This window comes from Micromonospora sp. NPDC049301 (genome assembly GCF_040678715.1).
Classification (GTDB): Bacteria; Actinomycetota; Actinomycetes; order Mycobacteriales; family Micromonosporaceae; genus Micromonospora.
Genome location: NZ_JBFAQO010000001.1, coordinates 41,917 through 153,719, shown reverse-complemented (window position 1 = coordinate 153,719; position 111,803 = coordinate 41,917). Strand labels below are relative to the sequence as shown.

The window sequence follows — 111,803 nt, the reverse complement described above, 5'->3', positions numbered from 1 at the left end:
GCGCCGAGCCCTACACACGGATCGTGCCAGTTCTCAGTGCGCTCGGCCCGCTTGGCTGAGCGTCTGGTGGCGTTGGGAAGGTACGAGGGTCCGATCGGCGAACGACTGGACGAGTCACGGGACTTTTGGCGCGGCGTCGTTGACGGAGACGGATCAATTGCCACATATCGCCGACCCGCTCCGAGCTTATCCACTTTCGCCCAGTTCAGATTGGTGGGCAGCCAGCGTCTGCTCGCGGCTTTCGTCGCCTTCCTCACACGGCACGAGATCCACGGTCTTGCTGTTCGGCCGCACAAGACGATCTACACAGTTGGAACCACGTGCGGGCCGGCCCAGAAGATAGTTGCTCTGCTGTACTCGGGCGCGACAGTCGCACTTGCGCGCAAAGCGGAGGCAGCCAGGAGGATGGTGGGTGCCTCATCGTCCGCGGCCGTCCCGCTCAGCCGAGCAGCGGAAACCAGCCCGCCGACTCGCCCAGCTCCAACCGGTCCCGGTCGGTGAGCGGGAGACGCCCGGTGGCCTTCAACAGGAACTCGTGGTCGTCCCAGCCGGTGGGGCGGACCGCGTCGTCGCTCATCAGGCCGTCCATGGTCGCCACCGCGACCCGTACCGCCAGGGGCCCCGGTGCTGGGGCGTCGGGCAGTTCCGGTGTCAGGTCCAGGTGGTGGACGACGGCTTCGGTGGTCAGGGTGGCGAGGAGGTCCGGCACACGCAGCACGTGCCCCTGCGTGGTCACGTACCCCGTCGGGTCGGCTGCCGTGGCGGCCCGGACCGCTGCCGGTGCGATCTCTTCCCAGAGCTGGACGATCCCGGCCGGGCGGTCGAAGGCGGCGGCCGATCGGCGGATCCACCAGGCGTGCCGGGCGTCGTCAGCGCCGCCGGACGGGAAGCCGCGCCAGTAGCTCACGTCGTCCACGTCGGCGGGGCCGTCGGCCGGACTCGCCAGTGCGACCAGGGCCCGCTGGGCATCGCCGAGCAGGTGGAAGAGCAGGTCCGCCACGAGCCAGCCTCGGCAGCGGGTAAGTCGTTGCAGGTCAGCGTCGTCCCGGCCGTGGACCACCGCGGTGATTCCGTCGTACGCCTGGGCCAGCGCCTCGGCCTGCCGGATCGCGCTCATGCGATGCAGCCTCGCACGGACCCTCCCGCCGGCCAACCGTTGGTGACGGTGGCGGTGGTCGAAGTGCCCGGGCCGACGCGTGGATCGGCCCGGGCGGGATGGCGCCCTCGGCTCAGCCGAACATCTCGTCGAGGAAGCCCTTGCGCTTCTTCTGCCGGTAGTGGCCGTGGTACCCGTGGTGCTGCTGGCCGCCGTAGGCCGGAGCCGGCGGGTAGCCGTGGGCGGGCGGGGGCGGCGGCGGGGGGACCGCGCCGTAGCCGGGCTGGTGCTGCGCCGGGGCGTGCGGCGGCGGGTAGCCGCCCGGCTGGTGAGCGGGCTGCGGCGGCGGGCCGCCGGCCTGCTGGCGGCTCCAGTTGGCCTCCGCCTCGAACAGCTTCTCCAGTTCGCCGCGGTCGAGGAAGATGCCTCGGCACTCCCCGCACTGGTCGATGACGACGCCGCTGCGCTCGTACTGACGCATTTCTCCGTGACACTTGGGACAGGTGAGACTCATCATCCGAAGGTACCCGGTCGTGTCACGCGGTCGCCGTAAGCGCTTCGATCACCTCCTCGTCGGGGACCTCGTGGAAGTCCTCGTAGTAGAGGCTCACCGCGCCGAAATCCTCCGGACGCTGGGCGCAGACCACCTGGTCGGCCTCGGCGGCCAGCAGCTCGTACGCCTCCTGCGCGCCGACCGGCACCGCGACCACCACCCGGCGTGCACCGAGTCGGCGGGCGACCTCGACGGAGGCGCGCGCGGTCGCGCCGGTGGCCAGGCCGTCGTCGACGATCACCGCGATGCGTCCGGTGAGGTCCAGCGGTGGACGCCCGCCCCGGTAGAGCCGCTCCCGCCGCTCCAGCTCGGCCTGTTCCCGGTGGTTGACCTCGGCGATGTCGTCGCTGCTGAGTCGGCTGGCCACCGCCTCGTTGAGCACCTGCACACCGCCCGGGCCGAGCGCGCCGAAGGCGACCTCACGGGCCCAGGGCATGCCGAGCTTGCGGACCACCAGCACGTCCAGTGGCGCGCCGAGTCGTTCGGCGACGACCCGGGCCACCGGCACGCCGCCGCGGACCAGGCCGAGAACGACGACGTCCGGCTCGCCGATGAGTGCGGTGAGCCGGTCGGCGAGCACCTGGCCCGCCTCGGCGCGGTCGCGGTACGTGGTCATGCCTTCAGGTCTACGCCCTGTGGGGTCGCTCCGCCCGCCAGTTACACCGAAGTGGCCCGACCGGACAGTTGGTCGGGCACCGGGATGGTCGGCGCGTCGACGGTGCGGTGCAGGGCGGGCGCCCAGGTGAGCAGGGCCAGCGGGTACAGCAGGTAGCCGAACCGGGTCGAGGGCATCAGGGCGATCGCGGCGAGCAGCCCGTACCCGCAGATGAGCGCGGTGGCGACGGCGGTGCGGGGCGGGCGGCGATAGAGCCGGACGGCGATGGCCAGGCCTGCCGCGACCAGGAGCGCGGCGGCGATCAGCCGGCCGGCGGGCAGCGTGGTGGCGATCAGATAGCCGGGGAACGGGGACTGTGCGGGGCTGGTGACCAGGCCGTGGCCGAGCGGGAAGCGCAGCACGTTCTCGGACAGCGCGCCGCGGTCGACCAGCAGGGCGGGGAGCAGCGCCGCCACCGGCAGTCCGATCGCGCCGGCGGCGACCCGGGTGCCGGCCCGCCGGGTGAGCCCCCAGACGATCAGGACCAGGGCGATGGGCCAGGCGAACAGCTTCAGCGCGCCGGCCAGCCCGACCGCGAGGCCGGCGCGGCCGGGCCGGTCGGCGGCGGCGAGCGCGAGGGCCAGCAGGCAGAGCGCGAGTACGGGCAGGTCGTCGCCGCCGGTGGCGAGGGTGAGCGCGCAGATGGGCAGGACGGTGGCGGCCTGCACGCCCCGCAGCAGGGCGGCATCGCGGCGGTGATCCGCACCGGCGGGTGCGGGTAGGCGGGCGGCGCGCAGGGTGGCCACGGCCAGGGCGAGAGCCAGGGCGGTACCTACCGCGAACCAGACCCGCGCGTCGGTCCACCAGGTGTCGGTCAGGGCTCTGGGCAGGCCGAACATCGCCATGCCCGGCTGGTACGGGGTGTAGCCGAGCAGTTGCTCGGCGGGCGGCAGGGCGGCGATGGCGTCGCGTCCGAGGTACGGCGTGCCGTGCTCCAGCAGGCGGGCGCCGGCCTGCTCCACGACCAGCACCTCCTCCTGGGCACGGTCGGTGCGTCCGGTGGCCCGCTCGACGCTCTGCCAGAGCACGGGCAGCAGGGCGGTGCTGGCCCAGGTGAACCCGGTGAGCGCCCACCGGGCCGGCAGGCCGATCAGTCGGGACGCCGGGCGGTGTCGGCGGAGCAGGAGTTGGACCACCACCGCCAGTGCCGCGAGCAGGTAGCCGACGGCGGCGACCGCGCCCCAGGCCCGGTGCGGCAGCAGCGTCGAGGTGACCGCGGTGATCGTGGCGAAGACGGCCGAGACGGCGTAGAGGCCGAGGTCGAGGGTGAGGCCCCCGGCGGCGGTGTCGAGCGTCTGCCAGCGACGCCGGAGGTCGTTCGGGTGGTCGGCGGTCACGCGCGCCAGTCTGGCAGACCGCCCTGTGCGGCTCGGCGTTCCTCCCGTCAGGCGGGGAGGTGGGGAAGACGGTCGGGGCGGGATCGGCCGCCCTGGCGGCGGTTCTGGGTCAACCGGATCACGGCGCCGGCGTCGTGCAGGGGCGGCGCCAGGGCGCCGGGTCGGCCGCCCGAACCGCGCTGCAGTGCGGCGAGCAGCGTGCCGGCCGGCATCGGTCGGGCGAACAGGTGCCCCTGCCCGGCGGTGCAACCCAGCTCCCAGAGGGCCCGTCGCTGCGGCTCGCTCTCCACCCCCTCGGCAACCACGTCCAGGTCGAGGCTGCGGCCCAGGTCGAGGGTGGAGCGGATGACGGCGGCGGCCTCGGCGGAACTCTCCATCGTCGTCACGAAGCTGCGATCGATCTTCAGCTCGTGCACCGGGATCCGGGAGAGCAGGGAGAGGGAGGAGTAGCCGGTGCCGAAGTCGTCGAGCGCCAACCGGACGCCCTCGTCGCGCAGCCGGCTCAGCACCCGGTCCACCACGTCGAGTTGGCTGAGGGTCAGCGTCTCGGTCAGCTCCAGCACCAGTCGGTCCGGTGGCAGGTCGTGGGCGCGCAGGCGGGCCAGCACTGAGCCGGGGAAGCGCGCGTCGAGCAGGCTGCGCGGGGAGACGTTGACCGCGACCGGCACGTCGAAGCCGGCGTCGCGCCAGCCGGCCGCCGCGATCAACGCCTGGTCGAGGATCGCCTCGGCGAAGGCCGGTAGCAGCCCGGAGCGTTCCACCGCCTCCAGGAACCGCAGCGGATCGATCATGCCGTGGGTGGGGTGGTGCCAGCGGGCCAGCGCCTCCGCGCTGGTCACCTCGCCGGTGCCCAGGTCGACGATCGGTTGGAAGTTGACGACGAACTCGTGGTCGGCGACCGCGCGTGGCAGCTCTCCTCCGAGGGTGAGCCGGCCGAGGTCGGCGGTGTCGCGGGTCGGGGCGTACGTGGAGATCCGCTGACCGGCCCGCTTCGCCTGGTACATCGCCACGTCGGCGCGCCGCAGCAGTTCTGCCATGCCGCCGCTGGCGGGGGCGACGGAGATCCCGCCGCTGGCCTCGACGCTGATCCGCATGCCGTCCAGCTCGAACGGCTCGTGCAGCGCGGCGAGCAGCGTCTCCGCGCGGTGCGCGGCGACCGCCGGGGCGGGCAGGCCGCGCAGGAGTACGGCGAACTCGTCGCCGCCGAGGCGGGCGACCAGGTCATCGCCCTGCGCGGCGCTGCGCAGCCGCTCGGCGACCTGCACCAGCACCTGGTCACCGGCGGCGTGGCCGAGGGTGTCGTTGACCTCTTTGAAGTGGTTGAGGTCGATCAGCACCAACGCGGTCACCCCGTCGGCGTGGCGGGCGCTCAACTGTTCGGTGCCCTGATCCAGCAGGTGCCGTCGGTTGGCCAGGCCGGTCAGCGCGTCGTGCGTGGCGGCGTACGCGTGCTCGTCGGCCACCCGGGCCAGTTCGGCGTACGCCTGGGCGTTGCGGACCGCCGTGCAGAGTGCGGAGGCGAAGGTGCGCAGCGTGTACTGCTCACGTTCGGAGAGCTGCACCGGGCCGCGGAAGCGCAGCCGCAGCGCGCCGATGTCGACCGAGCGGTCGTGGCCCTCCAGTGGCGCGCGGACGATGGTGCCGTCCACGTCGGTGGGCGTGCCGGTCGGGCCGTCGAAGGTGATGCCGCCGGTGCCGCCGCGTACGGTGCGGCCGCCGTCGCGCAGCTCGATCTCGACCTCGTCGGCGGAGAACAGCTCGGCGGCCTGGGTGACGGCGGTGGTGAGGACGTTGTCCAGGTCGACGACGTTGAGCGCGTCGGTGGTGCGGGCGAGCCGCTGCCACGCCTGCTGCTCGGTTCGCCCCCGGATGCGCGCCGAGTAGGCCAGGTGCAGGCTCAACATGAGCGGCGGGACGGCGAGCAGCAGTCTCGGGTCGGCTCGGAGGATGAGCAGCGTGCAGAGGGCCACGACGAAGCGCACGCCGAAGCCGGCGAGCCGGAGGTCAAGGTTGTTCAGGAACTGTCGGGAGATGCGGGTGCCGCTCGCGAGCGCGATCACCGGGATTGCCAGCAGGTCGTCGAGGAGTGCCGCGACCAGGTAGATCGCGGCCAGCAGGGTGACGAGCTCCGCCAGACCCGCCGGTGGCCACTGCCAGTGGACCGCCAGCGCGATGGCGCTCGCCCCACCGGCGACCAGGATGTTCTTGCTGATACCGAACGCCGTCTTGATGGCCGGAAGCTTCATGACGGCCGACGCGATGCCGACACCCGTGCCCGTCGCCAGCACCACCCAGGAGGGTGGGGCCACCGCGAGCCCGATCACGATCGCCGCCTCGATCCAGGTGATGGCGTGCGTGGTCGAGCGGATGCGGATCGGCGACTTGACGATCGTGCCGAGGGCTGTCATGAATGTCAGCGCGACGAAGGTCGCCCCGTCGCCCACGGAGTCGGGCGGGCGGGCCAGCACGTCGGCGGCGGCGAAGAGTGTCGGGCCGATGGCCAGTACGACGACGAGACCGACGAGCAGCAGCAGTTGCCGCTGCGTCCTGGTGGTGTTCGCTGGAGTGACCCGACTCATGAAGCTCCTGTCGTCGCCGACAGTTACATGTTGACGACGGGAGCTTACCGCTGAGTGTCACTCTGATGTCAGTGCCAGTCGCTGCCGCGCATTGCACGCTCCCTCCACTCATCCCGACCCGGGTTCGGTATCCCCGGTGGTCTTCGTGACGAGAGCCTAAAGCGAAGTCGGTGCAGTTAGCAGTAATAAATGTCGGTATGCGCAACATTAGCCAAGCTGGAGGGTTTTGTGACGTTGTGTCCATGACCCCTGAGCGGAGCGCGGTCGAACTGTTCTGACTGCAGCTCGCATGTTGCCAACCGCCGTCGGAAGGTGTGCGCGGGGGTTGCCCCGACGGTTCCTCATCAGTCTGACGAGCAGGCTCCCCGGCCTCATCCGGAGTTCGGGCTCAGGGTGGATCCGGTCGGGTGAATCTGTGCTCCATGCCTGATTGCCGCCGGTGTCGCAGCTGCGTGAACGGGGCCGGCTCAAATTCTGCACGTCGTCTAATTCTCCCGGAGTGGGCGTCCGAACACCATGGACCCGGATACTCGGTGCCGCAAGGTGCGGCTTGCCGAACTCAAGTTGCAGCCCGAAACGCCGAAGCAACAGAGGGTGCTCGAGGCCCGCCGCGTTTTGCCGCCCGACGTACGCGGCGGCCATTCTCCGACAGATGTTCGAATAGAGATTGCGGCAGCGTGCTGAATCGGCCACGGAATGTTTGCCCTCCCCCGCTCTCTCGCCCGCAGAAGTCCTGCATGACGAGGCTTCGAAGATCCACCGACCCGGCCTTTTGCGTGTGGCGGAGCGCGGCATTCCATATACGTCACGCATCAACTCGCTGCGTCGGCCTTCGCCCGATCCCCAACCGGCCGTACGCACCGATAGGCTCACCGCCGTGACCGAACCCGCGCAGCTCAGCCACGTCGACCGTGCCGGCGCGGCCCGCATGGTCGACGTGTCCGCCAAGCCGGTGACCGGCCGGCTGGCCGTCGCCGCGGGCCGGCTGCGGACCACACCCGAGGTCGTCGACCTGCTGCACCGCGACGGCCTGCCCAAGGGTGACGCGCTGGCGGTCGGTCGGCTGGCCGGAATCATGGGTGCCAAGCGCACCCCGGATCTGATCCCGCTCTGTCACCCGATCGCGCTGCACGGCGTCACCGTCGACCTGCGGCTCACCGTTGACAGCGTGGAGATCACCGCCACCGCCCGCACCGCGGACCGGACGGGCGTCGAGATGGAGGCACTCACCGCGGTCGCGGTCGCCGGTCTCGCCCTGGTCGACATGGTCAAGGCGGTCGACCCCGCGGCCTCCGTGGAGGCGGTCCGGGTCCTGCGCAAGGAGGGCGGCAAGACCGGCGAGTGGGTCCGACCGGAGGACCGGCCGTGATCCGGGCCCGGGTGATCGTCGCGTCCAACCGGGCCGCGGCCGGCGTCTACGCCGACACCAGCGGCCCGCTGCTCGCCGCCGGCCTGCTCGAGCTGGGCTGCCAGGTCGACGAGCCGGTGGTGGTGCCCGACGGCGAGCCGGTCGGCGCGGCCCTGCGCCGGGCCCTCGCCGACGGCGTCGACGTGGTGCTGACCAGCGGTGGCACCGGGATCACCCCGTCGGACCGGACGCCGGACGTGACCCGGGCTCTGCTGGATTACGAGATCCCCGGCATCGCCGAGGCGATCCGCGCGCACAGTCGCGACCGGGTGCCCACGTCGGTGCTGTCCCGAGGGCTGGCCGGGGTGGCCGGCCGGATGCTGGTGGTCAACCTTCCCGGCTCGACCGGCGGCGCCCGGGACGGGCTGGCCGTGCTCGGGCCGATCCTCGGGCACACCGTCGACCAACTTCGCGGCGGGGACCACTGACCGGTCCGCGCCCAGGCCCGGCGGGTGTCGGTCCGTCCCGATAGGCTCGGCGGGTGAGCACGGAAACCGCGCCAGCCGCCGACCCGGTCGCCGCGCCCCCACCCGCCGGGTGGGAGGAGGCACGCTCCCGGGTGTACGCGGTGGGCCTGGCCGCCGCGCTTCCCACCGTCGCCCGGCCGCTGGTCGACACCGACGGGCTGACCCTGGCCGAGCCGTTGACCCCCCGCACCGATCTGCCCGCCTTCCCCACCTCCAGCGTGGACGGCTGGGCGGTGCGCGGTGCTGGTCCGTGGCGCATCGTGGGCCGGGTGCTGGCCGGCAACACCCCCGTGCCGCTCACCGAGGACGACACGACCGTCGAGATCGCGACCGGTGCCATGGTGCCCGAAGGCGCGACCGCCGTGCTGCGTGTCGAGGAGTCCAGCACCACCGACGGCCTGGTCAGCGGCACTCCCCGCGAAACGCCGGAGTGGCGGCAACCGGGCGAGGAGGCGTACGCCGACGAGGAGCTTCTGCCGGTCGGCACGCCGGTCGACCCGGCGGTGATCGGCCTGGCGGCCTCCTGCGGCCACGACACGCTGCGGGTCCGGCGCGCGCCGCGTGCCGCGCTTCTGGTCTTCGGCGACGAGCTGCTCACCGCGGGCCCACCCGCGGCCGGCCGGGTCCGGGACGCGCTGGGGCCGGCGGTGCCCGCGTGGCTGCGGCGTTACGGCTGCCAGGTCCGTCCGTCCGACGTGGTCGGCCCCGTGGCCGACACGCTGTCCGCACACGTGGCGGCCCTGCGCGCGGCGCTGGTGAACGCCGACCTGGTCTGCACCACGGGCGGCACGATGCACGGCCCGGTCGACCACCTGCATCCGGCCCTGGAGGCGCTCGGCGCCGACTACGTCGTCAACACCGTGGCGGTCCGGCCCGGCTTCCCGATGCTGCTGGCCCGGCTGGCCGGTGACGACGGGCGGGTCCGGTTCGTCGCCGGGCTGCCGGGCAACCCGCAGTCCGCCATCGTCGCGCTGGTGTCGCTGGTCGCCCCGCTGCTCGCCGGCCTCCAGGGCCGTCCGCTGCCGGTGCTGCCGCAGGCCACGTTGGCCGAGGCGGTGCCCGGTCGTGGCGACCACACCCACCTGGCGCTGGTCCGACTGGACCGGGCCGCCGGCACCGCGTCCCCCGTGCGGCACGTCGGCTCGGCGATGCTGCGTGGCCTGGCCGGTGCGGACGGGTTCGCGGTCATCCGGCCCGGCACCAACGGCGCCTCGGGCGACCGGGTGCCGGTCGTGCCCCTGCCGCTGCTGCCCGGGGAGCGGGCGTCGTGACGGCGCCGGCGCTCACCTTCGGTGAGGTCACCGACCAGCCGCTCGACCTGGCCGCGCACGAGGCGGCGGTCGCCGACCGGCGCGCAGGCGCCGTGGTCTCCTTCCAGGGCGTGGTCCGCGACCACGACCACGGGCGCCCGGTGGTGAGCCTGGAGTACGAGGGGCACCCGAGCGCCGAGCAGGTGCTACGCGAGGTGGCCGCCGAGATCGCGGCCGACCCCGACGTCTACGCGGTGGCCGTCTCGCACCGGGTCGGCCCGCTGGCGATCGGTGACGTGGCGCTGGTCGCCGCGGTGAGCACCGCGCACCGCGCGGCGGCCTTCGCGGCGTGCGCCCGCCTGGTGGACGAGGTCAAGGCGCGGCTGCCGATCTGGAAGCGGCAGGTCTTCGGCGACGGCACCGAGGAATGGGTGAACTGCCCCTGACCGCTCAGCGGCGGCCGTTGACCAGCACGGCCCGCGCGGTTCGCTCGCCGTAGAACGCCGGCTCGGCGCCCGGGCGCCAGGGCAGCGCGGCGACCAGCACGATCAGCGCGAGCGCGAGCGAGTTCTCCATCAACGCGCCGAAGAAACCGTCCTGGTAGTGCGACACCTCGGGCAGCTGGTGCTCGTACGGCCAGATCGGGGAGATCAGGAAGAGCAGGTAGAGCCCGACCGCGGCGACCCCGTGCCGGAGCCCGGTCAACGTCGGGTACCAGATCGGCGGGCGGAGCCCGTTGACCCCGGGCAGCCCGCCGAACGCCGGACCCTGCCCGGTGCGCTGCGTCAACCCCCGGCTCGCCTCCCGACGGCGCACCGCCGCGTCGGCCAGCACGATGATCGCCGGGATCACCCAGACCAGGTGGTGCGTCCAGGAGATCGGACTGATCACGTTGGCGGTCAGACCAACCAGCGTGAACGCGGTCAGTTCGTCACCGTCGGCGCGGGAGCTGGCCGCCCGGGACAGGCCCAACGCGAGGATCAGCACCGAGAACGAGAGCCAGAGCAACCCGGGGGTCTCGATCGAGTCGTACAGCCGGGCCAGCAGGCCGGCGAGCGACTGGTTGGGCGTCATGTCCGCCGCGCCCACCCGCTCGGTCTGCCAGAGCACGCTGCCGAAGTAGGCCCGCGACTCGTCGCCGACGATCGCGAAGCTGCCCACCGTCACGCCGATGGTGGTGCCGATCGCGGTCGCCGCCACCCGCCACTGGCGGGTGATCAGCAGGTAGGCGATGAACAGCGCCGGGGTGAGCTTGACGGCGGTGGCCAGGCCGATGCCCGCGCCGGCCCAGGCGCCGCCGTAGATGAAGCGCAGCAGGGGACCGTCGGTCGTCGCGTAGTGGGTGCCCCGGCGGGAACGCCACCGCAGCCCGATCAGATCGGCCATGATCAGTGCGAACAGCAGGATGTTGACCTGGCCGTAGCCGAGGGTCTCCCGGCCCGGCTCGATGGCCACCGCGAGCGGCACCGCCAAGGCCACGGTGAACCACAACGGCCAGCCCAGCCGGTCCACGATCGGGCGGAGCAGCCCGGCCAGCACCAGCGCCAGCGCGGCGATGCTGGCCAGGGCGTTGACCATCCCGGCCGCGCCGATCGGCAGCTGCGCCATCGGCAGCATGACCAGCCCGGCGAACGGCGGATAGGTGAAGCCGAGAGTGGTGCCGGGCGCGATGAACTCGTAGAGCTCGTGACCGCTCGCCCACCACACCACCGCGCCGTGGTAGATCTTCATGTCGAAGAAGTTGTACGGCCGCCCGAACGCACCGATGGCGAGCCATGCGGCATAGGCGACGGCGGCCACGATGGCACCCCGTACGACTTTCCTGCGATCGATCCCACGCGTCGCGCGTTGGAGCTGGGCGAGGCGGTCCGCCCGTCTACCGACAGTCGTCGGCATGGCGTGGCCACCCCCGTACCAAGATCGTCCTACCCGTCCAGGTCCTGCACGGAGCCTAGAACGGCGCCTCACGTCAGTGCCTCCCGCGTTATGCGACCGTGTCCGATCCCACACATGTTTTTGACATTTCCACCGCGTTAACGCCTACCGGGTGGTTCAGGTAATTCGTGGCCTTAGCGGGGGGTGGGGGTGAGGCAGGAACGGATCGACGCAGGTCAGCCCGGAAGTCGGCGCGCGGTCGCGGCGGACCGGACGGCGATCCGGGCCTCCCGTCGGGCCGTGCGGACGGCGCGTTGCATGGAACGTCGAGAGTGGCCGATGCGGTGACCCGTCCGCCACCGCAGACCCGGCTTGCCACCGGTGTCCGTCGCGGCGAGCAGCAGGCCGCCGAAGAGGCCGAGATTCTTCAGGACGTGAATCTGGTTGTTGTTCCGGGCCACCGGGTCGTCGTTGTTCCAGAAGGGATGCCCGGCGATGGTCACCGGCACCAGCGTGCCGGCGAGGACCAGCGCGGCGGGTCGGCTGAACCGCCCGGTGGCCAGCATCAGCCCGGCGCTGACCTGCACCGCGGCGTTGAGCCGGATCAGCGTCTTGGTGTCGGTGGGGAAGTTGGGGTGCGCCTTCTGCAGCATCGGCGCGACCTTGTCGGTCACCGGCTTGGCAGCCGCGGCCAGCCGGTCCGGGCTGCGGAAGTTGCGGTACCCGCTGACCACGAAGATGCCGCTCAGCATGGCGCGGGCGAGTGAGCGTACGGGCGTCATGGATCAGTCATACCCCGTCACGGCGTTTGCTACCCCGGCAACCGCCGGATCCGAATCGGTGGCCGTACACACGCGCCACGCCGATTCGAGCGACCATCGCTGATGGAACAGCCGTCCCGGGTAACGTCGCGCGGGTGACCACGCTGCGGCTACGACCCGAGGACCCGGCCGACACCGGCCCGGTACGGCGGGTGCTGGCTGCCGCGTTCGCCCGGCCCGACGTGGCGTCGCCGCCCGAGGTGAGCCTGGTCGACGAACTGCGCGACACCGACGCCTGGCTGCCGGAGCTGGCCATGGTCGCCGAGTACGGCGGCGAGGTGGTCGGGTACGCGCTGCTCACCCGGGTGCGGGTGCGACCGGAGCGGGGCGGCGACGCGCCCGCTCTGGCGTTCGGCCCGGTGGCGGTCGCTCCGCACCGCCAGCGGCTGGGTCACGGCACGGCCGTGGTGCAGGCCGCTCTGGACGCCGCCACCGAGCTGGGCGAGCGCCTGGTCGTGGTGCTGGGGGATCCGGCCTTCTACCGCCGGTTCGGCTTCGGCCCGGCCAGCGAGCTGGGCCTGACCAGCCCGTGGGCCGGTCTCGGTGAGCCCTGGCAGGCGCTGGTGCTGCCGCCGTCCACCAGCGAGGAAGGGCCGCCCCCCCGCGGCGAGGTGCTCTTTCCGGCGCCCTGGTCCCGGGTCTGACCGTGCCGGGTCGGCGGGTTGCCCGTCAGGCCGGCTGGGTGCGCAGGTACCGGCCGAAGTGCGGGACGGTGAAGGCCACCGTGCCTCGCTCGCCCGAGTAGATCAGCCCCTTCTTGATCAGCGCGTCCCGGGCCGGGGAGAGGCTGGCCGGCTTGCGGCCGAGGGCCCGGGCGATCTCCGCGGTGGGCACTGCGGCGTCCATGTCGTCCCGGACCACGCCGCCGGACTCGCCCTCCACCAGGGACAGCGTCGCCATCGCCCGCATGTACTCGCGCTCGGCCGGGGTGGCCCGCTCGAATCGGGAGCCGAAGAAGCCGACCGCCAGCTCGGCCTCCGCCTCGGGGGCGGCGACGCGGACGTCGGCGGCGGTGATCGGCGAGCGTGGGGCGTGGTCCCAGGTCGCCTTCCCGTACGCCTGAACGAAGTAGGGGTAGCCGCCCGACTTCTCGTAGAGCAGGTCGAGCGCCTTCTGTTCGTACTCCACCTCCTCGCGCTCGGCCGGGGCGCAGAGTGCCTGGTCGGCGGCGATCCGGTCGAGCCGGTCGATGCGCTGGTAGCGGAACAGCCGTTCGGAGTACGACTTCGCGGCGCTGAGCACGGCCGGCAGGTGCGGCAGGCCGGCGCCGACGACGATCAGCGGCGCGCCGAGCTGGGACAGCTCGTGGCAGGCGGCGCAGAGCGCCGACACGTCCTCCGGGACGAGGTCCTGCATCTCGTCGATGAAGACGGCGATGCCGGTGCCCACGTCGCTGGCGATGGCGGCGGCGTCGGTGAGCAGCTCGACCAGGTCGATCTCGATGTCGCCGGAGTCGGCCCGACCACTCGCCGCCGGCACGTCGATCCCCGGCTGCCACCGGTCGCGCAGCTTCGGGGCGGCCCCGCCCCGGCCGGTCGGGGCGGACCGCTGGGCGAAGGCCTTGAGGACCCCGAGGAAGGAGTCGATCCGGTCGGGCGCGCGGTGCCGGGGCGCCAGCTCGCGGACCGCCATGTGCAGCGCGGCGGCGACCGGGCGGCGCAGGGACTGATCCGGCCGTGCCTCGATCTTGCCGGTGCCCCAGAGCCGGTTGATCGCCTGCGACCGGAGGGTGTTGAGCAGGACGGTCTTGCCGACTCCGCGTAGCCCGGTGAGCATCAGGCTGCGTTCGGGTCGACCGCGGGCGATGCGCTCCAGCACGATGTCGAAGACGTCCAGCTCCCGCCCCCGCCCGGCGAGTTCGGGCGGGCGCTGACCGGCGCCCGGTGCGTACGGGTTGCGGACCGGATCCACGCATCGCACAGTATCGGGCCCTCTAGCTGAGGGGCTAGACATGGATAGATGGGGCTACGGCGTGTCGGAGCCGTCGACAATAAACTAGGGCTGTCTAGCGTCCACGCTAGACAGCCCTAGTTTTGGCTACCGGCTATCGCTTCTTCAGGCAGAGCACGTAGTCGCAGAGGTCGATCGAGTTGTCGTGCACGTAGTTCGCGGTGGCCTGCGGCGCGAGCGTCTCGCACCGGTCCCCGTCGCTCGTCGCCGGAATCCGCAGCAGCACCTGGTAGGTGTTCGGGCCGCACGGCACCTTGCGCAACTCCGCGTCGTCCTCGGTGCCGTCGTTGACCACGCAGTCACCCTTGGCGAACTCGTCCTCGCTCGGGCTCGGCGCGGCCGAGGGCGGCGCGTCGCTGGGCAGGACGGGCGGAACGGCCGGTGCGCTCACCGACGGCGCGGGGGCGGCGTTGTTCTCGGCGTCGGCGGCCTTCCAGACCGCCCAACCGGCCAGGCCCAGGCATGGGCAGAGCAGGAGCAGCACCACCAGCGCGATGATCAGGGCGATCTTCCCGCCGGACTTCTTCGCCGGCGGGGCGGGCGGAATCCCGTACCCGCCCGGCGCCGGCGGGCCCCACGGCGCGCCCGGCTGCCCGGGCGTCGGACCGGCCGGCGGGAACGGGCCGGGCGGCGGCGGGTAACCGGCCTCGGAGCCGGGCGGCGGCGGGTAGCCCGGGCCCGAGGTCGGCGGCGGGTAGCCCGGGCCCGAGGTCGGCGGAGGACCCCACACGGGTGCGGTGGGGGGCTCCGCGCCGGCCGGCGGTGGGCCCCACTGCTGCCGGGTCGGGTCATCGCCGGGTGGTGGCGGGGCGCCCCACTGCGGCAGGGTCGGGTCGACCGGTGGCGGGCCGTCGGGGCCGGTCGCCGGGCGCTGGTACGGGTCGTCCGGCTGCCCGGAGCCGGGTGGTCCGTAGGTCGTCATGTCATCCCCAGGGTGGGTGGTCTCAGCGCTGCTTGAGGCAGAGGACGAAGTCGAGGGTGTCCAGCTCGCTGTCGAAGAAGTACCAGTTGGTGTAGCCCTCGACCTTGGCGCACTTGGCCTCGGCGTCCCGCTCACCGCTGGTGGCACCGTCGATCCGACGCAGCACCTCGTACGACTTCGGGGCGCAGCCGCTGATCAGCAGCTTGGGTTTCGCGCCGGCCGCGCCGTCGTTGCGGACGCACTGGCCGACCTTGACGAACCGCGGGTCGGCCGACGACTCCGGTGCTGCGGCGCTCGGCGCCGGCGCGGCCGGGTCGGTCGCGTCCGCGCTGGGCTCATCGGCGACGGCCGAGCCGGTCGGCGCGGCCTTCGGGGTCGGGTCGTCCGACCCGCTGAGGAACCAGTACGCGCCGCCGCCCGCCACCACCAGCAGCAGCACGACGGCCAGCACCGCGACCAGCGGACCCCGACGGCGCCCGCTCGGGGGTGGCGCGGGATCCCCGCCGTACGGACCGTCGTCGGGCCGGTACGGCCCCCCGCCGCCGTACGCCGGGGTCGCTCCGGCCGGCCGGTACGGCCCGCCGTCGTAGGAGCCCTCCGACCCGCCGTAGCGCGTCTCCGGCCCGCCACCGTAGGAGCCGCCGTAGGGCGCGTCACCGTAGGGACCGGGTCGCCCCTGGGGTGCCGAGGGGTACGACTGGACCACCGGCGGGTAGGGCTCCGCCGAGGGCGGGTAGGGCTGCTGGGGCGGTCGTCCGGGCGTCTCGTCGGGTCGTTGCCCACGCCACGGTCCCGGGACGCCGCCACCCGGTGGTCCGTAGTTCGTCATGCCGCCCTCCTGCACAGGTGGTGAGGCCGGCCACCAAAGCGCGACGCCGACTCCGTGGTCACCGTAGCGTGGTCCACCGATGAGCTCACCTCCACGGACTGCCGCGGCCCTGGCCGGCCGAGGCGCAGCCGCCACGCCGACCCTGATCTGGACCGCGTTGATCGTGGTCTACCTGCTCTGGGGCTCCACCTATCTGGCCATCCGGATCGCCGTGGAGACGCTGCCTCCGTTGACGTCCGCCGCCCTGCGGTTCGCCGTCGCCGCCGTGGTGCTGGCGGTGGTGTTGCGCCTGCGCCGGGGGCCGGGCGCGTTGCGGGTGGACCGTCGACAGCTCGGCTCCGCCGCGCTGATCGGGGTGCTCCTGCTCGCTGGCGGCAACGGCCTGGTGGTGCTCGCCGAGTCCGGGCCGTCCGGAGTGGCGGTGCCGTCCGGGATCGCCGCGCTGCTGGTGGCGACCGTGCCGCTGCTCGTGGTGCTGCTGCGCTCCGCGAACGGGGACCGGCCGCCGGTCTGGACGTTCGCCGGAGTCACCCTCGGCTTCGTCGGCCTGGTCCTCCTGGTGCTGCCGGCCGGCGGTTCCGATGCCGTGCCGCTGGTCGGGGCGTTGACCGTGGTCGCGGGGGCCGTCTCCTGGTCGGTCGGATCGTTCCTGTCCGGGAGGATCCGGATGCCCGCCGACCCGTTCGTCGCCACGGTGTACGAGATGGTGGCCGGCGCACTGGTGCTGGCTGTCGTTGCCGCCGGGCGAGGCGAGCTACGCGACTTCCATCCGGCCGAGGTCAGCACCCGGTCCTGGCTGGCGTTGGGCTACCTCATGGTGGCCGGTTCGCTGGTGGCCTTCACCGCGTACGTGTGGCTGCTGCACAACGCGCCCATCTCGCTGGTCTCGACGTACGCCTACGTCAACCCGGCGGTGGCGGTGGCGCTCGGCGCGTTGCTGGTGGCCGAGCCGATCACCCCGCAGGTGCTGCTCGGCGGGGCGGTCATCGTCGCCGGGGTGGCCCTGGTGGTGAGCATGGAACGCCCCCGCCGGCCGGGCGCGGTATCGCGATCGGGGGCCGCGCGGGCCGGCGACCGGCGGTAACCTCCGGCGCATGTCGGCCGCCGCGCTGCTGCCGCTGGCGTTGCTCGGCGTGCTGGTCGGCCTCGCCGTCCCTCCGCTGGCCCGGCGGTTCACCACCCCGTCGGCGGCCTCCCCGCCGCCGTCCCGGCCCTGGTTTCTGCTCTGCTCGGCGGTGACGGGCGTGGTGTTCGCCGGCCTCGCCGTGGCGCTGGGTGACGACCCGGCGCTGCCGGTCTTCCTCGCGGTGGCGGCGGTGGGGGTGGTGCTCGCCGTGGTCGACCTGGCCTGCCTGCGGCTGCCCGACCCGCTGGTCCTGGCCACGGCACTGCTCGCCCTGGGTGGCCTTTCCGGCGCGGCGCTGCTGGCCGATGATCCCGGGCGGCTGCTTGGCGCGCTGACCGGCGCCGCGGTCGCCGGCACGGCGCACGTGCTGCTGGCGCTGCTGCCCGGCTCCCGGTTGGGTTTCGGGGACGTGAAGCTCGCCGCCGTCCTGGGCCTGCCGCTCGGCTGGCTCGGTCCGGACGCCCTGTTGACCGGGTTGCTCCTGCCGCACCTGCTGCACGGCGGCGTGGTGCTCGGCCTGCTCGCCGTGCGGCGGGTGCGCCGGGACACGCTGCTGCCACTCGGGCCGGCTCTGCTCGCGGGCACCTGGCTCGCCGTGCTCGTCGGCTGACCCGGCCCCGCCGCTGCCCTTGCCCTTGACCGGCCGCTGGTCCGCCGTGATCCGCTGTTCGCCGGCCGCTGTCCGCCGATGACCCGCCGCGGGTTCACTGTTGATTGCTGCCGAGCCCCGCGGCACGTCGCCGTTCTCACGGCGGCGATGCCGTCGGCGGCGCTCAACTCCCCCCATAAGCTCTATACCTCAGAGTCATACTTATGACTCTGAGGTATAGAGCTCCCGGCCCGACCCCGCCCGGACGTCCCACGCCGGGGGTGGTCACGGCCGCGCCGGTCGGTGCGTGCGGGCCGCGGATCGCCGCGAGTCCCCGGGAGCCGGGTCGTCGGACGCCCGGGTCGTCAGATGAGGCGGAGCTGACGGTCCCTGGGTCGGCGCGGCTCGGTCTCGCCGAATCGTTCGAAGAGCCCCGGGTCGATCGTGCCGAGGAACGGCGACGGCGTGCAGTCGCGTTCGACCCCGTGGCGGGTTCGGCGGGCGGCGTGCGTGACGTACAGCCGGTCCTGGGCCCGGGTCAGGCCGACGAAGAAGAGCCGGCGCTCCTCGGCGATCGCGTCCTCGTCGGGGGTCGAGCCCGGCCAGCGCAGCGGCAGCAGCCCGTCGTCGACACCGACCAGGAAGACCACCGGGAACTCCAGACCCTTCGCGGCGTGCAACGTGAGCAGGGTGACCGCCTCCGCCCGCGGGTCGAGCGCGTCCACCTCCGCGCCCGTGGCCAGCTGCGACAGGAACATCTCCAGGTCGTCACCGCAGCGCCGGGCCAGCGGGGTCAACAGCTCCACCGCCGATCGGACGTCCTCGGGACGACCCGCCCCTGCGCCGTCCAGGGTCGGCACGGCGAACCGCTCCGCGACCACCTGACCGGCCAGCCGCACCCGGGCCGCCAGCGAGCCGGCCAACCCGTCCGCGTGCCGCAGCTCACGGGCGATGGCCGCCACACCGGGTCGGTCCCGCAGCCGGTCGTGTGAGCGTTTCTGCACCGGGATGTTGGCCCGGGCCAGGGCGTCCACGATCGGCGCGGCCTGCGCGTCGGTGCGGTACAGCACGGCGATGTCCGAGAACGACAGCGACGTCGACCGGCCGTCGATCCGACCCGAGTCCAGTGACCGGTGGGACAGCCCGCCGACCAGCTCGTCCACGGTACGGACCACGAAGTCGGCCTCCTCCGCGACGGACGCCGCGGGGAAGCGACCGACCAGCGGCGCCTCCGGGTCGAGCCGGGCCGGGTCCAGCCGCCGGCCACGGACCAGCGAGGACGGCGCGATGGCCTGCACGGCGGCGGCCAGGATCGGTGCCGAGGAGCGGTAGTTGCGATTGAGTCGGACCAGCCGGGCGTCGGTGAAGTCCTCGGAGAAGCGCAGGAAGTAGCCGACGTCGGCACCACGGAACGAGTAGATCGCCTGGTCCGGGTCGCCGATCGCGCACAGGTTGCCGTCGGCCGGGCTGAGCAACCGCAGCAGTTCGTACTGCACCGCGTCGACGTCCTGGTACTCGTCGACGAAGATCCACCGCCAGCGGTCCCGGTACCGCCTGACCAGCTCCCGGTCGGCCCGCAGCAGTTCCACCGGCAGGCTCACCAGTTCGTCCAGGTCGACCAGGTCCTGCTTGCGCAGCAGCGCGATGTAGCTCGCCTGGTCGTCGCCGGCCTCCGACCGGGCCGCCGCCCGCTCGGCGTCGTCGGCGATCCGGAAGTCCACCGGCAGGCCCGCCGCGTCGGCGTTCTCCCGCAGGATGGTCAGGCCCAGCGCGTGGAAGGTCCCGACGGTGACGTCCTCGGCGACCGGGCCGAGCAGGCCGTCGAGGCGGTGACGCAGTTCCTCGGCGGCCCGGCGGGTGAAGGTGATGGCCAGGCAGTGCTCGGGGAAGACGTTCAGCTCCGCGCACAGGTACGCGATCCGGTGGGTCAGCGTCCGGGTCTTGCCGGTGCCGGGGCCGGCCACGATGAGCAACGGACCGCCGGGTGCGGACGCGGCCACCCGCTGCATCGCGTCCAACCGGTCCAGGAGGCCCGTGCCGACCTCCTCCATGCCCGCGAGCATCGGCTCGAACGGCTCGTGTGGCGACGGCGGCGACGCGATCGGCGGTGCGGGCGGTGAGGCCGTCTTGCGCTTCGGCTCCGCCTTCGCCGTCGCGGGACGCTTGGCCGTCGCGCGGGCTGCCGGCTCCGCGGGTTTGCGCTGTGCCGGCACCGGTACGTCGAACAGCGTCTCCTGCGCCGTGCCAGCGCCGGCGCCCAGCTCCGCCGGGTCGAAGAGGGTGATCACTCCGTACTCGCCGTCGTAGCCGGGCACCCGGCGCACGTCGCCGCGACGCAGCCGCCCGATCCCTTCCGCGAGCAGCTCACCGCCGACCTGCGCGATGTCGGTCAACGGCGTCGTGGTGAGGATCTCCAGCTCGGGACCGAGCGCGGCGAGCAGCTCGTTGAGCCGGCCCTCGACCTTCTTCGACCGGGCGCCCACCTTGTTGATCTCGCCGAGGATCTCGGCCAGCGGCACCAGGTGGGTGACCTCCCGGGCATGCGCCGGCCGGTGCCCCTCCGCCCGGTCGGCCAGCTCCTCGACGCGACTCAGGACGCCCACGGTGAGCGGCTTGCCGCACTCGGGGCAGCGTCCGTCCGCGGCGCGGGTCCGCTCCGGAGACCAGTTGACCCCGCAGAGCCGGTGCCCGTCCGCGTGGTACTTGCCCTCCTCCGGGAAGAACTCGATGGTGCCGGCCAGGCCGTCGCCGGTCCGCAGCGCCTCCCGGACGGCGAAGTAGTCCCGCTCGGAGGTCAGCACGGTCGCCTCCCGGCCAAGGGCCGGTGGGGAGTGCGCGTCCGAGTTGGAGACCAGCTGGTAGCGGTCCAGGCTGCCGACGCGCCAGTTCATCGCCGGGTCGGAGGAGAGGCCGGTCTCCACGGCGAAGATGTGGTCGGCCAGGTCGGCGTAGCAGTCGGCGATCGCGTCGAAGCCGGACTTCGAGCCCAGCGCGGAGAACCACGGCGTCCAGATGTGCGCCGGCACCAGATAGCCGTCCGGGCTCGCCTGGAGGGTGATCTCCAGCAGGTCCCGCGAGTCCAGGCCGAGGATCGGCCGGCCGTCGGAGCCGAGATTGCCGATCCGACCGAGCGCGGCGTTGAACCGGGCCACGGCGTCCAGGTCGGGCAGGTAGATCAGGTGGTGCACCTTGCGGGTCCGGTCGTCCCGCTTGTAGATGGTGGAGATCTCCACGCTCAGCATGAACCGGACCGGGTCCGCCTCCGCCGTGCTGGCGAGTCGGGGCGGCAACCGGCGGGCGATGTCCCGCTCCGCCTCCGGGGCGAGCCGGTAGAGCCCCGGCTCGGCCGGGCGCAGCGTCTCGCGCAGGTGGTCGTACCAGGCGGGGTGGGTGAAGTCGCCGGTGCCGAGCAGGGCGATGCCCTTACGCCGGGCCCACCAGGCGAGGTTCGGCAGGGTGAGGTCCCGGCTGCACGCGCGCGAGTACTTCGAGTGGATGTGCAGGTCCGCGACGAATGGCGGGAGGCCACCGGGGGGTACGGCGCTGAACGGGGGCACGCCGCATCCTGTCACGCTCGCCGCGCCGGCCGCCCGCCGCCACGCGCGGACGTGACGTCCGCTATGCCGAGCGCAGCTCGACCAGGGTGATCTGCGGTTCCGCCCCGACCCGGACCGGCGGCCCCCAGAAACCGGCGCCGTTGGTCACGTAGACCTTGGTGCCGTCGACCTCGCCGAGCCCGCTGACCACCGGCTGTTCGAGCCGGACGGCCAGGTTGAACGGCACCATCTGCCCGCCGTGGGTGTGCCCGGACAGTTGCAGGTCGACGCCGTAGCGCGCCGCCTCCTTCGCCGCCACCGGCTGGTGGGCGAGCAGCACCACCGGTCGGTTCGGGTCGCGGTCACCGAGGGCGGCGGCGAAGTCCGGACCGGCGGCGAGGCCGGTGCCCGTGCCCGAGAGGTCGTTCACCCCGGCCAGGTCCAGTACGCCGCCCCGGGCCTGGATCTCCTGCCGCTGGTTCTGCAGCACCCGCAGGCCGAGCCGGTCCACCTCCTGGACCCACTCCTCCACCCCGGAGTAGTACTCGTGGTTGCCGGTGACGAAGAAGCTGCCGTACCGGGAGCGCAGGTCGCGCAGCGGCGCGGCGGCCGAGCCCAACTCGGCGACTGAGCCGTCGACCAGGTCACCGACGACCGCGACCAGATCCGCGTCGAGGCGGTTGATCGCGGCGACGATGCGCTCGGTGTGCACGCGGCCGCGCAGCGGGCCGAGGTGGATGTCGGAGACGGTCGCGATGCGCAGGCCGTCCATGCTGCGCGGGAGCTTGCCGAGCGGGATCTGCACCCGGTCCAGTTGTGGCGGGCCGAGCGCGGTGCGTACCCCGTACCCCGTGATGCCGGCGGCGGTGAGGCCGGCGAAGATGGCGGCCCCGCGGGCCAGCAGCAGCCGGCGTGCCGGGTCGTGGTCGGGCGCCGTGACGGCGCCCGCGGCCGGTGGCTCGGTCGGCCCAGCGGCGCCGACCAGCACCGGCTCGGGAGCGGCGGTGGTCGGCTCGGCGGCGGTGACCCGGCGGCGCAGCACCAGCCGGGTGACCAGCATCGGCACTTCCAGCACGGCGAGCAGGACCAGCAGGTAGAACATCAGCGCGAGCCAGAGGTAGCCCGGCCAGGCGAGCCAGTAGAGCCCGGCCTGGGTCCCGGCGAGGGTGACCGGCACGAGCAGCGCCAGCACCAGGGCCGCGATCCCACCGACCCGCCGCCAGCGCCCCGGCGTGGTGGTGTCCCGGATCAACCGCTTCCACAGGTAGAGGTGGATGAGACCGGTGATCAGCGCCAGGACGGCCACAAACCCCAGAACCGCCAGCATCTGTGCGCCTCCCTCAGCCGCCCGCGAACGGGGGCAGGACGTCGATCGTGGCCCCGCCCGGCAGGGGTGCCTGACGATCATGACAGGTGACGCCGTCCACGAGGAAACTCGCCACCCGCAGCACGGCGGCGAGCCGGTCACCGTGCCGCTGGACCAGCTCGACGGTGAGGTCGTCGAGTGACCGGCCGGCGGCGGTGACCTCCTCGGAGCGGCCGGCGGCGGCGCGCGCGCCGGCGAAGTAGCGGACGGTCAGCGGCGTCGGGTCCACGACTCAGCCTCCGATCGCGGACATCGGCCGGGTCGGCTGGAGGAAGGTGGGATCGTCGATGCCGTGCCCGGCGCGCTTGCCCCACATCGCGGTGCGCCAGCGCCGGGCCAGGTCGTCGTCGTCCGCGCCGGCGCGCAGCGCGGCGCGCAGGTCGGACTCCTCGGTGGCGAAGAGGCACGCGCGGACCTGGCCGTCGGCGGTCAGGCGGGTGCGGTCGCAGTCGCCGCAGAACGGGCGGGTGACGCTGGCGATCACGCCGACCCGCGCCGGGCCGCCGTCGACCAGCCAGGTCTCCGCCGGCGCCGCGCCGCGCTCGGCCGGGTCGGGGCTGAGGTCGAAGCGGGTACGCAGGGAGGTGAGGACCTCCTCGGCGGTGACCATCGTGCTGCGGTCCCAGCCGTGCTGGGCGTCCAGGGGCATCTGCTCGATGATCCGCAGTTGGTATCCGTGGTCGACGGCGAAGCGCAGCAGGGCCGGTGCCTCGTCCTCGTTGACGCCGCGCATCAGCACAGAATTGATCTTCACGGGGCTGAGCCCGGCGTCGGCGGCCCCCGCGAGCCCGGCGAGCACCGCGCCCAGCCGGTCGCGGCGGGTGAGCTGGGTGAACCGGCCCTGGTCCAGAGTGTCCAGTGAGACGTTCACCCGGTCGAGGCCGGCCGTGCGCAGCGCCGGGGCCAGCCGGTCCAGCCCGATGCCGTTGGTGGTGAGCGAGATCCGCGGGCGGGGCTCCAGTGCGGCGACCGCCGCCACGATGCCGACCAGCCCGGGCCGGATCAGCGGCTCGCCGCCGGTGAACCGCACCTCGGTCACACCGAGCCGCTCGACGGCCACCCGGACCAGCCGGACGATCTCGGCGTCGGTCAGCAGCTCGGGACCGGCCAGCCAGGGCAACCCCTCGGCCGGCATGCAGTAGGTGCACCGCAGGTTGCACTTGTCGGTGAGGGACACGCGCAGGTCCCGGGCGACGCGGCCGTACCGGTCGACGAGGACGCCGTCGGTCCGCGGGGCGACGCTCACCTGTCGACCGTAGCGCGCTCGGGCCCGCCCAGGGCGGCGCGGGCGTTCTGGATGACCGCATCTCGGTATCCGCCGCCGAACAGCGCGGTGTGCACGAGCAGCAGGTGCAGTTGGTGCAGCGGCACCCGGTCGCGCCAGCGGTCGGGGAGCGGCCAGCTCTCCCGGTAGGCGGCCAGGGCCCGGTCCAGGTACGGAATGCCGCCGAAGAGCGCCAGTTGGGCGAGATCCGTCTCCCGGTGCCCACCGTGCGCCGCCGGGTCGACCAGCCAGGCCCGGTCGTCGGCGCCCCACAGCACGTTGCCCGGCCACAGGTCGCCGTGGAGGCGGGCGGGCGGCTCGTCCCCACCGAACTCGCCGATCCGGCCGATCACCTGCTCGACCAGCGCGGCGTCGTCGTCGCTCAACGCACCGCCGTCGACCGATCGCCGCAGGTAGGGGGCGAGTCGCCGCTCGGCGAACCACCTCGACCAGGGGCCGTCGTCGGGGGTGTTGTCCTGCCCGAGCGCCCCGATGAAACCGGACCAGGTCGCGCCGAAGGCCGGTGCGCCGGCCCGGTGGAGGCCGGCCAACTCCCGGCCGAAGCGCTCGGCCGCCTCGGGCGTCGGCTCGCCGGGCTCCACCCACTCGAGCGCCAGCAGGCCGGGCAACGCCACGATCACCTCCGGTACGGGGACCGTGCCGGCCTCCCGCAGCCAGCGCAACCCGGCCGCCTCGGCGGCGAAGAAGCCCTCCGGGACCGGCCGGCCGGCCCGCTCGGGCCAGGACTTGGCGAAGACGGAGTGGCCGTCGTCCAGGGTGAGCCGGGCGGCGGCGCAGATGTCCCCACCGGCGACGGGCGTCTCCCGGATCCGCTGGTGGGTCAGGAACGTCGGCAGGTGTGCCGGGTGCGCGCGCAGGTACGCCAGGTCCATCAGCGCACGGTAACCGCTCCCCACGACACAACGGCGCCGCCCGGACACATCGGGTCGGCTCCCCGCCCCACCGGTCCGACCCCGCCGTACGGGTATGTGTGGTGAGCAGCAACAACACGGGGAGTGACTGTGGATAACCCGCGTGTCGTCCACAGGGGCGGCGAAGCCGGGCGAGCCCGTCGCAGGCTCCCGGCATGACCTCGACCGAACGCCCCCGGCTCGCCGTCCGCTCACCCGCCGACCTGCTCGCCGCAGTGCCGTACCTGCTCGGCTTCCACCCCGCCGACAGCGTGGTCGCGGTGGCGCTGCGCGGCCGGCAGATCATCTTCGCCGCCCGCGCCGACCTGCCGGATCCGGCGGCCGACACCGTCGAACGGGCCCGGCACCTCGCCGGGGTGATCCATCGGCAGGGCGCGGAGGCCGCGACCGTCATCGGCTACGGGCCACCCGACCGGGTGACGCCGAGCGTCGACGCGGTGCGGGCCGCCCTGACCGGCACCGGGTTGGACGTGCTGGACGCGCTGCGGGTGACCGACGGCCGGTGGTGGTCGTACCTCTGCACCGAGGCCGACTGCTGCCCACCAGAGGGCCGGCGCTACGACCCGGCGGCCAACCAGGTGACCGCCTCGGCGGTCTTCGCCGGCCAGGTGGCGCTCCCCGACCGGGCCGCCCTCGTGGCGCAGGTGTCGCCGGTGGACGGCCCGGCCCGGGTCGCGCTGCGCGCCGCCACCGCGCGCGCCGAGCGGCGGCTGACCGAGCTGGTCGAGCAGGCACCCGCGAGCGACCTGCTCGGCGGCCGGGCACTGCGCTCCGCCGGTGTGGCGGCGGTCCGCGAGGCGCAACGCCGGCAACGGCGCGGCGAACGCCTCGACGACGACGAGGTGGCCTGGCTGAGCCTCCTGCTGACGCACCTGCCGATCCGCGACCACGCCTGGGAGCGCACCGACGGTCGGGACCGGGACATCGCCCTCTGGACCGACGTGCTGCGCCGGGCCGAGTCGGAGTTCACCGCCGCGCCGGGCGCGCTGCTGGCGTTCGCCGCCTGGCGGGCGGGGCAGGGAGCGCTGGCGGCGGTCGCGCTGGAGCGCACGCTGAGTCTGCACCCCGACTACTCGCTCGCCGTGCTCCTGGACGACCTGCTCCGGCGCGGCGTACCCCCGTCCGAGCTGGACGGCTGGCCGTCGATCGGTCTGCCCGGCGTGGTCCGCCCCCGCAAGCGGAGCCGGCGTGGCCGCCGCTGACGGGTCAGGCCGGCTGCTCCACCATGATCCGCTGTGGGCCGGCGTAGACGTTCATGGTCGGTCCGCGCAGGAAGCCCACCAGCGTCATCCCGGCCTCGTCGGCCAGCTCGACGGCGAGGGTGCTCGGCGCGGAGACCGCGGCCAGCAGTGGCAGCCCGGCCATCCACGCCTTCTGGGTCAGCTCGAAGCTGGCCCGGCCGGAGACCAGCAGCAGGTGCCCGGCCAGCGGCAGCCGCCGCTCCCGCACCGCCCAGCCGATCACCTTGTCGACGGCGTTGTGCCGGCCCACGTCCTCCCGGAGCACCACCAGCTCTCCGGCCGCGGTGAACAGCCCCGCCGCGTGCAGCCCACCGGTCCGGTCGAAGCCGCGCTGGCCGGCGCGCAGCCGGTCGGGCAGTTCGGCGAGCAGGGCGGCCGGCACGGTGAGCGGGTCCGCCGCCACCGGGAACAGCGAACGGGTACGGACCGCGTCGATGCTGGCCTTGCCGCAGACCCCGCAGGAGCTGGTCGTGTAGAAGTTCCGGGACGGGTCGGTGGTCGGTTCCGGCACTCCGGGGGCGAGGACCACGTCCACCACGTTGTACGTGTTCGGTGTCTCCGCGCCGGCGCAGAGCTGCGCGGTCTGTACGTCGTCGGTGGACCGGATCAGCCCCTCGGTCAGCAGGAAGCCGATGGCCAGGTCCAGGTCGTCGCCGGGGGTGCGCATGGTGACCGCGAGCGGCCGTCGCCGGCCGGGGCCGGCCGCGCCCACCCGGATCTCCAGCGGCTCCTCCACCGCCAGGGTGTCCGGCCGGCGGACGGACCCGCGTCCGTCGGCCGTCGCGTCCAGGTCGATCCGGAGTACGCCCCGTCGGTCAGTCGCCCGTCCCATCCCGCCATCCTGCACCCCTCGCCGGTCCGTCCGCACGGCCACCGGGCATCGGCGCCGGGCCGGCGACCGGATGCCGGCACGACTACCGTGGCCGGATGGGGACGTACGCGGCCGTGGTGCTCGCCGGTGGGGCCGCCCGACGGATGGGTGGGGTGGACAAGCCGGCGGTCCCGGTCGGTGGCCGGTCGATGCGCGACCGGGTGCTGGCCGCCGTCGCCGATGCCGCGCCGCGGGTGCTGGTCGGTCCGGCGGGCGCGGTTCCGCCCGGCGTGCGGGTGATCCGTGAGGATCCGCCCGGCGGGGGCCCCGTCGCCGCGGCGGCGGCCGGGCTGGCACTGCTCGACCCGGGAACGAGCCTGGTCGCGCTGCTCGCCGCCGACCTGCCGCTGCTCACCCGCACCGCGATCGGCGAGCTGCTGACCCACCTCACCGCGCCCCGCGACGCCGGGCTGGAGGGCTCACCGGACGGGGCGTGCTTCGTCGACGCGGATGGGCGGCGGCAGTCGCTCTGCGGGGTGTGGCGGGTCGCCGCGCTGCGGGCCGGGCTGGATCGGCTGGCGGCCGAGCGGGGCGGCAGCCTGGCCGGGGCTCCGGTCCGGGCACTGCTGGCCGGCCTCGTCGTGCGCGAGGTGCCCTGGTCCGGTGACGGCCCGCCGCCCTGGTTCGACTGCGACACTGACGAGGACGTACGCCGGGCGGAGGAGTGGGCGCGATGACGGTGATGGACGACTGGGTGACGGCGGCCTGTGCCGAGCTGGACCTGAGCCCGGCCCAGGTGCCCGTGCCGGCGGTGCTGGACCTGGCCCGCGACGTCGCCCACCAGGTGCTGCGACCGGGCGCGCCGGTCAGCGCGTACCTGCTCGGGCTGGCGGTGGGTCGGGGGGCCGACCCGGCGGACGCCGCCGCCCGGCTCAGCGCCCTCGCGGCCACCTGGCCGGTCGAACTGGGCGCCGATCCCGCCGATCCGTCGGCGGTCTGAGCGCCGGGCGCCTGCGGGGCGGGGCCGCGCGGAGCGCCCCGACCAGGCAGCCCTTCGACCGCGGGAGAACCCGCGGGTCGTGCGGGTGTCCGATCCCGGTCCGGGCTGATTCGAGCTCCGGGCGGCGTGGGTAGGGTGATCGTGACGGACGGAGGCGATCATGACGGCTGACCACCCCTCAGCGCCGAACGGTGAGCTGCCCGGCGGTGCGGTCGAGCCGGCGGAGTCGATCCTGCTCGACGAGCCGAGCACCACCGACCTGCGGGCCAAGGTGACGGAGGCGTGGCGGGAGTTCGCCCGCGCGCTCGCCCTCCGGCTGCGGGAGCTGCCCGCCGGCGCGCACCTCGAGCTGACCCTGGACCCCACCGCCTCCGGGACCGGGGACGCCGTCTACTCGATCAGCGTCGACGTGGACGGTGACGGTCTGCTCTCCGCCCGGGCGGTCGGCAACGCCGCCCTGCCGGCGGGCTACCGGCTGGATCGCGCCGCGGTGGCGGACATGGTCGCGCTCGGCTGGTCCCCGCCCGGGGTGGTGGCCGGCTCCGGAGGTTCCTTCGGGCTGGACGGCACGACGGCGGAGGCGACCCGAATCGCGGCGCTGCTCTCCCGGACGCTGCGCGACGTCTACGGCGCCCCGCACCCGGCGTTCCTCGTCTACCTGGTGCAGGACGCCGAGGGTGAGGCGCTGACCGTGGAGCCGCTGGGCACCGCGCGCAGCGAGTTCGGCCCGGACGCCGACGTCGAGGCCGACCTGGAGGAGGCACTGGCCGAGGCGGCCGCCGCGCAGGTCGAGCGGGACGACGTGCTCGACCTGGCGGACCGGGTCCGCACCGTGGTCTCCACCATGCTCAAGTCCGACACCGACCGGTTGCAGGTCGACTCGGACGGCGACATCACCATCCGTGCCGGGTCGGCGATGGTCTTCGTCCGGGTGCGCGACAACCCGCCCCTGGTGGACGTCTTCTCGCCGGTGCTCACCGAGGTGGAGCCGACCGAGCGGCTCTACGTCAAGCTCTCCGAGCTGACCAACCGGATGCCGATCGGGCGCCTCTACTGCGCCGACGACACGGTCTGGGCGTCCATCCCGGTCTTCGGCCGCAACTTCCAGGCCACCCACCTCATGCTGGCGGTACAGGTGATGACCGGGCTCGCCGACGAGCTGGACGACCGGCTGCACGGCGAGTTCGGCGGCAAGCGGTTCTTCGGCGAGGGTGACAAGCCGGTCCGCCGTGACGAGTCCGAGCACCGCACCGGCATGTACCTCTGAGCGCGGTCTCAGGAGACGTCCAGCAGGGTCTTGCCGACCGTCGAGCGGGCCTCGATGGCGGCGTGCGCGTCGGCGGCGCGCTCCAGCGGGAAGCGCTGCCCGATCAGGGGCCGCAATCGGCCGGCCGCCGCCTCCGCCAGCGCCCGACCGCTGTACGCCCGCAGCCGCGCAGGCGGCACGTCCGGCCGGACCAGCGTGACCTGCCGTGCGGTGGCGGCCTCCGCGGACACCGGTGACCACTCGCCGCTGGCCAGCCCGAAGCTGACCATGCGGCCACCCGGGACCAGCAGCTCGAACGCCGTTTGGGCGACCGGCCCACCGACCCCGTCGAACACCACGTCGATGCCGCCCACCGCGTCCCGGATCCGGTCCTCCCAGCCCGGCACGCGGTAGTCGACCGCCAGCCCGGCACCCAGCCCGGGCAGCAGGCCGACCTTGTGTGACCCACCGGCCAGCCCGACGACGTGCGCACCGGCCCGGGTCGCGAGCTGCACGAGCAGGCTGCCCACCCCGCCCGCAGCGGCCTCCACCAGCACCCGGTCCCCGGGGCGGACGCCGACCGCCTCGACGAGCATGGTGGCGGTACGCCCGTCCGCCAGCAGCGCGACCGCCGCGTCCAGCGCCAGCCCGGCCGGCACCTCGATCGGCGCGGACGCGTCCACGACCGCGCGTTCGGCGTATCCGCCGGAGCCGCCCGTGGCGCTGACCACGCGCCGCCCGGTCAGCGCCGGGTCGACGTCCGGCCCGACGGCGGCGATCACCCCGCCGACGCCGTTGCCGGGGATCAGCGGTGGGGTGACCCGGGGCGGCCCGGGGTGACCGGAGCGCTGCTGCGTCTCGACGAAGGTGATGTTCACGTGTGCGACGTCGATCAGCACCTGGCCGGGGCCGGGCGTCGGGTCGGGTGCCGGGCCGGGCACCAGCACCTCGGGCCCGCCGAATTCACGCAACCAGACCGCCCGCATGAAATCCCCCTCGACCACGGTGGGCGTCGTGCCCACACTCTGCCACCAGTTCATCTGCTGAACCGGGCTTGAGGTCAAGGGCGGGTGGGGCCCGGAAACCCCGAGAACCAGGCCCCACCCGCCGGGGAGGGAGGATCATGCTGCGGTGGCCGGCCGCCGGGCCGGTGGTCACGGCGGTTCGACGCGGCCCGGCCCGCTCCGGTTCCCACCGGTCTCGCGGAGTCGTGAGCTGCCGGGCCCTGCCGCTCAGCGGGTGGAGGGGCCGACGCCGGGGGACTCGACCAGCCGGGACAGCACGATGGTGCTGCGGGTGGACGTCACGAAGGACTCCGCGCGGAGCCGCTCCAGCGCTGCCTCGAGGTGGGCGATGTCGGCGGCGCGCAGGTGCACCAGCGCGTCGGCTTCACCGGAGACGGTGTACGCGCCGACCACCTCGGGGTGCCGGCGGGCGGCCACGCCGATCTGCGCGGGGGTGGTCCGGCCGGCGCAGAACAGCTCGACGAACGCCTCGGTGGTCCAGCCGACGGCCGCCGGATCAACCACGGCCGTGAATCCCCTGATCACGCCGGTGGCGCGCAGCCGGTCGACCCGGCGCTTGACGGCCGGGGCGGAGAGTGACACCCGGGTGCCGATGTCGGCGTACGACGCTCGGGCGTCGGCGACGAGCAACGCAATGATCCGCTGGTCTACCGCGTCTATCTGCAACGTTCCGCCTCTGGGAAGCAATGGTTGTGGCTGTTACCAAAGTTCAACGGTACCTACTCTTGGTGACCGTGAACCAGCAGCGAGTCCCGCGAAAGCGGACATATCTCCTGTGCTCGCCGGAGCACTTCGCGGTCGAGTACGCCATCAATCCGTGGATGGACGTGACCACCCCGGTCGACCGGGAACTGGCCGTCAAGCAGTGGGACCGGCTGCGCGAGACGCTGGTCGGCCTCGGCCACGAGGTGCACCTGCTCACCCCCGAGCCGGGGCTGCCCGACATGGTCTACGCCGCCAACGGCGCCTTCGTGGTGGACGGCAGCGTGTACGGCGCGCGTTTCAAGCACGAGCAGCGGGCCGCCGAGGCCGCCGCGCACCACGCCTTCTACGAGTCGCAGGGCTGGCGGTTCATCGCCCCCAGCGAGACCAACGAGGGCGAGGGTGACTTCGCGTACGTGCCGGAGGCGCACGGCGGGCTCATCCTGGCCGGGCACGGCTTCCGTACCGAGATCCCGGCGCACGCCGAGGCGCAGGAGGCGCTGGGCCGGCCGGTGGTGTCGCTGCGCCTGATCGACCCGCGCTTCTACCACCTGGACGTGGCGCTCGCCGCCATCGACGACTCGAACGTCGTCTACTTCCCGGGCGCGTTCTCCGCGGCCAGCCAGCGGGTGCTCACCCAGCTCTTCCCGGACGCGGTGATCGCGGACGACGAGGACGCGATGGCCTTCGGGCTCAACCTGGTCAGCGACGGCGCGAACGTGGTGCTGAACAGCGAGGCCACCCGGCTGGCCGGGAAGCTCAAGGCCGCCGGCTACAACCCGGTCCCGGTCGAGCTGGGCGAGCTGAAGAAGGGCGGTGGCAGCGTGAAGTGCTGCATCGCCGAGCTGCGGCACTGACCCGGACACCCCGCGTACGTCAGGGGCCGGCCTCCCGAACGGGAGACCGGCCCCTGACGTCGTCGCGGTGGACGCTCAGCCCAGCGTGGCCAGCTCGTTGATCAGCACGTTCGACATGACCTGACCGTCGCGCTGCACCTCTCGCAGATACCACTTCTGCTGCGGGGTGCGCGGCTGGTTGAACTGCCAGATGCCGCGGGGGCTGTCGATCTGGCCGATCTTGCCCAGCGCCAGGTTGACCTGCTGGGGCGTGGGTGAGCCGCCGGTCAGCTGGATCGCCTGGTCGAGCACCTGCGCCGCGTCGTACGACGCCATGGCGTAGGTGGTGGGCGTGACCTGGTACTTCTTGCGGTAGGCGGAGGCGAAGACGCGGTTGGACGTGTTGTTCAGGTCGGCCGAGTAGTTCAGCGCGGTCTGGATGCCGAGCGCGTCCCGGTCCATGCTCTCCAGCACGGCGCCCTCGGTGAGGAAGCCGGGTGCGTACACCGGCCCGGAGAACTGGTCACGCAGCTGCTTGATGAACTCCACCGCCGCCGTACCGGCGTAGAAGCAGACGACCGCGGTCGGCTTCTTGGCCAGCGCCTTGCGAATGTCCGCGACGTACGTGTTCTTCCCCGGGTTGGGGGTGGGGTTGGTGTTGGTCACCGGGTCGGCGATCCGCCGGTCGCTGGCGCCGAACTCCTGCCGGAAGCCCCGCTCCACGTCCGGGCTGCCGACGTTCGCCGGCATGATGATCGCCACGCGGCCGTTCGACGGCAGCTGGTCGCGCAGGTAGCGGCCCAGCGCCCGGCCGGCCTCGTCCAGCACGTAGGACGTCCGCCAGATGTAGAAGACGCTCTGGAGGCTGCTCGGCGAGGCGTTGGAGCCGATCAGCGGGACCCGGGCCTGCTCCACGGTGTCCCGGATGCCGACCATCACCGCCGAGTTGACCACCCCGGTGAGCGCCAGCACGCCCTTCTTGAGCAGGTCGTCGACGGCGGCCTTGCCGGACTTGGCGGTGTCGCCCTCGTCGGCGGTCAGCAGCTCCACCGGGTGCCCGCCCAACCGCTGGTCGTGCAGGTCGAGGAAGAGCTGGAAGCCGTTGGTGATGTCGTCACCGATGCTCTTGAAGCCGCCGGCCTGCGGCGTGATCAGACCGATCTTGATGGGGCCCCGGTCGCCGGTCGGCTGGTCGTCGGTGTCGGAGCCGCACGCGGCGGCGAATCCGGTCGTACCGAGCGCCGCCAACAGCTGGAGCGCCCGCCTGCGATTCATGTGCGACACCGAGTTCCTTCCCAGGAGCGTTGCAGGGCAGAACAGCGCCCCTCCGGCGTTCTACCTGCTCCGCGACGCTGCGTCAATGGCTAGTGATCATCGTGCAGGGAACGCAACATAACGAGGACCTGGGGCCAGGTCGGGGACTCCGGGTCGATCAGCCCGAAATGCTCGCATCCGGGCAGCTCAACAAGGGAAATATCGGATCCTGCCGCACGCGCCGCCGCGACGAATTCCCGGCTCATCGTCACCGGCACCTGCTGGTCCGCCGAACCATGCATCACTACTATCCGTGTCTGGATCGGCACCAATGATCGTGGATCGGTGGCGGCGTACCGGTCCGGGACCTGCGCCGGGCCGCCGCCGAGCAGCGCCGACACCGCGCCGGCGTCCAGATCCTGCCGGTACGCCTCAGCCAGGTCGGCCACCGGGGCCAGGGCGAGCACGCCGCCCACCGTCGCCGGCGCGGTGGCCGCCACGTACAGCGCCAGATGGCCACCGGCGGAGTGACCGATCAGGATCGGAGCGGCGCGCGTCACCCGCCCGGGCAGCGCCTCGGCGGCAAGCCCGGGCAGCTCGGCGACCCCGGTCAGCACGTCGGTCATGGTGCCCGGCCACCCGCCACCCGGCTGCCCGGTGCGCCGGTACTCCAGCTGCGCGACCGGGTAGCCGGCCGAGGCCAGCGCGGCGGCCAGCGGCCCGGTGTGCCGCCGGTCGTACTCGGCCCGCCAGAACCCGCCGTGCACCACGACGACCAGCGGCCGCGCCGGGCCGGCGCCGGCCGGGTGCCGCAGGTCGGCCACCTGGTCGGGGTGGTCGCCGTATGCCACGGTCCGGTCGGGCTCCGGTGCGGGCCGGGTCAGCACGGCGCGCGGGTCGGCAGGCATGGCGCGACGGTAGCGCGCCCCGCCCGGGTGGTTCGGAGCCGGGAGTCGGTCCCGGGCGGCATGGTCTGCGGCCGCTGGGTAAAGATGGACCCCATGACCGAAGCGCACTCCGCTGCACAGAACGACGAGGCCGGCTCCGACGACTCCGGCCACTCCGGCACCGTGGTGGTGGTCGGCCCGGACGGCCGGCCGATCGGCACTGTGCAGACCGAGGAGGGGCAGGGCGAGGACCCGACCCGCCTGGTCGAGCAGCCGGCCAAGGTGATGCGGATCGGCAGCATGATCAAGCAGCTGCTGGAGGAGGTCAAGGCCGCCCCGCTGGACGACGCCAGCCGTAACCGGATGCGCGAGATCCACGAGCGGTCCATCGTCGAGCTCAAGGACGGCCTCGCCCCCGAGCTGCGCGACGAGTTGGAACGCATCTCGCTGCCCTTCACCGAGGACAAGGCCCCGAGCGAGAGCGAGCTGCGCATCGCGCACGCCCAGCTCGTCGGTTGGCTGGAGGGCCTGTTCCACGGCATCCAGGCGGCCCTGGTCGCCCAGCAGATGGCCGCCCGCGTGCAGCTGGAGCAGATGCGCTCCGGCCGGCAGGCGCTGCCCAGCGGGCCCGGTGGGATCGTGCCGGGCATGCCGGGCATCGGCCAGCCGACCGGCGGCGAGGGGCACAACACCGGCCAGTACCTCTGACCCGACCCGCTCAGTCCACCCCGAAGACCTTCTCCAGGTACGACGCCACGCCGTCCTCGGTGTTCGCCGTGGTCACCTCGTCGGCGACCGCCAGGACGGCGCGGTGGGCGTTGGCCACGGCCACGCCCCGCCCGGCCCAGCTCAGCATCGGCACGTCGTTGGGCATGTCACCGAAGGCCAGCACGTCCGCCGCACGCACCCCGAGCCGGTCGCAGTACCAGGCCAGCCCGGCCGCCTTGGTCACACCGGCCGCGGAGATCTCCACCAGGCCGGAGGACGACGAGTGGGTCGCCTCGGCCAGCCCCGCCACCGCCGCGGCGACCAGCGCCACGAACGCGTCCGGGTCCTGCTCCCCGGCCCGGGCGAGCAGCTTCACCGCCGGGGCCGAGAGCAGCTCCTCGGGTGTCTCGACCGGGCGGATCATCTCCGAGTCGGCGTCCCAGCGCAGCGGGTAGTGCGCCTCGTGCCGCATCTCCCGGCTGTCCAGGATCTCCACCGCGAAGCTGATCCCGGGCACCTCGGCGCGGAGCCGCCGGGCCACCTCCGCCAGGTGCTTCGGCGCGAGCGGGTCGGCCCGCAACACCTCGTCCTCGAACGGGTCGTAGACCACGGCCCCGTTGGCGCAGACCGCCGGCAGCGGCTCGGCCAGTTGCTCGTACACCATCTTGAGCCAGCGGACCGGACGGCCGGTGACCAGGACGACCGGCGTGCCCCGCGCGGAGATCCGCGCGAGCACGTCGGCGGTGTGCGGGCTGACGGTGTGGTCGTCGCGGATCAGCGTGCCGTCGATGTCGGTGGCGATCAGGCGGGGCGTCTCTCCCATCACCGGGACAGTAGCCGGTCCAGGTACACCGCCACCCCGTCGTCGTCGTTGCGCAGGGTCACCTCGTCGGCGGCGGCGCGGACGGTGGGATGCGCGTTGGCCACCGCGACCCGGGACCAGCCGGCCCACTCGAACATCGGAAGGTCGTTGGGCATGTCACCGAAGACCAGCACGTCGGCGGGGTCGACCCCGAGGCTCTGGGCGACCACGGTCAGCCCGGTCGCCTTGTCCACCCCCGGCGGGCAGATCTCGATGAAGCCGAGCCCGGCCTGGGTGAGCGTGGCCACCTGCGGTGGGACGATCCGTCGGGCCACGGCCAGCAGTTCGTCCACGTGGTGGTCGGCGGTCCGGGCGAAGGCCTTGATCACGTCGCAGGAGAGGCACTCCGCGCGGGTACGCGCCTCGAACCTGTCCTGGTAGGGCCAGCTCGGGTGGTAGTCACCCCAGAGCGGGGCGTCGTGCTCGTCGGACGCCTCGACCATGACGGTCAGCGGGCCGACCTCGGCCTCCAGGTCGGCGAGCAGCCGGGCCAGCACCTCGCCGGCCAGCCGCTCGTCGCGGAGCACCACCGGGCCGGTCGGGTCGCTCTGGTCGACCACCCGCCCGCCACCGGCCATCACCAGGAAGTCGGCGGCCCGGATGTCGTTGCGGGTCAGCTCGGTCAACCGCGGTCCGCGCCCGGTCGCGCCGACCACCGGAATTCCGGCGGCCCGCACCCGGTCGAGCACCCCGTGGGTGTACGCGGAGACGGTGTCGTCGCTGCGAACCAGCGTCCCGTCAAGGTCGGTTGCGATCAGCTTGGGCAGTCCCGGGCGGGTCATCGTTCCTCCTTCGCCCGCCGCCGTCGCAGCCTGCCGTGCGTACTGGTGCCGAGGCCCGGCGTGACGGCGGGCAGCAACCGTACCTCGCGGAAGAGGTCGCAACCATGGCTTCCAGGCGAATCGGACGCCAACTGGCGGGGTGCCGCCGGTGGCCCGGGGCGCAGAACCACGCAGCGCGGGCGAGACCTCCCGACGGCGCCTTCGCAGGGCCGGATCCGCGCTGCTCAGCCGTGGGCTTCGGGCCGGGCGAACGGGGCGGCCGGGGTGACGGTCAGGTCGGCCGGGGCGGGCGGGCCGTCCTCGTCGACGGGGTCGCGGTCCCGGCGGCGGCGCCAGCCGCGTCCCGTCGCGTCGTCCCCCGTCGGGCCGTCCCCGTCCGGTCCGGCCGCCGGGCCGGGCGGGGCGGCGGCCGGCGCCAGCCGCAGCGCGACACCGAGCAGTACGCAGGCGACGAACGCCATCACCAGGCCCCGACCGTATTCGGCCCGGAAGCCGTCCTGAGCTGAGTAGAGGAGGCTCCGCTGAGCGGGGTCGTCGAGCGTCGCCACGGCGGCCACCAGCAGCGCCAGCAGGGCTCCGGCGAGGGTGAGCCCGGCCAACCGGGCGTTCGGCCGGACCGACGCCGTGCCCCGCAGCGCCAGCGCCACGAGGCAGACCAGGCCGAGCAACCCGACCAGGTAGCCGACCCCGAAACCACCGACCTCGGACAGCCCGGCGGGCACCTCGATCGAGCTGTTCCCGTCGGGTCCGCCGTCCGGCAGGGTCATCACCAGCCACTCCCCGACCAGCGAGGCGACCCCGGCGACCGCGCCGAGCACGGCCAGCAGCAGAGGCAGCCGGGGGTCCCGGGTCAGGCCGGCCAGGGACCGGCCGAACCGGCGCGGCCGGGTCAGATCCTCGTCGCCCCACTCGATCACGGCCGGGCCGTCGGACCGGTCACCTTGCCGGGGGATCGGCAGCTCCTCGGACATCGGCCATCCTTCCGCCGGTCACGGGCCTGCGTCGAATCATGGCACAGCCAGCGGGTGGTGACGGGAATCGCAGGGCGGGCGTCCGCGCCGGTCGGTCGCTCGGCGGTCACCTTTCCGCTAGCGTTCTGCTCATGCCTATCCGTACCGCTTCCGCACAATGGCAGGGCAATCTCACCGAGGGTTCGGGCACCGTCCGCACCGGTAAGGGCGGCCTGTCGGGCAACTACTCCTTCAAGTCGCGCTTCGAGGAGGGCGAGGGCACCAACCCCGAGGAGCTGATCGCCGCCGCGCACTCCGGCTGCTTCTCGATGGCGTTCTCGAAGGCCCTCGCCGACGCCGGCTCGACGCCCACCTCCGTCGAGACCACCGCCAAGGTCCACCTGGACAAGACCGACGCCGGGATGACCGTGACCCGGATCGAGCTGGAGACCGTCGGCCAGGTGCCGGGCATCGACGACGCGGAGTTCCAGAAGCTCGCCGAGGCCGCCAAGGCCAACTGCCCGATCTCCCGCCTGCTCTCGCCGGGCGCCGAGATCACCCTCACCGCTCGCCTGGCCTCCTGAGCCGGTCGACCCGCACGCCGCACGTTCACGGACAGGGTTTCCGCCCGTACCCGGGTGGCCACTCTCTCCGTGAACGCGCGGATCCCGGTCGGCGCCGCTCCTCGTGACCCGCCGGCCGACACCGGGTCGGGCAGAATGGGTGAGGTGCCGGTGGAGATGACCCGCGAACGCTTCGAGGAGCTGGTCGGCGACGCCCTCGACGAGGTGCCCGAGGAGCTGCTCGGCCTGATGAGCAACGTGGTCATCCTCGTCGAGGACGACCCGCCGCCGGGCGAGCCCGACCTGCTGGGCCTCTACGAGGGGCACGCGCTCACCGACCGGGGCTGGGACTACTCGGGCGTACTGCCGGACCGGATCTTCATCTACCGCCGCCCGATCCTGCGGATCTGCGACAACGACGAGGACGTCATCGACGAGGTGGCGGTGACCGTGGTGCACGAGATCGCCCACCACTTCGGCATCGACGACGCGCGGCTGCACGCGCTGGGCTGGGGCTGAGCCCGGCCACGTCGCCGTCCGACCCACCCGGCGCGCCGCTCGGCCGATGGCCCGTGGTTGCCCAGGTCGCCTACCGTCGGTGCAGCGACCGCGACCTTTTCAGGAGGCACCTTTCATGCGCAGCGAGCTGTTCTCCACCGAGAATCTGGAGAAGGAGTCCGCGCAGCCCGGCATGCGGCTGCAGAACTCCAAGATGTTGAAGATCGAGCTCAACGGCGAGGCGATGGCCCGGGTCGGGTCGATGGTCGCCTACCAGGGGAACGTGCAGTTCCAGGCGCTGGGCTCCGGCGGGCTCGGCAAGTTCCTGAAGCAGAAGCTCACCGGCGAGGGTGTCCCGCTGATGAAGGTCTCCGGCCAGGGTGACGTCTTCCTCGCCGAGCTGGCCAAGGACGTGCACATCATCGACCTGGAGCCGGGCGACGCCCTCTCCATCAACGGCTCCAGCGTGCTGGCCTTCGACTCCACCCTCCAGTACGACATCAGGATGGTCGGCGGCGCCGGGATGGCCTCCTCGTCCGGCCTGTTCAACTGCGTGTTCAGCGGGTACGGGCGGATCGCCATCACCACCAAGGGCACCCCCGTGGTGCTGAACGTGGACGCCCCGACGTACGTCGACCCGCAGGCCGCGGTCTGCTGGTCGGCCAACCTCCAGACCGGCTACCACCGCGCCGAGCAGCTCGGCCTCGGCACGCTCCTCGGGCGACGCACCGGGGAGTCGTTCACGATGAGCTTCGCCGGCCAGGGCTTCGTGGTGGTCCAGCCCTCCGAGGAGCCGCCGGTCATGGGCAGCGGCACGCAGCAGCAGGAGGGTGGCCTGCTCGGCGGTCTGCTGAGCTGACCACGTCGGTGCCGGCGCTCCCGGTCGCGGGCGCGCCGGCACCGTCCGGTCAGCTCAGCTCGCCGGTGCGCAGCCGCGCCAGCCAGGCCGCCGCGTCGGCGTAGTCGACGTCGGAGAGGCCGGCCGGTGCCGGCACCGGCCGCTCGCCGGCGGTCTCCGCCCAGCGGTGCCGGGGGTACGAGCCCAGGAAACGGACGTCGGCGCAGACCCGGCGCAGGCCCTGCAACGCCTCGCCCATCCGCACGTCGGCCACGTGCCCCGTGCAGTCCAGGAAGAAGACGTACCGGCCCAGAGCCTCACCGGTCGGGCGGGATTCGATCCGGGTCAGGTTGACCCCCCGGACGGCCAGCTCCATCAGCACCGACAACAGCGCGCCGACCCGGTCGTGGGCGATGTAGACCGCGAGCGAGGTGAGGTCGTCGCCGGTCGGTGGGGGAGGCGGCCCGGGGCGGGAGACCAGCGCGAACCGGGTCACCGCGTCGGGATGGTCAGCGATCTTGTCGGCGAGCACCGCCAGGCGGTGTCGGGCGGCCCCGATCGGCGCGCAGATCGCGGCGTCGTACTCGCCCGCCCCGGCACCGGCGGCGGCCGCGCCGTTGGAGAGCACGTCGACGACCACCGCGTCGGGCAGGTGGTCGCGCAGCCAGCCCCGGCACTGCGTGGACGCCTGCGGGTGGGCCGCCACGGTGCGGACCGTGGCCAGGGAGGCGCCCGGCCGGGCGCCGAGCACGAACTCCACCGGCAGGATCACCTCTCGGGTGATCACCAGCGGCTCGCCCTCGGCCATCTCGTCCAGGGTGACGCCGACCGCGCCGCCGATCGAGTTTTCCAGCGGCACCAGCGCGGCGTCGGCGTCTCCGGCCCGGACGCTGTCCAGCGCCTCCCCGACGCTGCGGGCGGGCGTGCGGCTGCCGCGCTCGGCGGCGGGGACGGTGCGCAGCGCCTGTTCGGCGAAGGTGCCCTCCGGGCCGAGGTAGACGAAGCGTGTCGGCGGTGTTCCTGGCATGCCGATCAGCCTACGCACCCGGCACGGCACCCGGCCCGGCGTCGCAGGCGAGCGTCCGGATCCCGGCTGGACCGGTGGCTCGTACCTCGATGGTGCACACGTCGGTGCCGGCGGTGACCAGCTCGGGCGCGGCGGACCGGCCCCGGGTGACGACCTGGAGTTCCTCGTGCCCGCTCACCTCCAGCACGGTGAACTGCCAGTCGGCGGCGCAGAGCGGCCCGGTGCGGACCCGGACCCGGACGTTGTCCGGAAGCACGCCGGCGCGGCCGCGCAGCAGTTGCACCACACGCTGCCCGGTCGGCCCGTTCCGGCAGGGCGTCGCGACCAGCCCGGCGTCCGGGGTGGCCGTCGCGGTGCCGACCGGCGGGGTGGCGGGCGCGGTGCTCAGGGTGCCGGTCGGGCCGGGTGCCGTCGGGGCTCCGGTGTGGGGTGGCGGCGCGTCGGTCGGTGCCGACAGCTCGGGTGGGGCGCCGCAGCCCGTCAGCACTCCGACGGCGAGCAACGCGAGCACTGCCGGCAGGACAACCCGCGTCGTGGGTTGCGCCCGGCTCGTCACCGGGTGGCGGGCAGCCGCCGGACGGTGGGTCGCCGGTGGGGTGTGGGTCGTCGCGCGCGATGGGGTGGACGCGCGGCGGGCTGGGGTGAACGGCACGGGCCGATCCTCGGGACATCGGAGAACGTCGTCGTGGCCGGGGTGGCCGAGCCCATCGTAGGGGGAGCGGACGGTGGGGTGAAGCTCAGCCGAGGACGCGGTGCCCGGCGCGCTCCAGCGCGGCGGTGCCCTCGGTCAACCGTACGGCCGGCACCAGCAGGTAGTCGGTATCGAAGGTGGAGAACGTGACCACGCTGACCCGGGCCTCGGCGAGCGGGCCGACAAGCGCGGCCAGGGTGCCGGTGCCGGCCACCTCCATCGGGCTGGCGACCCGGAGGCAGCGCCAGACGGTCTCCACCACGGCCTGCGCGGGGGCCCGTTCGGCAGGGCAGATCACCGAGATCCCGTCAGCGGTCCAGCTCACGGTGACCACGTCGGCGCCGCCCGGTTCGCTCGTCAGCGCGTGCGGCAGGGTGGCGCCGGCGGCCAACCGGCACACGGCGTACTCCCCCGGCAGCAGAGCGATATCGAGCATGAGGGCACCTTACGGCCTCGGTACGGACCCACCCCAGCATCGCCGCGTGCGGCGAACGACACACTCCGTCGCAGGTCAGACCTCGGAGAAGAAGGTGAGCGAGCCGGCCACGGCACCGTCGGCGAGCACCGGGGTCGAGATCGCGTCGACGGTCGCGTCGGACCTGTCCGCCGAAGCCGCCTCCACCCGGAGCAACCCGCGGGCGAGCCGCCCGGACGTGAGTGCCAGCAGGGGCGGAATCTTGTCGATCTCGGCCTCGGTCAGCTCGCCCCGGTTGGCGGTGAAGTCCAGCAGGCGCAGCCCGCCGTCGAGCAGCGGCCGCCCGATCAGGCCGTCCGGCTCGCCCAGGCAGAGCAGCTCGCAGCCGGCCGTGGAGATAGCCACCACCCGGGTTTCGGCGTCGATCAGCAGACACGGCTCATCGGCACGGCAGACCGTCGAGGACCATTGGCCGAAGTTGTCGGACTCCAGCTCTGTCGAGACCCGTGCCGCCGGCACGAACACTTCCGAGAGCGAGAGTTCGACGTGGGCCACCGAGCCTCCTATGTACACCGACGGACTGTCCACGCTAGCGGGTCGCCGACGAAACACCGAGCGCACCGGGCCACCGGCGGCACAGCCCGAACCAAGGGCGGCCGGTGACGGCGCGGGAGTCGGTGAGGTGGACGGGGGGACCGAAGCCGCGTGGCGTCGCCGGTGACGTTACCGGCGGTTGGCCGGCTTGTCAGCGGCCGTTCGGCCCTCGTCATACCACCGGTAGTCGGCCGTTGGACGGTACGTGCCCTTCAGCCAGGTGCCGGGGTGCTGCGCGACCCGGGACAGCTTCTCTGCCGTGGCGGGGCTGATCCGGCTGCCGCCGGCCACCAGGAGCCGGTCCAGTTCCCGGTGGGTGGCCATCAGACAGTCCTTCGGCAGGCCGTAGACGCTGATCACGCCGGAGCCGACGAAGGTCAGCACCGGCGTGACCGGCACGGGCAGCCCGACCGCCTCGGAGAGGGCCTTGCTGGCCCGCTTGGCGTCCCGGCGGGCCTCCGCCACGTACGGCGGTCGCTTGCCGTTGATCTGCACGACGTCACCGGCGACGAGCACACGGGCCCGACCGTGGTCGGCGATGGTCACCGCGAACAGGCCGCTCGGCCCGATGGCGAGGAACCCGGCGCGCTCGTCCTGGCCTCGGTCGAGCAGGACGTCGGCCACGTCGGTGCGGGGCCACTCGATGACGTGCCAGGACGGCCCGAGATGGTCGAGCTGGCCCAGCGCCCGTGCTCCGGCCGCCTCCAGCCTCCGCGCGCCCCGCTCGGCCCGACGGCGGCGGGCCCACTCGAGCGGTGTCGGACGGACCGGTGCGAGAACCCCCGGCGACTCGACGCGGGGGTGGGGCACCGCGACGGGCGGCAGTGCCCGGGCGGTCGGTACGGCTCGTCGTGCGGGAAAGACAGTCATCGCGACCTCCGGCAAAAGGTCCCTCGAAGTTATGTCCCCACTACCCTACGTTGACACTCCCCGTGTTCGGCAAGCCGGAACGCCGGAGTGACTGTGGATGAATGCCATATTCATCCACAGTTCTTTTCTCGGATGCCGCCAAACCCTGCCCTACGCTGCGGGGGTGACCCACTACGTCGACAGCGAAGTCGGCCGGCTCGGCACCGTACTGCTGCACCGGCCCGGCCCGGAACTCGCCCGGCTCACCCCCCGCAACAACGACTCGCTCCTGTTCGACGCGATCCCCTGGGTCGGCCGCGCCCAGGAGGAGCACGACGCGTTCGCGGCCGCGCTGCGCGAGCGTGGCGTCGAGGTGCTCTACCTGGCCACCCTGCTGGCCGAGACGTTGGCCGTCGCGGACGCCCGGGCCGAACTCACCGAGCAGGTGCTGCGCTCGCGCCGGCTCGGCGACACCCTGCGCGCCCGGGTCGCCGACCACCTCTCCTACCTGGACCCGGTCGCGCTGGCCGACGTGCTCACCGCCGGACTGGCCCACGAGGAGCTGCGGATCAGCTCGGAACGGCCGGGCGGGCTGGTCTACACCCTGATGGACCGGCACGACTTCGTCATCGACCCGCTGCCCAATCTGCTCTTCACCCGGGACTCGTCGCTGTGGATCGGCGACCGGGTCGGGGTCACCAGCCTGGCCATGCCCGCTCGCCGGCGGGAGACCACCCTGACCGACGCCATCTACCGCCACCACCCGCGCTTCGCCGGCACCGAGTTCGTCTACCGCCCCCACCTGGAGCACCTGGAGGGCGGGGACGTGCTGCTGCTCGCCCCCGGGGTGCTGGCGGTCGGCGTGGGCGAGCGGACCACCCCGGCCGGCGCCGAGCGCCTCGGCCGGAAGGTCTTCTCCGCCGGGCTGGCCCACACCATCCTGGTGGTGCCGATCGCCCAGGAGCGCGCCACCATGCACCTGGACACCGTCTGCACGATGGTCGACGTGGACGCCGTGCTGATGTACCCCAACGTCGCCAGCACGCTGTCCGCGTACACGGTGATCGCCGGCGCGGACGGCGAGGACCCGCGGGTGGACGGGCCCGCACCCTTCCTGCGGGCCGCCGCCGACGCGATGGACCTCGACCAGCTCCGGGTCATCGACACCGGGCTCGACCCGGTCACCGCGGAACGCGAGCAGTGGGACGACGGCAACAACACCCTCGCCCTGGCACCCCGGCTCTGCGTCGGGTACGAACGCAACACCGAGACCAACGCCCAGCTGGAGCGGGCCGGCATCGAGGTGATCCCGATCGCCGGTTCGGAGCTGGGCTCCGGCCGGGGAGGCCCGCGCTGCATGTCCTGCCCGATCACCCGCGACCCGTTGCAGGCAAGGGCCCCTCGATGACGAGGGGCCCTTCCTGACGTCAGCGGAGGGTGAGCTGGCGACCGAGCAGCCCCTGGCGGGCCCGGCGGCCGGCGGCGTCCAGCGGGTCGGTGGCGGCGAGGGCCTCGGCGTACCGCTTGGCGAACTGCGTCACCGGGTCCTCCCAGGCGGTCGCCGGCGTCTCCTCCGGCAGGTCCCAGACCGGCACCAGTCGACCGTGCGCGCGGAACATGCCGGCGAACCGGGTCTGCTCGCCCAGCGGCAGCGTGCCGGCCGCACCGAGCCGGGCCAGCGCGTCCAGGGCGACGTCCTCGTCGTCCGGCAGCACCCAGCGCACGTGCGCCTTCTCCGGGACCCGGCACCAGTACGCGGCCTTCGCCGCGGTCAGCCGCACGGTCGGGTAGATGGCCACGTTCGCCCGCTCCAGCGACGCCTGCACGGTCGGGTCGTCCGTGGCGCCGGGGTCGAGCCAGAACTCGAACCCGTCGTGCATGGTGATCTCCAGCGGGGCGTCCACCAGGACGTCCTGCAGCCGGGGGCCGGGGCCGGGCAGCGGCGGCACGGCGACCTGACCGCCCGGCTCGGTCCGCAGCGCGCAGAGCAGCGCCTCGGCCAGGTCCCGCGAGACGTCGCCGGACTGCTGGTGCCGCTGCAGACCGATGAGCACCCGGCCGTCCGGCTTGGTGATCGCCGGAGCGGCCATCGGCAGCACCGTGGCCAGCGTGACCGGCCGGTCCCCGAACTCCTCGACAAGGGTGGGTGCCAGCCGCAGCGGCGCGGAGGCGGCGGGCACCAGCTCGCGCAGCGCGATCCACTCGGGCTCGTCGACCAACCCCTCGAACGGTCGCGGCACGAAGATGTCCCGGACCTTGTCCCGACGCGGGGCGGTGTCGGCGGCGGCGCGCTGGCTCTTTCGACGCTTGCTCACGGCGTCACAGCCTAGAGGCCCGACCGGCTCGTCGTGGGCGGGACCCGCCCCGAGCGGCTACTCAGCCCGCCGTGACCAGGTCGGGCCGGGGTGCCGGGGCCGGGTCGAACTCGGCCCAGACGCGCTGACCCAGACCGTCCCGTTCGACGCCCCACCGGGTGGCCAGACCGGCCACGATGTGCAGTCCGCGCCCATCCGCCGAGTCGGGGCTGGCCGTCCGGATCCGTGGCCCGGTGCCCGCCCCGCCATCGGTCACCCGCAGCTGGATCCGCGGCCCGTCGGCCGAGGGCCGCAACCGCCAGGCCACCCGGACCACACCGCCGGGCAGCGGGCGGGCGTGCCGCACCGCGTTGCCCACCAGCTCGGCGAGCACCGCGATCAGGTCCGCGAGGAGCGTCGGGGGTACGACGCCCGCCAGGTCGTCGGCGAGCCGGTGCCGGGCCAGCCGTGCCCCGGTGGGATGGTGGGGGACCACCACGCACCACGCCCGTTCCTTCGCTGCCACCGTCGCCTCCACGTCACGCCACCGCCGGTCAACCGCGCGGCAGCCGCACCTCTGCGACCGTACCGCCGCCGGCCCTCGGACGTAGGGATACCCATCCATTCTGCTGTTCAACGATCCGGCGGACGAGATAGAGACCGAGCCCTGCGCCCGGATAGCCGCGCCGGTCGCCGGACTCGCCCTGCCAGAACCGGTCGAACGCCCGCTCCACGTGCTCCGGGCGGATGCCGATGCCCCGGTCGCTGACCCGGAACGCCACCAGCTGACCGTCGACCGCGGCGGTGATCTCGATCGGCGCGTCCGGTGCCGAGTACTTGCCGGCGTTGGTCGTCAGCTCGGTCAGCACGGTGGCGAGGCTGGGCCGGTGGCCGAGTGCCTTCGGCAGTTCGGCGGGGAGGCGGAGCACCAGCCGGCGGCGCAGCTCCGCGGGCAGGTCGACGATCGCGGTGCGCAGCGCCTCGCCGAGGTCGAAGGGGGTGGGCGGTTCGTCCCCCGGCCCGGCCTCGGCGGCCGAGGAGAGCAACCGGTCGACCAGCCGGGCCAGCTCGTTGGCACGCTGCCCGATCACCCGGGCGGCCTGCCGCCGATCGGACTCGGTCAGCGAGTCCCAGTGGTCGGTGAGGGTGTCCGCGTACCCCTTGATCACCGTGACCGGGGTGCGCAGCTCGTGGCTCGTCACGGCGACGAACAGCTCCCGGTCGTGGTCCCGGCGCTGCTGGTCGGTGATGTCGCGGAAGGTGACCACCCGCAGCGTGCCCGGGCCGGGCAGCTCGCCGGAGGTGATCCGCAGCCAGCGCCCGTCCGGCAGCCGGTGGTCGCGGACCTGGCCGGACGGCGGCAGCGGGAACGGCAGCGGGCGGCTGAGCGCCTGCTCGGCCGTCCGGCCGGTGACCTGGGCGGCGGCCGGGTTCCAGAGTCGGACGTGCCCGTCCCGGTCGACCACGGCCAGCCCGTCGGAGAGCGCCGCCACCACCGGCCCGTCGCCGTGCACGGGCAGCCCGGTCTGGTCGCCGTACATGTGCGCGACGCAGGAGGCGAGGTAGGCGACCACGCCCTGCTGCTCGGCCTCCGGCTCCTCGTCGCCCGAGTAGAGCGCGTGCAGGCTGCCGACGGTGTGGCCGCCGATCTCGGCCCGGGAGACCACCATCCGGCGCAGGCCGCAGCCGGCCAGCTCGTCGGCGAGCTTTCCGCTGAGGTGGGCGACCCGGACCTGGCGGACCCGGGGGCCGGAGAGCAGGCAGACGGTGTCCGGGTCGTCGGCCGCCAGCGGTCGGCCGAGGATCCACTCCGCCGCCCCGGTCGCGGCGATCACCCGACCCCCGGTCGGGCCGAACTCGGCGAACGCCATGCCGGCGGCGCCGAGCGCCGGCTGGGCCACCCGCAGCAGCTGGGTGAGGACCGGCAGGCCGGCGTCCCCAGAGTTGATCATCTCGATCACGACGGTGTGGCCGGCGATGAGAGCGGGGAAATCGATACGCTCCGGCATGTGCCGAGTGTGCCCCGCCGACCGGGGTTTCGGCACCCCTGCCCGGCCGGTGCCGGTCAGCGGTCCAACCGGGCCAGGGCGTGTGCGGGCCGATCGGTGATGATCCCGTCCACCCCGGCGGTCAGCACCAGCTCCAGGTCCGCCGGTTCGTTGACCGTCCAGACGTACACCTGGTTGCCGGCCGCACGCAGTGCGGGCAGCAGTTGCGGGCGGGCCCGGACCAGGCCGATGCCGGGCCCGGCGATGCGGGTGCCGAACGGCAGCCGGCCCAGCCGGAGCCAGCGCGGCAGCACCTCCAGCAACAGCACCGTGGGCAGCGCCGGGGCCAGCTCGCGGACCCGCCGGACCGCCAGCGGGGAGAACGACATGACGGTGACCTGGACCGGGTCGTCCGGTGCCGGGTCGGCCAGCCCGTACCGGCGCAGCAGGGTGACCAGCCGCCGCTCCACGTTCGAGCCGTAGCGCGACGGGTGCTTCGTCTCCACCAGCAGCCGGACCGGACGGCCGGCGGCCAGCACCGCGTCCAGCAGCCGGGTCAGCGTGAGCAGCCGGGTGTGCGAGTCGTCGGGCGGCAGGTCACCGCTCGGCGCGCTGCCCGGATGCCACGAGCCGAAGTCCAGCGTCTCCAGCTCGGCGAGCGTACGCGCGCTGACCAGGCCGCGACCGTTGCTGGTGCGGTCCAGCCGCCGGTCGTGTACGCAGACCAGATGCCCGTCCCGGGTCAGCCGGACGTCGCACTCCAGACCGTCGGCGCCCTCGTCGAGGGCACGCAGGTAGGCGGCGAGGGTGTGCTCCGGAAGGTCGTACGAGGCGCCGCGGTGCGCGAAGACCAGAGGCCCGCCCATCCCGCCCGCCTCAGATGACCTGGCCGGGCTGCCCGTTGGCGTCGACCACCGGGCGGCCGACGGCGGCCCACTGGCGCATCCCGCCGTCGGCGTTGCGCACCTGCTCCCAGCCGTTGTTCACCAGGTAGGCGACGACCTGGGCGGAGCGCCCGCCGGAGCGGCAGATGACCGCCACGTCCCGGTCGGTCGGCACCTCGGCCAGCCGCGCCGGCAGCTCCATCATCGGCAGGTGATGGGCGCCGGGAGCGTGGCCGGCCGCCCATTCGTCGTCTTCCCGCACATCCAGCAGGTAGGTGTCGTCGGCGATCTCGGTCACGGGCACGGTGGGAACCTGGGGTCCGAACACAGGTAGCAACACTAGATCCTCAGCGGCCGGATCCGCATCGACCGGGCCGTCGGCACCGTCACAACCGGGTCACCCAACGCGGGTTGGCCTGCGCCCAGGCGGGCACCCGGGTGCCCCGGACGGCCTCGAAGAGGCCGTTGCCGCCGTGGTCCAGCACCACGTACGAGACCTCGTCGATGATCTGCGGGGACGAGGGCACCTGGACGCCGTGCAACCCGTCGGGCGGCAGCGCGCGCAGCGCGAGGAGCAGGTCCTCCAGGGGTACGCCGTTGGTGTCGACGGTCAACGAGCCGCCGACGGCCCGGATCACCTGGTCCAGCTTGACCGGGTTGCTGCGCAGGTCCGCCTGGCCGGCGCGGTCCAACATCGCCCGGAGCAGCTGCTGCTGGTGGTGCTGCCGGTCGTAGTCGCCGCCGGGCAGGCCGTAGCGCTGCCGTACGTAGTCCAGCGCCTCCGCTCCGTTCATCTCCTGGCAGCCGGTGGGGAAGACCCGGTTGGTGTGGATCGAGCGGACCTCGGTGTCGACGCACATCTGGACCCCGCCGAGCAGGTCGATCACCTTCCGGAAGCCGGAGAAGTCGATCAGCGCGGCGCCGTCGAACCGGATCCCGGTGAGTCGGCTCAGGGTGGCGGAGAGCAGTCGGGTGCCGGCCTGCCCGCCGCCGCCGTGCTCGTACGCCGCGTTGATCTTGTCCGGTCCGCCGCCGAACCCGTTCGCCGGCGGGATGGATACCAGCAGGTCACGCGGGACGGAGACCAGATACGCCTCCCGGTGCCCGGCGGGCACGTGCACGATGAGGATGGTGTCCGTGCGCTGGTCCGGGCCGCTGTCGCCGGGGCGGCGGTCGGAGCCCACCAGCAGGTAGTTGAGGGGCCCGTCCACGTCCGTCCGGTCGGTGCGGGCGTCGAGGTCGAGCAGGGTCTCCTTGGCCACCGCGCGGTCGTACCGGTGGGTGAGCGTCTTGAGCCCGACGACGGCGAGGCCGGCCAGCAGGACGAGGGCCAGCCCGATGGCGAGCAGGATCCGTGCGCCACGGGCGCGGCGCGGACGGGCGGCTCCGGCCTCGCCGGTCCGGTCCGCCGCGTTCCGCCCCGACCTGGACGTGACCGCCTCCCCGCAGCCGATACGTGAAACCTGCTCACGTCAGGCTACGGGTGGTGACGGTACGGTTACCGGCTTTCCCGCACTTCCGACCGGCGGCCGCCGGTGGGGCGAGCCGAACCAGCCTCGGCCGTCACTTCCGGCTGGACATCATCTCGGGGTGAGCGAAGACGAATTCGCCCAGCTTGTCCTGCTTCATCGCCCGGAACATCTCCAACGTCTCGGCGTTCAACGCCTCGCGCTTGTTCTCGTTGCCGTTGAAGGTGCCGTTGTTGGTCTTGAGCATGGTCAGATCGTTCGCGGTCACGCCGCGCATGGTGAAGATGAACTTCTCGATCGGCACCCCGCCGGTGTCCAGCACGAACGCCTTGCCCGCCGCCTTGATGAGCTGCTGGAGCTTCGCCGGGTTCGTCAGCGTGCCGCCCTCGGTGGCCTTGCGGGCCATCGCCTTGATCAGCTGCTGCTGGTTCTGCTGGCGGTCGTAGTCACCACCGGGCAGCCCGTAGCGTTGCCGGGCGTAGTCCAGGGCCGCCCAGCCCTCCATCTCCTGGCAGCCCTTCTTGTGCACCACCGCGGTCATCTGCTTGCCGGTCTTCTTGGCGTCGGCGTTCCACATCGGCTCGCCGTCGACGAACGACATGTGCTTCGACTTGACCTCGTGGCTCACGCAGATCTTCACCGTGCCGAGGGTGTCGATGACGTTCTTGAAGCCACCGAAGTTGATGATCGCCGCACCGTCGAAGCTGACTCCGGTGAGCCGCTTGATCGTCTGCGCCATCAGCTGGGCCCCGCCCTCCCAGCCGCCACCGTTGCGGGCGCCGGCCTGGAAGGCGGCATTGATCTTGTCAGTGCCGCCGGGGAACCCGCTCTTCGGGAACGCCGGGATCTGCGCCTCGGTGTCCCGGGGGATGGAGATCAGGTACGCCTGGTCGTGCGAGGCCGGAATGTGCAGGATGATGATGCTGTCCGACCGGACGTCGTCGGCGGCCCACCGCTCCCGCGCGTCCACGCCGAGCAGCAGCATGTCGATCGGGCCGTCCAGATTCGCGCCGCCCTCGGCGTCGGACTTGCCGGCGCCGCCGAGCAGGTCCCGCTGGGCGATGTCCCCGGTCGCCTGGCCGATCAGCACCTTGCCGCCGACGATGGCCACTCCGCTGCTGAGCATCAGCACGGCACCGAAGATCACCGTCAGACGGGCCCAGAGCGGGTCCTTGCGCTTCGGGCGCTTCTTCGCCGGACCGTCGCCTGACCGACCACCGCCGCCGCCGGGCGGGCGACCACCCGGACCGCCGCCCTTGGGGACCGGCTGCATCGGTATGGACGTGGCGATCCGGCCGCTGGGGGTGGCGGACCCGGTGGACGAAGGGCGACGGCTGGCCTGAACCGGCATGCGTGCTCCAGCTCGTGATCAGGAGGGGGCGGCACCACTGTACGTACATCGATTCGACTTGGCGAGTTCATCCCGGGTCAATCCGGACGCCAGATCCGCCGGGGTCGGTCGATCGTCGACACTCGATGACCGAACGGGTCGTCGCCGTCGGGCGGGCGGCGGGTCGCCACGAGCCGTACCGAAGTCGCCAGCCGCCCGGCCCGGTCAGCCGCCGTCGGTGCCCTTGGGCGGGTTGGTCTTGACCCAGTCCGCCATGGTGTCCGCCGACATGGCCCGGTACATGGCCAGCGCCTTCTCCCGGTCGGAGACCACCACCGACTCGCCGTTCATCGTCGCGCTGCCCGAGTTCGGGCTGGTCACGAAGGTGAGGTTCTCGCCGCGCAGGTTGCGGAACTGCAGCGCCATGTCCGTCACCGAGAACCCCTTGTCGACCGTGGCGGCCGCGGTCACCGACTGGAGGAAGTCGTTGAGCTTCTTCGGGTTCGCCAGCGTGCCCGTGCTCGCCGCCTTGTCCAGCAGTGCCCGCAGGAACTCCTGCTGGTGCCGCATCCGGGCGAAGTCACCGTCCGGAAACTGCTTGCGCTGCCGGATCCAGTCCAGCGCCTCCGCGCCGTCCATGTGGTTGGTGCCCTTGGTGAATGTCCGGTACGGCTTGTGGATCGAGGTGATGGTCCGCTCCACCTTTAGGTCCACCCCGCCGAGAGCGTCGGTGACCTGCTTGAAGCCGGCGAAGTCGATCGCCATCACGTGGTCGATCCGGACGTCGGTGAAGCACTCCACGGTGCGGACCGCGAGCGGCAGTCCGCCGAACGCGAACGCCGCATTGATCTTCGCGCGCTGGCCGGAGCCGCAGTCCGCGCCGGCGCTCTCCGGGATCGGCACGTAGAGGTCACGAGGGATGGAGACGAGGTACGCCTCCTGATGGTTGGCCGGGATGTGCATCACGATGATCGTGTCGGCGCGCCACTGGCTCTTCGTGTCGACCGGAGCGTCCGGGTCCCGGGAATCGCTGCCGACCAGCAGGATGTTCAGCGCGCCGTCGACGGTCTTGGCCGGCCGGCCACCGGTGATCTCCGCGAACGGATCGGTCCGGGCCAGGTCGCCGTCGAGGTTGCGCGCGTACAGCCATGCGCCGATGCCACCGAGCAACGCCAGCACCAGCACCGCGATGCCGGCCACCAGGCCGATCCGGCCCCAGCGCGGCCGTGGGCCGCGCCGGCCCGGCCCGCCGGCACCACCCGGGCCACCGGGCCCCCTCGGCCCCTCGGGGCGACCGGGCCGGGGCTGCTCCTCGTCGGGCGACGGGTACCAGCGCGCGTCAGCCGGGCGGGCACGTCCGGAGGCGCCCCGGTCGGGGCCGGGCACGGAGGCGCGCCCCGCGCTGCGGTGCAGGTGCGGGTGTGGAACGCCGGCAGACGAGGTCGCTGACATGTAACTCAGGGTACGTAGGGCGGGCCACTACCGCTCTCAGGCGATGCTCAACCAGCGGCCACGCGTCGCCGGCCGGTTACCCTAGCCGCGCCCGGAAGTACTCGATCGTGCGTCGCAGGCCGTCTTCGGGCGCCACGGTCGGCTCATATCCGAGCAGTTCACGGGCGAGGGTCAGGTCGGGGCGACGCATCTCCGGGTCGTCCGCGCTGCGAGTGATGTACGTCACTTCCGAGCTGCTGCCGGAGAGCGACACGATCAACTCGGCCAGTTGCCGCATGGTGAGCTCGTGCTCGGTGCCGCAGTTGACCGGGCCGGTCTCGGTCGAGTCGAGCAGCAGCAGGATGCCCCGCACCAGGTCCTCGACGAAGCAGATGGACCGGGTCTGGTTGCCGGTCCCGTGCACGGTGATCGGCTCGCCCCGCAGCGCCTGGGAGATGAAGGTCGGGATCGCCCGACCGTCGTCCGGACGCATCCGCGGGCCGTACGTGTTGAAGATCCGGACGATCGCCGCGTCGAGCCCGCGGTAGCGGTGGTACGCCATCGTGGCCGCCTCGGAGAAGCGTTTCGCCTCGTCGTAGACGCTGCGCACCCCGATCGGGTTGACGTTGCCCCAGTAGGTCTCGCGCTGCGGGTGCTCCTTCGGGTCCCCGTACGCCTCGGAGGTGGAGGCCATCAGGAACCGGGCGCCGTCGGCGACCGCGCGGTCCAGCAGGTGCAGGGTGCCCACCGAGCCGACCCGCATGATCTCCACCGGCAGTTGGGCGAAGTCAGTGGGGCTGGCCGGCGAGGCCATGTGCAGGATCGCGTCGAACCGCTCGGCCAGCGCCGGGTGGTGCGTCGGCAGACCGTCGGAGATGTCCGCCTCGACCAGGCTGAAGGTTGGCCGGTCCAGGAGGTGGGCGACGTTCTCCTTGGAGCCGGTGACGAAGTTGTCCAGCGCCACCACCGTGCACCCGCGGGCGATCAGGGCGTCCACCAGGTGCGACGGGACGAAACCGGCACCGCCGGTGACGAGAATGCGGTGACCGGAACCGAAGCGCTCAGCAACCTTCATGCCGATCAGCCTACCGACCCCCAAATGCGGGGAAGGGCCCCCTGTTGACGCTCGGCGTCGACAGGGGGCCCTTCCGGACGGAAGTGCCCGGGTCAGTGGGCGCCCGCGCCGGTCAGGGCACGGACCTCCAGCTCCGCGTACTTGTCCTCGTCGTGCTCCTTGGAGACGAGCGTGCCGATCCAGCCGCACAGGAAGCCGAACGGGATCGAGAGGATGCCCGGGTTGGACAGCGGGAACCACTGCCAGTCGTGGTCCGGGAACATCGACGTCGCCGCCCCGGAGACCACCGGCGAGAAGAACACCAGCAGTACGGCCGAGAGCAGACCACCGTAGATCGCCCACACCGCGCCGGAGGTGTTGAAACGCCGCCAGAACAGGCTGTAGAGGATCGCCGGCAGGTTGCCGGAGGCGGCGACCGCGAACGCCAGCGCCACCAGGAACGCCACGTTCAGGTTCTGCGCGTAGATCGACAACAGGATCGAGACCGCGCCGATCACCAGGGCGGAGATCCGGGCGACCCGTACCTCCTGCCGCTCCGACGCCTCACCCCTCTTCAGGACGTTCGCGTAGAAGTCGTGCGCCAGGCTGGACGAGGAGGCCAGGGTCAACCCGGCCACCACCGCCAGGATGGTGGCGAAGGCGACCGCCGCGATGATCGCCAGCAGGGCCGCACCGCCCAGGTCGCCGCCGAGGAAGTCGATGCCGAGCGCCTCGGCCAGCTGTGGTGCGGCCGTGTTGCCCGCCTTGTCCTGTGCGGTGATCGCCTCGCTGCCGACCAGTGCCGCGGCGCCGAAGCCGAGGGCCAGGGTGAGCAGGTAGAAGGTGCCGATGATGCCGATCGCCCAGAGCACGCTCTTCCGGGCCGCCTTGGCGGTCGGGACGGTGTAGAAGCGGATCAGGATGTGCGGCAGGCCGGCGGTGCCGAGCACCAGGGCGATGCCGAGCGAGAGCAGGTCGACCTTGTTGTAGAAGGTCTGTGTCGCGTTGCCGGCGACCTCGACGCCGTAGCGCAATCCCGGTTCGAGGAACGCGCTGCCCTTGCCGGACGAGGCGGCGGCGTCGCCGAGCAGCGACGACAGGTTGAACTTGTACTTGGCCAGCACCAGCAGGGTCATCACCAGCGCGCCGCCCATGAGCAGGAACGCCTTGACGATCTGCACGTAGGTGGTGCCCTTCATGCCGCCCACGGTGACGTAGATGATCATGAGAGCGCCGACCATGATGATGGTGGCGACCTTGGCGGTCGCCGCGTCCATGCCGAGGAAGGTCGTCCCCGGCCGGATGCCGAGCAGCAGCGCGACCAGCGCGCCGGCGCCCACCATCTGGGCCAGCAGATAGAAGATCGACACCGTGATGGTGGAGACCGCGGCCGCCGTACGCACCGGGCGCTGGCGCATCCGGAAGGCCAGCACGTCGGCCATCGTGTACCGGCCGGAGTTGCGCAGCAGTTCCGCGACCAGCAGCAGGGCCACCAGCCAGGCGACCAGGAAGCCGATGGAGTAGAGGAAGCCGTCGTAACCGTAGAGCGCGATGATGCCGGCGATGCCGAGGAACGAGGCGGCCGACATGTAGTCGCCGCCGATCGCCATGCCGTTCTGGAAGCCGGAGAAGGACCGGCCGCCCGCGTAGAAGTCGGTGGCCGTCTTGGTCTGCCGGCTGGCCCAGATGGTGATGGCCAGGGTCACCGCCACGAAGACCAGGAACAGCGTGATGGTCAGGTTGCGGGCGGTGTGGTTGCCCGCCTCGGCAGCGAGGAGCGGATTAGCCGCGAGGACCGTCTTCATGGTTCACCTCCCCGATCTCGGCGCGGATCCGGTCGGCGACCGGATCGATCTTCCGGTCGGCGTAGCGGGAGTAGAGCCAGGCGATCACGAACGTGGAGACGAACTGGAGCAGGCCGAAGACCAGCGCGACGTTGATATTGCTGCCGAACAGCTTCGTGCCCATGAAGTCCCGGGCGTACGCGGAGAGAATGACGTAGAGCGCATACCACAGGAAGAACGCGACGGTCATCGGGAAGACGAAGCCGCGCAGCGCGCGCCGCAGCCCGGCGAACTCGTCCGACCGTTGTACGGCCAGGTATCTGTCCGGCTGGGAAGCGGTCGGCGCGGGTGTGTCCGTGGACATCTGTGGATCACCACCTTCACAGGCGTTGGGGGAGTTTCGCGCACCGTAAAGAGCGCGCTCCCCGCCGGGGAAGGCCGCGATCGACGCCGGTCGGCGACTGCGCCGAGCGGTTGGCTGGCTGCGCCGAGTGACCCAGATCACTCCGGTGACCGGTCGGCCCTCGGGTCTCTGTTCAGCCGGGCAGCTCGTGGTAGCGACCGCGGTAGTGCAGCAGCGGACTGGTGTCCTCGGCCAGGTCGACCGCCTCGATAGTGGCCTCCACCAGCAGGGCCCAGCCGTACTCCCGGGCGGTGTCGAGCCGGCAGCCGACCCATCCGCCGGCGTCCGCGGGGACCGGGCCGTACGGGGTGTCGGTCCAGGCCCCGGTGGCGAAGAGCCCACCCGGGGCGGGGAAGAGGCCGGCGAACCGGTCGGCGAGCTGCCGGTGTGGCGGGCCGAGCGGCGCGACCGCGAACCGGCCCGCCACCTCGACCGCCGCCCACAGATCGGACTCCGCGTCGATCAGTCCGAGCAGCCGGTCGGGCTCACCCTCGGCGACCAGAGTGGACGAGACGGTCAGCCCGGCCGGCCCGGGCGCGGTCCAGAGGGTCACCGGCGCGGCGAGCCGACCGCGCAGCCGGCGGACCGGCGACCGTTGCCCGGTCGGCACCGCGAACGGATCGGTGTGGTGGATCTCGGCACCCGGCTCATGATTCACGTGAAACATTGTGACCCCACCGCCCCGCTGCGAGGACCCGGCCGGCGAAGGTCCGGACCAGGTCGGCCACCTCGCCGGCCCGCGTGTCGAGCACGAAGTGCCCGCCGTCCAGCAGGTGCTCAGCGGCGCGGCGTGACCGTGGCCAGCAGTTCCGGCTGCCGCCGGTCCAGCACGTCACCGGCCAGGTACGCGCCCAGCAGTGCCGCGCCCAGCCCGTACGCGGTGCCGACCGGCAGGGCCAGCCAGAGCCAGGCGTCGCCGAGCAGCGCCGCCGCCACCACCATCGGCACCGCGGCGACCGCCGAGGCGACCATGGCCAGGAGGGTGAGCAGGCCCTTCGCCACGCCCGCGCCGCTGTTCATCGCGAACGGGTTGCTCGTCTCCGGCAGCGAGTACGCCCCGAGCACCGAGACGAAACTGTTCACGGCCAGCCCGGCGCCGTAGGTGGCGGCCAGGGTGCCGGTGGTCAACCCGATCCACCCCGGGTGGCCGAGCACCACCGACAGCACCACGGCGACGACCGCCAGCATCGGCAGGACGTACAACGAGAAGGCCGTCATCCGCGCGCGCAGCTCGACGCGGCCCGGCACGCCGGCAACCACGTTCGCGGCGTACGCGCTGCCGTCGAAGCCGAACTGGTTGGCCAGGGTGACCGAGGCGAGCACACCGACGAAGAGCATCGAGAGGGTGACCAGGACCGGTGAGCTGTCGCCGGCACCCATCGTCGGACCCTGCCCGCCCTCGGCCGCGAAGCCCGCGCCACCAAGGTTGATCATCACCGGCACGAAGATGCCGACCACCGCGATCGTGATCAGGTTGGCGCGGCGGCGGGCGTCCCGCCACCAGTAGCGGGCCTCGCGGGCGACCAGCGCACCGAACCGGTCGCGACGCATCCGGGCGGTGACCCGGGGAAACAGCTGGGCGACCGCGCCACCGGTGGCGCCCCGCCGAGCCGGGGCCCGGCCGGCGCTGACCGCGCCCACCATCGCCGACTCCAGCGACCGCGACCACCAGGCCAGCAGGGCGCCGAGCGCCACCACCGTGATCAACAGCTTGAGCGGAGCGGCCCAGACCCGCCCCTGGGCCACGTCGATGCCGGCGGTCCACGGTGCGCCGAACGGCGTCCAGCCGATCACGGTCGCCACCCCGGTCAGCCGGTCCCAGTCCGTCTCGCGCAGCGCCGCCAGGCCGAAGATCTGCAACGGGCCGAGCAGCGCGGCGGCCACCGCCAGCAGGACAGCCGCCAGGTCACGCACCCGGCGCGACCGCAGCATGGTGGCGAAGGCACTGGTCACCGCGCGGCTCGCGGCCACGCACAGCAGCAGCCCGGCGACCACACCGACGGCGGCCACCAGGCCGGCGGACCAACCGCCCAGCGCCCAGGCGGTGAGCACCAGACCGAACGTCGCGATCAGCACCGCCAGGGCCGGCACACTCACCAGGGCCGCGGTGAACAGGCCCACGACCAGCGTGCGGCGCGGCAACGGCAGCAGCGCGAACCGGGCCGGGTCCAGCGTCTCGTCGACGCCGAAGAAGACCAGCGGCAGCAGTAGCCAGCCGAGCACGAGCACCCCGCCACCGGCCGCGGCGACCAGCACCGCGTACCGGCCCTCGTCCGCCAGGCCGGGCGCGGCGAAGAGGAAGAACCCGCTGGCGGCGAACCAGAGCCCGACCAGCGCACCGCCGACGAACAGCGCGATCCGCCAGCCCTGGCCCCGGAAGCTGTTGCCCATCACCCGCAGCTTCAGCCGCAGGAAGTGCCGGGCGGAGACCGGGCGGACCGGCCCGGCGCTCGGGGCCGCGGCGCTCACCGGGAGAGCCACGACAGCTCCTCGCCGGTCGCCGTACGCCCGCCGACCACCTCGACGAAGACCTGCTCGAGCGACCGGTCGCCGCGTACCTCCGCGATCGTGCCGACCCGCTTGATGATGCCCCCGGCGAGGATCGCCACATGCGAGCAGAGCCGCTCGACGACCTCCATCACGTGACTGGAGAAGACCACGGTGCCGCCGCCGGCCGCGTACCGGGTGAGGATGTCCCGGATCAGCGCGGCGGAGACCGGGTCGACCGCCTCGAACGGCTCGTCCAGCACCAGCACCCGGGGGCCGTGCAGCAGCGCGCATGCCAGGCCGATCTTCTTCTTCATGCCCGCCGAGTAGTCCACCACCAGCGTCCGGCCGGCGTCGCCGAGCGCCAGCACGTCCAACAGCTCCGCGGCGCGCTGGTCGACCACCGCCGGGTCCATGCCGCGCAGGAGCCCGTTGTACGCCAGCAGCTCCGCCCCGGTCAGCCGGTCGAACAGCCGGACCCCGTCGGGCATCACGCCGAGCAGCCGCTTGGCGGTGACCGGGTCCCGCCACACGTCGTGCCCGAGCACCCAGGCCGAACCGGCGTCCGGCCGCAACAGCCCGACCGCCATCGACAGCGTGGTGGTCTTGCCGGCGCCGTTCGGGCCGAGCAGGCCGTAGAACGAGCCGGCGGGAACGTCCAGGTCGACGCCGGCCACCGCGATCGTGCCGTCGAACCGCTTCGCCAGGCCACGCAGCGCGAGCGCGGGGTGCTCACCAGTCATGAGCCGACGTTATCCGCCGACCGCCATTTCCGCGCTCCGGCGGCAGGCGGACCCGTCGTCATCCCCAGGACGGATCTCCCGAGGCCTACGCCCGAGGTGCCTTCCTTACATGCGGAGGGCTTCGGGGGTGTGCAGGCGGAGCATGGTGGCGGCGACGTCGGCGGGAGCCCGCCGGCGGGTCGCCATCGACACCGCGACCATCACGGTGAAGGCCAGGGGCACCGTCCAGGCGGCCGGCTGCGCGATGAGCGTGGCCGGCCAGCCGGACAGCGCCGGGCCGAGCACGGTGACCAGCACCGCGCCGATCGCGGCGCCGCCGCCGACCAGCACCCCGGCGGCGGCGCCCAGGTCGGTCAGCCCGCGCCACCAGATGCCGAGCACCAGCAGTGGGCAGAAGCTCGACGCGGCCACCGCGAAGGCCAGCCCGACCACCTGCGACACGTCCAGCCCGGAGACGTTGAGCGCCAGCACCGCGGGCACACCGCCGGCGATCACGGTGGCCAGCCGGAACCCGCGTACCGAGCCCCGGCCGAGCACGTCCGTCGAGATCACCCCGGCGACGCTGGTCAGCAGCCCGGACGAGGTGGAGAGGAACGCCGCGAACGCGCCCGCCGCGACCAGCGCGGCGAGCAGCCGCCCGACCAGCCCGTCGCCGAGGGCCGCCCCGGGCAGCAGCACCACCACGGCGTCGGTCTGGCCGCTGAGCAGTAGTTGCGGGGTGTAGATCCGGCCGAGCACCCCGTACAGGGTGGGCAGCAGATAGAACGCGCCGACCAGGGCCAGCACCACCAGCGTGGTCCGGCGGGCCGCCGCGCCATCGGGGTTGGTGTAGAAGCGGACCAGCACGTGCGGCAGGCCCATGGTGCCCAGGAAGGTGGCCAGGATCAGCGAGTACGTGGCGAACAGACCCCGGTCGTCGTCACCGGCGGCGCTGGGCAGCAACCAGTCGTCGGCGTCGGTGGCCACCCCGGACACCTCCGGCACCCGGTCACCGGCAGCGAAGGTCAACTCGTCGCCGGGGCGTACCTCTCGCACGTCACCGTCGGGCAGCGTGAGGGTCGCGCGATGCTCGACCACGACGGTGGTCGCGGTCCGGAACGTCGGCCCGTCGGGCGGGGTCACCGCCGGGCGTGCGTCGGCGTGCCACTGCAGCGCCAGGAAGATCGCCGGTACGGCGAGCGCGGTCAGCTTCAGCCAGTACTGGAACGCCTGGACGAAGGTGATCGCCCGCATCCCGCCGAGCGCCACGTTCGCGGTGACCACGGCAGCCACCAGCAGGGCGCCGAGCGGGTACGGGGAGCCGGCCACCGTGGCCAGGGTGAGCCCCGCGCCCTGGAGCTGCGGCACCAGGTAGAGCCACCCGATGAAGATCACGAAGGCGGTGGCCAGGATGCGCAGCCGGCGCGAGCCCAGCCGCAGTTCGCAGAAGTCGGGCAGGGTGAACGCGCCGGAGCGGCGCAGCGGCGCGGCCACGAAGAGCAGCAGGGCCAGGTAGCCGGCGGCGAACCCGACCGGGTACCAGAGCACGTCCACGCCGTACTTGAGGACCAGGCCGGCGATGCCGAGGAAGCTCGCCGCCGACAGGTACTCCCCGCCGATGGCGGCGGCGTTCCAGGTCGGACTGATCGCCCGGGAGGCGACCAGGAAATCGGAGGTGGTCCGGGCCAGCCGCAGCCCGTAGAAGCCGATCCCGACAGTGACCAGGGTGACCGCGACGATGGCCGGGACCACGTAGTCGTTGCCCACCTCAGCGCTCCGGCCGCTGCACCAGGTCGGTGAAGTCCTGCTCGTTGCGCTCGGCCAGCCGCACGTACGCCCAGCCCACCGCGATCAGGAAGGGGAAGGAGGCCACACCGAGCAGCAGCCAGGGCAGGTTGACGCCGGCGACCGTGGTCCGGCCGAGCGACGGCGCGATGGCGAACAGCCAGGGCAGCCCGCCGAGCCCGATGGCCACCACCAGGGACAGCCGCAGCGCCAGCGCGAGCTGGGCCCGGACCAGGCCGCGGACCAGCGCCTCACCCACCTGCGTCTGCTGAGCCAGCTCGGTGCGGGTCCGTTCGGCGCGGCTGTTCTGCCGGGTGATGTCGGCCAGCACGATCCGGGTCCGGCGGGGCGTCGGTGCCGTACCGCCGAGCCCCACGTCAGGGAGTTGCTTGGCCACCCCGGCAGTCTCGCCCGCCCTGCCGGAATGTCAAGCGGTCGCGCTCACCAGCGCCGCAGACCGGGACAGTCGGTGGCGCGGGTCGCCGCCGGAGTCGTACCCAGCTCCCGCCGGGCCCGCTCCCGGCCCAGGTTCGCCGCCCAGAGGCCGTCCCGGGGCAGCTCGTCGGCGATCTCTCGCAGCGCACACGAGCGCAGCGGCTCGGGTAGCCGATCCAGTGCCGGTACGGCGTCGGCGGAGAGCCGCGAGAGGTAACCGACGTCCAGCCGGCCGGTCTCCAGATACCGGTCGACGTTCCGGTCGGCGATCAGCCGATCCGGGTTGACCAGGGCCAGCCCGAGCAGCGCCAGCACCGCCGTGCCGATCACCAGCCGGGGCAGCCACTCGGCGCGCAGCCGCACCACGGCCACCCCGACCAGGACGAAGAGCAGCCCGAGCCAGAGCTCCACGGTCGCCACGACGAGCCGGAGTCGGGTGGCGCCGTACGCGTCGGCGTAGACCTGCATCCGGTAGAGCGCGGAGGCGACGACGACCAGGCTGAGCACGGTCAGCGTGCCGAGGAGTGCGCGGACCAGCAACCGGTCGGCCCGGGTCGCCCTCGGCGCACGGCGGGCGGCGATCGCGATCACCAGCAGGGTGAGCGCGGTGACGGCGAGCAGTTGCCAGAAGCCGCCACGGGCGTACTGGGCGTAGGTGAGCCCGGCGGTGCGGAGCACGTGCCCCGCGCCGCCGAAGAACACCGTCAGCTGGACCAGCACGAAGGCGGCGAACAGGGCGTCGAGCAGCGCCAGCGGCAGAGACCACTCCAGCCGGTGCGCCGGTCGGGTCGGCGCCGGTCGCAGGCCGTCCAGGTTGGGCGGGCGGCTGACCAGGTACGCGCCGCCGAGCAGGGCCACGCCGATCAGCAGCAGGCGGAACAGCCAGCCGAGCACACCGCCCGCCGAGATGTCGGGCAGCAGACCCTCGACCAGGTCGGCGAAGACCGCGTCGGCGGAGGAGAAGAGGAGACCGAACAGCACGAGCAGGCCGGCGGAGACCGCGAGGCTGGTCAGGATTCGCCCGATCTCGGGGCTCGCGGATCGGGTGCGGTGCAGCCCGCGTACCGCCCAGGGGAGCGCCCGGACCGTCGCGGCCGGCGGCAGCGTCGCGGCCACCAGCATCCCGAACGGGCTTCGCCCGCCGGTCACCGCGAGCGTCGCGGTGACCGCGGCGGCGAGCAGGCAGAGCACGAAGAGCCAGCCGGCGGCCCGGACCGTACCGACGGCGACCAGCGTGACGGTGGCGGCGCCCCAGGCGGCCTGGGCCGCCCGTCCCGGTGCCCCCGTGGCACCGGGACGGGCGGTGGCCGGCTCGGGGGCCGCGCTGTCCGTCCGGGTCGTGGCCGGCTCTGCCGGCGCAGCGGACGTGGGCGGTGCTGCCGGCTCGGCAGCCGCGGGCGGGGTTGCCGGCGTCGGCGGCGTGGCGGTCGCAGGTGACGTCGCGGAGGTGGGCGGCGTGGCCGGCCTCGGCGCTGTGGCGGTCGCAGGCGGCGTCGGCGCTGTGGCGGTCGCGGGCGGTGCCGTCGGTGTGGGAGGCGCCGCCGACGCGGGTGGCATGGCCGGCGCGGCGGTCGGGGATGGCCGGTTGGTCTCTGGACCGGAGGGCGTCGGGGGCGCAACCGTCGCCGCTGGGGACGACGTGCCGGACCGGACGACGCTGGCGGTGACGAGCGCCGCCGCGGCGGCCAGCGCGGCCACCAGCCAACCGAGGCCCGGCCGAACCATCGGCAGCGAGGAGGCGCCGACGACCGCGGCCACCGTCAACGCGGCCAGCACCAGCGGACGGGCCGCGCCGGGCGGCCCGGGCCAGCGGCGTTCGAGCAGCGAGGGCGGTCGGGGCATGGTGGGCGCCGATGGCCAGGGTTGGGGTCGCCCGGCCACCGGGGGGTACGCCGGGCCGGGGCCGATCCAGGGCTGGCCGGGCCTGGGGGGAGCGGGAGGCTGCGGGCCGGTGGCCGGGACGGGGGTGCTGCCGGGGCTGGTCATGCGGCCTCTTCTCGGAATGACCCGTCGATCGGGATGGTGACCTGGATGCGGCAGCCGGGGCGGTCACCCCGGGCCGGTCCGGCCGGATCGAGGACCCCGATCCGGCCGCCGTGCAGTTCGACGACCCAGCGGGCGATGGCCAGGCCGAGTCCGGTCCCGCCGCCGGCCGACCGATCACCGCGGGTGAACCGCTCGAACACCCGGGAACGCTCCGCGGAGGGGATCCCCTGGCCCTCGTCGCTAACCTCGAAGCGGAGCTGGCCGGCGTGTTCCTCAGCGCTCAACCGCACCGTGCCGCCCGGCGGGCTGTGCCGCGCCGCGTTGTCGAGCAGGTTCGCGAAGACCTGGTGCAGCCGCCACGGGTCGGCGTGCACGGTCAGGGGCACCGCCAGCTCGCGGAGCTGGAAGTGCACGTCCAGCCCCGCGCCGGTGGCACTCGCGGTAGCGTGCTCCACGGCCTCGTCGAGAAAGTCGCCCACGTCCATGCGGACCCGCCGCAGCGGGACCACCCCGGCGTCGAGTCGGGACAGGTCGAGCAGGTCGGCGACGAGGTGGCCGAGTCGCTCGGTCTGGGCCAGCGCCGAACGCAGCGCCGCGGGTTCCGGCGCGGCCACGCCGTCCACCATGTTCTCCAACACGCCCTGCAACGCGGTGATCGGCGTGCGCAACTCGTGCGAGACGTTGGCGATCAGCTCGCGCCGGCGCTGGTCCGCGGCGTGCAGGTCCTCGGCCATCTTGTTGAACGCCTGCGCCAGCTCGCCCACCTCGTCCCGGGACGTGGCGCGTACCCGGCGGGTGTAGTCGCCCCGGGCCATCGCCCCGGCGGCCGCCGTCATGTCCCGCAGCGGCGAGGTCATCCCGTGGGCCAGCACCTGCGAGGTGAGCAGGGCCACGGCGATGGCGGTCGCCGAGGTCACCGGTGGTGGCCAGCCGATGCCGTACGAGAAGTAGGCCAGCCCGGCCGCGCCGGAGGCGACCAGCAGCACGCCCAGTTTCAGCTTGATGGAGCGCACCGGGTCCAGCGGGCGGGGCAGCAGCTCCAGCACCCGGTCCAGGCGGGTGAGCAGGGTGGCGGTCATGCCGGCACCTCCAGGGCGTAGCCGACTCCGTGCACGGTGCGGATGAGGTCGGCGCCCAGCTTGCGGCGCAGGGCCTTGACGTGGCTGTCCACTGTGCGGGTGCCGCTCCCCTCGGCCCATCCCCAGACCTCGGCGAGCAGCCGTTCCCGGGGCAGCACCGTGCGGGGCCGTCCGGCGAGGTGGACCAGGAGGTCGAACTCGGTCGGCGTGAGGTGCACGTCCGCACCGGCCCGGCGGACCCGCCGCTCGGCCTCGTTGATCTCGATGTCGCCGAGCCGGATGGCGGGCCGGGCGGGGGCGGCGGCCCGCTCGACGCGGCGCAGCAGGACGTGCACCCGGGCGGCCAGTTCCCGCATCGAGAAGGGTTTGGTGAGGTAGTCGTCCGCGCCGACCGCGAGCCCCACCAGCAGGTCGGTCTCGTCGTCGCGGGCGGTGAGCATCAGCACCGGCACCGGTCGGACGGCCTGGATCCGCCGGCACACCTCCAGCCCGTCGAAGCCGGGCAGCATCACGTCGAGGACGACGAGATCCGGCTGTCCGGTGCGGAACTGCTCGACCGCGCTGGGGCCGTCCGCAGCGATCTCCACGGCGAATCCCTCGGCGCGGAGTCGGGCGGCGACCGACTCGGCGATGGTCCGTTCGTCCTCGACCACCAGTACCCGGCGTTCCTTCATGGGCCCTGACTGTAGGGAGCCGGCGTGGAGATCGGTGGGTGGCATTGTGAATAACCTGTGGAGAACGGGTCACGCCTGTGGATAACCCGGTTTCCACGGCGGCTGGCCTGCGGAAAATTCTGCGCCGCGCTGTGGACGATGCCCGGTCGGGCCGTTTCGCCCGACCGGGCATCCGGTCCGTGGATGACGCTGCCCTGGCGTCAGCCCAGGCCGACGCGCTCCGGGCGGGCCGTCGCGGAGCCGAGCCAGGTGTGCGGGTTGCCGAACCAGCACCAGCCCAGCTTCGGTGCGCCCTGACTGATCCAGAGCGCCGGCACCCGCTTGTCCCCGCACCGCGATCCGACCAGCGAGAAGCACCTGTTGCTGGCCAGCGCCGCCGGGTGCAGCGTGATGAAGGCGAGCCCCTCGTCGATGGTGAGCGGCAGCCGACCCTGGGCGGTCATCCCGTCCAGCGCCTCGGCCGGAGCCAGGTTGCGGAACTCCTCGCCCCGGTCGACGTCGAAGAGCAGGTACGCCGGGCCCTCGGGCACCTCCAACTCCTTGATCGGGTCGAAGCGCGGCAGGTCACCCTCGGCGTAGTGCCGGTCGAGGAAGCCGGGCTTGCGCTTGCCGGCGAGCGTGGTGAGCGCCAGTCGTGCCTCGACCGGGACCAGGTCCCGTGTGGTGACCAGCAGGAACGGCACCCGGGCTTCGGTGGGCGCGGGCAGGCCCGCGGCGCCCTCGACCGCCTCGGCTCGCAGGGGTGCGACCAGGTCGCGGAAGGCGCTCTCGGGCAGCCCGGCCAGGCCGGGGTAGTCCAGCTGCACCAGGCGGTCGAGCTGGCGGTCGAATTCGCTGGCGGCGTCGAACACGGCGGCTCCATTCGTCGTTCCGTTCCGGGTACCGTACAACGTACGCCGAAGCCGGTTATTCCCGCTGCGAGGATGCAACCCCTGCGGGCGACGTCCGCGCCTTGCCGGACGTGGCCGGCGCCGTGCCGGAGCCGGGGTCAGCGGTTCCAGTCCTGCTTCGCCGCCCGCACCAGCTTGTCCTTCAGCTCCCGGGTGTGCCGCCGGCTCACCGGCAGTTCCGTCCCGTCGATCACCACCACGTAACCGGAGTTGACCAGCCGCAGCTCCGCGATCAACTTCAACTGCACCAGGTACGACCGGTGCACCCGGACGAAACCGGCGTCGGCCCACCGCTCCGCGAGCGTGGCCAGCGAGACCCGCACCAGGTGGGAGCCCTCAGCGGTGTGCAGCCGGGCGTAGTCGCCCTGCGCCTCCACCCACCGCACCGCCGAGCGGGGCAGCATCCGGGTGGTGCCCGCCAACTCGATCGGGATGGTCGGATCATCCTCGGCCCGCGCCAGCGCCGCCGGGTGCGACGGCACCACCCGCGAGCCGATCACCCGGCGCAGCGACTCCGCCAGCCGCTCGGCGCGGACCGGTTTGCGCACGTAGTCGGTGGCGCCCAGGTCGAAGGCGTCCACCGCGCCGTCGTCGTAGGCGGTGACGAAGACGATCGCCGGTGGCCGGGCGAACCGGCGCAGCACCCGGGCCAGCTCCATGCCGTCCAGGCCGGGCATCCGGATGTCCAGGAAGACCACGTCCACGTCGCCGTCGCGGAGCAGCCGCAGCGCCTCGGTGGCGTCCCCCGCCGTGTGCAGCCGGGCCACCCGGGGGTCCGCCCGCAGGTGGTACGCCAGCTCGTCGAGCGCGGGCGGCTCGTCGTCCACCGCCAGCACCCGCAGGAAACCGGACGAGTTCACCGCGCCCGTCCCGGTTCGCTCGCTCACGACCCGGCCCGCACGCCGGGGTGGAACTTCGGCACCCGCATGCTCACCCTGGTGCCCGAGCCGAGCCCGGTCTCGACGACCAGGCCGAACCGGTCACCGAAGACCGACCGCAGCCGCTCGTCGACGTTGGAGAGGCCGACGTGCTGGCCCGTGTCGTCGCCGGGGTCGCCGGCGCTGCGGGCGAGTTCGGCGATGCCCGCGGTCAGCGTGGTCGGATCCATTCCCACCCCGTCGTCCTCCACGGTGATGTGGCACTCGGCGCCCGCGTCCCGGGCCTCGATGCTCACCATGCCCGTGCCCGGCTTGCGGGACAAGCCGTGCCGGACCGCGTTCTCCACCAGTGGTTGCAGGCAGAGGAACGGCAGCGTCACCGGCAGCACCTCCGGCGCGATCTGCAACCGCACCTGCAACCGGTCGCCGAAGCGGGCCCGCTCGATGGTCAGGTAGCGGTCGATCGACCGCAGCTCCTCGGCCAGCGTGGTGAACTCCCCGTGCGCCCGGAACGAGTACCGGGTGAACTCCGCGAACTCCAGGATCAGCTCGCGGGCCCGCTCCGGATCGGTGCGTACGAACGACCCGATCGCGGTCAGCGCATTGTAGATGAAGTGCGGGCTGATCTGCGCCCGCAACGCCCGGATCTCGGCCCGCGCGAGCCGCTCCCGCGACGAGTCCAGCTCCGCCAGGGCGAGCTGGTTGCCGGCCCAGTGCGCGGTCTCCAGGGTGGCCTGCACCAGCCCGGGAGCCGGGGCGCTGTCGGCGATGGCCACCAGCGCGCCGACCACCCGGCCGTCCGCGCCCTGCAACGGCGCGACGACGGCTCCCCGGATCGGGCAGTCGACCCGGTCGCAGTGCAGCTCAGACTCGCCGAGCACCGTCGAGCGTCCGCTGTCCACCGTCCGGCGGGCCGCCGCGAGCAGTTGCTCGCCGTGGTGCCCGCCGCGTCCGTCGAGGGCGAGCACCTGGTCGGCGTCGGTGAGCGCCAGCCCGACCGCACCCACCAGGGCCCGCAGATGGCGTACGGCCTTCGCCGCGCCCGCCGCGCTCAGCCCCGCCCGCAGCGGTTCGGCAGCCAGCCCGGCGGTATGCAGCACCTCGTAGGTGGCCCGCTGGGTGGCGGTGGCGATGCCCCGGCGGGCACGCAGCCGCAGCACCGCCAACAGGGCCGCGGTCAGCGCGGTGACCAGAGAGACGACGCCGACGACGGCGGAGAGGTTGCCACCCACGCAGCGATCCTGGACCCTCCGGCCCGCCGCGCCAACCCCTAGTACGCGCCCTTGCGGGCCAGCACCACTCCGACGGTGCGCCACAGGATGCTCAGGTCGTACGCGAGCGACCAGTTGTCGACGTAGTAGAGATCCAGTCGGACGGACTCGTCCCAGGACAGGTCGGAGCGGCCGGAGACCTGCCACAGGCCGGTCATGCCGGGGCGGACCAGCAGACGGCGGCGCACGTCGCCCAGGAAGTCGCCGTCGTCGGCCGGCAACGGGCGGGGCCCGACCAGCGACATCTCACCCCAGAGCACGTTGATCAGCTGCGGCAGCTCGTCCAGCGAGGAAGCCCGCAGGAATCGGCCCACCGGGAAGACCCGCGGGTCCTCCTTCATCTTGAACAGCATGCCGTCGGTCTCGTTGCGGTCGACCAGGCTGGCCAGCCGATCCTCGGCGTCGACGTACATGGTCCGGAACTTCCACACCCGGAACGTGCGCCCCTCGTGCCCCACCCGGGGCTGACGGAAGAAGACCGGCCCGGGGTCGGAGATCCGGATCGCCACGGCGATGGAGACGAAGAGCGGGATCAGCAGCAGCAGGCCGAGGCCGGCGGCGACCCGGTCCAGCAGGTTCTTGGCCAGCAGCGCCGGCCCGGACAGGGTCGGCTCCTCGACGTGCAGCAGCGGCAGACCCTCGATCGGCCGGATGTGCACCCGGGGACCGGCGATGTCGGTCAGCTGCGGGGCGACCACCAGGTCGACGCCGGAGCCCTCCAACTGCCAGGCCAGCCGGCGCAGCTCGCCCGGCTCGGCGCTGGCCGACCCGCAGACGGCGATGGTGTCCCCACCGACCTCCCGGACCAGGGCCAGCACGTCCCGGCCGGCGTGCACCGGCACCGGAGTCGGCATCCCCCGGGCTGCGGCGTAACCGTCGGTGATGTGGATGGCGACCGGCACCAGCCCGGCGTTCGGGCTGCGGGTGACCGCCGCGTAGACCTCCAGGCACTCCGGCAGGGTGCCGACCAGCACCATCCGGTGCGCGGCCTGACCGGCGCGCCGGCGGATGTAGTGCAGCGCCCAGCGGGCCACGAACCGGCCCCACAGGATCAGCAGCAGCGCCCCGAGCAGCGCCGTGCCGACGGTCCACCGGGACAGCGCGGTCTTCGTGGCGAAGGCGAGGAAGGAGACGCTGGCCGCGACCGTGACGGCGGCCCGGATCACCCGCTTGAACTCGTCGGGCCCGAGCCCCAGATAGCGCCGGTCGTAAGCCCGGTTGCTCCAGAGGATGACCACCCAGCCGAGCGGGAGCAGCAGGTAGGAGACGGTGTGGAACCAGGTCGGGTCCTGCTGGGTGCCGGAGAAGCCGGAGGCGGCCTGGTCGAACAGCTGGATCGCGATCCAGCTGGCGAACGCCGCAGCGCCGAAGTCGAGCAGCAGGAGGATCGCCGTGTAGGGACGGTGCCAGCGGGAGACACGGCGTCGCGCCCTGGCCCACGCCGATCGGGGTACGCCGTTGTGCGACGACGGCGTCGGCGGCTGGATCTCGAAGCTGTCGACGTGCCGCACGAGTCTGCTCCGGCCTTCGTTGGTTACCGGGCGCTGGAGGCGTGTCGTCACCTCACCCATGTCCTCCCGCATGACACGTGCCGCTCACTCGCAGTGAGGGCCCGGGTCGCCCACCGTCCCAGTCTCCCACGCGGCCTCCAACCGGTCGCTGCCCCGAGGGAGATTGGCGACCGATGGTGCCGGCGGGATCTGGCCGGCTCCGCACCATTTCAGAAGCCGGGGACCGGGCCACTATACCGATGGATACGCCGGTAGCGGGAACCGTGGACTGGAGCTTCGGCTCACTCCGGCCGATTCCGCTCCGTAGTCGCCCAGTGGGATTACTCACCGTACGAGTCGGGACAACCGTCGGTCAGCGAGCGGTTTGCCGCCCGTCTGGCAGGTCGGGCAGTACTGGAGGCTCGAGTCGGCGAACGACACCTCCCGCACGGTGTCACCGCAGACCGGGCAGGGCAGGCCGGTGCGGGCGTGCACCTTCAACCCGGAGCGCTTCTCGCCCTTCAGCTCCGCGGCCCGCTGCCCGAGGGACCGTTCGACCGCGTCGCCGAGCACCTGCCGGGTGGCCGCGTGCAGGGTAGCGAGCTGGGCGTCGGTGAGCCGGTCGGTGATCGCGAACGGGGACAGCTTGGCCGCGTGCAGGATCTCGTCGGAGTACGCGTTGCCCACCCCGGACAGCACCGACTGGTCGGTCAGCACCCCCTTGACCTGCCCGCGCCGGCTGCGCAGCCGCTCGGTGAAGGTGGGCAGGTCGGCGGCGAGCGCGTCCGGGCCGAGCTTGGCCACCCCGGGCACCGCCGCCGGATCGGTGACCAGGTACGCGGCCAGCTTCTTCTGCGTGCCCGCCTCGGTGAGGTCGAAGCCCGAGCCGTCGTCGAGGCGGACCCGCAGCGCGATCGGGCCCTTGCCGGGGCGCAGCGGGGTGGTGGACGGGAACGCCTCCCGGTAGTGCAGCCAGCCCGCCCGGGCCAGGTGGACCACCAGGTGCAGGTCGCCCTCGACGAGCACGTCGAGGAACTTGCCGTGCCGGCGGGCGTCGACCACCGCCCGCCCGGCCACCGCGGTCGGTGCCGGGTCGTACGTCTTCAGGGCGCTGATCGCGGCGACCTCGAGCCGGTCGACACGCCGCCCCACCGCGCGCTGCCGCAGGTAACCCGCGAGCGCCTCAACCTCCGGTAGTTCGGGCACCAGCCAACGGTAGCCTTCTTTCCCGTGAGAATCGTGGTGGCACACAACCGGTACCGGGAAGCTCAGCCCTCCGGCGAGAACACGATCGTCGACTCGGAGATCGCGCAGCTCACCGCCGCCGGCGTCGAGGTGCTGCCGTTCATCCGCAGCTCGGACGAGATCCCGTCGATGTCGAAGGCGGCGAAGGCGCTGCTGCCGATCTCGCCGATCTGGGCGCCCCGGGCCCAGCACGACCTGAGCCGGCTGCTCACCGAGCACCGGCCGGACGCGCTGCACCTGCACAATCCGTACCCCCTGCTGTCGCCCTGGGTGGTGCGGACCGCGCACCGGCACGGCGTGCCGGTGGTGCAGACGGTGCACAACTACCGGCAGGTCTGCTCCTCGGGGATCTACTTCCGCGACGGCGTGATCTGCCAGGACTGCAAGGGCCGGGCGCTGGGGGTGCCGGCGATCAAGCACCGCTGCTACCGCGACTCGGCGGCCCAGAGCGCGCTGATGGCGACCACCCTGGCCGTGCACCGGGGCACGTGGCGGTCGGTGGACCGGTACATCGCGCTCACCACGGCGATCGCCGACCACCTGCGCGACTACGGCATTCCGGACGAACGGATCGTCGTGAAGCCGAACGCCGTACCGGACCCGGGCCGGCCGGCGCCGCTGGGTGACGGCTTTCTTTTCATGGCCCGGCTGAGCCCCGAGAAGGGCGTCGACCTGCTGCTGGACGCCTGGCGCCGGCATCCGGTGGGCGCTCTGGGCACGCTGCGTGTGGCCGGGGACGGCGAGCTGCGCCCGCTGGTGGAGGCCGCCGCCGCCGAGCGGCCCGACGTGGTCTACCTCGGTCAACTCGACCGTGCCGGCGTGCGTGCGGCGGTCGAGGCGAGCGCGGTGGTGATCGCCGCCGCCATGTGGCACGACGTCCTACCGACCGTGATCATCGAGGCGATGGCCAGCGGCCGGCCCGTGCTCGGCACCGCCTTGGGCGGCATCCCGTACCTGGTCGGAGCGGACGCCCCGCACGAGCCCGCCGGCACCGGCCCCGCCGAGGTCGCCTCCGCCGTCGCCGGGGGTGGCGGGTCGCCGATGCCGGCCGGAATCGGTCTGGGCGAGGCCGGCTGGGTGGTGGCCCCGGAGCCGGCCGCGCTGGCCGCCGCCCTGCCGGTCGCCCGGGCCGGTGCCGCCGGGCTCGCCCCGGCCGCCCGCGCCCGCTACGAGCGGACCTTCCACCCCGACGTGGTCACGAAGCAGCTCATCGAGGTCTACGCCGGCATGGCCCGCACGCTTAATCCCGCCTGACCGCCCCGCCGCCGCCGCTGCCGGCCCGGCGCGGCCCGGCCCGGCGCGACCCGACCCCGGGGCGGCGCGGCCCGGGGCGCGGGCGGGGGCACCCCTCGGGGCGTCAGCGCAGGGAGGCGCGGGCGGAGAAGGCGATGCTGGCGAGCAGGAAGCCGCCGTTCACGATGGTGAACGCGACCATCACCCAGAGGACGAGGGCGGGGGCCACGGCCAGCACCAGGGCCGCCACGAAGATCACCGCACCGTAGTCGCGGACCAGCTTCACCAGGCGGACCGGGAGCGAGGTCGAGGTGACCATGCTGGCCGCGTTGGGGCCGGCCTGCATGACCGAGGTGACCAGGTTGACCATCCAGGTGCCGGCGAAGGCCGCCACGAGCCAGGTCGGGGTGGACGGCTCCTGCGCCACCGCGGTGGCGGCGAGCGCGGCCACCAGGGCGATCTGCGCGGCGACGTCGCAGAGGATGTCGACCCGGGCACCGGCTGCGCTGCCCTGGCCGGTCACCCGGGCGAGCTGCCCGTCGGCGCAGTCCAGGGAGTACGCCACCTGCCAGCCGACCAGGGCGAGCAGGCCGACCACCCAGGCCGGTACGTCCCCGGCGGCCACCGGCTCGGCGAGCGCCACCACGGTGACCGAGGTGGCCAGGCCGAGCACCAGGTTGGTGATCGTCAGCGCGGTGGGGCGCAGGCCGAGCCGCTGGGCGACCAGTGCGAAGACGGCGCCCAGCCACTGGCTGATCGACTCGCTGAACAGGCCGCCGCCCCGGTTCACCCGGTGGAAGTCGGCGACGGTGGGACGGGGGTCAGCCAAGCTGGTCGCGGATTGCACCGGCGTAGTCTGCCAGCCGCTCCCGCGTCCCGGTAGGCGACAGTGCCAGGTGTTCGAGGATGGTGTACCGGTCCGGCCGGGTGCGCGGCGCGAACTGCACCGCCTCGACGAACTGGTCGTCGGTGAGCCCCAGATCCCCTGGAACGGTGGCGAGACCATGCCGGTGCAGGCAGCGGGCGAGCTGACCGAACCGCTCCGGGTCGCCTCGGAGGAAGGTGCAGAAGAGCGCGCCGAGCCCGACCTGCTCGCCGTGTGAGCCGGTGCCGGGGTACAGCCGGTCGATGGCGTGGGAGATCTCGTGGTCACCGCCGCTGGCCGGGCGGGTCGACCCGCACACCGAACTCGCGATACCGCCGAGGATCAGCGCCTCGGCGAGGGTGGTGAGGAACGCGTCGTCGGTGATCTTGCCGGGGTGGTTGATGAGCGCCTCCGCACCGGTCCGCGCGAGCGTCACGGCGAGGCCGTCGATCGGCTCGCCGCGTACCTCGTGGGCCAGTTCCCAGTCTGCGCAGGCGCTCACGTTGCTGACGGCGTCGCCGATCCCGGCCTGGGTCTGACTGTCCGGCCCGTTCTCCACGAAGTCCAGGTCGACGATGACCGCGATCGGGATGTGCACCCCGTAGGAACCCTTGCCGCCCTCGTGGTCGAGTGAGGCGGTGGGCGAGGCGATGCCGTCGTTGGCGAGGCTGGTCGCCACGGTCACCATCGGGATGCCGTACCGGGTGGCGGCGTACTTGGCGGTGTCGATGGTCTTCCCACCGCCGATGCCGATCACGGCGTCGTACGAGCGGGAACGGAGTCGGTCACCCAGTTCGTTCGCGGCGTCGATGCTGCCGCCGACGACCGTGAAGACGTCCGCCGAGCCCAGGCTGGGCCGGCACAGCTCGACGATCTTCTCGCCCTGACCGGGGCCGACCACGACCGCGACGTCACCGCCGGCGGAGATCCGCCGGTCGGCCAGCAGCAGCCCCAGGTCGGCCACCGCACCCCGCCGCACCTCGATCAGCAGCGGGGTGTTGACCGTACGGGCTAGTAGCGGCACGCGATCTCCCGCGCGCGGGCCAGGTCGGCGTGGTTGTCGACCTCCACCCAGGGCACGTCGCCGATGGGGGCCGCCCGCACCTCGCCGCCCCGGTCGGCGAACTCCTGGTAGCCGTCCTCGTAGTAGAGGTTCGGGTCACGCCGCCAGGTGGCCTCCAGCGCGTCGGCGAGCGCGTCGGCGACCTGCGGCTCGATGAGCGTGGCGCCGATGTACTCCCCGTACGCCTCGCCCGGGTCCATCACCTTGGTGATCCGGGTGAGCTGGCCGGCCGCGTCGAAGGTGGTCTTCATCTCCTCCTCGGCCAGCGCCTTGAGCGTGTCCACGGCGAGCAGGACGCCCGGCCCACGCTCGGCGAGCAGGGTCTTCTCCACGCTCACCGGGTGCACGGTGTCGCCGTTGACCAGCAGCACGCCGCGCGCGAAGTACTCGCGGGCCAGCCAGAGGGAGTAGGCGTTGTTCCACTCCTCGGCCTTGTCGTTGTGCACCAGGGTGAGCGTGACGCCGTACCGCTTCTCCAGGTCGGCCTGCCGCTCGCGGACCGCGTCCGCCGCGTAGCCGACCACGATCACGATGTCGGTGAGCCCGACCTCGGCCAGGTTGCCCAGCGCGATGTCCAGGATCGTGGTCTCCCCGTCCACCGGCACCAACGCCTTGGGCAGCGTGTCGGTGTAGGGGCGCAGCCGGCGCCCTGCCCCGGCCGCGAGCACCATCCCGATCATCCCGACTTCCTCCCTCGTCCTGCTCCCCGTCACCGGTGGAGGATAGCCCCGGGCGGACGGGCCGCTCCGGTCAACCGGGTCAGCCGGGCAGTGCCGCCAGGTCGGCGAGCATGGTCAACCGCTCTTCCGCGCTGAGCACGGCGTACGGGCCGGCCGCCCGGCGGTCGGTCTCCAGCTCGATGGCGAGCCGCTCCGGGCCGGCCGGCAGGGCGGCGATGCTGGAGGCGGTGTGCCCGGCGGCGGTCCAGGCGGCGGCGTGCGCGTCGGCCCGGTGGTAGCGCAGGGTGCCGAGCCGGTTGAGCAGCAGCACGCCCGGCGGGGTGCCGTCCGGCTCGTGCGGGGGTGCCATGGCGGCGAACGCCGGCCCGTCCCGGTCGCCCTCCTCGTCGGCGAGCACCAGGGCGTACGCCAGCAACCGGCCGAGGGCCGCGACCAGCCGCGGCACCCGCTCGTCCTGCCCGGCCCACAGCTCCTCGGTGACTTCGGCGTGCACCTGGTACAGCTCGTCCAGGAAGGCCGCCCCTCGTTCGGTGGCGGAGAGCCCGCCGTCCGGGCGGCGGTGGATCATGCCGTGCGCCACATGCTTGTCCACGCTGCGGTGGCAGGCGACGGGGTCGCGGTACCGGGTGATCGCCGCGAAGCCCGGCCCGTCCACCGTGCCGCCGGGTGCGGCCAGCCGGGTGCGCAGCTCCACCAGGAACCCGGTCGCGGCCGGCCCGCCGTACCGCTGGCTCAGCTCGGCGCCACCACCGTTGCGGCCGGCCAGCATGCCGGCGGTGAAGGCCCGGTCCACGGCAGGGGCCAGCAGCCCGGCGATCCGGTGCGGCGCCAGCTCGACGGTGTTCACAGACCGATCGACCGCAGGACGGCGAAGCCCTCCTCCGCGATCCGCCGGATCAGCCCGTCGTTGACGTCGCGGTGCTCGTCCAGCACGGTCACCTCGTGTTCGGCCAGCCAGCGGTACTCGGTGTGCTTGCCGGCCTCCAGAATCGGGTGGGCCAGGTCGCCGTCCACCCGGACCAGGAAGTCGTACTCGATCCGGGCGAGACCGTCGTCGCCGGTGTAGTGGTATTCACCGACCTGACCGAGGACGTGCGAGATGACCCACCCGGTCTCCTCGGTGACCTCCCGACGGAGTGCCTCGTCGATGTCCTCGCCCGGCTCCAGGTGGCCGCCGACGATGTCCCAGCAGTCGGGAAAGAGGCGTCGGCGCGGCGAGCGGCGCTGAAAGAAAATGCGGCCGTGGTGGTCGACGATCAGCGCGCCGGCGCAGCGCAGGGGCTCGGTGGACACCGTCCGACAGTAGCGAGCGCACCGGCGCGACGGCGATGCCCGGTCTTGTCCAGGAAACATTCACGGACCACCATGTCGGTACCGGGTGCCACCGTCCCAAAGGGGTGATGCGTGATGCAGGTACGGGAAGCGATGTCCAGCCAGGTCCTCGTCGTCGGTCCGGAGCACACGCTCCGCCAGGCGGCCCGGATGATGTCGGCCCGCGGTGTCGGGTCGGCGGTCGTGATCGACCCGGACTCCGAGGGGATCGGGATCATGACCGAACGCGACGTGTTGAAGGCCATCGGCGCCGGCCTGGACTGCGACGTGGAACGCACCGGTGCCCACCTGACCTGGGACGTGGTCTACGCCGGGCCGGATTGGACGGTGGCCGAGGCCGCCGCCGCGATGGCCCGGGGCGGTTTCCGGCACCTGGTGGTGCTGGACGGCCGCGAGGTGGCCGGGGTGATCTCCGTCCGGGACATCATGCGGGTCTGGGCGGAGAGCCAGGTGGTGGCCGCGACCTGACCGGGCGCACCGGGATTCCGGCCGACAGGTGTGCAGGCCCGGATCGACGGGTAGGGATCCCTTGCGGGCATGCGGAGACGCCGCGGCCCGTGCGGGAGGGTCCGATGCGCGACGCGGAGCGCCTGGTCGAGCAGCAGTACGCCATGCTCCTGCGTCGGGACGTGGCCCGACTGCCGGATCTCTACGCCCCGGAGGCGTTCTACGCCATGCCGGGTGTCACGGTCCGCCCGATCGAGCTGCCCGCGCTGCTGCGGACCTGGACGGGCGCCTTCCCGGACCTGCGGGTCGACCCCCTGGGCGTGGTGCGCACGGCCGGGGGCGCGGCGGTGGAGCTGCGCCTGACCGGCACCCACGCCGGCACGCTGCACTCGCCGTTCGGCACGGTCGCGCCCACCGGGCGCACGGTGAGCTGGGAGGTGGCCGACGTGGTCCGGGCCCGCCGGGGGCGGATCGTCGCCTGGCGGTCCTACTTCGACTGGAGCCAGCTCCTCGATGCGCTCGGCGTGCAGTTTGAGGGACTTTCCCGGGCGGCGCAGCACGACTCGCTCGCCCTTCCGGTCTGATCTGACGCCGACCGGTGGAACCGGGTCACCCGACCCGGTGGCTCAGGATGCGGACATCGCCGTGCCGTCCGCGCGCCCCCCGTCGCCGCCCGTACGCTCAACATCCATGACCGCCGAGCAGCTGATCTCCTTCGCCCGTGGGGCTCCCTCGCTGGACATCGTCGATGTCGAGGGGCTCAAGGCCGCCGCCGTCCGCGCCTTCGACGCCGACCCAGCCGGGGTCACCGCCTACGGCACCTCCGTCGGTTACGTACCGCTGCGCAAGTGGATCGCCGAGAAGCACGGGGTCGCGCCCGAGCAGGTGCTGGTCACCAACGGGTCGCTGCAGGCCGACGCGTTCCTCTTCGACCACCTGGTCCGCCCCGGCGACGCGGTGGTGGTGGAGCGCCCGACGTACGACCGGACGCTGCTCAACCTCCAGCGGATGGGCGGCGAGCTGCACGGCGTCTCGGTCCAGCCGGACGGCCTGGACACTGCCGAGCTGCGCAAGCTGCTGGAGTCCGGGGTCCGGCCGCGGCTCGCGCACGTCATTCCGAACTACCAGAACCCGGCTGGCGTGACGCTCTCCCTGGAGAAGCGCCGGGAGCTGCTCGACCTGGCCGCCGAGTACGAGTTCACGATCTTCGAGGACGACCCGTACGCGGACGTCCGGTTCCGCGGCGAGGCGCTGCCGTCGATGCTCTCGCTGGACACTCGCAAGGTGGTGGTGCACGCGTCGAGCTTCACCAAGACGGTGTGCCCGGGTGTGCGGGTCGGGTACCTGGTCGGCTCGGCGGATCTGATCGCCGACATCGCCAAGAACGCGACCAGCCTCTACATTTCGCCCGGCATGGTGTCCCAGGCGATCGTGCACCAGTTCTGCGTCTCCGGCGAGATCGACCGCTCGATCGAGACGGTCCGGTCGGCGCTGGGTGAGCGGTCCCGGGTGCTCGCCGAGTCGCTGCGCCGGCACCTGCCGCAGGCCCGGTTCGTGGAGCCCGACGGCGGCTACTTCCTCTGGGTGGAGTTCCCGGACGACGTGCTGGTCGACCGGCTCGCCCCGGCGGCGGCCGAGCGCGGGGTCGCGGTGGTCAAGGGCAGCGACTTCATGCTGGACGGCGGGCAGCACGCCCTGCGGCTGGCCTTCTCGGCGGTCACCGCCGATCGGATCGACGAGGGTGTCCGCCGGCTCGCGGCAGCCGTCGAAGCCGTCCGCGGCTGAGCTTTCTGTCAGGTTTCCGACAGAACGACGATGCCGGCCGTCCCGGGACTCCCGCCCGGGCGGCCGGCGGCTCACAATGCTGCGAGCGTCACCCATCAGGTGTAGTGGAGATCTTTGCCCGGTTCCCGGGCCGCCCCACCCCCGGTGACGCGTGCAGCACAACCCCCGCCCCCACGGGCGCCGGGTGGGCCGTGTCGTCCCCGCACCCCCCGATGCGGCCCGGCCCGCCCGGCGCCGCCCCACGCGACCGCCGTCACACGTGCCCTCCGCCGCGACCGGCGTAGCCTCAAGCCCGCAGCCGAGCGTGGGGAGGTGGCGCGATGACGGATCGGGCAGATCAGGGCGGAACGGCACCGTCGCACACCGGCCGTGTGCTGCGACCCCGGGCGTGGCCGTCGCCGGTCCGGGCGATGACCCGGATCCTCAACGCCGACGGCTCGCCGCCCGCACCGGCCCCTGCGGGCACCGGGCGCAGTGGCGTGGTCGACTGCGCGCTCTACGTCGACGGCAAGCGGCAACCCGGCGACTGGACGTACGCGGAGGCGCTGGCCGCGGCCCGCCGCGAGGAGCACGGCTTCGTCTGGCTCGGGCTGCACGAACCCGAGCTCGCCGAGATGACCGCCATCGCGGCCACCTACGGGCTGCACGAGCTGGCCGTCGAGGACGCCGTGAAGGCCGAGCAGCGCCCCAAGTTGGAGCGGTTCGGCGACGTCAGCTTCCTGGTGCTGCGTACCGCCCGGTACTGCGAGCACGCGGAGCTGACCGAGAACTCCGAGGTCGTCGAGACCGGCCAGGTGATGCTCTTCATCGGCCCGAACTTCCTGATCAGCGTCCGGCACGGCGACGCCTGCCGGCTCTCTCCGGTCCGTGCCGACCTGGAGAACAAGCAGGAGCTGATGCTCCAGGGTCCGTGGTCGGTGGCGTACGCGATCACCGACCGGGTGGTCGACCTCTACCTGGAGGTCGCCGAGCAGATCGAGGACGACCTCGACGTGCTGGAGGCCGAGGTCTTCGACCGCAACGGCCATGGGCGGATCCAGCGGATCTACCAGATGAAGCGGGAACTGGTGGAGTTCAAGCGGGCCGTGGTGCCGCTGCAGCGGCCGCTGATGACGTTGACCTCGCAGGTCAACCGGGAGGTGCCGAAGGAGATCCGGCGCTACTTCCGGGACGTGCAGGACCACCTCAGTCGCACGGTCGAGCAGGTGAACTCCTACGACGACCTGCTGAACTCGATCCTCCAGGCGCGGCTGGCCCAGGTCACCGTCGACCAGAACAACGACATGCGCAAGATCGCCGCGTGGGCGGCCATCGCCGCGGTCTGGACCTCCATCGCGGGTGTCGAGGGGATGAACTTCGACAACATGCCCGAGCTGAACATGACGTACGGCTACCCCGTCGTACTCGCCCTGATGCTCGGCGTCTCCCTGGCCCTCTACCGCTGGTTCCGTCGCAACGGCTGGCTCTGACCGCTCGCACGGAAGCGCCGGCGCGCGGGAGAACCCGCGTCGCCGGCACTCGGTGCGCTACCGATGGATCAGCGGCGGCCGTTGGTGCGGGCGGTGTCCTTGCCCAGCGCCTTGGTGAGGTCGTCGGTCGGGCGCCCGGAGGTGTCCTTGGCGCCCTCGGCGACCGAGGGGACCTTGTCGGTCGGGCGGACGCTGCCCGGCTTGGCCGCGCCGGTGGTGCTGGCGCTGTCGCCGCCGGCCACCGCCGAGCTGCCGGCACCGGTCACCCCGGCCATGGTCGAGCCGTCGGTCCCCTTGGTGGCGGACGGGGTCCGCACCTCGATCGAGTCCACCTCGTCGCGCATCGGCTCCAGGGTGCGGGCCGGGTCGTACTCGGCCCACTCCTGCTGCTCCCGGCGGCGACGCAGGGCGACCGCGCCGGCCAGTCCGGCGATGGCACCCGCCGCGAGCAGGCCGGTCATCATCGAGCCGCGACGGCGCGGCTGCTTCTTCTTGCCGGTGATCCGCATGTTCTTCGACCTGGCCTTCCTGGTGAGCGGCCCTGCCTCCGCGGCGCCGTCACGGGCCGCCGCGGCCAGCGGTGCCAGCGTGGTGAGTGTCGTCCCCCAGCCGGTCGACGCGCGGTCGCGCACTCTCGCCGCGGCCGGCGCGACGTAGCCGCGGGCCACCTGGACCCGCGGACCGACGGTCGCGCCCGCGCCCTTGGCGGCGTGGTTGGCTGCCTGCACCAGGTGGCTGATGCTCTGGTTCAGCTCAGCCTTGGCCAGCTGCCCCTCGGACTTGCGCCGCCCGATTCCAAACACGGTCCCACCTCCTGGGAGTTGTTCCTTCGTCATCCTCCACCTTCGGATGCCTCCGCGATGCCAGATCGGGCACATGGGAGGATCCGCATGGAACTGACCAACGAGTGAGGAGTACCCGTGGCCGAGGCTGTCTACGCCACCTTGCACACCAACGCTGGCCCGATCCGGCTGGAGCTCTTCCCCAACCACGCGCCGAAGACGGTTCGCAACTTCATCGACCTGGCCGAGGGCAACCGGGAGTACACCGACCCGCGCACCGGTCAGCCGGGCAGCGGTCCGTACTATGACGGCACCATCTCGCACCGGGTGATCAGCGGCTTCATGGTCCAGATGGGCGACCCGACCGGCACCGGTCGGGGCGGGCCGGGCTACAAGTTCGCCGACGAGTTCCACCCGGAGCTGCGCTTCGACCGGCCGTACCTGCTGGCGATGGCGAACGCCGGACCGGGCACCAACGGTTCGCAGTTCTTCATCACCGTGTCCCCGACGCCGCACCTCAACAACCGGCACACCATCTTCGGGCAGGTGGCCGACGACGAGTCGGTGAAGGTCGTCGACGCGATCGCGAACACCCCGACCGGCCCGAGCGACCGTCCGCTCCAGGACGTCGTCATCGAGCGGGTCGAGATCGAGCGGTCTGCTGCCTGATCGACAGGCGAGGTACCTTTGCTCGCATGATTGAGCGCTCCGGAGCACCGCGCCGGCTGGCGCCGGTGGACCGCGCGGTGGCGGACGGAGGGTCGGCCCGGTGAGCGAGTCTCCGCCGACCGCCCCGGTCTGCTACCGGCACCCCGGCCGGGAGACCTACGTCCGGTGCACCCGCTGCGACCGGCCGATCTGCCCGGACTGCATGCGGGAGGCGTCCGTCGGGCACCAGTGCCCGGAGTGCGTCAACGAGGGGCGCCGCAGTGTCCGGCCGGCGCGTACCGCCTTCGGTGGCGGTGCCGCCGGCCGGCACGGCTACGTCACCAAGGCGTTCATCGCGCTGAACGTGCTGCTCATGCTGCTCTCCATCGCCTCCGACCGGGGTGGGGACGCGGCGGTGGGTGGCTCCGGCTTCGGCGGTCTGATGGGCGGCAGCACGCCGCTGACCAACTGGGGCTCGGTGCTCGGGCTCGCGGTCTTTCCGGACGGCACGCTCGGCGGGATCGCCGACGGCGAGTGGTACCGGCTGGTCACCGCGATGTTCCTGCACTACGGCGTGATCCACCTGCTGCTCAACATGTGGGCGCTGTGGGTGCTCGGTCGGTCGCTGGAGGCCAACCTCGGGCCGCTGCGCTTCGGCGCGCTCTACCTGATCGCGGGCCTCGGCGGCAACGTCGCCGCCTACCTGTTCAGCGCCCAGAACTCGGCCACCGCCGGCGCGTCCACGGCCGTCTTCGGCCTCTTCGCCGCGCTGATCATCATCGAACGCAAGCTGGGCCGGGACATCTCCCAGGTGATCCCGATCCTGGTGATCAACCTGGTGTTCACGCTGACCGTGCCGGGCATCTCGATCCCGGGGCACCTGGGTGGCCTGGCGGTCGGTGGGGCGATGGCGCTGGTGCTCGCCTACGCGCCGCGCGGTCGGCGCACCCTGGTGCAGGTGGCCGGTGGCGCGATCATCCTGCTGATACTGCTCGGCCTGGTCCTGTATCGCACCGCCCAGCTGCTCGCCGGCTGACCGGCCGGTCGCGCCGGGGCAGCCCGGGAGGTCACGCCGGTCGGGCGACTCGCAGTGCCTCAGCCACCTCGTCCGGGGCGGCTCCCAGGTCGTACCGGCCGAAGAGGTGCAGCGACTCCCCGGCGTCGATCTCCAGGAGTTCGGAGGTCAGACCGAGGCGGGGCCGTCGGTCCACGGTGATCCGCTCGATCGCGGGCCAGGGCAGCAGGCGCCGGCCGGCGAAGCCCTGGGCGACCACCACGCCGGCCGGGTCGACCGCGAGTCGCACCGGCGCGAGCAGGTCGCGCAGCGCCCAGACGGCCAGGCCGGCGACGGCCAGCGCGATCAGCGTCAGCTGCACCGGGTCGCCGTCGGCGAGGAGCAGGCCGAGCGCCACCAGGACGACCGCGCCGATCAGCTTGGCCAGTGGCACGCCCGACGGCACCCGCCACTGCCGGACCGGGGAAGCTTCGGCATCCATCCGACCAGCATGCCAGCGTCGACCGTGGAACGCGTCGACGCACGACCGGGGGTGCACCCGACCGGGGGCGGACGACCGGTCCATGGACGACGTAGGATCGGGACAGCCCAAGTTACCCGGGAGTAAACATGAGTGACGCGGTCATCGTCGGCGCGGTACGCACTCCGGTCGGGCGGCGCAAGGGTAGCCTCGCCGGCGTCCACCCGGTCGACCTCTCGGCGCACGTGCTGCGCGCCCTCGCCGAGCGCACCGGGCTGGATCCGGCCCAGGTCGACGACGTCTTCTGGGGCTGCGTGTCGCAGGTAGGCGAGCAGTCCTGGAACATCGCCCGCAACGGGGTGCTCGCCGCCGGGTGGCCCGAGACCGTGCCCGGCACCACGCTGGACCGGCAGTGCGGCTCCAGCCAGCAGGCGCTGCACTTCGCCGCCGCGACGGTCCTCTCCGGCCAGGCCGACCTGGTGGTCGCCGGTGGGGTGGAGTCGATGACCCGGGTGCCGATGGGCTCCAGTGTGGCCGGCGGCATGCCGTTCAGCGACCAACTCCGGGACCGCTACCGGGGCGTGGAGGGCTTCGCCGACGACGCGGCGCTGCCGTTCAACCAGGGCGTCGGGGCCGAGCTGATCGCCGGGCGGTGGCGCTTCTCGCGTACGCAGCTCGACGAGTTCGCGCTGGCCAGCCACGAGAAGGCGGCGGCCGCACAGGACGCCGGCGCGTTCGATCCGGAGCTGGCACCGGTGCCGCTCGCCGACGGTGGCAAGTTCGCCGCCGACGAGGGCATCCGCCGCGACACCTCACTGGAGAAGCTCGGTGAGCTGGCCACGCCGTTCCGCGCCGACGGCGTGGTGACCGCCGGTTCCGCCTCCCAGATCTCCGACGGCGCGGCGGCCCTCGCGGTCACCACCAGCGAGTGGGCCAGCCGGCACGGGCTGCGCCCGCTGGCCCGGATCCACACCGCCGTGGTCGCCGCCGACGACCCGGTCACCATGCTCACCGCGCCCATCCCGGCCACCGCGAAGGCGCTGCGCCGCGCGGGTCTGGGCATCGAGGAGATCGGGGTGTACGAGGTGAACGAGGCGTTCGCCCCGGTGCCGCTGGCCTGGCTGGCGGAGACCGAGGCGGACCCGGAGCGGCTCAACCCGCGCGGTGGGGCGATCGCGCTCGGCCACCCGCTCGGCGGCTCCGGTGCCCGGATCATGACCACGATGCTCCAGCACATGCGGGACAACGGGATCCGCTACGGCCTGCAGACCATGTGCGAGGGCGGCGGCATGGCCAACGCCACCATCGTCGAGCTGGTCTGACGCCCGGTCGGAAATAGCCTCGCCCCGCCCGGGCTGGGCCGCCTAGGGTGCGCATCGTGACGACGATCGCCGGTGAGCGCGCCCCCGACTGGTCCCGTGAGCAGTGGCAGGTGCGGGCCCGTTCCTGGGTCGACGAGCAGCTGGGCCGGTCCGACCGCCGGGTGACCGGGCCCGTGGAGCCCCGGGTACGCCCGTGGTCGCTGGTCTGGCGGGTGCCCACCGACGGCGGCCCGGTCTGGTTCAAGGCCAACAACCCGGGCACCGTGCACGAGGCCGTCCTGATCGCGGCGCTGGCCGGGCTCGCGCCGGAACGGGTGCTCACACCGATCGCCGTGGACCTGGTCCGGGGTTGGTCGCTGCTGCCCGACGGCGGGGAGTCGCTGCGCGACGTGCTGGGGCGGGACCCGGACCTGACGCACTGGGAGCGGGCGCTGCCCGGGTACGCCGCGCTCCAACTGGCCACCGCACCCCGGGCCGACGAACTGGTCGCGCTCGGCGTGCCGGACCATCGCCCCGAGGTGCTTGCCGGTCTGCTCGCCGAACTGCTCGACGACCGCGGGTCGCTGCGGATCGGCGGCGAGAACGGGCTCAGCCCGGAGACGTACGAGCGGCTGCGGGCCGAGTTGCCGGCGTACGCGGAGCGGTGCCAGCGGCTCGCCGACATCGGCATCCCGGCCACGGTGCAGCACGACGACCTGCACGACGGCAACCTGTTCGCCGGCTCGACCGGGTACCGCTACTTCGACTGGGGCGACGCCTCGGTGGCGCACCCGTTCGGCACGCTGCTGGTGACGCTGCGCTCCATCCGGTACGCCGCCGAGCTGTCCGCCGACGACGCCCGGCTGGCCCGGCTGCGCGACGCCTACCTGGAGGCGTGGACCGGCCGGTACGACCGTCGGACCCTGGTCGAGGCCGCGGATCTGGCGATGAAGCTGGGTGCGGTCAGCCGGTCACTGTCCTGGCGGCGGGCTCTGGACACCGACGACCCGGCGCGGGCCGAGTACGCCGAGGCGGTCCCCGGCTGGCTCGCCGAGTTGTTCGAGCCCAGCCCGCTGTGACCTGACCCCGGGCCCCTGGGCACGATCCGGCCGGGTGGGAAGTCGGACAGGCGGTGCGACGCATCGCGTGGAAGTTCCAAAAAACCGCCGTGACCCACGTCACCTCTGCCGAAGAGGTCGTTGGGCAGGTCATGGACGTCTTCTCCCGAACGTTCCTTCCGGCCGCCGCCGAGGCTGGCCTGGCCGTGCAGACCCTGAGCCGGCACATGCCGGTCTTCCGGCGCTGCGTCGGCTCCGGTGACGCCACCATCCTGGTCACCCGTTGCAGCCGCCCGGACCGCCCGGTCACCGGCGACTACCTGCTGCTGCTCACCCACCGTCGGCTGGTCGTCACCCAGCAGACCCGACTGCTGCACCGGCTGCGCCTGCACCTCAACACCGAGCTGCGCGAGCTCAGCAACGTCACGTGGAGCCCGGACCCGCGGCTGCACTCGGTCGAGCTGGCCGCCACCGCCATCGACGGGCTCCGCGAGCGGTTCCTCATCCGTACCAGCCACCCGAAGCGCGTGTGGCAGCTCGACGCGCTGCTCAACCACGCCTTCCGCACCCGCCTGCGGACGCCCCGCGAGCGGATCGTCGCCACCATCGGCGAGGTGCCGGCCGCCACGCGGCCCAGCGTGTTCCGCCCCGCCGTCGCGCGCTGACGCCCCACCGGCGCGTCGCTCGCGACGGCCCGCCGCCTCGCCTTTACCGAACTCGAACACGCACCGATCGCGCCCGGCCCTCCGGTCGGCAATCATGGGCCGGTGACCGTCGAACCGCCGCACCGCGGGCTCGTCCTCGTGGTCGAGGACGAGCCGGCCATCGCCGACCTGGTCCGGCTCTACCTCACCCGCGACGGGTTCGGCGTCCACCTGGAGCGGGACGGTGCGGCCGGCCTGAGCGCCGCCCACCGGCTGCGCCCGGTGGCCTGTGTCCTGGACATCGCCCTGCCCGGGCTGCCCGGCACCGAGATCTGCCGCCGGTTGCGCGAGGCCGGTGACTGGACCCCGGTCATCTTCCTCACCGCCCGCGACGACGAGGTGGACCGGATCGTCGGCCTGGAGCTGGGCGCCGACGACTACGTCACCAAGCCGTTCAGCCCGCGCGAGCTGGTCGCCCGGGTGCGTGCGGTGCTGCGCCGTTCGGCCGGTGGCCCGGAGGGTGCGGACCGGCCGCGCGTCGTCGGCCCGGTGACGCTCGACCCGGCCCGTCGGACGGTCACCGTCGCCGGCGCCCCGGTGCAGCTCACCTCCACCGAGTTCGATCTGCTGGCCCACCTGATGGCCCGCCCCGGGCGGGTCTTCACCCGGGAGGAGCTGTTGGCCGGGGTGTGGGGCTACGCCGCGCACGCCGGCACCCGCACCGTCGACGTGCACGTCGCCCAGGTGCGGGCGAAGCTCGGCCCGGCCAGCGTGATCCGGACCCACCGGGGCGTGGGGTACGCCGTCGATGCCTGACCGTCCCGCTTGGCAGCAGCCCACGGCGCGACCCGAGTCGCCGACCATGGCGCTGCCGGTCGTCGGCGCCCGTACCGCGCCCCGGCGCAGCCGGTTCGCCCGGACGCTGACCGCCCGGGCGGTGCTGGTCACGTGTGCGGTGGCGCTGGTGTCGGTGCTGGTCACCGCGATCGTCGCGGTGCCGCTGGCGATCCGGGGCGTCGAGCGACGCGATCAGGAGGCGCTCGCCGCGCAAGCCCGACTCGCCGCCGAGGTGCTGCGGACCCGGCTGGACCGGGGTCGTTCCGCCGACGAGGAGCGGCTCATCCAGCAACTGCGCGCCCAGGGCATCGACGCGTACCTGATCCGGCGGGGGACGGTCGACCGGCCGGGCCTGCCGCCCCGGGTGGTGCAGCGGATCGAGCAGGGCCGCAACGTGTCGGTCCGCCGCCCGGTCAACGGCAGGCGCGCGTTCGTCGAGGGCCGGGCGCTGCCCGGCGGCAACGGGGTGGTGCTCTCCCGCGCCTCGGCGAGCGGGCTGTGGCGGCAGGTGCTGCGCAGCCTCTGGTTGCCGCTGCTGGCGGGGCTCGCCGCCGGCGTGGTGGCCGGGCTGCTGCTGGCCCGTCGGCTGGCCCGGCCGATCCGCGTCGCGGCCACCGCCGCCGCCCGGCTGCGCGCCGGGGACCGCGCGGTCCGGGTGCCCGTCGAGCCGCCCGACGAGGTCGCCGACCTGGCCGAAGCCCTGAACGGGCTGGCCGCCGCACTGGCCACCAGCGAGGGCCGGCAGCGGGAGTTCCTGCTCTCCGTCTCGCACGAGCTGAGGACCCCGTTGACCGCGATCCGGGGGTACGCCGAGGCGCTCGCCGACGGCGTGATCGGCGCGGACGGCACCGCTGACACCGGCCGGACGGTGCTGGCCGAGGCTCAGCACCTGGACCGGTTGATCGGCGATCTGCTGGCGCTGGCCCGGCTGGAGGCCGCCGACTTCCCGCTGGAGCCGGTGCCGGTGGACCTGGTCCGGCTGGCCGTCGACGCGGAAGCGAGGTGGTCCGCCCGGTGTGCGGCCGTCGGAGTGCCGTTCCGGGTGGAGACGCCTGATGCTCCGGTGCCGGCGTACACCGATCCGGGCCGGATCCGGCAGGTGGTGGACGGGCTGTTGGAGAACGCCCTGCGGGTCGTACCCCCGGGGGCGCCGGTGGTGCTCGCGGTCCGGGCAGCCGGTGCGGACCCGGCCGCCGGCGGCGTGCTGGAGGTGCGCGACGGCGGGCCCGGCTTCACCGACGACGACCTGGCGGTGGCGTTCGAGCGGGGTGCGCTGCACCAGCGTTACCGGGGGGTGCGCAAGGTGGGCAGCGGGCTGGGGCTGGCACTGGCCGCGGGGCTGGTCCGGCGGCTGGGCGGAGAGATCGCCGCGGGCCATGCGCCGGAGGGCGGCGCCGCTTTCACGGTCCGGCTGCCCGGTGATCCTTACCTGACCCGAACATCGGCCTGACGCTCCGCTCGTCGTCGCCGGGCAGGCTGAGGTCTCCACGGACGAGAGGGAACGTCATGCCACGTTGGGGATTTGCCACCGCCACCACGTCACTGCTCGCGGCGGTCGCGCTCGGGGTCAGTGGCTGCGGCGCGGCCGAGGTGGCCAGCCAGCCCGCCCGGGAGGCCGCCGTCGAGGTCGCCGCGGCGATGGGGGTCGAGGGTCAGGCGCTGGCCGCGATGGGCTTCGACGCCGACGACCTGGAAGTGCAGACCGTCGCCGCGCCGGCCACCCCGACGCCGGGTGGCTCGCCCACCGCCCAGGACAAGGCCCGGGAGAAGCGCGGCGAGGAGTGGCGCAAGCGCCGCCAGGCCCGCGTGCTGCTGCGCAGGAACACCCTGCACGGCGAGGCCGTGGTGAAGACGAAGGACGGCGGTACGCGGACCGTCGCCGTGCAGCGCGGCGAGGTGACCGCGATCGACGGCGACTCGATGACCGTGAAGTCCACCGACGGCTTCACCATGACGTGGACCTTCGGCGAGGACCTGCGGGTCGTCGAGCGGCGCGCCACCGTGCAGGCGAGCGACGTCAAGGTCGGTACGACGCTCGGGGTCGCTGGGGCGAAGGACGGCGACAAGGGCACGGCCCGGCTCATCCTCATCCCGCGCGCCAAGTGAGGCGAAGGGGCCCTGGTCGACGCCAGGGCCCCTTGCTTCGTCAGTAGACGCGGGAGCCGATGAAGTCGTCGTGACCGTAGCCGACCGGGTTGGCGGCGGTGCGGGCCTCGAACGACCACTGCTGCCGGGTGCTGGTGGAGCAGCCGGCCAACCGCAGCCGGGGGCTGCCCAGCCACGGGTTGTCGAACGCCACGCAGAGGTTGCTGGCGCCGGCCGGCTTGATCTGGTTGCCGGCGAAGACGAACTGCTGGGCGCCGGTGCCGTTGCAGTCGTAGATGTTGACCGCGGTGCCGGCGGTCAGCGACCCGCCCGCGATGTCGAGGCAACGGTCGTGGGACAGCTCCGAGTGCAGCGACCGCCGGCCCGGGTCGTACCAGAAGCCCTGGTTACGCCCGCCGTGGCAGGTGTACGGCTGTTGGGCGGTGCCGTTGCGGGAGTCGTATCCCCTGCCGTCGACACAGGTGCCGGTGGCCAGGTTGCGCAGCTGCTTGAACTCCAGCAGGCCCGGGTGGAGCACTCCACTGCCGGTGCTGGCCGGGTCGACGCAGCTGGCCCGCTCCTGCCCGGAGTTCCAGAACTGGGTGATGCACTGGGCGAACATGCCGTGCCCACGGGCGTTGGGGTGGAACGACTGCCGGGCGGCGTTCTCGTCCCAGATCCCGATCTCGATGTAGAGGCCGCGGACCGAGGTGTTGTCGGTGCACACCTCGTGGCCGTGGAAGAGCCGGCTGGCGTCCAGGTAACGGGTGCCGGTCGCGGTGGCCGCGGCCCTGAGCGCCGACTCGAACATCGGCACGGCCTTGTTCCGGGCGAACGCCGCGTCGGCGAGGTAGAGCAGGCAGCCGCCGGAGTACCAGCCGGGGAAGTCCGGGTTGTCCTCCACGTCGGGGCTGCCCGGGCTCGGGTACGACATGAGCACCAGCTCGTAGTCCGAGCGCAGGTAGCCCGCGTTGGTCATGGTCTGCCGGATGTCGGTGAGCGCGCCGGTCACCGCCTGGCGGCTGCCGTCGGTGCGGATCGTCCACTGGTCGGTGTAGCGCGGGTAGCAGGGGCCCTGGAAGAAGACCCGGCTGATGGCGCAGTCGGTGGCGACCGGGCCGAACTGGATGGTGCCGTCGCCGTTCGCGCCGACGACCACCCAGATCAGCTTCACGTGCGTGTTGCGCGCCTTGATCCCGAGGTGGTCGCCCTGGTTCAACTCGTTGTGCTGCGTGGGGCCGCCGGCGACCAGGTTCCACGGGGTGGCACCGGAGCAGGCCAGGTTGTACTGCGCGTCCGAGGGGATGCCGGTGCGGAACACCGCCTGGTCGTACGAGCGGTCGCACCAGTTGCCGGGCTGGTGGGTGCCGGGGACGTAGTTGCCGACTCCCTCACCGGAGATCTCGCTGTCACCCATGGTGATCAGCGCGGTGCGGCGTTGCTCGATCGGGCGGATCGCCGGGCTGCCGTAGAGGGCGGTCGCTTCGGCGGCCCGGATGGCCTCCAGGTTGGCGGGGAGTGGTTGGACGGTCGGCCGGTCGGCGGCGGTGGCGGGGGCGGCCGGTCCGGCGAGCATCGGCAGGACGAGAGCGGCGACGGCGACGGCAACGGTGATGGCCCGTCGTCGGGTCGCGCCTTCGGGCCTGGCGGGGATGGCAGGCATCGACGCACTCCTTTCGGCTCAATCACGGGACGTCGATTGAGTTACCAGACGGTAACGTGCGGATCAACGGATGTGAATGCGCTTCGGATCCTTGCGCGCGGGATGCCGAACCGCCCGGATCGGACGATCCGGGCGGCAGGTGTGCAGGGTGGGTGGTCCGGCCTCGGGGCTAGGCGGCCCTCGGGGTCAGCGGCCGGGCGGAAGCGCGTAACCGACGTAGTCGCGGAACTCCAGCCGCCAGCCGGCCGGGACCAGCTTCGCGCACGCCGGCTGGCTGCCGGTGCAGACGATCGCGTCCACCGAGGTGGGCTCGGCCGGCGGTCGTTCCGGCAGCACCGACTGCAACGCAACCAGGTCGGGCGAGCGTCCGTCCGGCTGCCGCAGCAGCAGCCACCACGGATACTCCCAGTTGTCGTTCTGCTGCACCAGACCGATCCGGCGGGCACCGCTCTCCCGGACCGACGCCGCAGCCCAGCGGAACTCCTCGGCCCACTGCGGGCGACGCAGGAAGCGGGTGTCCCAGTCCGAGGTGGTGAAGACCGATCCGCTGCCGACGAGGCGGCGCGGGAAGCCGTACGACAGTGCGAGCACCCCGGCCAGCGCCGACGTGGCCAGCACGGTGACGGCCGCCACCGTGGCCACCGACCGCCGCCCACGGCGGGTCCCCGCCCTGTCGGCCGCCGGGGCTGAGTGGCGGCGGAAGAGCGCGTCGAGCCAGAGCCCGGCCAGCGGAACGGCGAGCACCAGGGCGTAGAGCAGCAGCCGGTTGCCCCACGGCTGCCACTTGATCATTGCGGTGTGCAGCAGCACGGTGGCCAGCACCACCACCGCGTACCCGCGCAGCGGCCCGGCCTGGACGGGGTCGATCCGGCGCGGCCGGACGAGCGCGACCGCCGCGCCGATCAGCGCCAGCGCCCCGGCGATCGGAAACGCCACCCGATCCTCGTCCGGATACCAGGCGGGCTCCGGAAAGAGTTCGCGGCCGAAGGTGATCGCGCGGTCCTGCGGGTCGACCCCGATCGCGTCGGCCCCGCCGATGATCGCCTCGGCACCGACCCGGCGCAGCGGCGCCAGCGGCGTGTCGAACGCGGTGTGCCCGATCCGCAGCGCGTTGACCAGGATCGACGGCGGATCGTGCCGTTCCATCGGGATCGACTCGCGCAGCCGGGGTGGCCCGAGCGGATGCCCGAACTCGGCCGTCACCCGGGCCAGGAACGGTCCGACCGCCACGGCCGCGACCAGCAGGATCAGCACCGAACCGCCGACCGTGCGGGCCACCCCGCGGGCCGGGCGGGGCCGCCGCACCGCACCGGCCGCCGTCGTACCGTCCGCCATCGCGCCGACCGGCGTCGGATCGGCGGCCAGGGCCAGCCGGAGCTGGGCCAGCCCCCAGAGCACCAGCAGCGGGCCGACCGCGATCAGGCCGCTGGTCTTGGTCACCGCGGTCAGCCCGGTGGCCGCGCCCAACGCGAGCAGGGTGCCCCAGCCGGTCCGGCGGCGCAGTCCGTCCAGCACCAGGGTGGCCGCGCAGGCCACCCACGCCGCGCAGACCAGGTCGGTCTGCGTACTGGTCGCCTGTAGCGCCACCATCGGCGTGCTGGCCAGGACGAACGCGGTGATCAACTGGGCCCGCCGGCCGCCGCCGAGCTGCGCGGTGATCCGCGCGGCCGCCAGCAGGCAGCCCACTCCGGCCGCCCACTGCACCAGGTTGTGCAACTGGTCCCCACCCGTGAGCAGGCGCAGGTGCAGCAGCAGATACTCCGCGCCGGGCGGGATGGTCACCTGCCGGTGGATGGCGGTGGCCCAGAAACTCAGATCGCCCTGGGCGACCCAGTGCTCGACCTTCGGCAGGTGGTACGTCTGCGAGTCGAAGTTGTTCGGCTCGGCCAGCAGCGCGACCAGCAGCTCGAGCAGGACCAGCCCGCCGACCGCGCCGGCGAGCAGCCGCTCGCCCCGACCCGCCGTACGCCAGGTGTCGACCGCCGCGGCGAGCAGGCCGGCGGGGGTCCGACCGACCCGGCGGGGCGCGGGGGCGTGCCCGGCACCGCTGCCGTCGGCGGGCGGGGCGGGCGTCTCCGGGCCGGAGCCGGCGGGTACCGCGGCGCCGACCGGGACCGGCCGGGGTGGCGGGGCGGACGGCTGGGTGAGCGGGGATGCCCGGCGCCACCGCAGCCGGGCGGCGGTCGCGGCGGCGGCCAGGAAGAGCAGCCAGGCGGCGACGAACGCCGGCCGGGTGAGCGCGTGCAGCGCGCCGAGCAACTCGACGACGAGCACGGCGTACGCCCCGGTGAGCAGGGCGGCACGCACCACGGCGAGCCGCAGCGGTGCCACCGCGCCGACCTCGCGCGGCCTCGTCGCGACGGTGAGCAGGAGCACCGCGGCGGCAGGAACCACCGCGAGCAGGGAGCCGGCAGCCGACATGGCGGGAAGTAAACACCATCCGGCTGGGGCCGCCACGCCGGCTGCCCGACGGTGGTGGCCAGCGTCGGGCTGACCAGCCAGGCTAGGCTATGCCCGACGTGTTGTCGCCACCGTGGAGATTCCCGTGAAGCTTTCGATCCTCATGCCGGTCTACAACGAGGAAGAACGCATCGCGGATGCCCTTAAGCAGGCATTGGCGGTGGACTATCCCTGCGAGATCGAGCTAGTCGTGGTCGACGACGGCAGCCGGGACGGCACGGGCGAGATCCTCGGTCGCGCCGACGACACCCGCCTGCGGGTCATCACCCACCAGCGCAACGCCGGCAAGGGCGCGGCCATCAAGACGGCGGTGGACAGCGCCGAGGGCGACTACATGGTCATCCTCGACGCCGACCTGGAGTACGACCCGCAGGACATCCCCAAGCTGCTCGACCCGGTGCTCGACGGGCGGGCCACGGTGGTCTACGGCAATCGCACGTTCGGCAGCCACAGCGCCTACAGCTTCTGGTACGTGATGGGCAACAAGGGCGTCACGATGGCGGCGAACGTGCTGTTCAACTCGTACATCGGCGACCTGGAGACGTGCTTCAAGCTGATGCCGGTGGCGCTCTACCGGTCGCTCGACGTGCGCTCGCGCGGTTTCGGCATGGAGGCCGAGGTGACCGGCAAGCTGCTGCGCCGCCGGATCCGGCCGTACGAGGTGCCGATCAGCTACCGGGCGCGCGGCCGCGAAGAGGGCAAGAAGATCACCTGGAAGGACGGCGTCGAGGCGATCTGGATCCTCGGCCGGGAACGCGCCCGCCGCCGCCCCGTCGCGCCGGCCCGCTGACCGAGGACGTCCGTCCGCGCCCACGGGTGTGGTTCCCCGCCGGGCCGGATAGCCTTTAGTTGAAGTGCACTTCAACTAAAGGACCTGGGTAAATGCAGGACTCCCTGACGATCGGCGATCTGTCCGCCCGCTCCGGTGTGGCGCCCTCGGCGCTGCGCTACTACGAACGGCTCGGCCTGATCCGCGCCGACCGTACCGGCGGCAACCAGCGCCGGTACGCCCGATCCGAGCTGCGCCGGGTCGCCTTCATCCGGATCTCCCAGCAGGTCGGCGTCTCGCTGGACGAGATCCGCGCCGCGCTGGACTCGCTCCCCGAGGCTCGTACCCCCAGCCCGAAGGACTGGGAGCGGCTCTCCGCCAGCTGGCGGGGTCGGCTGGACGAGAAGATCCGGCTGCTCACCAAACTCCGGGACGACCTGGACGGCTGTATCGGCTGCGGCTGCCTGTCCCTGCAGCGCTGCACGCTCTACAACCCGGGCGACGCCCTGGGCGGCGAGGGGCCCGGCGCCCGCCTGATGCTGCCCCGGCCGGCGGCCGACGCCTCCGCCTGAGGCGCGCCGCCGCTGCCTGCCTGCCTGCCCAAGCTGCCCGACGTCACCCGAGGGTGAGCAGCACCTTGCCGACGTGATCGTTCGACTCGACCAGCCGGTGCGCCTCGGCCGCCTCGGTCATCGGCAGCCGCCGGTCCACCACCGGCCGGATCCTGCCAGCCTCGATCAACGGCCACACCTCGTCCCGTACGCCCCGGACGATCTCCGCCTTCTCGGTCAGCGGCCGGGCGCGCAGGGTCGTCGCCGAGACGCTGGCCCGCTTGGTCAGCAGCGCGCCGAGATCCAGTTCGGCCTTGCGACCGCCCTGTAGACCGATCACGACCAGCCGGCCACCGGTCGCCAACGCGGCGACGTTGCGGCCCAGGTAGGACGCACCCATGATGTCGAGGATGACGTCGGCGCCGTGGCCGTCGGTGGCGCGCCGGACCTCCTCGACGAAGTCCTGCTCCCGGTAGTCGATCGTGTGCGCCGCGCCGAGTTCGCGCAGCCTCGGGTGCTTGGCCGCCCGGGCGGTCGCCAGGATCGTCGCACCGAGGGCCGCCCCGAACTGGATCGCGAAGGTGCCGATCCCGCTGCCCCCGCCGTGCACCAGCAGCGCGTCGCCCGATCGGAGCCGTCCCACCGGGACCAGGTTCGACCAGACGGTGCAGGCCACCTCGGGCAGCGCCGCGGCGTCGACCAGGTCGACGCCGGCCGGCACCGGCAGCAGTTGCCCGACGGGGACCGCGACCCGCTCGGCGTACCCGCCGCCGGCCAACAGCGCGCAGACCTGCTGGCCGACCGCCCACCCGGTCACCTGCGGGCCGATCGCGCTGATCACCCCGGAGCACTCCATCCCGAGATATTCGGGCGCGCCCGGCGGTGGCGGGTAGTGCCCCTGCCGTTGCAGCAGGTCCGCGCGGTTGACCCCGGCCGCCCGCACATCCACGATCACCTCGCCCGGACCGGGCTCGGGATCGGGGACCTCGGCCATGATGAGCGCGTCGGGTCCACCGGGCTGCGGAATGGTGATGGCTCGCATGGGCTCAGTCTTCCCGATGTGACGGGGAGCCGCAGGCGCACCCGGTCCGTGCCGTGGGCCACTGTGGACGTCCAGGAGACCTCCTGGGCTGCCGTCGAGTCAGGGAGGGACGCCGGGCCGCGCGTCCGGTGTCATGGCAGACTAGGCACGGCCGCACATCCTCGGGTGGCGGCCCAGGAGGGTTCGCCTAGTGGCCGATGGCGCTGGTCTTGAAAACCGGTAAGGGGGCAACCTCTTCGTGGGTTCGAATCCCACACCCTCCGCCAGAACGGCAGAAACACCCCGGGTCGTCAGGCGGCCCCGCCCTCACGGCGATTCAGGCAACTGGTTCAGTGGCGCTCGCCGGGGTCACTCCGGCGGGTCGGTGGCGCGCCGGTGCTCCCGGATCGTCTCGTCGGCCAGCCGCTCGATCGCCCGCCGCCGCTCCTCGGCGATGGCCCGCTCGTCCGGGCGGCGCAGCACGGTGAGGACGGCTGCCACGAAGTCCCGCCAGATCCCGGCCACGAGGTCCCCCTGTGGAGCGTTGGCCCGGATTCAACGGTAGCGCCGTCAACCCGGAACGGGCCCTTTCCAGTCGTCGGAGAGCCCGCGAAGGGGTAAGAAGGGGCAGGAATCTTCGCGCAAACCGGAAGGACGCGTCCCGATGACCCTGGAACGACCGATCGCCCCGGACCCGTACGAGCTGCTGCCGACGGTGCCCTCGTTCACCCTCAGCAGTGACGACGTGCAGAACGGCGAGCCGATGGACGCCCGGCACGCGCACGGCAGCACCGGCGGCGACAACGTCTCCCCGCAGCTGACCTGGTCGGACTTCCCCGCCGAGACCAAGAGCTTCACCGTGACCTGCTACGACCCGGACGCGCCGACCGGCAGCGGCTTCTGGCACTGGGTGCTGGTGAACGTGCCGGTCGACGTCACGCAGCTGCCCAGCGGCGCGGGTGGCGCGGCGGGCGCGGACCTCGGTGGAGCGTTCTCCGTCCGCAACGACTACGGCGAGCAGGGGTACGGCGGCGCGGCTCCGCCCCCCGGTGACCGCCCGCACCGGTACGTCTTCGCGGTGCACGCCCTGGACGTCGACCGCCTCGACCTGACGCCCGACGCGAGCCCCGCCTACGTCGGCTTCAACCTGACGTTCCACACCCTCGCCCGAGCGGTCATCCGCCCCACGTACCAGATCAAGGACTGACCCCCGCACCCCGAGCGATCTCGCACCTGCCGGACGGGGAAGTGCGAGATCGCCGGGGCGGGACTCTCAGGCGGGGACGCGGGCCACGGCGAAGACGGACTGGCCGAACGGGGGGCGGATGCGCTGTTCGGCGGCCTTGGTGGCGGGGAGGACGACGGTGTCGTACACCTTCACCATCGGCCCCTCCTTCGGCATCAGCCGGAAGACCTTGGTGGCCATGAAGTAGCCGAGCAGCCCCAACGCGTTGGCGTAGTGGATCTTCTCCACGGTCAGGCCGGCCTCGGTCATCGCCGCTCCGAGCGTCTTCTTCGTGTAGCGGCGGACGTGCCCGGTGGCGATGTCGGCCGGGCTCATGGCGAACTGGAACGCCGGCACGATGATGATCACGGCACCGCCGGGTCGGACCAGGTCGCGCATGCTGCGCAGCGCGCCCACGTGGTCCTCGATGTGCTCCAGCACGTTGTACGAGACCGCTGCGCTGTAGTCGCCCCGGTCGCTGTGCGGCAGCAGCATCTGCCGGACATCGATGCTGGGCTGGTCGGCGAGGCGCTCCTTGAGCTGCACCAGCCGGTCCGGATCGGCCTCGGTGGCGGTGAACCGGGGCAGCCGCTGCGACCATTCCAGCGCGTAGTCACCGAGACCGCTGCCGATCTCGATCGGGTCGTCACCGAGGTACGGCACCGCCAGTTCGACGAACCACCGACGGTGGTTGACAGCGGTTGCCAGGCCCTCCAGCACCTCGGACTGGACGCGCTGATCCCCAGTGATTTCTGCCATGCGTCGATTCCTCACGATATGAACTCGACCCGTGCCTGGACCGACAGAGTGAATCATCCGCTCGGATGGCAGAAGAATCGGGGCAGCGGGTGGCCGAATTGCGGTCGGGGGTGGGCACGTGATCGGCGGTCGGCGAACCCGGCACATAGTACGGCAGTACCCCGAAACATGTCACGGCAGTGCCATACGCTGACTACCCTATGAATTGTCATGACTACTCCCGAATCGGACGCGCCCGGAGACGGCCCGGCCACCGCGGCGCCGGTGGAGGGGACCGCCGGGCGCGCCCGCGCGTCCGGCGGCGGTAGGTGGGTCGACCTGGCCGCCGTGCTGAGCTTCGTGGTGCTCGGGTTCTGGGTCACCGGGCGGCTGTGGCTGGAGCCGCGCAGCGGGGTGCGGGACAACCCCTCGGATCAGTCGCAGTTCGAATGGATGATGGCGCACGGTGCGCGGGTCGTCACGCATTTCGCCTATCCGTTCCATTCAGACCGGATGAACGTGCCGGACGGCGTCAATCTCATGGCGAATACTTCCGTATTATCCGTTTCGTTGCCAATGACACCGGTCACCGTGCTCCTCGGGCCACGCGCAGCATTCCTGCTCTTTCTCACCGCTGGAATGATTGCCACCGCCACTGCCTGGTACTTCGTGCTTTCCCGGGTCCTGATCGGCTCCCGCGGGCCCGCGTGGCTGGGCGCCGGCTTCTGCGCGTTCGCGCCGGCCATGGTGTCGCACGCCAATGCGCATCCGAACATCGTGTCGCAGTTCGTCGTCCCACTGATCATCTGGCGTACGCTCCGGCTGGGCGAGCCGGGCCGCTGGCTGCGCAACGGCGTGCTCCTCGCGCTGGTGATCGTCTGGCAGGCCTTCCTCAACCTGGAGATCCTGCTGATGACCGCGATCGGGCTGGGCGTGATCGTCGGCGCGCTCGCCCTCGGCCGGCGGGACCTGCGATCGCGGGCCCGGCCCTTCCTCGCCGGTCTGGCCGTCGCCGCCGGAATTGCCGGGCTGCTGCTGGCGTACCCGCTCTACGTCCAGTTCTTCGGCCCCGGGGCGTACTCCGGGCTGTCCCGCCTGATCCGCGGCTACTCCAGCGACCTCGCCTCCTTCGTCGCGTACTCCCGGGAATCGCTCGCCGGCAACCCGCGCACCGCCGCCAACCTGGCCAAGAACCCGACCGAGGAGAACAGCTTCTTCGGCTGGCCGCTGCTGGTGCTGGTGGTCGCCCTGGTCTGGTGGCTGCGCCGCTCTGTCGTCGTGCTGGGGCTGGCCGCCCTCGGGCTGCTCTTCGCGGTGCTCTCGCTGGGCCGGGTGATCAGGTTCGCCGGCCGGGACACCGGCGTGCCGGGGCCGTGGGCGTTGCTGGAGAACCTGCCGATCCTGCACTCGGTGGTGCCGACCCGGTGGGCGTTGGCGATCACGCCGATCATCGGGTTGCTGCTCGCCTACGGCGCCGAGCGGGCGCGTGAGCTGGCCCGCGCACAGCCGGCCGCCGGACGGCAGATCCACTTCGTCACGGCCACCGTGCTCACGATGGCCCTGCTGCCGATCCTGCCCACCCCGCTGCCCGTGGCCCGCCTCGACCCCGTCCCCGCCTTCGTGACCAGTGGAGCCTGGCGGCCGTACGTGGCCGGCGGGCGCAGCGTGGTGACCCTGCCGCTGCCGGACACCAACTACGCCGAGCCGCTGCGCTGGTCCGCGGCGACCCGACTGGACATGCCGTTGGCACGCGGCTACTTCCTGGGCCCGGACACCCGCCGGAACGCCGAGAAGCCGCGGATCGCGCTGTTCACCGCCCCACCCCGCCCCACCAGCAACTTCTTCAGCACTATCCGGCGAACCGGGGCGGTACCGCCGATCACCCCGCAGAGTCGGGTGGAGGCGGTCGACGACCTGCGCTACTGGCGTGCCGGCGTGGTGATCCTCAGGCCGCAAGAGCACGAGGCGGTGCTGCGCCGGGGGATGATCGAGCTGACCGGCATCCGACCGACGTTCACCGGCGGGGTGTGGGTGTGGGACGTGCGGCCGTTGACCGACTGAGCGAGAGACTCAGGCCTGGCGGACGCAGCAGCCCTGGCAGACCTTCGGGCTGGGCAGGGTGAAGGCGAGGCAGCAGGTGCGCCGCTGCACGCTCGGCTCACCCGTCGGCCCCGGCACCAGCTCGACCAGGTCGGCCAGGTCGAGCGCGCCGAGCAGGGTGTCGATCGTCTGGGTCGTCGGGCCGGGCAGCCCGTCCGCGGCCCGCAGGATGCCGTGCGAGATGCCGGAGGCGACCGAGCCCAGCAGCGTCCGGGTGCCGACCCGGACCTCGGTCTGGATCGCCGCGATGAGCGGGGCCAGGTGAGCGTCGAGGAGCGAGGCGCGCAGTGCGGCCAGCAGCTCGGCCTCGCCGGCGACGACCCGCACCTTCGGGTGACCGGCCAGCGCCAGCGGGTCGCTCGGCAGCACGGCCACGGTCGTGCTGCGGCGCAGGCCCAGGGTGAGCAGTGGCCGGTGGTCCTCGAAGTGGATCAGCACGTCGGACGGGTCGAGCAGCGGCACCCGCCGGGCCGAGGCCCAGCCGAGCACGACCGGCAGCGCCGTCCAGTAGCTGTAGGACTTCCAGGCCAGCGCGGCGCAGGCGTGCGGCGTGCCCCCCCAGCGCAGCGTGGCGGCGCGCAGCAGATCCGGCAGCCTGCTGCCGTCGATCAGGGTGGTCGCGGGCGCCCAGCCGAACTCGTCGTCGACCAGCAGGCCGGGTGCGAGCCCCGGAAGATCATCGGTGCCGAACATGGCCCGCAGCGCGGCGGTGACGGGGGCGAGCGGCGTGGCGGTCATGTCCCGCCTCGGCATCACCGCTGTCACCGTGTCATCCCCCGTCTGCGTGACCGAGGAGCTGACCTCGGCGGACGACCCTGCCGTCCTGAGCTAAGGCTAGCCTAACCATGCCCGCAGGTCTAAGGGAAGCCTCACCTTGGGCGGATCGGGAGCTTCAGGTCACTCGCTCTCGCTCCGCGCACCGGCGTACTACCCGGCTCCGGACCCGGAAAACGCCGGGCCCCGATCGATGGCCATCGGTGAATTGTCAAGCGTTGTGTCGGCAAGGTGCCAGATGCGTGTGCGTTTCACCACTGAACGTGAAACTGATACTCCCGGCCACGAGGAAGCCGATGACGACCTCCCCCCTCGAACGGGCCGCCGATTCCTTCGCGGCCGAGCTCGCCCGGCAACGGACCGGGCGGGGGCTGTCCAAGAAGCAACTGGCCGTCCTGATGGGTTTCGACCCGTCCTACGTCAGCCACGTGGAGGGGCGCCGGCACCGCCCGACCGAGGACTTCGCCCGCCGCGCCGAGGCCGTCCTGGAGGCCAGCGGAGCGATCTGGCAGCGCTTCCGGGAGTACGACGAACTACGGCACACCCGCTCCGGCCAACGGCACCGCGACACGCACCTGCCGGGCCAGTGGCTGCCACCCGGCACCGGCCTCATCGTGGAGCGGGAACTGGCCACCCTCACCCACACCGACGACGCCTATCGGTGCGTCATCCACCGCGAGCTCTACAACGCCGGCACCGAGCCGGTCAACCGCTACCTGGTCCGGGTCGCCGTCGACCGCTACCCGAACGACCCCGGTCGCTCCAACCGGCACCACCGGGAGCACCCGCTCACCTTCGCCGAGCTGCAACTACAGGCCCGCAGGGACGACGGCGGCGGCGACCCGGAGCCGATGCACTGGCGGGCCAAGCACGACCGGGACGCGTTCAAGGAAATCTGGCTGCTCTTCGAGAACGGTGAGCGGCGCTTCCCGCTCTACCCCGGCGACCGGGCGACCATCGAGTACGCGTACAGCGTCGGGCAGGAGAAGTGGGGTCCCTGGTTCCAGCGAGCCGTGCGGTTGCCCACCCGACAGCTCGCCGTCTGCCTGGACCTGCCGGCGGCGCTCGACCCGCAGGTCTGGGGCGTGGAGACCTCGCTCTCAGCGGAGGAGGGCCCGCTGCGAACGGCGCCGCAGCGCCGCGACGAGGGCGACCGGGCGATCTTCGAGTGGCAGACCGACGACCCCCCGCTGAACGCCCGCTACCGGATGCAGTGGCGTTTCCGGGCCCGCCCCGACACCGACCCGGACGTCGGCCCCGCCGGGGCCCGGGTGCGGCCCAGCGACCGGATGCGTGGGCTCGGCATCGTCCAGCGCGGTGCCGACCTGCTCCGTCAGCGCGTCCGCCCGTTCAACCTGCCCGATGAGGAGCAGGTAGCCCGGGAGGTGGTCGACCGGCTCGTCACGGCCCTGGCCCGGCTCGACGAGCTGCATCCGTTCAGTAAGGGGGTCGGCATCGCCGCCCCGCAGCTCGGCATCGGCCGGGCGGCGGCCGTGGTGCGGCCGCCCGACCGGTCGGCGGAGCCGGTCGTGCTGCTCAACCCCCGGGTGGTCGACGCCGACCCGGACAGCGACGAGCAGTACGAGGGCTGCCTCTCCTTCTTCGACCACCGGGGCCTCGTGCCGCGGCCGTTGCGGCTGGACGTGGAGCACGCCCAGTGGGTCGGCAGCCGGATCATCACCTCGTTCGAGTTCGGCATGGCCCGGCTGGTCGCGCACGAGATCGACCACCTGGAGGGCCGGCTCTACGTGGACCGGATGGCGCCCGGCGTGCCGCTGGTGCCGGTGGAGGAGTACCGGGAGACCGGGCACCCCTGGCGGTACTGAACAGGCGGAACCGGGGCGCGTGCCCCAGGGGGCAGGGGCACGCGCCCCGGTGTGGGGGGAGGAACGACTAGAGGTCACCGAAGGTGTCGTAGCGGATGTGCGGCGGCGGCACCTCGTCGGCGGCCAGCACCCGCAGGGTGGACCGGACCATCCGGGCCGACCCGGAGACGTAGCAGTCGTGCGTGGTCCACGGGCCGTACCGGGCCACCACGTCCGGGATGTCGCCCAGCTCACCGTCGAAGTCCGGGTCCTCGCTGCACGCGGCGGTGACCGACAGCCACGGGTGTACGGCCACCAGCTCCTGCAACCCGGCCAGGCCGTACAGATCAGCCGCCTGCCGAGCGCCGTAGAAGACGTGCACCCACCGGGTCCGGTTGTAGCTGGCCAACTCCTCGACGAGCGCCTTGATCGGCGCCAGCCCCACCCCGCCGGCCACGCAGAGGATGTCCCGTTCCGAGGACCGGTCCAGGGTCATCGACCCCATCGGGGCCGCCAACCGCAGCAGGTCACCCGGCTGCACCCGGCGGACCAGCGCACCGGACACCCAGCCGGCCCCGGGCGACCGCACGTGGAACTCCAGCACGTTGTCGTCGTTCGGGGCGTTCGCCACCGAGTACGTCCGCCACACCCGGGGGTGGTGGCGCGGCACCTCCAGGCTGACGTACTGGCCGGCCCGCCAGGTCAGCGGATGCTGCAACGCCCGGCAGGTCAGCACGGCCGTGTCCGGGCCGTACCGCTCGTGGGTCAGCACCTCGGCGTGCCAGAACGGCGGGTTGTCGTCGGCCGCCGCCCCGGCGAGCATCTTCGCCGAGATGGCCGCGTACGCGTCCCGCCACGCCTGGTCGTACTCCAGGTTCCAGTCGTCGCCCGCGGTGCTGCGCAGCGCGTCCAGCAACGCGACACCCATCGTCGCGTAGTGCTGCTCGTCGACGTGGTACTTGCGGTGGTCGCGGCCCAGCGCCCGGAGGAACTCGTCGAAGCTCTCCGGGTCGTCCACCGTGTGGATCGCCGTGATGATCGCTTCCAGCAGACGGTCGCCCTGGCCGGTCATCTGCACCGGGAAGAGCTGCCGCAGAGCGGGGTCGAGCAGGAAGAGCCGGGCGTAGAAGTGGCTGCTCAGCCGGTCCCGGTCCTCCTCGACCAGGGTCCAGCTCTCCTTCAGCAACCGCGCGACGTTGTCCACGGGGGCGCTCCTTCTCCAGACGACAGCGGATCGGGCGCCCATAGAATCTCCACGGAGCGTGCCCACCGGTCGCACAGAATGTGCGATCGGTTCACGCCGGCCGGTCGGCCCTGCCACCGGCGCCGCCCGTCGGGCAGAGTGGGGCGGTGACCGTTGAGCTGACCCGCCCGGTGTCCCGCCGGCTGCTGGGGACCGAGACGCTGCTCGTCCTCGGCCTGTCCCTCGGCCAGTCCGCGGTCTACGCGGTGGTCTCGATCATCGCGAAGCTGACCGCCGACGGTCCGCTCTCCAAGCAGACCGCCTCGCTGAACACCTCCGCGTCAGCCCGGCCCTGGCTGGACCTGACGTACCAACTGCTCGGCATCGTCTTCGCGCTGCTGCCGGTGCTGCTCGCCGTACACCTGCTCAGCCGCGACCCCGGCGAGCCGGCGCGGACCCTCGGCCTCGACGCCCGGCGACCCGGCCAGGACCTGGCGCGCGGCGCCGGCCTGGCCGCGCTGATCGGCCTGCCCGGGCTGGCGCTGTTCTGGGTGGCGGCGCAGCTCGGCGTCAACGCCACGCTGGTGCCGGCCTCGCTGCCGCCGGTCTGGTGGGCGGTCCCGGTGCTGATCCTCGCCGCCGTGCAGAACGCCGTGCTGGAGGAGGTGATCGTGGTCGGTTACCTGGTCACCCGGCTGCGGCAGCTCCAGTGGCGGCTCGGCGCGATCATCGCGGCCAGCGCGCTGCTGCGCGGCTCGTACCACCTGTATCAGGGCTTCGGCGCGTTCGTCGGCAACGCGGTGATGGGCGTCGTGTTCAGCTACTTCTACCTGCGCACCCGGCGGGTGATGCCGCTGGTCATCGCGCACACCCTGCTCGACGTGGTCGCCTTCGTCGGCTACGCGCTGCTGCCCAGGGAATGGTTCAGCTGGCTCTGACCGCTCGGCGCGCCGCCGGGTCGGCCGGCGACGGCCGGTAGGCGGCCACCGCCCGGGCCGCGAGCCGGTCGGCCGCCGCCGCGTCGCCCAGCGCCGCCGCGAGCACCGCCGCACCCGGCAGCAATCGGGACGCCAGCCGCAACGCCAGCCACCCACCGGCCTGCGCCGTGAGTGGAGCGGCCAACCGCCACGCGGCCTCCGCCGCACGCGGCCACGTCCCCTCGACCGGGTCGTCCGCCGCCCGCGCGGCGGCCAACGCGGCACGCGCGCTCTCCTGGTCCGGGTGCACCTGGGTGAGCACCAGCAGCTCGGCCGCCCGGTCGGGATGCGCGGGATCCCGCCCGTACGCCGCCGCCAGGTGCAGCACCAGGTTCGAGTGGGTCCAGAGCACCGAGGCCAGCTCGGCCAGCGGCGCGAAGAGCCCGGCCACCGCGGCGGCCGCCCCGCCCGCGCCGGCCGCGCGAACGAATCGCCGGGTGGCCAGCCGGGCCAGGCCGTCCGCCGGGGCGTCCGGGTAGCGGGACCGCAACCGCTCGGCCCAGGTGGCCGCGCCGGGCCCGAGCGCCCGGACGGCGGCGAGAGCCAGCAGCTCCGGCGCGAAGCCGGGATGGTCGCGCAGGTGCGCGGTGACCGCCCGCAATTCCGATTCCGGGGTACGCGCCGAAGCCGGCGCAGGGTGATGCGCGGCGAGCGCTGCCTCCCCAGCCGACGCCGCTTCCTGGCCCTGTGCGGCCGGTTCCTGGCCTTGAGCGGCCGGTTCCTGGCCTTGAGCGGGCTGGGCCGTCGGGGTGGGGTGGTCGGCCGCGACCGGTGGCCGGGGCCGCTCAGCCGGGGGTTGCTCCGCCGGTTGTTCCGCCGGTTGTTCCGGTGCGGCTGGGACTACCTGTTCAGGGGTGGCGCTCTTCCGGGCACCTGCCGCGCGCTTGGTCGGGGTCGCGGTGCGCTTGGCCGGGGTGGCCGCCGCGGCGGTCGAGCGCACGGTGCGCTTGGTCGGAGCGGCGGCGGGAGTAACCGGGGTCACATCGGCCGCTGGGGGTGTCGTGGGGGTCGCCTGCCCGGCCGAGGTGCCGACCGCCTTCCGAGGGGCGGCCTTCCGAGGGGCCGCCTTGCGCGCCGGGGTGGCGCGGCTGGCCCCTGCGCTCGGCGTCCGGGGCGGCGGACCGTCCGGTTGCTGCGGGCCGCCCTCCGGTGCTCGCTCGGCCGCCGGGACCGCCGGAGCCGCGCTGCCCGGGCCGGTCGGCGCGGCGCCGGCTGGCTGGTCGGTCTTCCCGGAACCGTCCGTTGCGCCCGGCTGTTCCCCGCTCGGCGCCCGGCCGGGCTCGTCGACGCCCGCCCTCGGGCCGGGCTCCTTGACGCCCGCCGTGCCGCCGGTCGTGCTGGGCGTGGGGACCGGTTGGCGGGGCAGGGGCCGGTCCGGCTCCGGCGGTTGGAAGACCACCGCCGGGGCGGGCTTGGGCCGGCGCGGGCGCTGCGTGCCGGGGATGGCCGGTGCCGCTGGTGGCTCGGACGCCGGTGCCGCCTGCTCCGCGGACTGCTCGGCGGCCGTCGGCGGAGTGAAGGTGGCCCGGGGAGAGCGGCGACGCGCTCGGTCAGCAGGCTCTCGGCGGGTCGGCTCGGCGGGCGGCTGCTCCTGCATATCGATGGAGCGTAGTCCCGATCACGCTGCCGCACAGCGGGGAAACACGCCGCCAACGGTCGCGACGGGGCGTACCACGGAAGTCGCTTTGCTCCCGGTGGGTGGCGACCTGTATCCTCGGGCGCGGTGGTCTACGGGCCATCAGGGAGACTTCGCCTAGTCTGGTCTATGGCGCCGCACTGCTAATGCGGTTGGGGTCTTAAAGCCCCTCCCGGGTTCGAATCCCGGAGTCTCCGCGCGAAAGCTGGGTGTGTACACTGGCTGAGCACCTGCGCCCGTAGCTCAATGGATAGAGCATCTGACTACGGATCAGAAGGTTAGGGGTTCGAGTCCCTTCGGGCGCACAGCAGGTCAGGGGTCGTTTCGGGAAACCGACACGGCCCCTTTTCCGTGCCGTACAGCAGCAAAGTACAGCAGCGGTCATGCCGATTCCGTGCCGTTCATCCGGTCGCCCAGGCGCTTCAACGCCTCACGCGTCTGCCGGGAGCTGACCCGCGTGTAGATCTCCATCGTGACCTTGAAGTCAGCGTGGCGCAGGATCTGCATCGCCACCCGCGGGTGCACGTCGAGATCGGCGAGGATGCTCGCGCAGGTCCGCCGGGCGCCGTGCGGAGTGATCTCCCGGAGGCCGTCGCGGCGGATCCGAGCGTCCCAGGCCCGGTTGAAATTCCGAGGCTCGAGTGGCGGAAGGCGTGAGCGACGGTGTGGCGCTGGGCGTGGCGGAAGGTGTGATCGACGGTGTGGCGCTGGGCGTGGTGGAGGAGTTGCGCGGTGCCGCGGAATCGGGCGGCGTCGACGGTATCTCCGGGAGGGCAATCGGCTGCTCAGACGGGTACGGCGGGGTGCTGGCCGCCGACAGCGGAAGCCCGTCTTCCGGCGGCCGGCCTGACCCCCACATGAACGCCAGAGCGCAGACAAGCGCCCCCAGCGCGAGTACGCCGACCGGGATCAGCCAGCGTCGCCGCCGGCTGGCCGGCCATGGGCGGGCATCAACGTCCCGGTTGTGCTTCCTCCGTGGCCGCACCTCGGGCGCCTCGGGGTTCCGCGCGCCCGGCTCCTCGTGGCGGTACTGGTTGCGGCTGGCGTAATCGTCGTGGGGGTACTCCTCGTGGGCGTAGCCCGCCTCGGGTTGGGCGTACCTCTCCTGCTGCGCGCCGTACACGTCCTCGTGGACCGAACTGGCATCGCCCGGTCCGTACCGGTCCTGGCCCCGACGTTCCTCCCGGTAGGCCTGGTCGCGAGCGTCGTACGTATAGGTCTGCTCGGGCTGGTAGTACGCGGGTTCGGGATCGACCGGTGAGCCGAACGATGGGTGTTCGTGCTCGTGCTGAGGGTGGGCCCCGTCGTACTGCGCATCTTCGTCCTCGTACTGCGGGTGCGTCCGGTGCCTCGCGTGTTGCCCTTCGTGCTCCTGGTAGGCATCCGCCGGTTCGTACGCCTCCCCATCTTGGTCCGACACGTCGTCACGCCACTGCTGCGCGGCAGCTTCCTGCCGCTCCTAGGACGAGTCGGAATCGCCTGCTTCCAACCATGACTGTCGAGAGATCCAGCTGTCTATGACACTCGCCGGATCGTCGTGATGTCGGGCAGCCCCATCGGCGGAACGAGAAGTCGATCTCTCGGCCACGGTCGCCGGCCTCCTCGGAGAGCACAGGTGCGGACAGCTGGCTGACCTTACTCACCATCGGCCAAAAGTCCACCCAGCGCATCCTGCGAACAGCCGACAGGCCGCCCGCAGCTTGTTGGCCCCGACCAGCGCAACAAGAGCCGGAAGGCGCGCGCAGTGATCAACCGCAACGCCGGCGAGCCGTGGCATGGATGCCGTGGTGAAGGGTTGTCAACACCATGCCGTCGCCGGCACCTGCTGACACCGACAGGGACATCGCGGCCGGGGCGTACCCGTAACGACAGCCGGACCATCGACGCCTGTTCCTTGGGAGGTCGGGGTGCGCGACATCCATGACGGGCGGGACCCACGAGCCTAGGGTCCCGCCCCGCCGTAACCGACACCGTGAGGTGCACCGGGGAGTAGCCATTCTTCAGCCGACACCGCCCCCTTTCACCGCAGCGCTGCACTCAGGACGATGGCGTTGGTGCGACAGGACGCCGAGACGGTCCTGCCGAGACCGACCGGACGGGATACGGCAGAGCGAATAGGAAGATTTCTCCCACTCGGGTCTGAAGCGTTGCGATCGGTGGAAGACGGTGGTTGACTGCTGCACCATGCCAGAACACGAGATAACCGATTGGTCGGGTAGATCGTGAAACATCAAGCCGTGACAACTCACTGGATGGATGGGCGTCCGGTGACGTGGCGGCAACGGTTGGCCAGATGGCTGGATCCCACCGTGGCGCAATGGGCGGTCGCTCAAGAGCAGCGGTCGACCCCACCGGACCCGTCGCCACCACCGGAGCGTGTCGAGACCCTGTGGCCCGCGATTTGCGAGCAGTTCGCGCTGCGCATTCTGGCGTCGGCCTACCAGATGGGCAGCCACCTCGAGGTTGTCGAGGCCGATGAGCAGGATCCTGAGCGGCTCGAGCGGCTCTACCGCATCGACCACGCGAATACCCGCATCCGCCGCCACGCGGAGAACCTGCAGGTTCTGTTGGGGCGGCGTGTCGAGGACGCCGACCGGCAGACGGTCGCCTTAGTCGATGTCATTCGGGCCGCGACGTCGGCTACCGAGTACTACGCGCGGATTCGTGTCGGACATGTGGTGGGCCTCGGGGTCGTGGAGTTCGCGGCCGACGACGTGATTCGGGTGCTGACTGAGCTGCTGGACAACGCAACCCGCTTCTCCCCGCCGACCTCGTCGGTGATCGTGTCGTCGTTCATCACTGAGGACGGCAGCGTGCTGCTTCGTGTCGAGGACGCGGGCGTCGGTGTCAGGCCCGACCAGCTCGCTGCGCTCAACGCCATGCTGGCCGGGAACTCATCGGCGCCGGTCGCGGATAACCCGGCAGCGCATCTGGGTCTTGTCGTCGTTTCGTACTTGGCCCGCGCCCATCACCTGCGGGTCGCGCTGACAAACCGACCCTCAGGCGGCACGACCGCGACCGTGCTGGTCCCCGCGCCGCTGCTATGTGAGATGGCGCCCGCACCCCCTTCACCCTCGCATCCCCAACGTGCGGCGCCGCTGGCTTACCGCCCGTCGGTTCAAACTGGAGCTCGTGAAGGAGGGGGGCAGGTGGAGGCGTCTCACCCGAGCGCGCAAGCTTCCACCTCTCGCCTGACGCTCGTACACGGCCGGCCGGCCGGTAGCGGCCACCGCGTCGCAGCGCAATCGGTCGCCAGTGGCGGTGGTCTTCCCCGTCGCGTACCGGAGAGTGTGCGCGCCGACGGCCGCCCCGATGGCGGGATTGAAAACGCCGTTGCCGCATCGGGGCACCGACCGTCGCCAGATCGGGACACGTGGCCGGAGGAGACGGCCGCGTTCGCCGCCGGCGTCACTGATGCACAGGTACCACCAACCGTGAAACCCGAAGGACACCTGCCATGACTCACCCGAACGGCGGTAGCGGCGGACCGCACGCGGCGGCCTCCGGGCACCAGGACTTCGCGTGGCTGGTGCGCCAGTTCGCCGACGACGTGCCCGGTGTCACCCATGCTTTGATCGTGTCCCTCGACGGTCTGCAGCTTGCCGCTTCCCGCGGCGTTTCCCGGGACTTGGGCGATCAGTTGGCTGCCTTGACCGCGGGACTGCTCAGCATGGCCGACCGCAGCGCAGATCTACTCGATTTGGGTCCGTCGGAATATCTGACTGTTCGCCTGCCGCGCGGACACCTCATGTTCATGCGGGTCGGCGAGTCCGCGGGGCTGACCGTGGCCGCTGCCGCCGGTTGTGACCTGCGGGTCGTCTCGTACCACATGACGCAGTTCGTCGGCGCCGTCGGGCACGTCCTGACCCCGCAGGTCCGCCACGATTTGCACCGCCTCACCGTCAGCCAGCCGCCCGGCTGAGTGGCCAGAGCCGAGGGAGCGAAAGTGCCCACCACCTACTGGAAGGTGCGGCCCTACGTGTTGACCGGGGGACGCGCACGCACCCGGCAGCATCTGCTGGTGCACACCCTGGTGTCGGTGCCCTTCTATGACGCGGTCTTCGCCTCAGGGCTGCTGCCCGAGGCGCGGTCACTGTACGAGCAGGCCCGGCAAACCAGATCGGTTGCCGAACTGTCGGCGGTATGCGGCATGTCGCTGGGCGTGACCCGTGTCGTGGTCGACGACCTCGCCGCCACCGACCGGCTGCAGATCCACGACGGCCACTACACCACCCAGTTCGATCTTCACCTCCTGGAGAGACTGCGCGATGGCCTCCGCCAGCTTGCCTGACAGCCCCCTGCTGACCTCGGCGAAGATCGTCATCGCCGGCGGTTTCGGCGTCGGTAAGACCACCTGCGTCCAGTCCATCTCCGAGATTCCCCCGATCAACACCGAGGCGTGGATGACGGCGGCGAGCGAGACGGTGGACCGGCTGGACCCGGGAATCGACAAGACGACCACGACCGTGGCCATGGACTTCGGCCGGCTGACGATCGGCCCCGACCTCGTGCTGTACCTGTTCGGCACACCCGGGCAGCCACGGTTCTGGCCGATGTGGGACGACCTGTGCCGGGGCGCGGTCGGCGCGCTGGTGCTGGCCGACACCCGGAATCTGGAGGCATCGTTCCCGGCGGTCAACTACTTCGAGCAAGACAGCGACGTGCCGTTCGTGGTCTGCGTCAACCTCTTCGACGGCGTACTGACGCACCAGCTAGAGGGCATCCGCGCCGCCCTCACGCTGTCCGCCGAGGTCCCGCTGATCACCTGCGACGCCCGCGACCCGTCGTCGGTCGCCAGGGCCCTGCTGACAGTCGTCGAACACACCATGGCACGCACCACCGGCGCGGTCCCGGGCGCACTCGCGGCCCGGTAGCTCAACCACTGGAGGCATCAATGCGGAAGATTCTGATCGTGGGGGCTGGACAGTCCGGGCTACAACTCGGGCTGAGCCTGCTCGCCGAAGGGTACGACGTGACCATCATGTCGGCCCGTACCCCCGATGAGATCCGCCGTGGCTGGGTGATGAGCACCCAGGCGATGTTCGCCGCGGCGCTGGACACCGAGCGTGAGTACGGGCTGGATCTCTGGCAGGAGCAGACACCGCACATTGAGGGGCTGCAAGTGTCCCTGTCCGCCCCACCCGGCGAGCGAGCGCTGCGCTTCTCTGGCCCTTTGGATCGCTACGCGCAAAGTACCGACCAGCGTCTGAAGATGGCCACCTGGCTGGAGCTGTTCGAGCAGCGCGGCGGCACGGTGCACTACCAGGGTGTGACGACCGCTGACCTGGACGGCCTCACCAAGCTGCGCCGCTACGACCTGACCATTGTCGCCGCCGGCAAGGGCGACCTGGTTGGCGTCTTCGACCGCGACCCGCAGCGGTCGGTGTACACCGCACCCCAGCGAGGACTCGCCGTCGCCTACGTGCACGGCATGACACCGGACCCGCTGTGGCCGGTCCCGCATGTCAGCTTCAACGCCGTCCCCGGACTCGGGGAACTTTTCGTCATCCCCGGGCTGACCCTGTCCGGGCCATGCGAGATCCTCTTCTGGGAAGCCGTGCCCGACGGCCCGCTTGACCTGTGGAAAGACCGGCGGGACCCGGCCGAGCATCTCAAGCTGACCCTCGAGCTCGTGCGCCAGTACACCCCATGGATCTATGACCGGTGCGCCGACGTGGAGCTGACCGACGGGCGGGCCACCTTGTCCGGTCGATACACGCCAACCGTGCGCCATCCCGTGGCAGAGCTGCCCTCGGGCGGCCTCGTCCTGGGCATGGCCGACGTCGTGGTCGCCAACGACCCGATCACCGGTCAGGGCAGCAACACCGCCGCCAAGTGCGCCTACTCATACCTCGGGTCCATCCTGGAGCGGGGGGACCAGCCGTTCGACGGACAGTGGATGATGCAGACGTTCGAGCGGTTCTGGGAAAGCGCCGGGCAGGCCGTAACCACCTGGACCAACGCCATGCTCCAGCCGTTACCCCCGCACGTACAGCAGATCCTCGGCGCCGCCACCACCAACCCGACCATCGCCCGCCGGTTTGCCAACGGCTTCTCCGACCCCAACGACTTCCAGAACTGGTTCATGACACCTGACGCGGCGGACACGTACCTGGCCACAGTCGCCGGCGACTGATCCACCGACCACAGGCTGATCGTCCCACCGAAGATTCGTCGATGCCTGGCCCGACCGGCTGCTGCGCCTCACCACCCTGGGGGGGGGGATTTCGCCCAGGAACCCGGTAGTCCCCTAACGCCAAACGCCACCCATGCCCTAACCCGACGGGACAACGTGGGGGTGCACCCCCGATGCCCGATACCTCTGTTCAACCTACGGTCGATCGTGGTTCGGGCGATCTTGCCTGGACCACGTCCTAAAAACCCATCGAGGGGACCGGCAACATGAGTGAAAGCGCCAGCACAAATCCAACCGCCGACGTGAACTCCACCTCTGCCGCCGATTGGACCGGCAACACGGAGGTAACTGCCGATGCAAGCTCGACGACCAGTCTGGAGTCCACCGCTGACGCGGGATCGACCGCCGAAATGGGCGTAACCGCGGGAATTGTGTCGCCGCAGAGCCTGCAGGACTTCGTATTCGGCCTGCTCACGAACGTCGACGCCCGGGCGGCATACGAGGCGGACCCGCAAGGTGCGCTGGACGGCGCGGGCCTCAACGACGTGAGCCCGGCCGACGTGCAGGACGTCATTCCGCTGGTCGCCGATTACGCGCCTGTCCAGGGCGTCACGTCCATTCTCGCCGGAGACAGCCTCGCAGCTAGCGCGGTTGCCACCGCCGACGGACTGGCGCTCGGCGGCGTGGCCGGCACCCTCGACAGCATCTTGGGCGGCCTCCGCCTGACCGGTGTGACCGGCGACGTGGGCGCCACCCTCGACAGTGTGAGCCTCAGCGGCGTGACCGGTGACGTTGGCGGCACCCTGGACAGTACCGTCGGCGTGATCGGCGACGTCAGCGGGACTTTGGACGGCACGGTCGGCGGGCTCGGTGTCGGTGGTGTGACGGGCGATCTGGGCGGCGCGGTGCATGGCGTGACCGGCCTGGCTGGCGGCGTGACCGGTGACCTCGGTGGGACTCTCGACGGCACGGTCGGCGGGCTCGGTGTCGGTGGTGTGACGGGTGACCTGGGCGGCGCGGTGCATGGCGTGACCGGCCTGGCTGGCGGTGTCACCGGTGACCTCGGTGGGACTCTCGACGGCACGGTCGGCGGGCTCGGTGTCGGTGGTGTGACCGGTGACCTGGGCGGCGCGGTGCATGGCGTGACC

108 protein-coding genes, 3 tRNA genes and 3 pseudogenes are annotated in these 111,803 nt (G+C 72.7%); 46 read left to right on the top strand and 68 right to left on the bottom strand.

The features are described 5' to 3' along the window. Nucleotides 1-439: 439 nt before the first annotated feature. The 5 genes from AB0K07_RS00770 to AB0K07_RS00750 form a co-directional block, all read right to left on the bottom strand. Nucleotides 440-1,117, bottom strand: coding sequence for a maleylpyruvate isomerase N-terminal domain-containing protein (locus AB0K07_RS00770; RefSeq protein ID WP_363749913.1), 678 nt, complete (start codon nt 1,115-1,117; stop codon nt 440-442). A gap of 112 nt (nt 1,118-1,229) precedes the next feature. Beyond that, nucleotides 1,230-1,613, bottom strand: coding sequence for a zf-TFIIB domain-containing protein (locus AB0K07_RS00765; protein WP_363749911.1), 384 nt, complete (start codon nt 1,611-1,613; stop codon nt 1,230-1,232). A 19-nt stretch (nt 1,614-1,632) separates the two neighbouring features. Beyond that, nucleotides 1,633-2,265 carry a phosphoribosyltransferase family protein gene (locus tag AB0K07_RS00760; protein ID WP_363749909.1) on the bottom strand — a complete coding sequence of 211 codons (633 nt, stop codon included), beginning with the start codon at nt 2,263-2,265 and terminating at the stop codon, nt 1,633-1,635. 41 nt (nt 2,266-2,306) lie between these two features. After that, a complete protein-coding gene (locus AB0K07_RS00755) occupies nt 2,307-3,641 on the bottom strand; it encodes a glycosyltransferase 87 family protein (RefSeq protein ID WP_363749907.1) in 1,335 nt (444 codons plus the stop codon). 47 nt (nt 3,642-3,688) lie between these two features. After that, nucleotides 3,689-6,220, bottom strand: a complete 2,532-nt coding sequence (locus AB0K07_RS00750) for a bifunctional diguanylate cyclase/phosphodiesterase (protein ID WP_363749905.1) — start codon at nt 6,218-6,220, stop codon at nt 3,689-3,691. Nucleotides 6,221-7,097: 877 nt separating this feature from the next. Here AB0K07_RS00750 and moaC point away from each other — a divergent pair. Genes moaC through AB0K07_RS00730 form a run of 4 tightly spaced genes read left to right on the top strand, consistent with a single transcriptional unit; the run spans nt 7,098 to nt 9,791 of the window. Next, the gene (moaC, locus tag AB0K07_RS00745) at nt 7,098-7,589 is read left to right on the top strand and encodes a cyclic pyranopterin monophosphate synthase MoaC (RefSeq protein ID WP_363749903.1); all 492 of its coding nucleotides are present in this window, start codon (nt 7,098-7,100) and stop codon (nt 7,587-7,589) included. After that, complete coding sequence (locus AB0K07_RS00740; protein WP_363749901.1) at nt 7,586-8,056, top strand: MogA/MoaB family molybdenum cofactor biosynthesis protein; 471 nt, start codon at nt 7,586-7,588, stop codon at nt 8,054-8,056. The genes moaC and AB0K07_RS00740 overlap by 4 nt, the downstream gene beginning before the upstream one ends. A gap of 53 nt (nt 8,057-8,109) precedes the next feature. Continuing rightward, nucleotides 8,110-9,366 (top strand): molybdopterin molybdotransferase MoeA, encoded by a 1,257-nt coding sequence (locus AB0K07_RS00735; protein ID WP_363749899.1) that lies wholly within the window; start codon nt 8,110-8,112, stop codon nt 9,364-9,366. Next, nucleotides 9,363-9,791: a molybdenum cofactor biosynthesis protein MoaE gene (locus tag AB0K07_RS00730; RefSeq protein ID WP_363749897.1), complete on the top strand. Its 429-nt coding sequence runs from the start codon at nt 9,363-9,365 to the stop codon at nt 9,789-9,791. The genes AB0K07_RS00735 and AB0K07_RS00730 overlap by 4 nt, the downstream gene beginning before the upstream one ends. A 4-nt stretch (nt 9,792-9,795) precedes the next feature. Here AB0K07_RS00730 and AB0K07_RS00725 read toward each other — a convergent pair whose 3' ends face one another. Together AB0K07_RS00725 and AB0K07_RS00720 are read right to left on the bottom strand one after the other, a co-directional pair. After that, entirely contained in the window at nt 9,796-11,241 is a 1,446-nt protein-coding gene (locus tag AB0K07_RS00725) for a glycosyltransferase 87 family protein (RefSeq protein WP_363749895.1), read from the bottom strand. Between the two features lie 215 nt (nt 11,242-11,456). Then, nucleotides 11,457-12,002 (bottom strand): DoxX family protein, encoded by a 546-nt coding sequence (locus AB0K07_RS00720; protein ID WP_363749894.1) that lies wholly within the window; start codon nt 12,000-12,002, stop codon nt 11,457-11,459. 134 nt (nt 12,003-12,136) lie between these two features. On the opposite strand from AB0K07_RS00720, the gene AB0K07_RS00715 reads away from it, so the two are divergent. Then, nucleotides 12,137-12,685 (top strand): N-acetyltransferase, encoded by a 549-nt coding sequence (locus AB0K07_RS00715; RefSeq protein ID WP_363749893.1) that lies wholly within the window; start codon nt 12,137-12,139, stop codon nt 12,683-12,685. Between the two features lie 25 nt (nt 12,686-12,710). On the opposite strand, the gene AB0K07_RS00710 is transcribed toward AB0K07_RS00715, so the two are convergent. The 3 genes and pseudogenes from AB0K07_RS00710 to AB0K07_RS00700 all read right to left on the bottom strand — a co-directional run. Beyond that, the gene (locus AB0K07_RS00710) at nt 12,711-13,952 is read right to left on the bottom strand and encodes an ATP-binding protein (RefSeq protein WP_363749892.1); all 1,242 of its coding nucleotides are present in this window, start codon (nt 13,950-13,952) and stop codon (nt 12,711-12,713) included. Between the two features lie 133 nt (nt 13,953-14,085). Next, nucleotides 14,086-14,493: a hypothetical protein gene (locus AB0K07_RS00705; protein WP_363751354.1), complete on the bottom strand. Its 408-nt coding sequence runs from the start codon at nt 14,491-14,493 to the stop codon at nt 14,086-14,088. A 442-nt stretch (nt 14,494-14,935) separates the two neighbouring features. Continuing rightward, nucleotides 14,936-15,388, bottom strand: a pseudogene (locus AB0K07_RS00700) (hypothetical protein); the annotation flags it as partial. Nucleotides 15,389-15,821: 433 nt separating this feature from the next. Here AB0K07_RS00700 and AB0K07_RS00695 point away from each other — a divergent pair. Both AB0K07_RS00695 and AB0K07_RS00690 read left to right on the top strand, forming a co-directional pair. Next, the gene (locus tag AB0K07_RS00695; protein WP_363749891.1) at nt 15,822-16,826 is read left to right on the top strand and encodes an EamA family transporter; all 1,005 of its coding nucleotides are present in this window, start codon (nt 15,822-15,824) and stop codon (nt 16,824-16,826) included. A 10-nt stretch (nt 16,827-16,836) separates the two neighbouring features. Beyond that, on the top strand, nt 16,837-17,478 hold the full coding sequence (locus AB0K07_RS00690; protein ID WP_363749890.1) for a prepilin peptidase: 642 nt from the start codon (nt 16,837-16,839) through the stop codon (nt 17,476-17,478). A 344-nt stretch (nt 17,479-17,822) separates the two neighbouring features. On the opposite strand, the gene AB0K07_RS00685 is transcribed toward AB0K07_RS00690, so the two are convergent. The 5 genes from AB0K07_RS00685 to AB0K07_RS00665 form a co-directional block, all read right to left on the bottom strand. Further along, nucleotides 17,823-21,014: a UvrD-helicase domain-containing protein gene (locus AB0K07_RS00685; protein ID WP_363749889.1), complete on the bottom strand. Its 3,192-nt coding sequence runs from the start codon at nt 21,012-21,014 to the stop codon at nt 17,823-17,825. Between the two features lie 61 nt (nt 21,015-21,075). Further along, a complete protein-coding gene (locus AB0K07_RS00680) occupies nt 21,076-22,320 on the bottom strand; it encodes a metallophosphoesterase (protein ID WP_363749888.1) in 1,245 nt (414 codons plus the stop codon). Between the two features lie 13 nt (nt 22,321-22,333). After that, nucleotides 22,334-22,588 (bottom strand): MoaD/ThiS family protein, encoded by a 255-nt coding sequence (locus AB0K07_RS00675; RefSeq protein ID WP_363749887.1) that lies wholly within the window; start codon nt 22,586-22,588, stop codon nt 22,334-22,336. A gap of 3 nt (nt 22,589-22,591) precedes the next feature. Next, nucleotides 22,592-23,605: a GTP 3',8-cyclase MoaA gene (gene moaA / locus AB0K07_RS00670; protein ID WP_363749886.1), complete on the bottom strand. Its 1,014-nt coding sequence runs from the start codon at nt 23,603-23,605 to the stop codon at nt 22,592-22,594. Then, the gene (locus AB0K07_RS00665) at nt 23,602-24,516 is read right to left on the bottom strand and encodes a fructosamine kinase family protein (RefSeq protein ID WP_363749885.1); all 915 of its coding nucleotides are present in this window, start codon (nt 24,514-24,516) and stop codon (nt 23,602-23,604) included. The genes moaA and AB0K07_RS00665 overlap by 4 nt, the downstream gene beginning before the upstream one ends. 194 nt (nt 24,517-24,710) lie before the next feature. On the opposite strand from AB0K07_RS00665, the gene AB0K07_RS00660 reads away from it, so the two are divergent. Next, complete coding sequence (locus AB0K07_RS00660) at nt 24,711-25,757, top strand: DUF4192 domain-containing protein (RefSeq protein WP_363749884.1); 1,047 nt, start codon at nt 24,711-24,713, stop codon at nt 25,755-25,757. A gap of 4 nt (nt 25,758-25,761) precedes the next feature. Here AB0K07_RS00660 and fdhD read toward each other — a convergent pair whose 3' ends face one another. Beyond that, nucleotides 25,762-26,628, bottom strand: coding sequence for a formate dehydrogenase accessory sulfurtransferase FdhD (gene fdhD / locus AB0K07_RS00655; protein ID WP_363749883.1), 867 nt, complete (start codon nt 26,626-26,628; stop codon nt 25,762-25,764). Between the two features lie 95 nt (nt 26,629-26,723). Between fdhD and AB0K07_RS00650 the strand changes: the two genes are divergently transcribed. The 3 genes from AB0K07_RS00650 (at nt 26,724) to AB0K07_RS00640 (ending at nt 28,874) form a co-directional block, all read left to right on the top strand. Then, entirely contained in the window at nt 26,724-27,344 is a 621-nt protein-coding gene (locus tag AB0K07_RS00650; RefSeq protein ID WP_363749882.1) for an NTP transferase domain-containing protein, read from the top strand. Then, nucleotides 27,341-27,607 carry a DUF6457 domain-containing protein gene (locus AB0K07_RS00645; RefSeq protein WP_363749881.1) on the top strand — a complete coding sequence of 89 codons (267 nt, stop codon included), beginning with the start codon at nt 27,341-27,343 and terminating at the stop codon, nt 27,605-27,607. The genes AB0K07_RS00650 and AB0K07_RS00645 overlap by 4 nt, the downstream gene beginning before the upstream one ends. A gap of 160 nt (nt 27,608-27,767) precedes the next feature. Continuing rightward, entirely contained in the window at nt 27,768-28,874 is a 1,107-nt protein-coding gene (locus AB0K07_RS00640; protein ID WP_363749880.1) for a hypothetical protein, read from the top strand. Between the two features lie 8 nt (nt 28,875-28,882). Here the strand turns inward: AB0K07_RS00640 and AB0K07_RS00635 are convergent, their stop codons facing one another. Next, a complete protein-coding gene (locus AB0K07_RS00635; protein WP_363749879.1) occupies nt 28,883-29,893 on the bottom strand; it encodes a zinc-binding dehydrogenase in 1,011 nt (336 codons plus the stop codon). A 192-nt stretch (nt 29,894-30,085) separates the two neighbouring features. After that, entirely contained in the window at nt 30,086-30,544 is a 459-nt protein-coding gene (locus AB0K07_RS00630; RefSeq protein ID WP_074315467.1) for an Lrp/AsnC family transcriptional regulator, read from the bottom strand. 59 nt (nt 30,545-30,603) lie between these two features. On the opposite strand from AB0K07_RS00630, the gene ddaH reads away from it, so the two are divergent. Continuing rightward, nucleotides 30,604-31,437, top strand: a complete 834-nt coding sequence (ddaH, locus tag AB0K07_RS00625) for a dimethylargininase (RefSeq protein WP_363749878.1) — start codon at nt 30,604-30,606, stop codon at nt 31,435-31,437. 75 nt (nt 31,438-31,512) lie between these two features. Here ddaH and AB0K07_RS00620 read toward each other — a convergent pair whose 3' ends face one another. Next, on the bottom strand, nt 31,513-32,700 hold the full coding sequence (locus AB0K07_RS00620) for an ABC transporter substrate-binding protein (protein ID WP_363749877.1): 1,188 nt from the start codon (nt 32,698-32,700) through the stop codon (nt 31,513-31,515). Nucleotides 32,701-32,780: 80 nt separating this feature from the next. Further along, nucleotides 32,781-33,578, bottom strand: a complete 798-nt coding sequence (locus tag AB0K07_RS00615) for an alpha/beta hydrolase (RefSeq protein WP_363749876.1) — start codon at nt 33,576-33,578, stop codon at nt 32,781-32,783. An 84-nt stretch (nt 33,579-33,662) separates the two neighbouring features. On the opposite strand from AB0K07_RS00615, the gene AB0K07_RS00610 reads away from it, so the two are divergent. Then, a complete protein-coding gene (locus AB0K07_RS00610; protein ID WP_363749875.1) occupies nt 33,663-34,265 on the top strand; it encodes a bacterial proteasome activator family protein in 603 nt (200 codons plus the stop codon). 10 nt (nt 34,266-34,275) lie between these two features. On the opposite strand, the gene AB0K07_RS00605 is transcribed toward AB0K07_RS00610, so the two are convergent. The 3 genes from AB0K07_RS00605 to AB0K07_RS00595 all read right to left on the bottom strand — a co-directional run bounded on the left by AB0K07_RS00605 (nt 34,276) and on the right by AB0K07_RS00595 (nt 36,880). Beyond that, on the bottom strand, nt 34,276-35,088 hold the full coding sequence (locus tag AB0K07_RS00605) for an HAD family hydrolase (protein WP_363749874.1): 813 nt from the start codon (nt 35,086-35,088) through the stop codon (nt 34,276-34,278). Further along, nucleotides 35,088-35,909 (bottom strand): HAD-IIB family hydrolase, encoded by an 822-nt coding sequence (locus AB0K07_RS00600; RefSeq protein WP_363749872.1) that lies wholly within the window; start codon nt 35,907-35,909, stop codon nt 35,088-35,090. The genes AB0K07_RS00605 and AB0K07_RS00600 overlap by 1 nt, the downstream gene beginning before the upstream one ends. 224 nt (nt 35,910-36,133) lie before the next feature. After that, complete coding sequence (locus AB0K07_RS00595; protein ID WP_363749870.1) at nt 36,134-36,880, bottom strand: hypothetical protein; 747 nt, start codon at nt 36,878-36,880, stop codon at nt 36,134-36,136. Between the two features lie 131 nt (nt 36,881-37,011). Between AB0K07_RS00595 and AB0K07_RS00590 the strand changes: the two genes are divergently transcribed. From AB0K07_RS00590 to AB0K07_RS00580, 3 genes are all read left to right on the top strand, one after another. Continuing rightward, nucleotides 37,012-37,443, top strand: coding sequence for an OsmC family protein (locus AB0K07_RS00590; protein WP_151488927.1), 432 nt, complete (start codon nt 37,012-37,014; stop codon nt 37,441-37,443). A 150-nt stretch (nt 37,444-37,593) separates the two neighbouring features. Then, nucleotides 37,594-37,941 carry a metallopeptidase family protein gene (locus AB0K07_RS00585; protein ID WP_363751352.1) on the top strand — a complete coding sequence of 116 codons (348 nt, stop codon included), beginning with the start codon at nt 37,594-37,596 and terminating at the stop codon, nt 37,939-37,941. Nucleotides 37,942-38,056: 115 nt separating this feature from the next. Beyond that, a complete protein-coding gene (locus tag AB0K07_RS00580) occupies nt 38,057-38,779 on the top strand; it encodes an AIM24 family protein (RefSeq protein WP_363749868.1) in 723 nt (240 codons plus the stop codon). Between the two features lie 49 nt (nt 38,780-38,828). Here the strand turns inward: AB0K07_RS00580 and pheA are convergent, their stop codons facing one another. The 5 genes from pheA to AB0K07_RS00555 all read right to left on the bottom strand — a co-directional run bounded on the left by pheA (nt 38,829) and on the right by AB0K07_RS00555 (nt 42,355). Beyond that, nucleotides 38,829-39,785, bottom strand: coding sequence for a prephenate dehydratase (gene pheA / locus AB0K07_RS00575; RefSeq protein ID WP_363749866.1), 957 nt, complete (start codon nt 39,783-39,785; stop codon nt 38,829-38,831). A gap of 10 nt (nt 39,786-39,795) precedes the next feature. Next, nucleotides 39,796-40,305: a hypothetical protein gene (locus AB0K07_RS00570; protein WP_363751350.1), complete on the bottom strand. Its 510-nt coding sequence runs from the start codon at nt 40,303-40,305 to the stop codon at nt 39,796-39,798. A gap of 217 nt (nt 40,306-40,522) precedes the next feature. After that, on the bottom strand, nt 40,523-40,912 hold the full coding sequence (locus AB0K07_RS00565; RefSeq protein ID WP_363749865.1) for an ACT domain-containing protein: 390 nt from the start codon (nt 40,910-40,912) through the stop codon (nt 40,523-40,525). A 75-nt stretch (nt 40,913-40,987) separates the two neighbouring features. Next, nucleotides 40,988-41,446 carry a hypothetical protein gene (locus AB0K07_RS00560; RefSeq protein ID WP_363749864.1) on the bottom strand — a complete coding sequence of 153 codons (459 nt, stop codon included), beginning with the start codon at nt 41,444-41,446 and terminating at the stop codon, nt 40,988-40,990. Nucleotides 41,447-41,614: 168 nt separating this feature from the next. Continuing rightward, on the bottom strand, nt 41,615-42,355 hold the full coding sequence (locus AB0K07_RS00555) for a hypothetical protein (protein ID WP_363749862.1): 741 nt from the start codon (nt 42,353-42,355) through the stop codon (nt 41,615-41,617). Nucleotides 42,356-42,518: 163 nt separating this feature from the next. Here AB0K07_RS00555 and AB0K07_RS00550 point away from each other — a divergent pair, with 163 nt between their 5' ends. Beyond that, nucleotides 42,519-43,742, top strand: a complete 1,224-nt coding sequence (locus AB0K07_RS00550) for an arginine deiminase (RefSeq protein ID WP_363749861.1) — start codon at nt 42,519-42,521, stop codon at nt 43,740-43,742. Nucleotides 43,743-43,761: 19 nt separating this feature from the next. Here the strand turns inward: AB0K07_RS00550 and AB0K07_RS00545 are convergent, their stop codons facing one another. The 24 genes and pseudogenes from AB0K07_RS00545 to AB0K07_RS00430 all read right to left on the bottom strand — a co-directional run bounded on the left by AB0K07_RS00545 (nt 43,762) and on the right by AB0K07_RS00430 (nt 69,874). Beyond that, on the bottom strand, nt 43,762-44,649 hold the full coding sequence (locus AB0K07_RS00545) for a DUF5926 family protein (RefSeq protein WP_363749859.1): 888 nt from the start codon (nt 44,647-44,649) through the stop codon (nt 43,762-43,764). A gap of 61 nt (nt 44,650-44,710) precedes the next feature. After that, nucleotides 44,711-45,127 carry an ATP-binding protein gene (locus tag AB0K07_RS00540; protein ID WP_363751348.1) on the bottom strand — a complete coding sequence of 139 codons (417 nt, stop codon included), beginning with the start codon at nt 45,125-45,127 and terminating at the stop codon, nt 44,711-44,713. Nucleotides 45,128-45,182: 55 nt separating this feature from the next. Beyond that, on the bottom strand, nt 45,183-46,637 hold the full coding sequence (locus AB0K07_RS00535; protein WP_363749857.1) for an ATP-binding protein: 1,455 nt from the start codon (nt 46,635-46,637) through the stop codon (nt 45,183-45,185). A 56-nt stretch (nt 46,638-46,693) separates the two neighbouring features. Further along, on the bottom strand, nt 46,694-47,482 hold the full coding sequence (locus AB0K07_RS00530) for a glycerophosphodiester phosphodiesterase family protein (protein ID WP_363749855.1): 789 nt from the start codon (nt 47,480-47,482) through the stop codon (nt 46,694-46,696). A 10-nt stretch (nt 47,483-47,492) separates the two neighbouring features. Beyond that, nucleotides 47,493-47,828, bottom strand: coding sequence for a rhodanese-like domain-containing protein (locus tag AB0K07_RS00525; RefSeq protein WP_089018477.1), 336 nt, complete (start codon nt 47,826-47,828; stop codon nt 47,493-47,495). A 58-nt stretch (nt 47,829-47,886) separates the two neighbouring features. Beyond that, on the bottom strand, nt 47,887-48,849 hold the full coding sequence (locus tag AB0K07_RS00520) for an LCP family protein (protein WP_363751346.1): 963 nt from the start codon (nt 48,847-48,849) through the stop codon (nt 47,887-47,889). A gap of 214 nt (nt 48,850-49,063) precedes the next feature. Further along, entirely contained in the window at nt 49,064-50,242 is a 1,179-nt protein-coding gene (locus tag AB0K07_RS00515; RefSeq protein WP_363749854.1) for an LCP family protein, read from the bottom strand. A gap of 282 nt (nt 50,243-50,524) precedes the next feature. Then, entirely contained in the window at nt 50,525-51,751 is a 1,227-nt protein-coding gene (locus AB0K07_RS00510) for an LCP family protein (RefSeq protein ID WP_363749852.1), read from the bottom strand. Between the two features lie 76 nt (nt 51,752-51,827). Next, the gene (locus tag AB0K07_RS00505) at nt 51,828-52,805 is read right to left on the bottom strand and encodes an NAD-dependent epimerase/dehydratase family protein (RefSeq protein WP_363749851.1); all 978 of its coding nucleotides are present in this window, start codon (nt 52,803-52,805) and stop codon (nt 51,828-51,830) included. A 92-nt stretch (nt 52,806-52,897) separates the two neighbouring features. Then, nucleotides 52,898-54,589, bottom strand: coding sequence for a cation acetate symporter (locus tag AB0K07_RS00500; protein WP_363749850.1), 1,692 nt, complete (start codon nt 54,587-54,589; stop codon nt 52,898-52,900). Beyond that, nucleotides 54,567-54,932, bottom strand: a complete 366-nt coding sequence (locus AB0K07_RS00495) for a DUF485 domain-containing protein (protein WP_363749848.1) — start codon at nt 54,930-54,932, stop codon at nt 54,567-54,569. Before AB0K07_RS00495 ends, AB0K07_RS00500 begins: the two co-directional genes overlap by 23 nt. A 172-nt stretch (nt 54,933-55,104) precedes the next feature. Next, nucleotides 55,105-55,638 (bottom strand): annotated as a pseudogene (locus AB0K07_RS00490) (flavin reductase family protein); the annotation flags it as partial. Nucleotides 55,639-55,748: 110 nt separating this feature from the next. Beyond that, nucleotides 55,749-57,452: an ABC transporter permease gene (locus AB0K07_RS00485; RefSeq protein ID WP_363749846.1), complete on the bottom strand. Its 1,704-nt coding sequence runs from the start codon at nt 57,450-57,452 to the stop codon at nt 55,749-55,751. Continuing rightward, nucleotides 57,437-58,201 (bottom strand): ABC transporter ATP-binding protein, encoded by a 765-nt coding sequence (locus tag AB0K07_RS00480; protein ID WP_363749844.1) that lies wholly within the window; start codon nt 58,199-58,201, stop codon nt 57,437-57,439. The genes AB0K07_RS00485 and AB0K07_RS00480 overlap by 16 nt, the downstream gene beginning before the upstream one ends. Nucleotides 58,202-58,306: 105 nt before the next feature. After that, on the bottom strand, nt 58,307-59,947 hold the full coding sequence (locus AB0K07_RS00475; RefSeq protein WP_363749842.1) for a cation acetate symporter: 1,641 nt from the start codon (nt 59,945-59,947) through the stop codon (nt 58,307-58,309). 1 nt (nt 59,948) lies between these two features. Beyond that, a complete protein-coding gene (locus AB0K07_RS00470) occupies nt 59,949-60,362 on the bottom strand; it encodes a hypothetical protein (RefSeq protein WP_363749840.1) in 414 nt (137 codons plus the stop codon). A gap of 44 nt (nt 60,363-60,406) precedes the next feature. Then, nucleotides 60,407-62,386: a DUF4173 domain-containing protein gene (locus AB0K07_RS00465; RefSeq protein ID WP_363749838.1), complete on the bottom strand. Its 1,980-nt coding sequence runs from the start codon at nt 62,384-62,386 to the stop codon at nt 60,407-60,409. Then, on the bottom strand, nt 62,383-63,465 hold the full coding sequence (locus AB0K07_RS00460; protein WP_363749836.1) for a HAMP domain-containing sensor histidine kinase: 1,083 nt from the start codon (nt 63,463-63,465) through the stop codon (nt 62,383-62,385). Before AB0K07_RS00460 ends, AB0K07_RS00465 begins: the two co-directional genes overlap by 4 nt. Next, nucleotides 63,462-64,139 carry a response regulator transcription factor gene (locus AB0K07_RS00455; RefSeq protein WP_363749834.1) on the bottom strand — a complete coding sequence of 226 codons (678 nt, stop codon included), beginning with the start codon at nt 64,137-64,139 and terminating at the stop codon, nt 63,462-63,464. The genes AB0K07_RS00460 and AB0K07_RS00455 overlap by 4 nt, the downstream gene beginning before the upstream one ends. A gap of 200 nt (nt 64,140-64,339) precedes the next feature. Beyond that, complete coding sequence (locus AB0K07_RS00450) at nt 64,340-64,990, bottom strand: DUF5701 family protein (protein ID WP_363749832.1); 651 nt, start codon at nt 64,988-64,990, stop codon at nt 64,340-64,342. 137 nt (nt 64,991-65,127) lie between these two features. Further along, a complete protein-coding gene (locus AB0K07_RS00445; protein WP_363751345.1) occupies nt 65,128-65,889 on the bottom strand; it encodes a LytTR family DNA-binding domain-containing protein in 762 nt (253 codons plus the stop codon). Nucleotides 65,890-65,912: 23 nt separating this feature from the next. After that, on the bottom strand, nt 65,913-67,139 hold the full coding sequence (locus AB0K07_RS00440) for a histidine kinase (RefSeq protein ID WP_363749830.1): 1,227 nt from the start codon (nt 67,137-67,139) through the stop codon (nt 65,913-65,915). A 38-nt stretch (nt 67,140-67,177) separates the two neighbouring features. Beyond that, nucleotides 67,178-68,749, bottom strand: coding sequence for a sugar transferase (locus AB0K07_RS00435; protein WP_363751343.1), 1,572 nt, complete (start codon nt 68,747-68,749; stop codon nt 67,178-67,180). Between the two features lie 264 nt (nt 68,750-69,013). Further along, nucleotides 69,014-69,874 (bottom strand): DNA-formamidopyrimidine glycosylase family protein, encoded by an 861-nt coding sequence (locus AB0K07_RS00430; RefSeq protein ID WP_363749828.1) that lies wholly within the window; start codon nt 69,872-69,874, stop codon nt 69,014-69,016. A gap of 24 nt (nt 69,875-69,898) precedes the next feature. Between AB0K07_RS00430 and AB0K07_RS00425 the strand changes: the two genes are divergently transcribed. Continuing rightward, the gene (locus AB0K07_RS00425; RefSeq protein ID WP_363749826.1) at nt 69,899-71,167 is read left to right on the top strand and encodes a glycosyltransferase family 4 protein; all 1,269 of its coding nucleotides are present in this window, start codon (nt 69,899-69,901) and stop codon (nt 71,165-71,167) included. Nucleotides 71,168-71,270: 103 nt separating this feature from the next. Here the strand turns inward: AB0K07_RS00425 and AB0K07_RS00420 are convergent, their stop codons facing one another. The 5 genes from AB0K07_RS00420 to AB0K07_RS00400 form a co-directional block, all read right to left on the bottom strand. After that, entirely contained in the window at nt 71,271-71,993 is a 723-nt protein-coding gene (locus tag AB0K07_RS00420; protein WP_363749824.1) for a CDP-alcohol phosphatidyltransferase family protein, read from the bottom strand. Further along, nucleotides 71,968-73,035, bottom strand: coding sequence for an iron-containing alcohol dehydrogenase family protein (locus tag AB0K07_RS00415; protein WP_363749822.1), 1,068 nt, complete (start codon nt 73,033-73,035; stop codon nt 71,968-71,970). Before AB0K07_RS00415 ends, AB0K07_RS00420 begins: the two co-directional genes overlap by 26 nt. Then, the gene (locus AB0K07_RS00410) at nt 73,023-73,754 is read right to left on the bottom strand and encodes a phosphocholine cytidylyltransferase family protein (protein WP_363749820.1); all 732 of its coding nucleotides are present in this window, start codon (nt 73,752-73,754) and stop codon (nt 73,023-73,025) included. Before AB0K07_RS00410 ends, AB0K07_RS00415 begins: the two co-directional genes overlap by 13 nt. Nucleotides 73,755-73,833: 79 nt before the next feature. Beyond that, nucleotides 73,834-74,601 (bottom strand): hypothetical protein, encoded by a 768-nt coding sequence (locus AB0K07_RS00405; protein ID WP_363749818.1) that lies wholly within the window; start codon nt 74,599-74,601, stop codon nt 73,834-73,836. After that, nucleotides 74,598-75,047 carry an NUDIX domain-containing protein gene (locus AB0K07_RS00400; RefSeq protein ID WP_363749816.1) on the bottom strand — a complete coding sequence of 150 codons (450 nt, stop codon included), beginning with the start codon at nt 75,045-75,047 and terminating at the stop codon, nt 74,598-74,600. The genes AB0K07_RS00405 and AB0K07_RS00400 overlap by 4 nt, the downstream gene beginning before the upstream one ends. 114 nt (nt 75,048-75,161) lie before the next feature. Between AB0K07_RS00400 and AB0K07_RS00395 the strand changes: the two genes are divergently transcribed. From AB0K07_RS00395 to corA, 4 genes are all read left to right on the top strand, one after another. Further along, entirely contained in the window at nt 75,162-75,554 is a 393-nt protein-coding gene (locus AB0K07_RS00395; protein WP_074315390.1) for a CBS domain-containing protein, read from the top strand. 104 nt (nt 75,555-75,658) lie between these two features. Then, nucleotides 75,659-76,117 carry an ester cyclase gene (locus AB0K07_RS00390; protein ID WP_363749813.1) on the top strand — a complete coding sequence of 153 codons (459 nt, stop codon included), beginning with the start codon at nt 75,659-75,661 and terminating at the stop codon, nt 76,115-76,117. Between the two features lie 106 nt (nt 76,118-76,223). Beyond that, entirely contained in the window at nt 76,224-77,318 is a 1,095-nt protein-coding gene (locus tag AB0K07_RS00385; RefSeq protein ID WP_363749811.1) for a PLP-dependent aminotransferase family protein, read from the top strand. Between the two features lie 320 nt (nt 77,319-77,638). After that, nucleotides 77,639-78,787 (top strand): magnesium/cobalt transporter CorA, encoded by a 1,149-nt coding sequence (gene corA / locus AB0K07_RS00380; protein ID WP_363749809.1) that lies wholly within the window; start codon nt 77,639-77,641, stop codon nt 78,785-78,787. Nucleotides 78,788-78,855: 68 nt separating this feature from the next. Here the strand turns inward: corA and AB0K07_RS00375 are convergent, their stop codons facing one another. Next, entirely contained in the window at nt 78,856-79,623 is a 768-nt protein-coding gene (locus AB0K07_RS00375; protein WP_363749807.1) for a hypothetical protein, read from the bottom strand. Nucleotides 79,624-79,707: 84 nt separating this feature from the next. Here AB0K07_RS00375 and AB0K07_RS00370 point away from each other — a divergent pair, with 84 nt between their 5' ends. Continuing rightward, nucleotides 79,708-80,238, top strand: coding sequence for a peptidylprolyl isomerase (locus AB0K07_RS00370; protein WP_363749805.1), 531 nt, complete (start codon nt 79,708-79,710; stop codon nt 80,236-80,238). 100 nt (nt 80,239-80,338) lie between these two features. Continuing rightward, nucleotides 80,339-81,253, top strand: coding sequence for a rhomboid family intramembrane serine protease (locus AB0K07_RS00365; protein WP_363749803.1), 915 nt, complete (start codon nt 80,339-80,341; stop codon nt 81,251-81,253). Between the two features lie 31 nt (nt 81,254-81,284). Here the strand turns inward: AB0K07_RS00365 and AB0K07_RS00360 are convergent, their stop codons facing one another. Beyond that, nucleotides 81,285-81,713, bottom strand: coding sequence for a PH domain-containing protein (locus tag AB0K07_RS00360; protein ID WP_363749801.1), 429 nt, complete (start codon nt 81,711-81,713; stop codon nt 81,285-81,287). 128 nt (nt 81,714-81,841) lie between these two features. Between AB0K07_RS00360 and AB0K07_RS00355 the strand changes: the two genes are divergently transcribed. The 6 genes from AB0K07_RS00355 (at nt 81,842) to AB0K07_RS00330 (ending at nt 87,638) form a co-directional block, all read left to right on the top strand. Continuing rightward, nucleotides 81,842-83,014 carry an acetyl-CoA C-acyltransferase gene (locus AB0K07_RS00355; RefSeq protein ID WP_363749799.1) on the top strand — a complete coding sequence of 391 codons (1,173 nt, stop codon included), beginning with the start codon at nt 81,842-81,844 and terminating at the stop codon, nt 83,012-83,014. 56 nt (nt 83,015-83,070) lie between these two features. After that, the gene (locus AB0K07_RS00350; protein ID WP_363749797.1) at nt 83,071-84,072 is read left to right on the top strand and encodes an aminoglycoside phosphotransferase family protein; all 1,002 of its coding nucleotides are present in this window, start codon (nt 83,071-83,073) and stop codon (nt 84,070-84,072) included. A 131-nt stretch (nt 84,073-84,203) separates the two neighbouring features. Beyond that, on the top strand, nt 84,204-84,716 hold the full coding sequence (locus tag AB0K07_RS00345) for a hypothetical protein (protein WP_363751341.1): 513 nt from the start codon (nt 84,204-84,206) through the stop codon (nt 84,714-84,716). 102 nt (nt 84,717-84,818) lie between these two features. Further along, the gene (locus AB0K07_RS00340; RefSeq protein ID WP_363749795.1) at nt 84,819-85,511 is read left to right on the top strand and encodes a response regulator transcription factor; all 693 of its coding nucleotides are present in this window, start codon (nt 84,819-84,821) and stop codon (nt 85,509-85,511) included. A 46-nt stretch (nt 85,512-85,557) separates the two neighbouring features. Next, nucleotides 85,558-86,982: a HAMP domain-containing sensor histidine kinase gene (locus AB0K07_RS00335; RefSeq protein ID WP_363751339.1), complete on the top strand. Its 1,425-nt coding sequence runs from the start codon at nt 85,558-85,560 to the stop codon at nt 86,980-86,982. 56 nt (nt 86,983-87,038) lie between these two features. Beyond that, a complete protein-coding gene (locus AB0K07_RS00330) occupies nt 87,039-87,638 on the top strand; it encodes a hypothetical protein (protein WP_363749793.1) in 600 nt (199 codons plus the stop codon). 40 nt (nt 87,639-87,678) lie between these two features. On the opposite strand, the gene AB0K07_RS00325 is transcribed toward AB0K07_RS00330, so the two are convergent. Together AB0K07_RS00325 and AB0K07_RS00320 are read right to left on the bottom strand one after the other, a co-directional pair. Beyond that, nucleotides 87,679-89,280: a ricin-type beta-trefoil lectin domain protein gene (locus AB0K07_RS00325; RefSeq protein WP_363749791.1), complete on the bottom strand. Its 1,602-nt coding sequence runs from the start codon at nt 89,278-89,280 to the stop codon at nt 87,679-87,681. A gap of 186 nt (nt 89,281-89,466) precedes the next feature. Further along, nucleotides 89,467-91,701, bottom strand: coding sequence for a hypothetical protein (locus AB0K07_RS00320; RefSeq protein ID WP_363749790.1), 2,235 nt, complete (start codon nt 91,699-91,701; stop codon nt 89,467-89,469). A gap of 124 nt (nt 91,702-91,825) precedes the next feature. Between AB0K07_RS00320 and AB0K07_RS00315 the strand changes: the two genes are divergently transcribed. Together AB0K07_RS00315 and soxR are read left to right on the top strand one after the other, a co-directional pair. After that, the gene (locus tag AB0K07_RS00315; protein WP_363749789.1) at nt 91,826-92,530 is read left to right on the top strand and encodes a glycosyltransferase family 2 protein; all 705 of its coding nucleotides are present in this window, start codon (nt 91,826-91,828) and stop codon (nt 92,528-92,530) included. A 92-nt stretch (nt 92,531-92,622) separates the two neighbouring features. Then, nucleotides 92,623-93,081, top strand: a complete 459-nt coding sequence (gene soxR, locus AB0K07_RS00310) for a redox-sensitive transcriptional activator SoxR (protein ID WP_363749787.1) — start codon at nt 92,623-92,625, stop codon at nt 93,079-93,081. Nucleotides 93,082-93,124: 43 nt separating this feature from the next. On the opposite strand, the gene AB0K07_RS00305 is transcribed toward soxR, so the two are convergent. Continuing rightward, the gene (locus AB0K07_RS00305) at nt 93,125-94,102 is read right to left on the bottom strand and encodes an NAD(P)H-quinone oxidoreductase (protein ID WP_363749785.1); all 978 of its coding nucleotides are present in this window, start codon (nt 94,100-94,102) and stop codon (nt 93,125-93,127) included. Between the two features lie 176 nt (nt 94,103-94,278). On the opposite strand from AB0K07_RS00305, the gene AB0K07_RS00300 reads away from it, so the two are divergent. Beyond that, nucleotides 94,279-94,368: transfer RNA gene (locus AB0K07_RS00300), tRNA-Ser, on the top strand. 82 nt (nt 94,369-94,450) lie between these two features. On the opposite strand, the gene AB0K07_RS00295 is transcribed toward AB0K07_RS00300, so the two are convergent. Further along, nucleotides 94,451-94,606: a hypothetical protein gene (locus AB0K07_RS00295; RefSeq protein ID WP_363749783.1), complete on the bottom strand. Its 156-nt coding sequence runs from the start codon at nt 94,604-94,606 to the stop codon at nt 94,451-94,453. A 139-nt stretch (nt 94,607-94,745) separates the two neighbouring features. Here AB0K07_RS00295 and AB0K07_RS00290 point away from each other — a divergent pair, with 139 nt between their 5' ends. Next, nucleotides 94,746-95,288 carry a YbhB/YbcL family Raf kinase inhibitor-like protein gene (locus tag AB0K07_RS00290; RefSeq protein WP_363749781.1) on the top strand — a complete coding sequence of 181 codons (543 nt, stop codon included), beginning with the start codon at nt 94,746-94,748 and terminating at the stop codon, nt 95,286-95,288. 66 nt (nt 95,289-95,354) lie between these two features. Here the strand turns inward: AB0K07_RS00290 and AB0K07_RS00285 are convergent, their stop codons facing one another. After that, on the bottom strand, nt 95,355-96,065 hold the full coding sequence (locus AB0K07_RS00285) for a class I SAM-dependent methyltransferase (RefSeq protein WP_363749779.1): 711 nt from the start codon (nt 96,063-96,065) through the stop codon (nt 95,355-95,357). Nucleotides 96,066-96,275: 210 nt separating this feature from the next. Here AB0K07_RS00285 and AB0K07_RS00280 point away from each other — a divergent pair, with 210 nt between their 5' ends. Further along, entirely contained in the window at nt 96,276-98,105 is a 1,830-nt protein-coding gene (locus AB0K07_RS00280) for a hypothetical protein (protein ID WP_363749777.1), read from the top strand. Between the two features lie 9 nt (nt 98,106-98,114). Here AB0K07_RS00280 and AB0K07_RS00275 read toward each other — a convergent pair whose 3' ends face one another. Continuing rightward, entirely contained in the window at nt 98,115-98,897 is a 783-nt protein-coding gene (locus tag AB0K07_RS00275; protein WP_363751337.1) for an IucA/IucC family C-terminal-domain containing protein, read from the bottom strand. Nucleotides 98,898-99,214: 317 nt separating this feature from the next. Between AB0K07_RS00275 and AB0K07_RS00270 the strand changes: the two genes are divergently transcribed. After that, complete coding sequence (locus tag AB0K07_RS00270; protein WP_363749775.1) at nt 99,215-100,744, top strand: peptide deformylase; 1,530 nt, start codon at nt 99,215-99,217, stop codon at nt 100,742-100,744. A 67-nt stretch (nt 100,745-100,811) separates the two neighbouring features. Here the strand turns inward: AB0K07_RS00270 and AB0K07_RS00265 are convergent, their stop codons facing one another. After that, a complete protein-coding gene (locus AB0K07_RS00265; protein ID WP_363749773.1) occupies nt 100,812-101,927 on the bottom strand; it encodes a globin domain-containing protein in 1,116 nt (371 codons plus the stop codon). A 146-nt stretch (nt 101,928-102,073) separates the two neighbouring features. On the opposite strand from AB0K07_RS00265, the gene AB0K07_RS00260 reads away from it, so the two are divergent. Then, nucleotides 102,074-102,844 carry a CPBP family intramembrane glutamic endopeptidase gene (locus AB0K07_RS00260; protein WP_363749771.1) on the top strand — a complete coding sequence of 257 codons (771 nt, stop codon included), beginning with the start codon at nt 102,074-102,076 and terminating at the stop codon, nt 102,842-102,844. Here AB0K07_RS00260 and AB0K07_RS00255 read toward each other — a convergent pair. After that, nucleotides 102,831-103,484 carry a hypothetical protein gene (locus AB0K07_RS00255; RefSeq protein ID WP_363749769.1) on the bottom strand — a complete coding sequence of 218 codons (654 nt, stop codon included), beginning with the start codon at nt 103,482-103,484 and terminating at the stop codon, nt 102,831-102,833. The two genes, AB0K07_RS00260 and AB0K07_RS00255, sit on opposite strands and share 14 nt — an antisense overlap. A gap of 1,141 nt (nt 103,485-104,625) precedes the next feature. Between AB0K07_RS00255 and AB0K07_RS00250 the strand changes: the two genes are divergently transcribed. Together AB0K07_RS00250 and AB0K07_RS00245 are read left to right on the top strand one after the other, a co-directional pair. Next, a tRNA-Ser gene (locus AB0K07_RS00250) sits at nt 104,626-104,716 on the top strand. Between the two features lie 35 nt (nt 104,717-104,751). Beyond that, nucleotides 104,752-104,824, top strand: a tRNA-Arg gene (locus tag AB0K07_RS00245). Between the two features lie 76 nt (nt 104,825-104,900). Here AB0K07_RS00245 and AB0K07_RS00240 read toward each other — a convergent pair. Continuing rightward, a pseudogene (locus AB0K07_RS00240) lies at nt 104,901-105,164 on the bottom strand (tyrosine-type recombinase/integrase); the annotation flags it as partial. An 8-nt stretch (nt 105,165-105,172) separates the two neighbouring features. Here AB0K07_RS00240 and AB0K07_RS00235 point away from each other — a divergent pair. From AB0K07_RS00235 to AB0K07_RS00205, 7 genes are all read left to right on the top strand, one after another. Then, nucleotides 105,173-105,568 (top strand): hypothetical protein, encoded by a 396-nt coding sequence (locus AB0K07_RS00235; RefSeq protein ID WP_363751441.1) that lies wholly within the window; start codon nt 105,173-105,175, stop codon nt 105,566-105,568. 1,260 nt (nt 105,569-106,828) lie between these two features. Next, nucleotides 106,829-107,980: an ATP-binding protein gene (locus AB0K07_RS00230; protein ID WP_363749767.1), complete on the top strand. Its 1,152-nt coding sequence runs from the start codon at nt 106,829-106,831 to the stop codon at nt 107,978-107,980. Next, nucleotides 107,977-108,441 (top strand): roadblock/LC7 domain-containing protein, encoded by a 465-nt coding sequence (locus AB0K07_RS00225; RefSeq protein ID WP_074307915.1) that lies wholly within the window; start codon nt 107,977-107,979, stop codon nt 108,439-108,441. The genes AB0K07_RS00230 and AB0K07_RS00225 overlap by 4 nt, the downstream gene beginning before the upstream one ends. 24 nt (nt 108,442-108,465) lie before the next feature. Continuing rightward, a complete protein-coding gene (locus tag AB0K07_RS00220; protein ID WP_363749765.1) occupies nt 108,466-108,810 on the top strand; it encodes a DUF742 domain-containing protein in 345 nt (114 codons plus the stop codon). Then, nucleotides 108,788-109,393, top strand: a complete 606-nt coding sequence (locus tag AB0K07_RS00215) for an ATP/GTP-binding protein (protein WP_363749763.1) — start codon at nt 108,788-108,790, stop codon at nt 109,391-109,393. The genes AB0K07_RS00220 and AB0K07_RS00215 overlap by 23 nt, the downstream gene beginning before the upstream one ends. 20 nt (nt 109,394-109,413) lie before the next feature. Then, nucleotides 109,414-110,655: a styrene monooxygenase/indole monooxygenase family protein gene (locus tag AB0K07_RS00210; RefSeq protein WP_363749761.1), complete on the top strand. Its 1,242-nt coding sequence runs from the start codon at nt 109,414-109,416 to the stop codon at nt 110,653-110,655. A 266-nt stretch (nt 110,656-110,921) separates the two neighbouring features. Then, nucleotides 110,922-111,803, top strand: an 882-nt coding sequence (locus AB0K07_RS00205) for an IniB N-terminal domain-containing protein (RefSeq protein WP_363749760.1), incomplete at its 3' end; no start/stop codon positions are given.

Excerpts from the sequence above, each read along its gene's own strand:
- AB0K07_RS00770 (WP_363749913.1), bottom strand. The coding sequence starts at position 1,117 with ATGAGCGCGATCCGGCAGGCCGAGGCGCTGGCCCAGGCGTACGACGGA.
- AB0K07_RS00765 (WP_363749911.1), bottom strand. The coding sequence starts at position 1,613 with ATGATGAGTCTCACCTGTCCCAAGTGTCACGGAGAAATGCGTCAGTAC.
- AB0K07_RS00760 (WP_363749909.1), bottom strand. The coding sequence starts at position 2,265 with ATGACCACGTACCGCGACCGCGCCGAGGCGGGCCAGGTGCTCGCCGAC.
- AB0K07_RS00750 (WP_363749905.1), bottom strand. The coding sequence starts at position 6,220 with ATGAGTCGGGTCACTCCAGCGAACACCACCAGGACGCAGCGGCAACTG.
- AB0K07_RS00725 (WP_363749895.1), bottom strand. The coding sequence starts at position 11,241 with ATGCCGACGACTGTCGGTAGACGGGCGGACCGCCTCGCCCAGCTCCAA.
- AB0K07_RS00720 (WP_363749894.1), bottom strand. The coding sequence starts at position 12,002 with ATGACGCCCGTACGCTCACTCGCCCGCGCCATGCTGAGCGGCATCTTC.
- AB0K07_RS00695 (WP_363749891.1), top strand. The coding sequence starts at position 15,822 with ATGAGCTCACCTCCACGGACTGCCGCGGCCCTGGCCGGCCGAGGCGCA.
- AB0K07_RS00690 (WP_363749890.1), top strand. The coding sequence starts at position 16,837 with ATGTCGGCCGCCGCGCTGCTGCCGCTGGCGTTGCTCGGCGTGCTGGTC.
- AB0K07_RS00680 (WP_363749888.1), bottom strand. The coding sequence starts at position 22,320 with ATGCTGGCGGTTCTGGGGTTTGTGGCCGTCCTGGCGCTGATCACCGGT.
- AB0K07_RS00665 (WP_363749885.1), bottom strand. The coding sequence starts at position 24,516 with ATGGACCTGGCGTACCTGCGCGCGCACCCGGCACACCTGCCGACGTTC.
- AB0K07_RS00660 (WP_363749884.1), top strand. The coding sequence starts at position 24,711 with ATGACCTCGACCGAACGCCCCCGGCTCGCCGTCCGCTCACCCGCCGAC.
- fdhD (WP_363749883.1), bottom strand. The coding sequence starts at position 26,628 with ATGGGACGGGCGACTGACCGACGGGGCGTACTCCGGATCGACCTGGAC.
- AB0K07_RS00650 (WP_363749882.1), top strand. The coding sequence starts at position 26,724 with ATGGGGACGTACGCGGCCGTGGTGCTCGCCGGTGGGGCCGCCCGACGG.
- AB0K07_RS00645 (WP_363749881.1), top strand. The coding sequence starts at position 27,341 with ATGACGGTGATGGACGACTGGGTGACGGCGGCCTGTGCCGAGCTGGAC.
- AB0K07_RS00640 (WP_363749880.1), top strand. The coding sequence starts at position 27,768 with ATGACGGCTGACCACCCCTCAGCGCCGAACGGTGAGCTGCCCGGCGGT.
- AB0K07_RS00635 (WP_363749879.1), bottom strand. The coding sequence starts at position 29,893 with ATGAACTGGTGGCAGAGTGTGGGCACGACGCCCACCGTGGTCGAGGGG.
- AB0K07_RS00615 (WP_363749876.1), bottom strand. The coding sequence starts at position 33,578 with ATGCCTGCCGACCCGCGCGCCGTGCTGACCCGGCCCGCACCGGAGCCC.
- AB0K07_RS00610 (WP_363749875.1), top strand. The coding sequence starts at position 33,663 with ATGGACCCCATGACCGAAGCGCACTCCGCTGCACAGAACGACGAGGCC.
- AB0K07_RS00605 (WP_363749874.1), bottom strand. The coding sequence starts at position 35,088 with ATGGGAGAGACGCCCCGCCTGATCGCCACCGACATCGACGGCACGCTG.
- AB0K07_RS00600 (WP_363749872.1), bottom strand. The coding sequence starts at position 35,909 with ATGACCCGCCCGGGACTGCCCAAGCTGATCGCAACCGACCTTGACGGG.
- AB0K07_RS00595 (WP_363749870.1), bottom strand. The coding sequence starts at position 36,880 with ATGTCCGAGGAGCTGCCGATCCCCCGGCAAGGTGACCGGTCCGACGGC.
- AB0K07_RS00590 (WP_151488927.1), top strand. The coding sequence starts at position 37,012 with ATGCCTATCCGTACCGCTTCCGCACAATGGCAGGGCAATCTCACCGAG.
- AB0K07_RS00580 (WP_363749868.1), top strand. The coding sequence starts at position 38,057 with ATGCGCAGCGAGCTGTTCTCCACCGAGAATCTGGAGAAGGAGTCCGCG.
- pheA (WP_363749866.1), bottom strand. The coding sequence starts at position 39,785 with ATGCCAGGAACACCGCCGACACGCTTCGTCTACCTCGGCCCGGAGGGC.
- AB0K07_RS00565 (WP_363749865.1), bottom strand. The coding sequence starts at position 40,912 with ATGCTCGATATCGCTCTGCTGCCGGGGGAGTACGCCGTGTGCCGGTTG.
- AB0K07_RS00555 (WP_363749862.1), bottom strand. The coding sequence starts at position 42,355 with ATGACTGTCTTTCCCGCACGACGAGCCGTACCGACCGCCCGGGCACTG.
- AB0K07_RS00535 (WP_363749857.1), bottom strand. The coding sequence starts at position 46,637 with ATGCCGGAGCGTATCGATTTCCCCGCTCTCATCGCCGGCCACACCGTC.
- AB0K07_RS00530 (WP_363749855.1), bottom strand. The coding sequence starts at position 47,482 with ATGGGCGGGCCTCTGGTCTTCGCGCACCGCGGCGCCTCGTACGACCTT.
- AB0K07_RS00515 (WP_363749854.1), bottom strand. The coding sequence starts at position 50,242 with ATGCAGCCGGTCCCCAAGGGCGGCGGTCCGGGTGGTCGCCCGCCCGGC.
- AB0K07_RS00510 (WP_363749852.1), bottom strand. The coding sequence starts at position 51,751 with ATGTCAGCGACCTCGTCTGCCGGCGTTCCACACCCGCACCTGCACCGC.
- AB0K07_RS00505 (WP_363749851.1), bottom strand. The coding sequence starts at position 52,805 with ATGAAGGTTGCTGAGCGCTTCGGTTCCGGTCACCGCATTCTCGTCACC.
- AB0K07_RS00500 (WP_363749850.1), bottom strand. The coding sequence starts at position 54,589 with ATGAAGACGGTCCTCGCGGCTAATCCGCTCCTCGCTGCCGAGGCGGGC.
- AB0K07_RS00495 (WP_363749848.1), bottom strand. The coding sequence starts at position 54,932 with ATGTCCACGGACACACCCGCGCCGACCGCTTCCCAGCCGGACAGATAC.
- AB0K07_RS00480 (WP_363749844.1), bottom strand. The coding sequence starts at position 58,201 with ATGACTGGTGAGCACCCCGCGCTCGCGCTGCGTGGCCTGGCGAAGCGG.
- AB0K07_RS00465 (WP_363749838.1), bottom strand. The coding sequence starts at position 62,386 with ATGACCAGCCCCGGCAGCACCCCCGTCCCGGCCACCGGCCCGCAGCCT.
- AB0K07_RS00460 (WP_363749836.1), bottom strand. The coding sequence starts at position 63,465 with ATGACCGCCACCCTGCTCACCCGCCTGGACCGGGTGCTGGAGCTGCTG.
- AB0K07_RS00455 (WP_363749834.1), bottom strand. The coding sequence starts at position 64,139 with ATGAAGGAACGCCGGGTACTGGTGGTCGAGGACGAACGGACCATCGCC.
- AB0K07_RS00435 (WP_363751343.1), bottom strand. The coding sequence starts at position 68,749 with ATGGGTGAGGTGACGACACGCCTCCAGCGCCCGGTAACCAACGAAGGC.
- AB0K07_RS00410 (WP_363749820.1), bottom strand. The coding sequence starts at position 73,754 with ATGATCGGGATGGTGCTCGCGGCCGGGGCAGGGCGCCGGCTGCGCCCC.
- AB0K07_RS00395 (WP_074315390.1), top strand. The coding sequence starts at position 75,162 with ATGCAGGTACGGGAAGCGATGTCCAGCCAGGTCCTCGTCGTCGGTCCG.
- AB0K07_RS00390 (WP_363749813.1), top strand. The coding sequence starts at position 75,659 with ATGCGCGACGCGGAGCGCCTGGTCGAGCAGCAGTACGCCATGCTCCTG.
- AB0K07_RS00385 (WP_363749811.1), top strand. The coding sequence starts at position 76,224 with ATGACCGCCGAGCAGCTGATCTCCTTCGCCCGTGGGGCTCCCTCGCTG.
- corA (WP_363749809.1), top strand. The coding sequence starts at position 77,639 with ATGACGGATCGGGCAGATCAGGGCGGAACGGCACCGTCGCACACCGGC.
- AB0K07_RS00375 (WP_363749807.1), bottom strand. The coding sequence starts at position 79,623 with ATGACGAAGGAACAACTCCCAGGAGGTGGGACCGTGTTTGGAATCGGG.
- AB0K07_RS00360 (WP_363749801.1), bottom strand. The coding sequence starts at position 81,713 with ATGGATGCCGAAGCTTCCCCGGTCCGGCAGTGGCGGGTGCCGTCGGGC.
- AB0K07_RS00355 (WP_363749799.1), top strand. The coding sequence starts at position 81,842 with ATGAGTGACGCGGTCATCGTCGGCGCGGTACGCACTCCGGTCGGGCGG.
- AB0K07_RS00345 (WP_363751341.1), top strand. The coding sequence starts at position 84,204 with ATGGACGTCTTCTCCCGAACGTTCCTTCCGGCCGCCGCCGAGGCTGGC.
- AB0K07_RS00335 (WP_363751339.1), top strand. The coding sequence starts at position 85,558 with ATGGCGCTGCCGGTCGTCGGCGCCCGTACCGCGCCCCGGCGCAGCCGG.
- AB0K07_RS00330 (WP_363749793.1), top strand. The coding sequence starts at position 87,039 with ATGCCACGTTGGGGATTTGCCACCGCCACCACGTCACTGCTCGCGGCG.
- AB0K07_RS00325 (WP_363749791.1), bottom strand. The coding sequence starts at position 89,280 with ATGCCTGCCATCCCCGCCAGGCCCGAAGGCGCGACCCGACGACGGGCC.
- AB0K07_RS00320 (WP_363749790.1), bottom strand. The coding sequence starts at position 91,701 with ATGTCGGCTGCCGGCTCCCTGCTCGCGGTGGTTCCTGCCGCCGCGGTG.
- soxR (WP_363749787.1), top strand. The coding sequence starts at position 92,623 with ATGCAGGACTCCCTGACGATCGGCGATCTGTCCGCCCGCTCCGGTGTG.
- AB0K07_RS00305 (WP_363749785.1), bottom strand. The coding sequence starts at position 94,102 with ATGCGAGCCATCACCATTCCGCAGCCCGGTGGACCCGACGCGCTCATC.
- AB0K07_RS00290 (WP_363749781.1), top strand. The coding sequence starts at position 94,746 with ATGACCCTGGAACGACCGATCGCCCCGGACCCGTACGAGCTGCTGCCG.
- AB0K07_RS00285 (WP_363749779.1), bottom strand. The coding sequence starts at position 96,065 with ATGGCAGAAATCACTGGGGATCAGCGCGTCCAGTCCGAGGTGCTGGAG.
- AB0K07_RS00280 (WP_363749777.1), top strand. The coding sequence starts at position 96,276 with ATGACTACTCCCGAATCGGACGCGCCCGGAGACGGCCCGGCCACCGCG.
- AB0K07_RS00275 (WP_363751337.1), bottom strand. The coding sequence starts at position 98,897 with ATGCCGAGGCGGGACATGACCGCCACGCCGCTCGCCCCCGTCACCGCC.
- AB0K07_RS00270 (WP_363749775.1), top strand. The coding sequence starts at position 99,215 with ATGACGACCTCCCCCCTCGAACGGGCCGCCGATTCCTTCGCGGCCGAG.
- AB0K07_RS00225 (WP_074307915.1), top strand. The coding sequence starts at position 107,977 with ATGACTCACCCGAACGGCGGTAGCGGCGGACCGCACGCGGCGGCCTCC.
- AB0K07_RS00215 (WP_363749763.1), top strand. The coding sequence starts at position 108,788 with ATGGCCTCCGCCAGCTTGCCTGACAGCCCCCTGCTGACCTCGGCGAAG.
- AB0K07_RS00210 (WP_363749761.1), top strand. The coding sequence starts at position 109,414 with ATGCGGAAGATTCTGATCGTGGGGGCTGGACAGTCCGGGCTACAACTC.